Origin of the sequence: Microbacterium sp. 11MF, assembly GCF_000383475.1 — a bacterium.
Classification (GTDB): domain Bacteria; phylum Actinomycetota; class Actinomycetes; order Actinomycetales; family Microbacteriaceae; genus Microbacterium; species Microbacterium aquilitoris.
The window spans coordinates 200,467-314,126 of the sequence record NZ_KB911459.1; the positions used below are offsets into that span (position 1 = coordinate 200,467).

The 113,660-nt window shown below is 70.7% G+C and carries 110 protein-coding genes, 1 tRNA gene and 1 riboswitch (1 of these 112 running past the window's edge); of the genes, 68 read left to right on the top strand and 43 right to left on the bottom strand.

The genetic code is table 11. The features are described from left to right. The 3 genes from H286_RS14975 to H286_RS0100925 form a co-directional block, all read left to right on the top strand. The coding region (locus tag H286_RS14975) for an SH3 domain-containing protein (RefSeq protein WP_028497346.1) at positions 1-390 on the top strand (390 nt) is incomplete at its 5' end. Between the two features lie 93 nt (positions 391-483). Next, a complete protein-coding gene (locus tag H286_RS0100920; protein ID WP_026303043.1) occupies positions 484-1,374 on the top strand; it encodes an ABC transporter permease in 891 nt (296 codons plus the stop codon). Beyond that, entirely contained in the window at positions 1,374-2,123 is a 750-nt protein-coding gene (locus H286_RS0100925) for an ABC transporter ATP-binding protein (RefSeq protein ID WP_018188746.1), read from the top strand. The genes H286_RS0100920 and H286_RS0100925 overlap by 1 nt, the downstream gene beginning before the upstream one ends. A gap of 21 nt (positions 2,124-2,144) precedes the next feature. Here H286_RS0100925 and H286_RS0100930 read toward each other — a convergent pair whose 3' ends face one another. The 3 genes from H286_RS0100930 to rfbA are packed head-to-tail and all read right to left on the bottom strand — an operon-like array spanning position 2,145 to position 5,415. Further along, a complete protein-coding gene (locus H286_RS0100930) occupies positions 2,145-3,548 on the bottom strand; it encodes a sugar nucleotide-binding protein (RefSeq protein ID WP_020096743.1) in 1,404 nt (467 codons plus the stop codon). Then, a complete protein-coding gene (rfbB, locus tag H286_RS0100935) occupies positions 3,545-4,543 on the bottom strand; it encodes a dTDP-glucose 4,6-dehydratase (RefSeq protein ID WP_018188744.1) in 999 nt (332 codons plus the stop codon). The genes H286_RS0100930 and rfbB overlap by 4 nt, the downstream gene beginning before the upstream one ends. Before the next feature lie 2 nt (positions 4,544-4,545). Then, the gene (gene rfbA / locus H286_RS0100940) at positions 4,546-5,415 is read right to left on the bottom strand and encodes a glucose-1-phosphate thymidylyltransferase RfbA (protein ID WP_018188743.1); all 870 of its coding nucleotides are present in this window, start codon (positions 5,413-5,415) and stop codon (positions 4,546-4,548) included. A gap of 81 nt (positions 5,416-5,496) precedes the next feature. Between rfbA and H286_RS0100945 the strand changes: the two genes are divergently transcribed. The 4 genes from H286_RS0100945 to H286_RS0100960 are packed head-to-tail and all read left to right on the top strand — an operon-like array spanning position 5,497 to position 11,125. Next, positions 5,497-7,434: a glycosyltransferase family 2 protein gene (locus H286_RS0100945; protein ID WP_020096744.1), complete on the top strand. Its 1,938-nt coding sequence runs from the start codon at positions 5,497-5,499 to the stop codon at positions 7,432-7,434. Positions 7,435-7,485: 51 nt separating this feature from the next. Further along, positions 7,486-8,607: an NAD-dependent epimerase/dehydratase family protein gene (locus H286_RS0100950; protein WP_231370864.1), complete on the top strand. Its 1,122-nt coding sequence runs from the start codon at positions 7,486-7,488 to the stop codon at positions 8,605-8,607. Continuing rightward, entirely contained in the window at positions 8,604-10,415 is a 1,812-nt protein-coding gene (locus H286_RS0100955; protein ID WP_020096746.1) for a CDP-glycerol glycerophosphotransferase family protein, read from the top strand. The genes H286_RS0100950 and H286_RS0100955 overlap by 4 nt, the downstream gene beginning before the upstream one ends. Beyond that, complete coding sequence (locus tag H286_RS0100960) at positions 10,412-11,125, top strand: IspD/TarI family cytidylyltransferase (RefSeq protein WP_018188739.1); 714 nt, start codon at positions 10,412-10,414, stop codon at positions 11,123-11,125. Before H286_RS0100955 ends, H286_RS0100960 begins: the two co-directional genes overlap by 4 nt. Before the next feature lie 30 nt (positions 11,126-11,155). Here H286_RS0100960 and H286_RS0100965 read toward each other — a convergent pair whose 3' ends face one another. The 4 genes from H286_RS0100965 to H286_RS0100980 all read right to left on the bottom strand — a co-directional run bounded on the left by H286_RS0100965 (position 11,156) and on the right by H286_RS0100980 (position 17,764). Continuing rightward, positions 11,156-12,550, bottom strand: coding sequence for a bifunctional cytidylyltransferase/SDR family oxidoreductase (locus H286_RS0100965; protein ID WP_018188738.1), 1,395 nt, complete (start codon positions 12,548-12,550; stop codon positions 11,156-11,158). Positions 12,551-12,624: 74 nt separating this feature from the next. Next, positions 12,625-15,009: a CDP-glycerol glycerophosphotransferase family protein gene (locus H286_RS0100970; RefSeq protein WP_020096747.1), complete on the bottom strand. Its 2,385-nt coding sequence runs from the start codon at positions 15,007-15,009 to the stop codon at positions 12,625-12,627. A gap of 38 nt (positions 15,010-15,047) precedes the next feature. Continuing rightward, positions 15,048-16,367 carry a hypothetical protein gene (locus tag H286_RS0100975; RefSeq protein WP_020096748.1) on the bottom strand — a complete coding sequence of 440 codons (1,320 nt, stop codon included), beginning with the start codon at positions 16,365-16,367 and terminating at the stop codon, positions 15,048-15,050. Beyond that, positions 16,364-17,764: an O-antigen ligase family protein gene (locus H286_RS0100980; RefSeq protein ID WP_020096749.1), complete on the bottom strand. Its 1,401-nt coding sequence runs from the start codon at positions 17,762-17,764 to the stop codon at positions 16,364-16,366. The genes H286_RS0100975 and H286_RS0100980 overlap by 4 nt, the downstream gene beginning before the upstream one ends. Before the next feature lie 59 nt (positions 17,765-17,823). On the opposite strand from H286_RS0100980, the gene manA reads away from it, so the two are divergent. The 4 genes from manA to H286_RS0101000 all read left to right on the top strand — a co-directional run bounded on the left by manA (position 17,824) and on the right by H286_RS0101000 (position 23,738). After that, positions 17,824-18,966 carry a mannose-6-phosphate isomerase, class I gene (manA, locus tag H286_RS0100985; protein ID WP_020096750.1) on the top strand — a complete coding sequence of 381 codons (1,143 nt, stop codon included), beginning with the start codon at positions 17,824-17,826 and terminating at the stop codon, positions 18,964-18,966. Between the two features lie 141 nt (positions 18,967-19,107). After that, positions 19,108-19,428 carry a WhiB family transcriptional regulator gene (locus H286_RS14365; protein WP_018188733.1) on the top strand — a complete coding sequence of 107 codons (321 nt, stop codon included), beginning with the start codon at positions 19,108-19,110 and terminating at the stop codon, positions 19,426-19,428. 66 nt (positions 19,429-19,494) lie between these two features. Next, on the top strand, positions 19,495-22,353 hold the full coding sequence (locus H286_RS0100995) for a glycosyltransferase (protein WP_020096751.1): 2,859 nt from the start codon (positions 19,495-19,497) through the stop codon (positions 22,351-22,353). Beyond that, positions 22,350-23,738 (top strand): DUF5719 family protein, encoded by a 1,389-nt coding sequence (locus tag H286_RS0101000; protein ID WP_020096752.1) that lies wholly within the window; start codon positions 22,350-22,352, stop codon positions 23,736-23,738. The genes H286_RS0100995 and H286_RS0101000 overlap by 4 nt, the downstream gene beginning before the upstream one ends. Positions 23,739-23,788: 50 nt before the next feature. On the opposite strand, the gene H286_RS14370 is transcribed toward H286_RS0101000, so the two are convergent. Together H286_RS14370 and H286_RS0101010 are read right to left on the bottom strand one after the other, a co-directional pair. Continuing rightward, on the bottom strand, positions 23,789-24,211 hold the full coding sequence (locus tag H286_RS14370) for a metallopeptidase family protein (protein WP_020096753.1): 423 nt from the start codon (positions 24,209-24,211) through the stop codon (positions 23,789-23,791). A gap of 29 nt (positions 24,212-24,240) precedes the next feature. Then, positions 24,241-24,867 carry a TetR/AcrR family transcriptional regulator gene (locus H286_RS0101010; RefSeq protein ID WP_020096754.1) on the bottom strand — a complete coding sequence of 209 codons (627 nt, stop codon included), beginning with the start codon at positions 24,865-24,867 and terminating at the stop codon, positions 24,241-24,243. A 52-nt stretch (positions 24,868-24,919) separates the two neighbouring features. Between H286_RS0101010 and H286_RS0101015 the strand changes: the two genes are divergently transcribed. The 12 genes from H286_RS0101015 (at position 24,920) to hpf (ending at position 37,166) form a co-directional block, all read left to right on the top strand. Then, entirely contained in the window at positions 24,920-25,534 is a 615-nt protein-coding gene (locus tag H286_RS0101015) for a biotin transporter BioY (protein WP_020096755.1), read from the top strand. Beyond that, entirely contained in the window at positions 25,531-26,220 is a 690-nt protein-coding gene (locus H286_RS0101020) for an energy-coupling factor ABC transporter ATP-binding protein (RefSeq protein ID WP_020096756.1), read from the top strand. Before H286_RS0101015 ends, H286_RS0101020 begins: the two co-directional genes overlap by 4 nt. Next, on the top strand, positions 26,214-26,807 hold the full coding sequence (locus H286_RS0101025) for a CbiQ family ECF transporter T component (RefSeq protein WP_020096757.1): 594 nt from the start codon (positions 26,214-26,216) through the stop codon (positions 26,805-26,807). The genes H286_RS0101020 and H286_RS0101025 overlap by 7 nt, the downstream gene beginning before the upstream one ends. 51 nt (positions 26,808-26,858) lie before the next feature. Beyond that, positions 26,859-27,065 carry a DUF3499 family protein gene (locus H286_RS0101030; RefSeq protein WP_026303039.1) on the top strand — a complete coding sequence of 69 codons (207 nt, stop codon included), beginning with the start codon at positions 26,859-26,861 and terminating at the stop codon, positions 27,063-27,065. 22 nt (positions 27,066-27,087) lie between these two features. Then, positions 27,088-28,545, top strand: coding sequence for an adenosylhomocysteinase (ahcY, locus tag H286_RS0101035; protein WP_020096759.1), 1,458 nt, complete (start codon positions 27,088-27,090; stop codon positions 28,543-28,545). 61 nt (positions 28,546-28,606) lie between these two features. Then, a complete protein-coding gene (locus H286_RS0101040) occupies positions 28,607-29,041 on the top strand; it encodes a Fur family transcriptional regulator (RefSeq protein WP_020096760.1) in 435 nt (144 codons plus the stop codon). Between the two features lie 42 nt (positions 29,042-29,083). Further along, on the top strand, positions 29,084-31,423 hold the full coding sequence (gene katG, locus H286_RS0101045) for a catalase/peroxidase HPI (protein WP_020096761.1): 2,340 nt from the start codon (positions 29,084-29,086) through the stop codon (positions 31,421-31,423). 147 nt (positions 31,424-31,570) lie between these two features. Continuing rightward, positions 31,571-32,251, top strand: coding sequence for an MtrAB system response regulator MtrA (gene mtrA, locus H286_RS0101050; RefSeq protein ID WP_018188721.1), 681 nt, complete (start codon positions 31,571-31,573; stop codon positions 32,249-32,251). 19 nt (positions 32,252-32,270) lie between these two features. Next, positions 32,271-33,950 carry an MtrAB system histidine kinase MtrB gene (gene mtrB, locus H286_RS0101055; protein WP_020665407.1) on the top strand — a complete coding sequence of 560 codons (1,680 nt, stop codon included), beginning with the start codon at positions 32,271-32,273 and terminating at the stop codon, positions 33,948-33,950. After that, entirely contained in the window at positions 33,947-35,620 is a 1,674-nt protein-coding gene (locus tag H286_RS0101060) for an LpqB family beta-propeller domain-containing protein (protein ID WP_020096763.1), read from the top strand. The genes mtrB and H286_RS0101060 overlap by 4 nt, the downstream gene beginning before the upstream one ends. Before the next feature lie 95 nt (positions 35,621-35,715). Next, positions 35,716-36,390: a ComF family protein gene (locus H286_RS0101065; protein ID WP_020096764.1), complete on the top strand. Its 675-nt coding sequence runs from the start codon at positions 35,716-35,718 to the stop codon at positions 36,388-36,390. A 116-nt stretch (positions 36,391-36,506) separates the two neighbouring features. Beyond that, positions 36,507-37,166 (top strand): ribosome hibernation-promoting factor, HPF/YfiA family, encoded by a 660-nt coding sequence (hpf, locus tag H286_RS0101070; protein ID WP_026303037.1) that lies wholly within the window; start codon positions 36,507-36,509, stop codon positions 37,164-37,166. A 74-nt stretch (positions 37,167-37,240) separates the two neighbouring features. Here hpf and H286_RS0101075 read toward each other — a convergent pair whose 3' ends face one another. Both H286_RS0101075 and H286_RS0101080 read right to left on the bottom strand, forming a co-directional pair. Beyond that, positions 37,241-38,071, bottom strand: a complete 831-nt coding sequence (locus H286_RS0101075) for a serine hydrolase domain-containing protein (protein ID WP_020096765.1) — start codon at positions 38,069-38,071, stop codon at positions 37,241-37,243. Continuing rightward, positions 38,071-39,399 carry a hypothetical protein gene (locus tag H286_RS0101080; RefSeq protein ID WP_020096766.1) on the bottom strand — a complete coding sequence of 443 codons (1,329 nt, stop codon included), beginning with the start codon at positions 39,397-39,399 and terminating at the stop codon, positions 38,071-38,073. The genes H286_RS0101075 and H286_RS0101080 overlap by 1 nt, the downstream gene beginning before the upstream one ends. A 175-nt stretch (positions 39,400-39,574) precedes the next feature. Here H286_RS0101080 and secA point away from each other — a divergent pair, with 175 nt between their 5' ends. Then, positions 39,575-42,358 carry a preprotein translocase subunit SecA gene (gene secA, locus H286_RS0101085; protein ID WP_018188714.1) on the top strand — a complete coding sequence of 928 codons (2,784 nt, stop codon included), beginning with the start codon at positions 39,575-39,577 and terminating at the stop codon, positions 42,356-42,358. Positions 42,359-42,430: 72 nt separating this feature from the next. Continuing rightward, on the top strand, positions 42,431-43,654 hold the full coding sequence (locus tag H286_RS0101090) for a pyridoxal phosphate-dependent aminotransferase (protein WP_020096767.1): 1,224 nt from the start codon (positions 42,431-42,433) through the stop codon (positions 43,652-43,654). A gap of 6 nt (positions 43,655-43,660) precedes the next feature. Here H286_RS0101090 and H286_RS0101095 read toward each other — a convergent pair whose 3' ends face one another. After that, positions 43,661-44,098 carry an Rv3235 family protein gene (locus H286_RS0101095; protein ID WP_018188712.1) on the bottom strand — a complete coding sequence of 146 codons (438 nt, stop codon included), beginning with the start codon at positions 44,096-44,098 and terminating at the stop codon, positions 43,661-43,663. Positions 44,099-44,239: 141 nt separating this feature from the next. Between H286_RS0101095 and H286_RS0101100 the strand changes: the two genes are divergently transcribed. Further along, positions 44,240-44,833: a hypothetical protein gene (locus H286_RS0101100; protein ID WP_020096768.1), complete on the top strand. Its 594-nt coding sequence runs from the start codon at positions 44,240-44,242 to the stop codon at positions 44,831-44,833. Between the two features lie 11 nt (positions 44,834-44,844). Here H286_RS0101100 and H286_RS0101105 read toward each other — a convergent pair whose 3' ends face one another. Continuing rightward, the gene (locus H286_RS0101105) at positions 44,845-45,093 is read right to left on the bottom strand and encodes a helix-turn-helix domain-containing protein (RefSeq protein ID WP_020096769.1); all 249 of its coding nucleotides are present in this window, start codon (positions 45,091-45,093) and stop codon (positions 44,845-44,847) included. 121 nt (positions 45,094-45,214) lie between these two features. Here H286_RS0101105 and H286_RS0101110 point away from each other — a divergent pair, with 121 nt between their 5' ends. Genes H286_RS0101110 through H286_RS0101120 form a run of 3 tightly spaced genes read left to right on the top strand, consistent with a single transcriptional unit; the run spans position 45,215 to position 48,617 of the window. Further along, positions 45,215-45,844: an SAF domain-containing protein gene (locus H286_RS0101110; protein ID WP_018188709.1), complete on the top strand. Its 630-nt coding sequence runs from the start codon at positions 45,215-45,217 to the stop codon at positions 45,842-45,844. After that, positions 45,841-47,079: an AAA family ATPase gene (locus H286_RS0101115; protein ID WP_020096770.1), complete on the top strand. Its 1,239-nt coding sequence runs from the start codon at positions 45,841-45,843 to the stop codon at positions 47,077-47,079. The genes H286_RS0101110 and H286_RS0101115 overlap by 4 nt, the downstream gene beginning before the upstream one ends. Positions 47,080-47,123: 44 nt before the next feature. Then, positions 47,124-48,617 (top strand): sensor histidine kinase, encoded by a 1,494-nt coding sequence (locus tag H286_RS0101120; RefSeq protein WP_020096771.1) that lies wholly within the window; start codon positions 47,124-47,126, stop codon positions 48,615-48,617. Between the two features lie 18 nt (positions 48,618-48,635). Here H286_RS0101120 and H286_RS0101125 read toward each other — a convergent pair whose 3' ends face one another. Next, complete coding sequence (locus H286_RS0101125; protein ID WP_018188706.1) at positions 48,636-48,884, bottom strand: WhiB family transcriptional regulator; 249 nt, start codon at positions 48,882-48,884, stop codon at positions 48,636-48,638. Between the two features lie 208 nt (positions 48,885-49,092). On the opposite strand from H286_RS0101125, the gene H286_RS0101130 reads away from it, so the two are divergent. Then, complete coding sequence (locus tag H286_RS0101130; protein WP_020096772.1) at positions 49,093-49,494, top strand: hypothetical protein; 402 nt, start codon at positions 49,093-49,095, stop codon at positions 49,492-49,494. On the opposite strand, the gene bcp is transcribed toward H286_RS0101130, so the two are convergent. From bcp to aroA, 3 genes are read right to left on the bottom strand one after another with little or no spacing between them, the layout of a single operon-like run. Next, positions 49,495-49,959, bottom strand: a complete 465-nt coding sequence (gene bcp / locus H286_RS0101135; RefSeq protein WP_020096773.1) for a thioredoxin-dependent thiol peroxidase — start codon at positions 49,957-49,959, stop codon at positions 49,495-49,497. 22 nt (positions 49,960-49,981) lie between these two features. Further along, on the bottom strand, positions 49,982-51,022 hold the full coding sequence (gene rsgA, locus H286_RS0101140; protein ID WP_020665408.1) for a ribosome small subunit-dependent GTPase A: 1,041 nt from the start codon (positions 51,020-51,022) through the stop codon (positions 49,982-49,984). Beyond that, a complete protein-coding gene (gene aroA, locus H286_RS0101145; protein WP_020096774.1) occupies positions 51,019-52,341 on the bottom strand; it encodes a 3-phosphoshikimate 1-carboxyvinyltransferase in 1,323 nt (440 codons plus the stop codon). The genes rsgA and aroA overlap by 4 nt, the downstream gene beginning before the upstream one ends. Positions 52,342-52,624: 283 nt before the next feature. On the opposite strand from aroA, the gene H286_RS0101150 reads away from it, so the two are divergent. Then, positions 52,625-53,278 carry a sigma-70 family RNA polymerase sigma factor gene (locus tag H286_RS0101150; protein WP_028497349.1) on the top strand — a complete coding sequence of 218 codons (654 nt, stop codon included), beginning with the start codon at positions 52,625-52,627 and terminating at the stop codon, positions 53,276-53,278. Further along, on the top strand, positions 53,275-53,520 hold the full coding sequence (locus tag H286_RS0101155; RefSeq protein ID WP_018188697.1) for a zf-HC2 domain-containing protein: 246 nt from the start codon (positions 53,275-53,277) through the stop codon (positions 53,518-53,520). The genes H286_RS0101150 and H286_RS0101155 overlap by 4 nt, the downstream gene beginning before the upstream one ends. Before the next feature lie 60 nt (positions 53,521-53,580). Here H286_RS0101155 and H286_RS0101160 read toward each other — a convergent pair whose 3' ends face one another. Next, on the bottom strand, positions 53,581-57,285 hold the full coding sequence (locus tag H286_RS0101160) for a multifunctional oxoglutarate decarboxylase/oxoglutarate dehydrogenase thiamine pyrophosphate-binding subunit/dihydrolipoyllysine-residue succinyltransferase subunit (RefSeq protein WP_026303033.1): 3,705 nt from the start codon (positions 57,283-57,285) through the stop codon (positions 53,581-53,583). Between the two features lie 149 nt (positions 57,286-57,434). Between H286_RS0101160 and H286_RS0101165 the strand changes: the two genes are divergently transcribed. From H286_RS0101165 to H286_RS0101175, 3 genes are all read left to right on the top strand, one after another. Further along, positions 57,435-58,889 (top strand): GuaB1 family IMP dehydrogenase-related protein, encoded by a 1,455-nt coding sequence (locus tag H286_RS0101165; protein ID WP_020096776.1) that lies wholly within the window; start codon positions 57,435-57,437, stop codon positions 58,887-58,889. Between the two features lie 116 nt (positions 58,890-59,005). Continuing rightward, positions 59,006-60,334, top strand: a complete 1,329-nt coding sequence (locus H286_RS0101170) for a hemolysin family protein (protein WP_020096777.1) — start codon at positions 59,006-59,008, stop codon at positions 60,332-60,334. Continuing rightward, positions 60,331-61,383, top strand: coding sequence for a hemolysin family protein (locus tag H286_RS0101175; RefSeq protein WP_020096778.1), 1,053 nt, complete (start codon positions 60,331-60,333; stop codon positions 61,381-61,383). Before H286_RS0101170 ends, H286_RS0101175 begins: the two co-directional genes overlap by 4 nt. Before the next feature lie 6 nt (positions 61,384-61,389). Here the strand turns inward: H286_RS0101175 and H286_RS0101180 are convergent, their stop codons facing one another. Continuing rightward, positions 61,390-62,463 (bottom strand): NADH:flavin oxidoreductase/NADH oxidase, encoded by a 1,074-nt coding sequence (locus H286_RS0101180; RefSeq protein ID WP_020096779.1) that lies wholly within the window; start codon positions 62,461-62,463, stop codon positions 61,390-61,392. Between the two features lie 21 nt (positions 62,464-62,484). Here H286_RS0101180 and H286_RS0101185 point away from each other — a divergent pair, with 21 nt between their 5' ends. The 6 genes from H286_RS0101185 (at position 62,485) to H286_RS0101210 (ending at position 68,107) form a co-directional block, all read left to right on the top strand. Beyond that, positions 62,485-63,318, top strand: a complete 834-nt coding sequence (locus H286_RS0101185; RefSeq protein WP_020096780.1) for an ADP-dependent NAD(P)H-hydrate dehydratase — start codon at positions 62,485-62,487, stop codon at positions 63,316-63,318. A gap of 29 nt (positions 63,319-63,347) precedes the next feature. After that, positions 63,348-64,544, top strand: a complete 1,197-nt coding sequence (locus H286_RS0101190) for a glycosyltransferase 87 family protein (protein WP_020096781.1) — start codon at positions 63,348-63,350, stop codon at positions 64,542-64,544. Between the two features lie 13 nt (positions 64,545-64,557). Next, complete coding sequence (locus H286_RS0101195; protein WP_018188689.1) at positions 64,558-64,899, top strand: thiamine-binding protein; 342 nt, start codon at positions 64,558-64,560, stop codon at positions 64,897-64,899. Beyond that, complete coding sequence (locus H286_RS0101200) at positions 64,896-66,113, top strand: MFS transporter (RefSeq protein WP_020096782.1); 1,218 nt, start codon at positions 64,896-64,898, stop codon at positions 66,111-66,113. The genes H286_RS0101195 and H286_RS0101200 overlap by 4 nt, the downstream gene beginning before the upstream one ends. Before the next feature lie 63 nt (positions 66,114-66,176). Further along, on the top strand, positions 66,177-66,659 hold the full coding sequence (locus tag H286_RS0101205) for an SRPBCC family protein (protein ID WP_020096783.1): 483 nt from the start codon (positions 66,177-66,179) through the stop codon (positions 66,657-66,659). After that, on the top strand, positions 66,656-68,107 hold the full coding sequence (locus H286_RS0101210; protein ID WP_020096784.1) for a phytoene desaturase family protein: 1,452 nt from the start codon (positions 66,656-66,658) through the stop codon (positions 68,105-68,107). The genes H286_RS0101205 and H286_RS0101210 overlap by 4 nt, the downstream gene beginning before the upstream one ends. A 6-nt stretch (positions 68,108-68,113) precedes the next feature. Here H286_RS0101210 and metX read toward each other — a convergent pair whose 3' ends face one another. The 3 genes from metX to H286_RS0101225 form a co-directional block, all read right to left on the bottom strand. Then, complete coding sequence (metX, locus tag H286_RS0101215; RefSeq protein ID WP_020096785.1) at positions 68,114-69,316, bottom strand: homoserine O-acetyltransferase MetX; 1,203 nt, start codon at positions 69,314-69,316, stop codon at positions 68,114-68,116. A gap of 261 nt (positions 69,317-69,577) precedes the next feature. Beyond that, the gene (locus tag H286_RS0101220; RefSeq protein ID WP_231370865.1) at positions 69,578-70,051 is read right to left on the bottom strand and encodes a hypothetical protein; all 474 of its coding nucleotides are present in this window, start codon (positions 70,049-70,051) and stop codon (positions 69,578-69,580) included. Positions 70,052-70,138: 87 nt separating this feature from the next. Beyond that, positions 70,139-71,461, bottom strand: coding sequence for a bifunctional o-acetylhomoserine/o-acetylserine sulfhydrylase (locus tag H286_RS0101225; RefSeq protein ID WP_020096787.1), 1,323 nt, complete (start codon positions 71,459-71,461; stop codon positions 70,139-70,141). Between the two features lie 161 nt (positions 71,462-71,622). On the opposite strand from H286_RS0101225, the gene H286_RS0101230 reads away from it, so the two are divergent. Then, positions 71,623-72,408, top strand: coding sequence for an SDR family oxidoreductase (locus tag H286_RS0101230; RefSeq protein WP_181900434.1), 786 nt, complete (start codon positions 71,623-71,625; stop codon positions 72,406-72,408). 6 nt (positions 72,409-72,414) lie between these two features. Here H286_RS0101230 and H286_RS0101235 read toward each other — a convergent pair whose 3' ends face one another. After that, on the bottom strand, positions 72,415-73,860 hold the full coding sequence (locus H286_RS0101235) for an MFS transporter (RefSeq protein ID WP_018188679.1): 1,446 nt from the start codon (positions 73,858-73,860) through the stop codon (positions 72,415-72,417). A 133-nt stretch (positions 73,861-73,993) separates the two neighbouring features. Between H286_RS0101235 and H286_RS0101240 the strand changes: the two genes are divergently transcribed. Genes H286_RS0101240 through H286_RS0101250 form a run of 3 tightly spaced genes read left to right on the top strand, consistent with a single transcriptional unit; the run spans position 73,994 to position 75,823 of the window. Next, positions 73,994-74,500 carry a phosphoribosyltransferase gene (locus H286_RS0101240; RefSeq protein WP_196800626.1) on the top strand — a complete coding sequence of 169 codons (507 nt, stop codon included), beginning with the start codon at positions 73,994-73,996 and terminating at the stop codon, positions 74,498-74,500. Next, on the top strand, positions 74,497-75,183 hold the full coding sequence (locus H286_RS0101245) for a uracil-DNA glycosylase (protein ID WP_020096790.1): 687 nt from the start codon (positions 74,497-74,499) through the stop codon (positions 75,181-75,183). Before H286_RS0101240 ends, H286_RS0101245 begins: the two co-directional genes overlap by 4 nt. A 16-nt stretch (positions 75,184-75,199) precedes the next feature. Then, complete coding sequence (locus tag H286_RS0101250; RefSeq protein WP_020096791.1) at positions 75,200-75,823, top strand: GNAT family N-acetyltransferase; 624 nt, start codon at positions 75,200-75,202, stop codon at positions 75,821-75,823. On the opposite strand, the gene H286_RS0101255 is transcribed toward H286_RS0101250, so the two are convergent. The 8 genes from H286_RS0101255 to H286_RS0101290 all read right to left on the bottom strand — a co-directional run bounded on the left by H286_RS0101255 (position 75,801) and on the right by H286_RS0101290 (position 83,188). Beyond that, complete coding sequence (locus H286_RS0101255; protein WP_020096792.1) at positions 75,801-76,127, bottom strand: protealysin inhibitor emfourin; 327 nt, start codon at positions 76,125-76,127, stop codon at positions 75,801-75,803. The two genes, H286_RS0101250 and H286_RS0101255, sit on opposite strands and share 23 nt — an antisense overlap. Then, positions 76,111-77,169, bottom strand: a complete 1,059-nt coding sequence (locus H286_RS0101260; protein ID WP_020096793.1) for a M4 family metallopeptidase — start codon at positions 77,167-77,169, stop codon at positions 76,111-76,113. The genes H286_RS0101255 and H286_RS0101260 overlap by 17 nt, the downstream gene beginning before the upstream one ends. 43 nt (positions 77,170-77,212) lie before the next feature. Next, positions 77,213-77,965, bottom strand: a complete 753-nt coding sequence (locus tag H286_RS0101265) for an ABC transporter ATP-binding protein (protein ID WP_020096794.1) — start codon at positions 77,963-77,965, stop codon at positions 77,213-77,215. Positions 77,966-78,006: 41 nt separating this feature from the next. Beyond that, positions 78,007-78,798 carry an ABC transporter ATP-binding protein gene (locus H286_RS0101270; protein WP_020096795.1) on the bottom strand — a complete coding sequence of 264 codons (792 nt, stop codon included), beginning with the start codon at positions 78,796-78,798 and terminating at the stop codon, positions 78,007-78,009. Next, a complete protein-coding gene (locus tag H286_RS0101275; RefSeq protein WP_020096796.1) occupies positions 78,795-79,676 on the bottom strand; it encodes an ABC transporter permease in 882 nt (293 codons plus the stop codon). Before H286_RS0101275 ends, H286_RS0101270 begins: the two co-directional genes overlap by 4 nt. Then, on the bottom strand, positions 79,676-80,626 hold the full coding sequence (locus tag H286_RS0101280) for an ABC transporter permease (RefSeq protein WP_020096797.1): 951 nt from the start codon (positions 80,624-80,626) through the stop codon (positions 79,676-79,678). The genes H286_RS0101275 and H286_RS0101280 overlap by 1 nt, the downstream gene beginning before the upstream one ends. Continuing rightward, positions 80,623-82,131 carry an ABC transporter substrate-binding protein gene (locus H286_RS0101285; protein WP_020096798.1) on the bottom strand — a complete coding sequence of 503 codons (1,509 nt, stop codon included), beginning with the start codon at positions 82,129-82,131 and terminating at the stop codon, positions 80,623-80,625. Before H286_RS0101285 ends, H286_RS0101280 begins: the two co-directional genes overlap by 4 nt. 103 nt (positions 82,132-82,234) lie before the next feature. After that, positions 82,235-83,188 (bottom strand): alpha/beta fold hydrolase, encoded by a 954-nt coding sequence (locus tag H286_RS0101290; protein WP_020096799.1) that lies wholly within the window; start codon positions 83,186-83,188, stop codon positions 82,235-82,237. 43 nt (positions 83,189-83,231) lie between these two features. Between H286_RS0101290 and H286_RS0101295 the strand changes: the two genes are divergently transcribed. Together H286_RS0101295 and H286_RS0101300 are read left to right on the top strand one after the other, a co-directional pair. Then, the gene (locus H286_RS0101295) at positions 83,232-83,714 is read left to right on the top strand and encodes a carboxymuconolactone decarboxylase family protein (protein WP_018188667.1); all 483 of its coding nucleotides are present in this window, start codon (positions 83,232-83,234) and stop codon (positions 83,712-83,714) included. Beyond that, entirely contained in the window at positions 83,711-84,424 is a 714-nt protein-coding gene (locus H286_RS0101300) for a tyrosine-protein phosphatase (protein WP_020096800.1), read from the top strand. Before H286_RS0101295 ends, H286_RS0101300 begins: the two co-directional genes overlap by 4 nt. A gap of 9 nt (positions 84,425-84,433) precedes the next feature. On the opposite strand, the gene H286_RS0101305 is transcribed toward H286_RS0101300, so the two are convergent. The 4 genes from H286_RS0101305 to H286_RS0101320 form a co-directional block, all read right to left on the bottom strand. Then, on the bottom strand, positions 84,434-84,877 hold the full coding sequence (locus H286_RS0101305) for a hypothetical protein (protein ID WP_018188665.1): 444 nt from the start codon (positions 84,875-84,877) through the stop codon (positions 84,434-84,436). Beyond that, a complete protein-coding gene (locus H286_RS0101310) occupies positions 84,874-85,686 on the bottom strand; it encodes an arginase family protein (protein WP_020096801.1) in 813 nt (270 codons plus the stop codon). Before H286_RS0101310 ends, H286_RS0101305 begins: the two co-directional genes overlap by 4 nt. 68 nt (positions 85,687-85,754) lie before the next feature. Then, positions 85,755-86,489: a PspA/IM30 family protein gene (locus H286_RS0101315; protein WP_018188663.1), complete on the bottom strand. Its 735-nt coding sequence runs from the start codon at positions 86,487-86,489 to the stop codon at positions 85,755-85,757. A gap of 62 nt (positions 86,490-86,551) precedes the next feature. Further along, entirely contained in the window at positions 86,552-88,534 is a 1,983-nt protein-coding gene (locus tag H286_RS0101320) for a TPM domain-containing protein (protein WP_020096802.1), read from the bottom strand. A 165-nt stretch (positions 88,535-88,699) separates the two neighbouring features. Here H286_RS0101320 and H286_RS0101325 point away from each other — a divergent pair, with 165 nt between their 5' ends. From H286_RS0101325 to H286_RS0101335, 3 genes are read left to right on the top strand one after another with little or no spacing between them, the layout of a single operon-like run. Continuing rightward, on the top strand, positions 88,700-89,533 hold the full coding sequence (locus H286_RS0101325) for a DUF3097 family protein (RefSeq protein ID WP_018188661.1): 834 nt from the start codon (positions 88,700-88,702) through the stop codon (positions 89,531-89,533). A 59-nt stretch (positions 89,534-89,592) separates the two neighbouring features. Beyond that, positions 89,593-90,339, top strand: a complete 747-nt coding sequence (gene trmB, locus H286_RS0101330) for a tRNA (guanosine(46)-N7)-methyltransferase TrmB (protein WP_020096803.1) — start codon at positions 89,593-89,595, stop codon at positions 90,337-90,339. Then, on the top strand, positions 90,339-91,190 hold the full coding sequence (locus H286_RS0101335; RefSeq protein WP_020096804.1) for a CPBP family intramembrane glutamic endopeptidase: 852 nt from the start codon (positions 90,339-90,341) through the stop codon (positions 91,188-91,190). Before trmB ends, H286_RS0101335 begins: the two co-directional genes overlap by 1 nt. Before the next feature lie 12 nt (positions 91,191-91,202). Here the strand turns inward: H286_RS0101335 and H286_RS0101340 are convergent, their stop codons facing one another. Next, on the bottom strand, positions 91,203-91,703 hold the full coding sequence (locus H286_RS0101340) for a hypothetical protein (RefSeq protein ID WP_020096805.1): 501 nt from the start codon (positions 91,701-91,703) through the stop codon (positions 91,203-91,205). A 121-nt stretch (positions 91,704-91,824) separates the two neighbouring features. On the opposite strand from H286_RS0101340, the gene H286_RS0101345 reads away from it, so the two are divergent. Further along, positions 91,825-92,307 carry a pyridoxamine 5'-phosphate oxidase family protein gene (locus H286_RS0101345; protein ID WP_018188657.1) on the top strand — a complete coding sequence of 161 codons (483 nt, stop codon included), beginning with the start codon at positions 91,825-91,827 and terminating at the stop codon, positions 92,305-92,307. An 88-nt stretch (positions 92,308-92,395) separates the two neighbouring features. Continuing rightward, complete coding sequence (locus H286_RS14980) at positions 92,396-92,551, top strand: hypothetical protein (RefSeq protein WP_018188656.1); 156 nt, start codon at positions 92,396-92,398, stop codon at positions 92,549-92,551. Between the two features lie 11 nt (positions 92,552-92,562). Here the strand turns inward: H286_RS14980 and H286_RS0101355 are convergent, their stop codons facing one another. Further along, positions 92,563-93,126: a GNAT family N-acetyltransferase gene (locus H286_RS0101355; protein WP_020096806.1), complete on the bottom strand. Its 564-nt coding sequence runs from the start codon at positions 93,124-93,126 to the stop codon at positions 92,563-92,565. A gap of 21 nt (positions 93,127-93,147) precedes the next feature. Then, positions 93,148-93,330: a hypothetical protein gene (locus tag H286_RS0101360; protein WP_020096807.1), complete on the bottom strand. Its 183-nt coding sequence runs from the start codon at positions 93,328-93,330 to the stop codon at positions 93,148-93,150. A gap of 100 nt (positions 93,331-93,430) precedes the next feature. On the opposite strand from H286_RS0101360, the gene H286_RS0101365 reads away from it, so the two are divergent. From H286_RS0101365 to H286_RS14985, 3 genes are all read left to right on the top strand, one after another. Further along, complete coding sequence (locus H286_RS0101365; protein ID WP_020096808.1) at positions 93,431-94,165, top strand: tyrosine-protein phosphatase; 735 nt, start codon at positions 93,431-93,433, stop codon at positions 94,163-94,165. Positions 94,166-94,171: 6 nt separating this feature from the next. Further along, positions 94,172-94,235, top strand: a riboswitch (guanidine-III (ykkC-III) riboswitch). Positions 94,236-94,247: 12 nt separating this feature from the next. Further along, a complete protein-coding gene (locus tag H286_RS0101370) occupies positions 94,248-94,565 on the top strand; it encodes a DMT family transporter (RefSeq protein ID WP_026303029.1) in 318 nt (105 codons plus the stop codon). A gap of 87 nt (positions 94,566-94,652) precedes the next feature. Continuing rightward, the gene (locus H286_RS14985) at positions 94,653-94,793 is read left to right on the top strand and encodes a hypothetical protein (protein ID WP_018188651.1); all 141 of its coding nucleotides are present in this window, start codon (positions 94,653-94,655) and stop codon (positions 94,791-94,793) included. A gap of 59 nt (positions 94,794-94,852) precedes the next feature. Here H286_RS14985 and H286_RS0101380 read toward each other — a convergent pair. Beyond that, a tRNA-Arg gene (locus H286_RS0101380) sits at positions 94,853-94,925 on the bottom strand. 71 nt (positions 94,926-94,996) lie between these two features. Between H286_RS0101380 and H286_RS0101385 the strand changes: the two genes are divergently transcribed. Further along, positions 94,997-95,722 (top strand): NUDIX hydrolase, encoded by a 726-nt coding sequence (locus H286_RS0101385; RefSeq protein ID WP_020096809.1) that lies wholly within the window; start codon positions 94,997-94,999, stop codon positions 95,720-95,722. On the opposite strand, the gene H286_RS0101390 is transcribed toward H286_RS0101385, so the two are convergent. Beyond that, a complete protein-coding gene (locus H286_RS0101390; protein ID WP_020096810.1) occupies positions 95,710-96,693 on the bottom strand; it encodes a DUF2510 domain-containing protein in 984 nt (327 codons plus the stop codon). The two genes, H286_RS0101385 and H286_RS0101390, sit on opposite strands and share 13 nt — an antisense overlap. Before the next feature lie 132 nt (positions 96,694-96,825). Here H286_RS0101390 and H286_RS0101395 point away from each other — a divergent pair, with 132 nt between their 5' ends. Then, positions 96,826-97,470, top strand: a complete 645-nt coding sequence (locus H286_RS0101395; protein WP_020096811.1) for an SDR family oxidoreductase — start codon at positions 96,826-96,828, stop codon at positions 97,468-97,470. Positions 97,471-97,482: 12 nt separating this feature from the next. Here H286_RS0101395 and H286_RS0101400 read toward each other — a convergent pair whose 3' ends face one another. After that, a complete protein-coding gene (locus tag H286_RS0101400; protein WP_020096812.1) occupies positions 97,483-98,274 on the bottom strand; it encodes an SGNH/GDSL hydrolase family protein in 792 nt (263 codons plus the stop codon). Between the two features lie 84 nt (positions 98,275-98,358). Between H286_RS0101400 and H286_RS0101405 the strand changes: the two genes are divergently transcribed. The 10 genes from H286_RS0101405 (at position 98,359) to prfA (ending at position 111,125) form a co-directional block, all read left to right on the top strand. After that, positions 98,359-99,183, top strand: a complete 825-nt coding sequence (locus H286_RS0101405) for a transglutaminase-like domain-containing protein (protein WP_020096813.1) — start codon at positions 98,359-98,361, stop codon at positions 99,181-99,183. Positions 99,184-99,262: 79 nt separating this feature from the next. Further along, positions 99,263-100,435, top strand: a complete 1,173-nt coding sequence (locus tag H286_RS0101410; protein ID WP_231370866.1) for a sensor histidine kinase — start codon at positions 99,263-99,265, stop codon at positions 100,433-100,435. Between the two features lie 30 nt (positions 100,436-100,465). Next, complete coding sequence (locus H286_RS0101415) at positions 100,466-102,133, top strand: arginine--tRNA ligase (RefSeq protein ID WP_020096815.1); 1,668 nt, start codon at positions 100,466-100,468, stop codon at positions 102,131-102,133. A 1-nt stretch (position 102,134) separates the two neighbouring features. Further along, positions 102,135-102,926: an LmeA family phospholipid-binding protein gene (locus tag H286_RS0101420; protein WP_020665409.1), complete on the top strand. Its 792-nt coding sequence runs from the start codon at positions 102,135-102,137 to the stop codon at positions 102,924-102,926. Positions 102,927-103,033: 107 nt separating this feature from the next. Continuing rightward, positions 103,034-104,458, top strand: coding sequence for a diaminopimelate decarboxylase (gene lysA, locus H286_RS0101425; RefSeq protein ID WP_020096817.1), 1,425 nt, complete (start codon positions 103,034-103,036; stop codon positions 104,456-104,458). Beyond that, complete coding sequence (locus H286_RS0101430; protein ID WP_018188641.1) at positions 104,455-105,792, top strand: homoserine dehydrogenase; 1,338 nt, start codon at positions 104,455-104,457, stop codon at positions 105,790-105,792. Before lysA ends, H286_RS0101430 begins: the two co-directional genes overlap by 4 nt. Position 105,793: 1 nt before the next feature. Beyond that, entirely contained in the window at positions 105,794-106,876 is a 1,083-nt protein-coding gene (gene thrC, locus H286_RS0101435) for a threonine synthase (RefSeq protein WP_020096818.1), read from the top strand. Then, positions 106,873-107,805, top strand: coding sequence for a homoserine kinase (gene thrB / locus H286_RS0101440; RefSeq protein ID WP_020096819.1), 933 nt, complete (start codon positions 106,873-106,875; stop codon positions 107,803-107,805). Before thrC ends, thrB begins: the two co-directional genes overlap by 4 nt. A gap of 163 nt (positions 107,806-107,968) precedes the next feature. Continuing rightward, positions 107,969-110,035, top strand: coding sequence for a transcription termination factor Rho (gene rho / locus H286_RS0101445; RefSeq protein ID WP_020096820.1), 2,067 nt, complete (start codon positions 107,969-107,971; stop codon positions 110,033-110,035). 10 nt (positions 110,036-110,045) lie between these two features. After that, a complete protein-coding gene (prfA, locus tag H286_RS0101450; protein ID WP_020096821.1) occupies positions 110,046-111,125 on the top strand; it encodes a peptide chain release factor 1 in 1,080 nt (359 codons plus the stop codon). A gap of 6 nt (positions 111,126-111,131) precedes the next feature. On the opposite strand, the gene epsC is transcribed toward prfA, so the two are convergent. Then, positions 111,132-111,737 carry a serine O-acetyltransferase EpsC gene (epsC, locus tag H286_RS0101455; RefSeq protein ID WP_020096822.1) on the bottom strand — a complete coding sequence of 202 codons (606 nt, stop codon included), beginning with the start codon at positions 111,735-111,737 and terminating at the stop codon, positions 111,132-111,134. Positions 111,738-111,766: 29 nt separating this feature from the next. Next, the gene (gene cysK / locus H286_RS0101460) at positions 111,767-112,702 is read right to left on the bottom strand and encodes a cysteine synthase A (protein WP_018188635.1); all 936 of its coding nucleotides are present in this window, start codon (positions 112,700-112,702) and stop codon (positions 111,767-111,769) included. Between the two features lie 130 nt (positions 112,703-112,832). Between cysK and prmC the strand changes: the two genes are divergently transcribed. Continuing rightward, positions 112,833-113,660 carry the 5' portion of a peptide chain release factor N(5)-glutamine methyltransferase gene (prmC, locus tag H286_RS0101465; protein WP_020096823.1) on the top strand. 63 nt of this gene lie beyond the right edge of the window, so only the first 828 of its 891 coding nucleotides appear in the window; the start codon lies at positions 112,833-112,835; the stop codon falls past the right edge of the window.

The window sequence follows — 113,660 nt, forward strand, 5'->3', positions numbered from 1 at the left end:
GGGGCGGTCTCCGGTCAGAGCAAGCAGAGCATCGCGGCCACGCCGCTTCGTGCGACGGCATCCGCCTCGGGCAAGGTCCTGACGACGCTGAAGGCCGGCACGAAGGTCACCGTTTCCGACACCTTCGGTGCGTGGCGAGCCGTCACCGCCGGCACGACGAAGGGCTGGATGCGGGACTCCGAGCTGAAGGCGGTATCGTCGACGCCGGCCACGGTCGTCAAGACGACGACGGCCGCCCTCAACTTCCGGGCGACCCCGTCGGCGTCCGGCGCCAAGATCAGCGTCATCCCGAAGGGGACGAAACTGACCGTGACCGGCACCTCGGGTGTCTGGCGCAAGGTCACCTACCAGGGCAGGACGGGCTGGGTGAGCGGCGACTTCCTGCGCTGATGATCCGAGGGTGCTCAGGAACCGTCGGATAGGATGATCGACGGCCTGAACGGCATCCGCCGCTCCGCGGTACCCGCCTTCGCAAGGAACCCCGTGACACAGATCGATTACAGCGCCTTCGACACGCCCGGACGTGGTCGCGGACTCCTCGACGTCTTCGAGTACCGCTACCTGCTTCGGCTGCTGATCGGGAAGAGCACGGCGCTCCGCTACCGCAATTCCGTCCTCGGATGGTTCTGGTCGTATGTCCGACCGACGGTGCAGTTCCTCGTCTACTACATCGTCATCGGCGAGATCCTCCAGGTCCACAAGAATGTCCCTGCCTTCCCGCTGTACCTGTTCAGCGGGCTCGTGCTCGTGAACCTGTTCAACGAGACCCTCGGGGCCGCGACGCAGTCGATCGTGAGCAATCGCGCCCTGGTGCGCAAGATCTACCTCCCGCGCGAGCTCTTCCCGCTGGCGGCGATCATCGGCGCCTTCACGCACTTCCTCCCGCAGCTGGCCGTGCTCATCATCGTGAGCCTCCTGTTCGGATGGCTGCCGAGCTTCGCCGCCGTCGGGCTGGTCCTGCTCGGCATGCTGCTCGTCCTCCTCTTCGTGACCGGTCTCGGCCTCTTCTTCGCGGCGGTGAACGTCCGCTTCCGCGATGCGAGCAACACGGTCGACATCATCCGGACGATCGCGACGTGGTCCGTGCCCGTCCTCTACACGTGGGCGATGGTCTACCACCGGACCGAGAACTTCCGCTGGCTCTTCCACGTCTGGCTGTCCAACCCGCTCGCCGTCGCGGTGGAGATGTTCCACCACGCGTTCTGGGGGGCGCTCCCCGTCGTGAACGCCGCATCGCCGGTGCCCGACAACCTCGGGTGGCCGCCGCAGTTCGAGTGGCATGTCGTGGCCTCCGTCGGTGTCATCCTCGTGACGCTGTTCGCCGGTCAGTTCGTCTTCCGTCGCGCCGAGCGCACTTTCGCCCAGGACCTGTGATGTCGACTCGTAACGCCACCGAAGCTCAGCCCCGCATCATCGTCGAGCACGTCTCGAAGTGGTTCAACAAGCGCTCCGCGCGGTCGCTGAAGGACGCTTTCATCGGCGTCGTCAAGCGGCAGTCGACGCGCTCGCGCCAGTTCCAGGCACTGAACGACATCTCCTTCCAGATCGGGGAGGGCGAGTCCGTCGCAATCATGGGCCTCAACGGCTCGGGCAAGTCCACGACTCTGAAGCTCGTCTCCGGAGTCCTCGAGCCCGACGAAGGCCGCGTGTTCACGCGCGGACGTGTCGCCGGTCTCATCGAGGTCGGCGCCGGCTTCCACCCCGACCTCACGGGCCGCGAGAACGTCTTCCTGAACGCCGCCATCCTCGGGATGACCGAGAAGGAGACGAAGGAGCGCTACGACGAGATCGTCGAGTTCAGCGGCATCGGCGACTTCATCGAGCAGGAGGTCAAGCACTACTCCTCCGGCATGTTCATGCGCCTGGCCTTCAGCGTCGCGATCCACGTGGAGCTCGACGTCCTCCTCGTCGATGAGGTGCTGTCCGTCGGTGACGCGCCCTTCCGGGCGAAGTGCGAGGCGAAGCTGCGCGAACTGGCCGACCAGGGCGTCACGATGATGATCGTCAGTCACAGCAAGAACATCGTGAAGAACCTGTGCTCGCGCGGCGTCGTCATCCGCAAGGGCAACGTCGTGTTCGACGGTCCCATCGACGACGCCTTCGCCGAACTCGAACGGGGCTGATCCGCCGCGCGACCGTCCGGCTCAGCCGAGGAGGTCGCGCAGCGAGTCGCGCCATTCGCGCGGCGCGAAACCGGTGGCCTCGATCTTCGCGAGATCGAGCACCGACCAGCGCGGCCGCGGCGCCACGGGCCCCGTCGCCGAGGCGAAGTACTCGTCGGTGCTGACACCGGTGACCATGTCGCGATCGTGTCCCGTGAGCTCGAACACCTCGCCCGCGATCTCGGCCCACGAGGCGGGACCTCCCGCCCCCGTCAGGTTGTAGGTGCCGAACGGGGCGCCGGTCTCGACCAGGTGGCGGATGCCGCGGGCGATCTCGTCGGTGAAGGTCAGACGTCCGATCTGGTCGTCGACGACCGAGGGGGCGACGCCTCGCTCGGCGAGGGTCGCCATCGTGCGCACGAAGTTCTTGCCCTCGCCAATGACCCAGGACGTCCGGACGACGTAGTGGCGGGGGACGGTCGCGACGATGGCATCGGCTGCGGCCTTGGTCTGCCCGTACACGCCCAGGGGAGCGACCGGCGCGTCCTCGGCATAGGGGGCATCCGCTGCGCCGTCGAAGACGTAGTCGCTCGAGACGTGCACGAGCGTGATGCCGTTGTCGGTCGCGATCCGCGCGAGCTGCGAAACGGCGGAGACATTGCCCGCCCAGGCGCCGGCGCGATCGGTCTCGGCGGCGTCGACGGCCGTATAGGCGGCGGCGTTGACGATCGTGCCGTAGTCGCGCCACCGGCGTGCGTGGGAGAGGTCGCCCGTCAGGTCGAGCTCGGCTCGACCGGCGAAGTCGACGCTCGGGTCGCCGTCGTACGCGGCGCGCAGCGCGAGTCCGAGCTGGCCGTTGGCGCCGACGACGAGTGTCTTCTTCGGCGGGATCGGGACGACGTCGGACAGCCGCGGGTGGGCCAGGTCCTTCGCGGAGATCTCCACCTCGGCCAGGGGGATCGGCCAGTCGATCGCCGCGGTTTCGTCGGCGAGGTTGAGGAACGAGTAGGACGCCTCCGGAGACCAGTGGTCGTTCACGAGGTACGTGTAGGCGGTGTCGGGCTCGAGGGTCTGGTACGAGTTGCCGACGCCGCGGGGGACGAAGATCGCCCGCGAGGGGTCGAGCTCGGCCGTGAACACGGTGCCGAAGGTGGGTCCCTCGCGCAGGTCGACCCATGCTCCGAAGATGCGGCCGGTCGCGACGGAGACCCACTTGTCCCACGGTTCGGCATGGATGCCGCGGGTCGTCCCCACGGCGTCGTTGAACGAGATGTTGTTCTGCACGGGACCGAAGTCGGCGAGGCCGGCGGCGGTCATCTTCTCGCGCTGCCAGTTCTCCTTGAACCACCCGCGGCTGTCGCCGTGCACGGGAAGATCCCACAGGACGAGCCCGGGGATGCCGGTCTCGACGGGCGCGAGCGCTTTACCGAAATCCGTCACGCTCACTGACCCTTGCTGGCGTAGAAGGCCTCGACGCCGTCCTTGGCGGGCGCCCACCACGCCTCGTTCGCCCGGTACCAGTCGATCGTGGCGGCAAGACCCGCCTCGAAGTCGCGGTAGGTGGGCGACCAGCCGAGCTCGGTGCGGAGCTTGGTGGAGTCGATCGCGTAGCGGAGGTCGTGGCCGGCGCGGTCGGTGACGTGGTCGTACGCGTCGGGGGAGTGCCCCATGAGCTGGAGGATGAGCTCCACGACGGTCTTGTTGTCCTTCTCGCCGTCAGCGCCGATGAGGTAGGTCTCGCCGATCTCACCCTTGTCGAGGATGGTCAGCACGGCGGAGGAGTGATCGTCGGCATGGATCCAGTCGCGGACATTCTCGCCCTTGCCGTAGAGCTTGGGACGGATGCCGCGCAGCACATTCGTGATCTGTCGCGGGATGAACTTCTCGACGTGCTGGTACGGCCCGTAGTTGTTCGAGCAGTTGCTGATCGTCGCCCGGACCCCGAACGAGCGGACCCAGGCGCGCACGAGAAGGTCGCTGCCGGCCTTGGTGGACGAGTACGGCGACGACGGGTTGTACGGGGTGTGCTCCGTGAACCGCGCCGGGTCGTCGAGCTCGAGGTCGCCGTAGACCTCGTCGGTGGAGATGTGGTGCAGCCGGGTGTCGTGGCGACGAGCGGCCTCGAGCAGCGTGTACGTGCCGATGATGTTGGTGTCCAGGAACGGACGGGGATCGTGCAGCGAATTGTCGTTGTGGGACTCCGCGGCGTAGTGGACGACGGCATCCGCCTTCTCGAACAGTCCGTCCACGAGCTCGGCGTCGGCGATGTCACCGACGACCAGGTCGACCCGATCCTCGGGGAGCCCGGCCAGCGACGCCTCATTGCCGGCGTAGGTGAGCTTGTCGAGCACCGTCACGGTGTGATCGGTGTGCGCGACGACGTGGTGGACGAAGTTGGACCCGATGAAACCGGCGCCCCCGGTCACGAGAAGGTGTGCCATGGTCAGAAGCCCCTGTTCAGGATGTCGAGGAGATACGTGCCGTATCCGGATTTGACGAGTTTCTCGGCACGGGCGCGGAGCTCGTCGTCGGTGAGGAATCCCTGCCGCCACGCGACCTCTTCGGGCACCCCGATCTTCAGCCCCGTGCGGCGCTCCATCGTGCGGACGTACTCACCGGCATCCAGCATCTGATCGAACGTCCCCGTGTCGAGCCAGGCCGTGCCTCGCGGGAGCACCTGGACCTGCAGCTTGCCCGCGGCCAGGTAGGCGCTGTTGATGTCGGTGATCTCGTACTCGCCGCGCGGCGAGGGCTTCAGGTCCCTCGCGATCTGCACCACGTCGTTGTCGTAGAAGTAGAGCCCGGGCACCGCGTAGTTCGACTTCGGCTCCGCCGGCTTCTCCTCCAGTGAGATCGCGCGGCCGTCCTCGTCGAACTCGACCACGCCGTACGCCTGGGGCTCGCCCACGTAGTACGCGAACACCGCACCTCCGTCGACGTCGTCGAACCGGGCCAACTGCGATCCGAGGCCCGGACCGTAGAGCAGGTTGTCGCCCAGGACGAGCGCGACCTTGTCGTCGCCGATGTGGTCCGCGCCGATCGTGAACGCCTGGGCCAGCCCGTCCGGCGACGGTTGCTGAGCGAACGAGAGCCGTACTCCGAACTGCGACCCGTCCCCCAGGAGGCGCTCGAAATGCTCCGCGTCGTGCGGCGTCGTGATGATGAGGATGTCGCGGATGCCGGCCAGCATCAACGTCGACAGCGGGTAGTAGATCATCGGCTTGTCGTACACCGGGATCAGCTGCTTCGACACGCCCAATGTGATCGGGTGCAGTCGCGTCCCCGAGCCCCCCGCGAGAATGATGCCCTTCATGGCACCCATCGTCCCATAGGGACACGGAGAACCCGGACGGCGAATCCTGGTCGGCGGCGGACCCGCCCTTAAAATGAACGGGTGATCAAGGTCTCCGTCGTCGTGCCCACGTACAAGACGTCCGTCGAGGGCCTCGCCCGACTCGTCGGCTCGCTCGAGCGGCAGACGATGCCGGCGTCGGAGTTCGAGGTGATCTTCGTCGACGACGGCTCCCCGGACGACACCCTGCAGCGCTTGCGGAAGCTGGCGGAGACGCACAGCAACGTCCGGGTCGAGGGGATCGAGAACTCCGGGTGGCCTTCCAAGCCCCGCAACGTCGGGATCGAGCTGGCCCAGGGCGAGTACATCGCGTTCATGGACCACGACGACGAGCTGTACCCGGACGCGCTCCGCGCGGCATACGAGTTCGGAGTCGCGAACAACGCCGACGCCGTCAACGGCAAGGAGGCGCGGACGACGTCGGCGTCGTGGGGGATGGGCACGTACGACGAGGACCGGCCGCAGTCCATCGGTCGGACGGACGTGCACCCGCTGATCCCGATGAACCCCCACAAGATGTACCGTCGCGCATTCCTCAACGAACACGGCATCCGATTCATCGAGGGTGCCCGTGTGCTGTGGGAGGACATCTTCTTCAACGTCCTGGTCTCCCGCCACGCCCGCGTGATCTCGACGCTGACCTCCGTCCCCTACTACCACTGGGTGACGACCAAGGGGAGCGGATCCTCCACCTTCGTCAAGCACGGCGAGGACTTCTGGCGATGGCTGCCGCGGGTCTGCCAATCGATCATCGACGAGCTCCCCGGCGAGGAGAACCGCCTGCAGCGCGAGCAGCTCGAGCTGCATCAGTACGGCAACCGTCTCGTGGGCGTCTTCGATTCCAAGTACGTCACGCGCACGCCCAAGCAGCGGCGGTTCATGTTCGAGCAGGCGCAGAAGCTGCAGCGGGACTTCGACTTCGCGCGTCTCGAGGGACGTATGAACTCCTCCAAGCGGGTGCGCGCGGAGCTCCTCCGCGCCGATCGCCAGGACCTTCTCGAGGAGATCTGCGTCTCCGACGCCGCCGTTCCCGGGTGGGCGCGTGCGACCACGGTGGAGTGGCGGGGCGGCATCCTGCACGTCTCGAGCGACGTGACCTGGGCGGACTCCAAGGGGACCGTCCCCGCTCTGGTGAGGGACGGCGACCGGATCCGCAAGGGACTCCCGACCGAGGTCCGCGACCTCGTGAGCGCCGAGGCGACCGACATGACGGCCGACGTCGACGGGATCACCGTCTCGGGGCTCGTGCGCTCGCGTCGTTCGCGCATCGCCTGGGCGCTGCCGCTCGAGAGCGACGTGCGCGTCGAGGACCTTCCCGACGGCACCGTCCGCGTCTCGGCGACGGCGTCGTTCACCGTCGACCCCGCCGCGGCCGCCTCGGGCGCCCCGCTCGAGGAGGCCACGCACTGGGACCTCCACGTGCACGCTCGCTTCGGCAACAGCTCCACCGATCGTCCTCTGAAGTCGACGATCCCGGCCTCCGTCACGCTGACCGACGGCCGGCTGCACCTCGTCTACCCGAACGACAGCACGAACGCGACGATCATCCCCGGCGGCCAGCGTGAAGCGGTGCGTCGGTTGACGCCCGAGAGCGCCGCTCTCGTCGACGGCGACCTCGTGCTCGAGCTCGCGGGTCACCATGACGGCGCCGGCGAGGTGGAGACCGTCGTCGGCGTGTGGGCCGCGGGGGCGTCCAAGCTCTCCGATCGCCCGGCTCGCCTGCGCATCGCCGACGGCGCGGCGCAGCTCATCGTGCCCGGCGTCGGCGCCGGCACGATCGACGTCCGCGTCGGTGACCGCGCTCCGGGAGGGCCGGGCGCGTGGACCGTGCGTGCCGACAAGGACCGCCGCATCCTCGAGCGCAGCAGCCGACCGTCGACGGACTCGACCCCGGCGTCCGAGCCGACGCCCGCCCCGACTCCGACCCCGACCCTGCGCCGCACCGTGGGCCGCGTCCTCCGCCGGTTCGGACTCCGGTGAGGGCGTCCGTCGCTCAGGGCGTCGCAGGCCCGGTGACGTAGAATCGGCAAAATGCCTGAACAGACAGCCCGTGGCGGCGAACCGACACCCCACGCGCCGGTTCCTCACGTGACCGGGAGTGCGACCATCGACGGCGACGTCGCCGAGATCATCGGGCAGCCCCTCCCGTGGGACGATCTCGCGGGTAAGACGGTGCTCGTGACCGGCGCGGCCGGGATGATCCCCGCCTACGCGGTCTACACGCTCCTCGGTCTCAACGATGTGCGGGATGCCGGGATCACGGTCCTGGCCCTCGTCCGCGACGTCGACAAGGCCCGCCGTCAGTTCGCGGCCGCCGCCGATCGCGAAGACCTCCTCTTCGTCCGCGGTGACGTCCGCCACGCGATCGAGATCGACCGCCCCGTGGACCTCGTCATCCACGGCGCGTCGCCGGCTCGGCCGTCGCTCCACGCCGCGAGCCCCGTCGACACCATCCGCGCCAACGTCACCGGCGCATTCGGACTCCTCGACCTCTGCGTCGCGTCGCCGGGAGCGCGCTTCGTGCTGATGTCGTCCGCGGAGGTCTACGGCCAGCGGGTGTCCGACGGTTCGCTCGTCGCCGAGGACGAGTACGGCTCAGTCGACATCCTCAACCCGCGCGCCTCGTACACCGAAGGCAAGCGGGCCGCCGAGACGATCGCGGTGAGCTACCACGCGCAGCACGGCGTCCCCATCACGATCGCGCGCTTCGGCCACATCTACGGGCCCGGGATGGCCCTCGACGACGGACGCGTCCAGGCCGACTTCACCGCCGACGTGCTCGCGGGTCGGGACATCACGCTCAACAGCGACGGCAGTGCGCGGCGCACGTACACGTACCTTGCCGACGCCGTCTCGGGGATGTTCGCTGCGATCCTCCAGGGCGAGGACACCGCCTACAACATCTCCGACCACGACGGCTTCATCAGCATCCGGGAACTGGCCGAGGCGTTCACCCGGGCACGGCCCGAGAAGGACCTCACGGTGCGCTTCGCCGAGGGCGTCGACCACAGTCGCTACAACTCGGTGAAGGGTCAAGGGCTCGACGACACCCGCCTCCGCAGCCTCGGCTGGGCGCCCCACGTGGGACTCGGCCGCGGCCTGGACCGCACCATCGCATGGCACGAGGAGCGCGGAGAGGGGAACCGGTCGTGACCGACGCAGCTGTGCCCGCGGCATCCGTGGAACCCGTCGAGGCGGAGCAGGTCGTGCGTCCGCGGCCGCCGTTCGACGTGACGGTCGACTCGCTGAGCTGGGAGCGCGCCAAGCTCACCATCCGCCTCAGCGTCGAGCAGGTCGGCCCGTGGACCCCCCTCGAGCCCGAGTGGGGCGAGATCCCGCCGCCGCCCGTCGACTTCCGCTTCATCGACGGCAAGCGCCGCATCCCCGTGCCGTTCACGGAGGTGGCCCCCGGCTCGTTCGAGCTGCACGTCGACGTCCCGACGTTCCGCAACCGGCAGGCGATCCCCAACGGCACCTGGCGGATCGTGATGTTCGCCCACGGTGAGCGCGTCGCGCCCGCCCGCTTCGACGGACGATCCCTGCGCGAACTCGACGAAGGCTCACGGGTCTTCCTCTACGACGGCAACCGCGCCGTCACGACCGTGTCGTTCGGCATAGCGGAGAACTCGGTCGACCTCGAGCGCCTCGATTTCCTCATGCGGAGCTACCACCTGTTCCGCTCCCGTCCGAAGCCGAAGAAATTCCGGCCGATCAAGCGGCTCAAGGCCCTGCTGCTCGGTGCGCCCTCGAAGCAGCGCTACGCCGGACTGATCTACCAGATCATCACGCGCACCGTCGGGGTCAAGCCCGGCCGCATCCTCTTCGCCTCCGACCAGCGCGTCCGCATCGAGGGCAACCTCCGGCGTGTGCAGGAGCGCATCGTCGAGCGCGGGCTGCAGGACCGCTTCGACATGAAGTACTCGTTCCGGCTTCCCCGTTCGGGTGGGTGGGGGACGACCCTTCGGATCATCTACCTGCTGGCGACCAGCGAGATCGTCCTGCTCGACGACTACTTCGGCATCCTCAAGAGCCTGCGGATGGATCCGCGGACCAAGGTCATCCAGCTCTGGCACGCCGGCAGCGGGTTCAAATCCGTCGGCTACAGCCGTTTCGGCAATCTGGGATCGCCGAAACTGTGGCACCCGCACCGCCAGTACACCTTCGCCATCACGGGGTCGGAACACCTCCGACACGTGTACGCCGAGGCGTTCGGCATCGAAGAGGCCGCCGTCATCCCGACCGGCCTGCCGCGCGTGGACTGGTTCCTCGATCCGCAGCGCCGTGACCAGTTCCTCGAGGACTTCGCCGCCGAGTACCCGCAGATCGCCGGCAAGAAGGTCGTGCTGTTCGCGCCGACGTTCCGCGGCCGCTCGATCTACACCGCGTTCTACGACTACAGCCAGATCGACTTCGAGGCGCTCTACGACGCCTGCGGCGACGACACGGTCGTCCTCTTCCGCATGCACCACTTCGTCAAGAACCCGATCGAGATCCCCGAGCAGTACCGCGACAGGTTCTTCGACTTCACCCATTATCCCGATGGGCTGAACCTGCTGCACGCGACGGACGTGCTCATCACCGACTACTCGTCGATCATCTACGAGTTCTCGCTCCTCGACCGTCCCATGCTGTTCTTCGCTCCCGACCGGGTGAACTACGCCGCGACGCGAGGATTCCACCGGGACTACGGCGAGACCGCCCCCGGTCGCGTCGCGGACACCTTCGACGACGTGATCGACGCGCTCCGCACGGGGGAGTTCGAGCAGGAGAAGGTCGCCGAGTTCCGACGCCTCAACTTCGACCGGGTCGACACCGGTGCGGCCGATCGCGTCATCGACTGGCTGATCATCGGCAACCCCGACACCGAGAAGATCACCGAGAGCCCGGTGCCGACAGCGCAGTCCTCGTCCAACACCGCAGAGTCCAGTGAGAAGGACGTCCCAGAAGAGGAGATCGCGTGAACATCGCCATCATTTTCGCCGGCGGGATCGGTTCCCGCATGTCGTCGGCGACGTTGCCGAAGCAGTTCCTCGAGATCCACGGGACTCCGTTGATCGTGCACACGCTGCAGCACTTCCAGGACCACCCTGAGATCGACCGCATCGCGGTGTCGATCCTGCCCGAGTGGCGGGACCGGTTCGCGCGGCTGGTCGCACGGTACGAGCTCACGAAGGTGAACTGGATCGTCGACGGCGGCGCCACCGGCCAGGAGTCGCGCCACCGGGCGCTGCGGGCCGTGGCGAACGAGGCGCCCGCCGACACCGTCGTGCTGCTCCACGACGGCGTGCGTCCGCTCATCAACGCGGACGTCATCTCGGCGAACATCGAGACCGTCCGCGCCCACGGCCCCGCGATCACCAGCACGAAGTTCAACGAGACGATCATCACCTCCGCAGACGGCGCGGTCGACGAGGTCATCCCGCGCGACCACCTCTACGTCGCCCAGGCGCCGCAGAGCGGCCGGCTCGACACCGTCCTCGGCGTCTACGACCAGGCCGTCGCCGACGGGGAGAACGACTCCATCGACACCTGCAGCCTTCTCCGACGCTACGGGCACACCCTGTTCCGCGTGGACGGGCCCCGCTCGAACATCAAGATCACGACGGCGGAGGACTACTACATCTGCCGCGCGTTCTTCGACGTCATCGAGCGCAATCAGATCGGCGGCTGAGCCCGCTGAGGCGGGCTGTGACGCGGCGGGTCAGCCCGCCGCGTTGCGCATCGCGGCGACGTTGACGGTCACGATCTGACCCGTCAGATCGGATGCCGCCACGTTCAGGGTGACCCGCGCCACATCGGCGGGGTCGAGCAGGCTGTCGAGGGGCTCCTCGCCGAAAGCCTGCGTCCGCATCGGCGTGCGCGTGCGCTGCGGGTTGATGCAGTTGATCCGCACCCGAGACAGCTCCCATTCCTCGGCCAGGGCCTGCGTGAGGTTCACGACGCCGGCCTTGGTCGCCGAGTAGGCGCTGTAGCCGGCCCGCCCGCGCGTGTACGAGCTCGACGTGAACAGGACGACCTGTCCGCCCGTCTCGGCGAGGTAGGGGTGGGCTTCGCGGGCCACGATGGCCGGCGCGATGAGGTTCACCTGGATCGTGTCCTTGAGGTCGCGCTTGCGGCTCTCGACGAGCGGCGCGATGCGTAGGACCCCGGCCGTGACGATGACGACGTCGATCCGGCCGCTGCGCTGATAGGCCTCTCCGAGCGCCGCACGGACGGCCTTGCCGGAGCGGATGTCGGTCCCCGTCGAGGACCGACTGAACTCGTGGACGGTGGCCCCGGCATCCGTCGCCTGCTGGACGATGCTCTCGCCGATGCCGTAACTGCCGCCGAAGACCACGACCGTCTTGCCCGAGAGGTCGGGGACGGTCGTCATGCTCTCGAGGGACAGGCTCGCCGACTGCAGCTGGAAGAGCTTGTCGGCGATGTGCACGTCGATCGGCTCGGTGACCTTCATGTTCTCGGCGGTCCCGTCGACGACGTAGATGGGGACCTCGGGAAGGTAGGCGAAGACGACACCGCAGTCGTCCGTCGCCCGGAAGGACGGGTCGGTCGCCGCGATCTCGTACGCCTTGCGGATCGTGCCGAGCCGGAAGGCCTGCGGCGTCTGGCCGCGTCGCAGCAAGGAGCGGTCCGGGATGCCGGTGATGAGACGGTCGGCATCCACCTGGATGATCGTGTCGGCCGAGGGGATCGCGGTGTCGACGGCTTCGTACGTGTCGAGCGCGCGCACGCAGTCCTCGATGATCCGGTCGTCGATGAAAGGACGGACGGCGTCGTGGAAGAGGACCTTTGTGTCGTCGCCCTCGAGCGCGGCGATCGCCAGCTGGGTCGTGTCGTTGCGGGTCTCGCCGCCGGGGAGGATGCGGGTCAGCTTCGCGAAGCGCTCGCTGTCGAGCAGATGATCGAGCTCGCCGATGGCTGCCGCGTTCATCATGATGACGATCTCGTCGATGTGCGGACTGCCCTCGAGGGCTTCGAGGGTGTGCTCGACGATCGCCTTGCCCGCGATCTTGATGAGCTGCTTCGGGATGCCGAGGCCCACCCGGACTCCGATGCCACCGGCCAGGACGACGGCGACAGTGCGGGGTGTGGTCACGGCGAGAGCTCCTCGTGAGTCGGTGCGGACGTGTGCTGACACGCCCGCACCATCCTATGCGAGGGCCCCTGCTCCTATGAGAGGGCGCCGGCTCGGCCGGGTCCGTCGATCCGGTCGAGCACCAGGCGGGCGATCCGGTCGGCGCACGGACGGGCGGTGGTCCCCTCGGACTCGGCGACCCAGCGACGCGCGAAGGCTGCGGCATCCGTCGCCTTCGCGGCACCCGCTTCGACGGCTGTCGCGAGCTCGTCGACCGTCGTGCAGACGGGGCCGGGCAGGTCGCGCCGGTAGTCGAGGTAGAAGTCGCGGGTCGCGAGGTACTCGTCGAGGTCGGGGGCGAGGAAGTACGTGGGGACCCCCCGCACCGCCGCCTCGAACAGCGTCGAGGAGTAGTCCGTGATGAAGACGTCGGCGACGGTCAGCATCTCCTGGGTCGAGAAGCCTTCGGCGGTGTCGACGTCGCTGCCGCGCAGGGTCATGAGGGGGTGCAGCTTCACGACGACGTGCACACCGACCGCCTCGAGGGCGGCGACGACGTCGTCGGGCGCGGCCATCGCGGTGTCCTCGATCCGGAAGGTCGGTGCGAAGACCGCGATCTTCGCGCCGCGCAGGTGCGGATGCCGGCGGTAGATGCGCTCGCGGGTCTGCCGGGTCAGCTCGTCGTCGCGCAGCCGGTCGACCCGGGGGAGCGGGGCCACGACGATGCGGCTGTCGTCCGTTCCGAAGGCCTCGGCGTAGGGCGCACGGCACGCGTCGCCGCTGGCGAGCACGAGGTCGTAGCCCGCGTGCATCCGCATCGCGTCGGCCAGCCGCTCGTCGCGCCCCTCGCCCGTGCCGAGGATGCTCAGCCCGAACTTCTTGAACGCGCCGAGGGCGTGCCAGATCTGGATGACGACGAGGTCGTCCTTGTGGCGCAGCATGCTCGCCACCATCGAATAGGTGTCGACGATCAGGACCCGAGCGGTCGCTACGTGGAACAGCTGAACGAGCAGGTGTGCGGCGTAGCCGAGCTTCCTCACGAGTCCGGGTGGCACCATCCTGACGAGCGAGACGACCCTGACGGTGGGGTCCATCTCGGCGATCGCGGTGCGCAGATCGATGAAGTCGTCGGTCTCCTCGGGGTGCTCGCGGCTGATCATGACGACCTTGCGGCGCGTGGGCAGCAGCTTCAGCGGTGCGTAGCAGGCGCGCAGGGCGGTGCGCAGCACGTGCGCGGCGAGCAGGTGACGACCGACGGGACCGTCGATGCGCGTGGGCTGCACGGGCGGATCGTCGAGCAGCTTCGGGCGCTCGTCGACCTGACGCGGGGTGAGGATCATCTCGCGCACGATGCGCTCGGTGGAGTGGCCGTCGCAGGCGGACATGAAGCGCTCGCGGAACGCCTCGAGGTCGTCGCCGGCACGGGCGTCGCGGATCGCGGCCGCCAGATCGGCGCCGTCGGTCACGAGCGGGCCGGCGAGGTAGTCCTCGAACGGGTGGTAGAACGATCGTTCGGCGGCGTACACCTCGACGTCGGGGCAGAAGAACACCATGGGCCGACCGAGCAACGAGAACTCGAAGATGGCCGAGGAGTAGTCGGTGATGAGGACGTCGGCCGCCATCATCAGCTCGTTGAGCTCGCGCTCCGCGGAGACGTCGATGATCCGCTCGTGCGAGGGGATGTCCGCGCCCTTGCGAGCGACGAAGGGGTGCAGCTTGACGAGGACGACCCACTCCTCGCCGAGGTCGTCCGGAAGCTCCGACCACGGGACCGCGTCGATGTCGTAGTGGGCGCTCAGCTGCCCGTTGCCGCGGAAGGTGGGGGCGAAGACCGCGACGCGCTGGTCGGGACGGATGCCGAGCCGCGCCCGCACGTCCCGACGGCTGCGCTCGATCAGCTCGGTGTCGAAGAACACGTCCGTGCGGGGGACTCCGAGTGCGTGCACGCGGGCGACATCCATCGCGAACGCCTCGGCGTAGTCGGGGCGGATCGCCTCGGAGCTGACGGTCGCATCCGTGTAGTTGCGGTGCGCGACGGATCCGGGGAGGGGTCCGCCCGGGAGGCCGGCCCGGCTCCATCCGACCTTCTTGTACGCGCCGGCGGCGTGCCAGACCTGCAGCAGGCGGGTCTCAGGCCTCAGATGAAGGGGGTAGATCATCGGGTAGTAGTCGTCAAGCACGATCGTCTGCGCCCGGGCGAGCTCCCACGGCAGGCGCAGCGAGTCCCGCAGCGGACGGCGGTCGGCGAGGCCGGCTTTGAAGATCCCCACGATGCGGGCGTCGGGTCGCTGTCGGCGGATCTCGTCGCGCAGGAACGCGATGTTGCCGGAGAAGTCCGTGCGGGAATCCGACAGGAAGAGGGTGCGGCCCTCCCGCACGCGGACGAGCCGGGACGCGACCGCGTAGAGAGCGATCCACAGCCCGAACCGCCACCTCTGCAGGAAGGCGTTCCCTCGCAGACGCCTGCGAAGCAATCGCACGGATGAACCTCCTGGATCGTGGCGGGTATCGGTCGATTCTAAGCGGGTGCGCCTGGCCCGAACGCGTCCGGGGAGATGGAGGCGTCCGGGGCGAGCGGGCGTTCGCGTCGCCACCCCCGCACGAGCGATGCCCGCGTCGCGCAGAGCACCAGGAGGAACCACCCCGAGCCGCCGAGCAGCGAGCTGGTCACGATCGAGTCCGTCAGGAGGACGATGATGACGAGGGCGGGCCATACGTAGACGGTCGACCTGCGTTCGCTCGCCGACGTCCAGGCTCGGGCGAGGGCGAGACCGACGAACACGACCAGGAGGACGACGCCGACCGTGCCCGCCTGGATCAGCACATCCATCCACGCGTTGAGCGCGGAGGCGTGCGAGCGGCCGGTGACGATGCGGATGTAGGTGTAGGGGGAGAGGTGGTCGGGCCAGGTGTCGGCCCAGCCCCATCCCTGCACCGGCCGCAGTGCCGACATGTCGAGGATGACGTTCCACAGTCGTGACCGCGTGAAGAAGTCGGGTTCGGCGTTCAGCCAATACACGAGCGGGCGGCGGAAGAGGTAGACGAGGATGAGCCCGACCACGACGACGGCGGACAGGACCCACTGAAGGACCGGCCTGACGCTGGGGCGGACGCGCCGGAGGATCGCGAGGGCGCCGGTGGCCGTCCCCGAGATGAGCACCATGCCGAGCACGATGGGCGACGCGGTGAACACGGCGAGGGTCGCGGCGAGGGCGACGGAGCCGATCGCCACGCCGGCGCTCACCGACCGGGTCCGCCATTCCACGAGGAAGGTGAGCAGGGCGATGATCGTCACGAGCCCCAGTGCCGTGCGGGTGCCGAAGATCCCCTGGATCGGGCCGCCGTAGGCGATGTTGCCCGCGATGCCGAGGAACCTGATGGGGAGGTTGAGGAGGATGCCGCTGAGGATCTCGAGTCCGAGCGAGACGGCGAGCAGCATCCGCAGCACGTCTCCGGTGGCGCGCACGGTCTGCAGGGTGTCGCGGAACTGCGCGACGACGACGGCGAGAAAGGTGGGCGCCGCGAGCTGGAGCCATCCGGAGAGGGTCGCCTCCGGCGAGCCCGACCACCCGACGGTGATCAGCAGCCAGGCCAGCAGGACCAGCAGCGTCGTGGGGATGAGATGGATGACCCGGAGCTCCGCCCGACGGGCGAGCATTATCCCCGCGCCGATCACGCACAGCCCGGTCAGGATCGCGCCGTAGCCCGCGTCGCCCATCAGCTGACGCAGGGCGTGCGTCGAGAAGAGCGCGCCGATGGTCACGAGGGAGTAGACGGCGGCGACCTCGGTGGATTGCAGGGCGGTCGACAGTCGCGGGAGTGCGCGCGGGGTGCTCATCGCTCGGACGGCCTGTCGCCCTGTTCGCCGATGAGGCGTTCCTCCGACGGGCCGCGTCCCACCAGCGGTGCCTGCTTGATCTTGAAGGCGAACAGAATGAGGAGGAACCACCCCCAGTTCAGGAGCGGTGTCGATTCCGCGAGGCCCTGCACGAGGAGGATGGCGCCGGTGAGGGTCGGCAGCAGGGTGACCGCCGTGTACGGCCGGTCCGCGACGAGGTCCCATCGCGGGCGGTCGACGGCGAAGAACCAGGAACGCCAGATGAACGCGACGTACGCCGCCGCGATGAGGACGATCCCGACGACGCCCAGCTGCAGGAAGACGTCCACCCACATGTTGTGGGCCTGCATGACCGTCTGCCCGTGGTCGATGATCCAGCCGTCGAAGGCGGGGTCGGTCGGGATCCACGGCGTCGAGAAGCCCCATCCGATCACGGGGTGTTCGACGGCGCGTTCCAGGACCTTCTGCCAGATCGATTCGCGCCCGGTCAGGTCGCTCGAGCGGCCGAGTGCCGTGAACACCCGGTCGCGCAGTGCCCACGCCGCCACGAGGCCGCCGACGGCGACGACGCCGTAGAGGACGTAGTAGCGAGTCCTCTCACCGGCGCGCGTGGTCGTCCGCATGACGAGGACCGTGATGAGGACGACGACGACCGCGACGGCCGACAGGGTGGCGGTCGCCGATCCGGCGCGGACGAAGAGGAACGCGGCCAGGAGGGTCCAGAGCGCCAGGACGGGGCGACGTGGGGCCTGGGACGCGATGCGGATGGCGAAGACCACGATCCCGAGGAGCGCCACGTACGCGAGCGCGTTGGAGTTACCGAAGATCCCCTGGATGCGGCCGCCGTCGAACAGGTTGTCGCGCGACCACAGCACGATGGGGTCGGCGACCCGGCCCGCGGGGCGGACGAACTGCGGCAGGATCGGGCCGTCCCAGACGAGACTCACCCACAGTTCGAAGAGAATCGACAGCGAGAGGATCCACTTGAGGGCGGATGCCAGGGCCCGGACGATCTCGCGCCAGGTGAGGACCGCCCCCACGAAGAGGGCGCCCACCGTCGTGACGATCAGGAGCGCGACGGTCAGCAGGGTCGCGTTGATCCAGTGGGTCCAGATCGTCGAGGCGACGGCCCACAGGAGATAGGTGAGCGCGTACCAGGGGAGTCGGGGCCACTGCACCCGCGGCCGCGTCGTCAGCCAGAGGGTCACCGAGACGAGGAAGCTCGCGACGCCGATGGCGGCGGCGACCCCGACTCCGAAGGCGAGCGGCAGGGCAGTCCCCGACAGGGTGACGACCAGCAGGACGATGCACCAGCCGCGCAGCAGGATGTGGCTCGTCCGCTCACGCGGCGGGGCTGCCGGGGGCGCCGAGACCGGGTGCGAGGAGTGGACGGCCATGGTGACAGAAGGGTATCGCGCGGCCCCGTGCGTTCCGCCCCACGCCCTAGGCTGTTCGCGTGCTGGAGACGCTCTCGAACGAACCCCGTGACTACGCGTGGGGTTCCCCCACCGCCATCCCGTCCCTCCAGGGGCGGACCCCCAGCGGAGCGCCCGAGGCCGAGGTCTGGTTCGGCGACCACCCGGGAAGTCCCGCCGTCCTCGGTGACGGCCGCTCGCTGATGCAGGCGAGGACGGATGCCGGGGCACCGCCGCTCCCGTTCCTCCTGAAGATCCTCGCGGCGTCGTCGTCGCTGTCGATCCAGGCGCACCCGGACCTCGAGCAGGCGCGGGCCGGCTTCGCCGCGGAGGAGGCGTCCGGCGTCCCCCGCGACGCCGCCGAACGCATCTACCGCGATGACAACCACAAGCCCGAGATCATCGTCGCGCTGAGTGACCGGTTCCGAGCCCTCGTAGGGCTGCGGCCCGTCGAGGACACGCAGCGCCTGCTCGGTGGCCTCGGCGAGGCATCCGGTGTCCGACGTCTTCGCGCGGCACTGGACGCCGCCGCCCCTGCCGATGCACTGCGAGCCGTGATCGAGGAGGTGCTGAGCGGGCGCGCCGACGACATCGTCTCGGACGTCTCCGCGGCGCTCGCCGACGCCGTCGTGCCGGACTTCGCCGAAGAGGTCGATGTCCTCCGGGCCGTCGTGCGCGATTTCCCCGGAGATGCCGGCATCGTGGTCGCCCTGCTCATGAACCTCGTCGTGCTCCGCACCGGTGAGGCCGTGTTCGCCCCTGCCGGGGTGCTCCACGCGTATCAGGACGGTCTCGGCGTCGAACTCATGGCGGCCAGCGACAACGTCCTGCGCGGCGGGCTGACCCCGAAGCACATCGACGTCCCGGAGCTCATGCGCATCGTCGACACCGAGCCCGGCGCGGCGCCGCTGCTCGACCCGGTGCCCGCCGATGCGGGGGAGCTGTTCGACGCCGGAGTCGCGGACTTCCGCCTCGCCCGGTACGCACCGACCGGCACGCCGCTGCACGTCGGGCTCGACGGACCCGCCATCGTGCTGGCGACCGAAGGCCGCGTGATCGTGTCCGCCGGGGGGCGGCGCATCGATCTCACGCCGGGGACCGCCGCCTACGCTCAGGACGAGTCGGAGCTCGTGCTGGACGGCTCCGGGGTCGCCTACCTGGCCCGGCCGGGTGTGCAGGGCTGAGGTCGCGACACGCCGGGGAGCCTCAAGAAGATTCAATATCGGGTTGAGGGTTTACGATCTGCGACTTGACCCGAGCGAATCACACGGGTGTAATTAGGCATCGGCCGCACCGCGGCGAGTGTCTACAGGTGGGAGAGCAAGATGACGGGTTACCGTTCCGGCGTTCCCGAGAATTGGTTCGTCGATCCGGTGAACCTCGGTGTCCCCGGCGTCCGTCGCCGCGTCGACACCGACGAGGACACCGCGCTGGCATGGCAGGCCGACGCCCTGTGCGCGCAGACGGATCCGGAGGCCTTCTTCCCGGAGAAGGGCGGATCGACGCGTGACGCGAAGCGCATCTGCACCTCGTGCGACGTCCGAGGCGAATGCCTCGAATACGCCCTCCAGAACGACGAGCGCTTCGGCATCTGGGGCGGTCTGAGCGAGCGCGAGCGACGCAAGCTCAAGCGGCGCGCTTCCTGACGCGATCCGCGCCACCCCGCCCGTCCTCCCCGCGTCGCCCGAGTCGCGACCTAGGCTGACCTGGCCATGCCCGCCCGAGTACACGCGATCCTCGTCGTCCGCCCCCACGGACGAGGCCCCACGGATCTCCACCTGAGCCGCACCCTGCGCGCGCTCGCCGCCCAGACGCGGCGTGCCGACGCGCTCACCGTCGTCCTCTGCGGACCCGACGAGACCCTCAAGAAGCTCGCGTCCGAGTCCGGAGCCGAAGCGGTCATCGTCGCAGGCCGGGGGACCGGCTTCGCCGAGGCCCTCCGCCTCGCGAGCCGGCGTATCACCGGCGACGCCGTCTGGTTGCTCGCGCAGGACACCGCGCCCGCCCCGGACGCGCTCGCACGGCTCACGGGAGCGCTCGAGACCGCCCCCTCGGTGGCGCTCGCCGCGCCCAAGCTGGTCTCCTGGGACGACCCCAGCCGGATCGTCTCGCTCGGGGTCACGCTCACCCACACGGGGCGCACGGTCGGTCTCGCCGACGGCGAGCTCGACCAGGGGCAGCACGACGCCTCCGAGGACGTCCTCGGATCGGACATCCGCGGCGTCCTCGTCCGCGCGCAGGTCTGGAACGCCCTCGCGGGCATCGACCAGGGTCTGGCCGGCGCCGACGAGGGTCTCGACCTCGGCATCCGCGCCCGCCTCGCCGGCGGTCGCGTCGCTCTGACGCCCTCCGCGCTCGTCGCCGTCGCCGGTGACGGCGTCGCGGGAACCCCGGCGGGACGCTCGGCCGGCGCGCGCGGCCGCCGTCTCTACGCCGCGCGGAAGGCCGAGCTCCACCGTCGCCTGGCCTATGCCCCGGCTCCCGTGGTCCTGCTGCACTGGCTGACCCTCCTGCCCCTCGCCCTGTGGCGCACCCTCGGCCATCTGGTCGCGAAGACTCCGGGACGCATCGGACCCGAGTGGGCGGCGTCGTTCTCGGTGCTCGTGTCGTTCGCGGCCGTCGTGCGCGCGCGCCGCACCATCCGGCGGAACCGGACCGCCTCGTGGCTGTCCCTGGCGCAGCTGCGGATCGGCCGACGGGACCTGCGTGAGCGGCTCGAGGACGAAGCGGATGCCGCAGCGGCTCCGCGCGAAGACCTCCGCTTCTTCAGCGGCGGCGGCGCCTGGGTCGTCCTCGGTGCCCTCGCCACCTCCGCGCTGTCGTTCAGCGCGCTCCTGGCGTGGCCCGTGCTCGGCGGGGGAGGTCTCGCGCCGCTGCGCAGCGGCGTCGTGGCACTGTGGACGGATGCCGCGTACGGCCCGCGTGCGCTGGGCTGGGACACCGTCGGGCCGGCCGACCCCTTCGCGTCGGTCGTCGCCCTCGTCGGTTCGCTGTCGCCCCTCGCGCCCTCGCGCGCGATCGTCATCCTCTGGCTCCTCGCGCTGCCGCTCGCCGCGCTCGGCGGATGGTTCGCAGCGACCCGCGTCACCGAGAGGTCCGTGCTGCGCTGCGCCGCGGCCTTCGCATGGGCGGTGGCACCTCCCTTCCTCGCGGCACTGATCGAGGGGCGACCGACCGCGGTCATCCTGCACCTCGCGCTGCCGTGGCTCATCTACACGGCCGCGGCCGCGCGACGGTCGTGGAGCAGCGCCGGGCTCGCCTCGATCATCCTCGTCGTCGTGCTCGCCTGTGCGCCCTCGCTGGCACCCGCTCTGGTCGTGCTGTGGCTCGTGGCCATCGTCCTGGCCGTATCGATGCGACGCGGGCGGGGAGCCGGACGCATCGTCTGGCTGATGATCCCGCCCGTCGCGGTCTTCCTGCCCCTCGGGTGGTACCACCTCACGACGGGCGACCCCCTCGCGATCTTCGCCGACCCGGGCCGGCCGCTCGCTCTGAGCGGGAACCCCGACGGGCTGTTGCCGAAGGTCCTCTTCGCGTTCGGCTACCCGTCGACCGACGGCGTCGGCTGGACGCAGTTCCTCGGTGAGGACGGGCGGGCCTGGTGGGTCGCCGCCTTCACGGCTCCGGTCGTGCTGCTCGCCCTGCTGGCGCCGGTCGTCGGGCGGCTGCTCCCGGCATCCGTGGCGCTCGTCGCCGCCGTCCTCGGCGTCGCCACGGCGGCCTTGGGATCGGGCGTGGCCCTCACCGCCGGCATGTCCGGGCCCGTCTCGATCTGGCCGGGAAGCGCGCTCTCGCTCGCGTGGGCGGGCCTCATCCTCGCCGCCGTCACCGGCCTCGACGGGTTCCGCCGGGTCGACGCCCTCGTCCCCGTCGCGGCATCCGTCGTGATCGCCTTCCTCGCCGTCGGCGCCGTTCCGGCCCTCACGGCCGTCGTCCGCGGTGATTCCGCCCTGCAGGACGGGCCGTCCAGCACACTCCCCGCGTACGTCCAGACCGCCGGCAGCGAGGGTGAGCGCGACGGTGAGCAGACGGCGACCCTCGTCCTGACCGTGCAGGCGGATGCCGCCTACTCGGCCTCCGTGGTCTGGGGCGCCAGCGAGACCCTCGGCGGGCAGACGACGCTGCAGTCCACGCGCCCCGAGCTGACCGCCGGTGACCGCGAGCTGGCCCACGTGACGGCCGACCTCGTCTCCACGGTGACCGGCGACGTCGTCGCCCAGCTCGGTCGGCACGGCATCGCGTACGTCCTCCTCGAACAGGCCCCCCGCGAGAGCGACCGCGCCCGTGCGGCGCGGCTCGGGGCGCAGAACCTCCTCAATCAGCGAGCCGATCTCGTGAGCGTCGGGCAGACGGCCCGCGGCGTCCTGTGGGGCGTCAAGGGGACCATCGCCGAGCGCACCGTCGACGACGCCTCGGGGCCCACTTCGGTCCGCGTCGCCCTGCTGCAGCTCGGCGTCATCGCCGTCGCGCTGCTGCTCGCGGTCCCGACGCGCGCCAGCCTCCGGGCCGGCAGGCGTCACCCCCGCATCATCGGGGAGCGGGACGGGCTCGCAGAAAGGTCGGCCTCGTGACCACCGCCCGCCGGATCCGCCGCGGCGTCGGCGCCGCCCTGAGCCTCGCCGTCGTGGCGGGGACCTTCCTCATCGCGACCGCTACCCTGCCGACCGTCGAGCGGTCGACGCTCTCGCTGACGACGCGGCCCGAAGCCGCGACCTCCCTCCTCTCGTGCGCGGGCCCGGTGCTCGCCGTCGGACGGGATACCGAGGACGTCGGCGCGCTGCAGGTCGCCGCCCCGCAGAACGTGGTGTCGGGAACCGTCGCCGGTGCGCCCGCACCCGTCGCGGGCGAGATCGCCTCCGCGGTCCCGGATGCCCCGCCGATCGCGTCGTTCTCGGCGGAGCCGGTCGATCGCATGCGCACCGACCTGGCCGCGGCGGGGTCGTCGCGTGTCGACGCCGACGATCTCGCCGGGTTCGCGGCATCCGCCTGCACCCCGCCCGCCATGGAGACTTGGCTCGCCGGAGGCAGCGGCCTCACGGGCGCGGCGGATCTCGTCATCCTCGCCAACCCCGGCGACGTCGCGGCCCGGGTGGATCTGACGGTCTTCGCCTCGGGCGGCCGGGTGACCCCCGAGGCCGGTGCGGACATCCTGATCCCCGCCGGCCAGCAGCGCGTCGTGCCCCTCGCCTCGCTCGCGCTCGGCGAAGCGAGCCCCGTCGTGCTCGTCTCGGCGACGCAGGCACCCGTGCAGGCCGTCCTGCAGTCGAGCCTCACCCGGACGCTCGTCCCGGTCGGCGTCGACCAGGGCGGCGCGACCGGGCTCCCGAGGGCTCAGCAGACGATCCCCGCGTTCTCGAGCGTCGCGGAAGGTGACGAGCCCACCGACACGGTGGTGCGGCTGCTCGCCCCTTCGGACGACACGACCGCGACCGTGACGGTGTCGCCCGTCGGGCGACGCACCACCGCTGCCTCCTTCCCCGATCTCACCCTCGCGGCCGGCGTGCCCGTCGACGTGGATCTGGACACGCTTCCCCAGGGTCGCTATCGCGTTGAGGTCGACGCGGGTGCACCGGTGGTCGCCTCGGTCCACACCTCGACGGGATCGGATGCCGGGTCCGACTTCGCCTGGTACGGCACGGCGGACGACATCCGCGTGCCCTCCCTCCTCGCGGTCGCCGACGGGCCGAGTCCGCAGCTCACGCTCGTGAACCCCGGTGCCTCCGAGGTGGCCGCGGTCCTGACCGAGGATGCGGGCGCCGGCGAGCCGCGCGAGGTGCGCGTCCCCGCGGGCGGTTCGGTCTCGGTCGACCTGCGCGCCGGCGAGCTCTACCGGCTCGACCCCGCGGGGGGCACACTGCGCGCGGGCGTGACCTTCACGGCATCCGATGCGATTGCCGGCTACGCCGTGGCCCCTGCCGACGCCGCCGCGGCACCCGTGGTCGTCCGTCCGCGCTGATCGCGCACGGAAGTGCGTCGCGCGAGCAGAAGCTCAGAAGCGCTCGCGCCTCAGAATCGGAACCGGTCGGGCCCGAGGTCCCACGGGTCGCGGTCGAGGTATTCGGCGGCGGCGCGGAACACGCAGCTCTCGATCATCATCCGGCGGTGGAGTTCGTCGTTGCGGTGCAGTCTCGCGAGCCGTTCGATGGGGAGTCGGAACAGGACGATGCGCTTCTGCTCCGTCTGCACCGCCCACCGGGGGATGCCGTCGTCGTCCGCGGCGTCCGGCATCCAGCCGATGTCGAAACGGACCTCACGCAGCTCCGGCCATGCGCTCCGGAGGAACTCGACGGCCGTCGTGACCGTCAGATCGAACTTCTCGGCGCGCGTCTCGATCGCGGGAAGCGGGGGCCGGACGACCGAGCTCCGGTCGAGGCGGCCGTGTCGACCGTGCCGGTCGGGGCGGACACTCGTGCGCGCGCGTCGCCTCACGGGTCCACCTTGCTGAGCATGACGCCATCCTAGGCGTCGAGCGGGCGCCCGGCGCTCTCCTGCCATGCCGCGATCCCCGCCGCGATCAGTGCGAGCGCGGCGGCGAAGCCCCCGTCGTCGGTGGAGTCGACGGATGCCGCGGTCAGGGACACCTCGGACGCCGCGGTGCCCCAGGCATCCGCCGACCGACGCTGCTGCTCGTGGAAGGTGACGCCGACGACGTAGTGGGTCACGGCGTCGGCGACGACGCGGGCGGCGGGGGAGTCCTCGACGGTGCGCAGCGCGTCGTGGACGGGTGAGTCGACGAGGCCGAGGGCGAGGGAGCTCGACACCACTTCGGCACCGTCGCGGTGGGCGAGGAGCCGGTCGTGCAGGCGGTGCCCCAGGGTGACGGCCGCCCGGCCGAGGTCGGTCGGGTCACCCGGGCGCAGCGCGACGGGGGCGAGGATGCGCGCGCTCACAGCCGCGAGGAGCTCCTGCTTGCTTGCGACGTGCCAGTACAGGGCGCTCGGCTGGACACCCAGGTCCTCCGCGAGGCGCCGCATCGACAGGTCGGGGAGGCCCACGCGATCGAGGACGGACAGAGCGGCGTCGACGACGTCGTCCTTGGTGCGCCGGAGACCCCGGGAGGGCGGGTTTGGATCGCGCGCAGTCATGGCGTTACCCTACCTGAACGGTGTTCACGTGAACGCTGTTCAGGAGGATGAGATGACCCGCTCGCGCCCGACACCCCGGCTCGACACGACCGACCTCTCCCGGGCGGCCGTCTTCGCTGGGGTGATCGCCGTCCTCGGCCTTCCCGGCTCCTTCTCCGTCTTCGGCGGCGTGCCGATCACCGCCCAGACGCTCGGGGTGATGCTGGCCGGCGCCGTGCTCGGCCCTCTCGTGGGTGCCGTCTCGGTCGGTGCCCTCCTCGCGCTCGTCGCGATCGGACTCCCGCTGCTGGCGGGCGGTCGCGGGGGAGCGGCGGTGTTCGTGGGGCCGACGGCGGGTTACCTCGTCGGATGGCTGGTGGGCGCCGTCGTGATCGGACTGATCGTGCACCTCGGCGGACGCCGGCCCGTGTGGTGGCGGACCTTCATCGGCGTGGTCATCGGCGGCGTCCTCGTCGTCTACGCCTGCGGCATCCCGGTCCAGAGTCTCATCATGCGCATCGGAATGGATCAGGCGCTGATCGCGAACCTGGCCTTCGTCCCCGGCGACCTGGTCAAGGCCTTGATCGCGACACTCGTCCTGGGCGCCTTGGTCCGGGGGTACCCGCGCGCCTTCCGTCGCACGTGGGCGCCGCGCGGCGCTGCGCGTGAAGCGGCACCGGTACGGTGACGAGCGACCTCCGGCTCGCCGACGTCTCGGTACGCCTGGGCGACGTCGACGTCCTCCGGGGGGTCGACCTCGCCCTCGACGCCCGGAGCATCGCCGTCGTGGGCGACAACGGCTCCGGCAAGTCGACGCTCGCGCGGCTGATCGGCGGACTCATCCGGCCCACGCAGGGTCGCGTCGAGGTGCTCGGCCTCGATGCCGAGAAGGATGCCGCCGCCCTCCGCCGCCGCGTCGCGATCGTCTTCAGCAATCCCGACGCCCAGATCATCATGCCGACCGTCGCCGAGGACGTCGCGTTCTCGCTCCGTGCGGGTCGACTGCCCCGCGCCGAGCGGGATGCCCGCGTCGCCGCCGCGCTCGAGAGGTTCGCCCTCGCCCCCCTCGCCGACCGGCCGGCGTACGAGCTGTCCGGCGGGCAGAAGCAGCTGCTCGCCCTGTGCGGCGCCTTCGTCCGCGAGCCGGACCTCGTGGTCGCCGACGAGCCGACCGCGTTCCTCGACGGACGGAACGCCCACCTGATCTCGGCGCACCTGTTCGCCGACTCCGGCCACCGGCTCGTGGTCGTGACGCACGACCTCGACCTCGCGGCGCGGTGCGACGTCGCGGTCCGGATGCACGAGGGGAAGGTCGCCCGGGTGGGGCCCGCGCCCGAGGTCGTGGCCGCCCACGCCGCGAGCTGGCGATGCTGACGCTGTACCGGCCCGGGAACGGGCCGTGGCACCGGATGCCCGCGGGTCCGAAGGCGGCGGTCCTGCTCGCCCTCGTCCTCGTCGTCTCCCTCCTCCCCACGGCGTGGCCGACCGCCGCGATCGCCGCGGCGGTGTGCGCGGTCTGCCATCTCGTGCCGGGAGTCGGACTCCGCGAGCTCGCCCGCCAGGTCTGGTCGCTCCGGTGGCTCGTCGTGGTGGCCTTCGGCATCCCGTGCATCTTCCTCGGCGTCGAGGCGGCGACGGTCGGTACCGTCCGCATCGTGGCCGCGGTCGCCCTCGCTGGGCTCCTCGCGTCGACCACCCCGGTGACCGCCCTCCTCGACGTGGCGGAACGGGCGCTCGGCCCGCTGCGCGTGATCGGGGTGGATGCCGCCCGCGCGGCGCTCCTGCTCGTCGTCGCACTCGGCACGGTTCCCACCCTCGCGCGCCTCGCGGGCGAGGTCCGCGCGGCGCAGCGGGCGCGGGGAGCCCGCGGCATCCGTGTCTTCGCTGTGCCGTTCCTCGTCCTCGCGCTCCGCCATGCGGACGATCTCGGCGACGCCCTCACCGCCCGCGGGGTGCGCTGAGCCCGGCGCGGCTCCGTGTCGCGGCCCGCCTCCACGGCTAGCGTGGACGCGATGCGAGAGAGACTGTGTTCCAAGGTGGGCTGTGCCCGCGAGGCCGTGACGACGCTGACCTACGACTACGGCGACCAGATGGCCGTCCTCGGTCCGCTCGGCGGCGGGAACGACCCGCACGCCCACGATCTCTGCGCCATCCACACCGGTCGGATGTCGGTCCCGAAGGGCTGGGTCGTCGTCCGTCACGAGACCCTCCGCGTCTGACCCTGCGTGGCAGGATGGGCGCGTGCCCACTCCCGTGAAGACCATCGAACACGTCGTCGCCGATCTTTCGCTCGCGGAAGCCGGTCGTCACCAGATCCGCCTCGCCGAGAACGAGATGCCGGGTCTGATGGCCCTCCGCGAGGAGTACGGCGACTCCCGGCCCCTCGCCGGAGCGCGGATCGCCGGTTCGCTGCACATGACGGTGCAGACGGCGGTCCTCATCGAGACGCTCGTCGCCCTCGGCGCGCAGGTGCGGTGGGCGAGCTGCAACATCTTCTCCACCCAGGATGAGGCGGCGGCAGCGGTCGTCGTCGGTCCGGGCGGCACCGTCGCCGAGCCCGCCGGCGTGCCGGTGTTCGCGTTCAAGGGCGAGACCCTCGAACAGTACTGGGAGCTCGCCGATCGCATCTTCGACTGGTCGGACGAGGGCTTCGACGGGCCGAACCTGATCCTCGACGACGGCGGCGACGCCACCCTCCTCGTTCACAAGGGTGTCGAGTTCGAAGCCGCCGGTGCTGTTCCGGATGCCACGACGGGCGATTCGGGCGAGTACCGCATCGTCCTCGACACGCTCCGGAAGAGCCTCGCCCGCGATCCGCAGCGCTTCACCCGCCTGGCCGGGGGGCTGCTCGGTGTGACCGAGGAGACGACGACCGGTGTCCACCGCCTCTACGAGCTCCACGCCGCCGGGAAGCTGCTCTTCCCCGGCATCAACGTGAACGACTCGGTCACGAAGTCGAAGTTCGACAACAAGTACGGCATCCGCCACTCGCTGCCCGACGGCATCAACCGGGCCACGGACGTCCTCATCGGCGGCAAGGTCGCATTCGTCGTCGGCTACGGCGACGTCGGCAAGGGTGCCGCCGAGGCGCTCCGCGGCCAAGGCGCCCGCGTCATCGTGAGCGAGGTGGATCCGATCTGCGCGCTGCAGGCGGCGATGGACGGCTACCAGGTCGCACGCCTTGAGGACGTCGCCGACCAGGTCGACATCGTCATCACCGGCACCGGCAACACCCGTGTCGTCACGGTGGACCACCTCCTCTCGCTCAAGCACCTCGCGATCGTCGGCAACGTGGGCCACTTCGACGACGAGATCGACATGGCCGCCCTCGAGGCTCTGCCCGGCGTCGAGAAGATCGAGATCAAGCCGCAGGTGCACGAGTTCCGGCTGCCGACCGGGCGCAGCATCCTCGTCCTGTCCGAGGGGCGCCTGCTGAACCTCGGCAACGCGACGGGGCACCCGTCCTTCGTCATGAGTGCGTCGTTCACGAACCAGGTCCTCGCTCAGATCGAGCTCTTCACGAAGACCGACGCGTACCCGACGGGTGTGTACGTCCTGCCCAAGGCGCTCGACGAGAAGGTCGCCCGCCTGCACCTGTCGGCTCTCGGCGTGCGGCTGACGCAGCTCACCGACGAGCAGGCCGCCTACATCGGCGTACCCGTCGAAGGCCCCTACAAGCTCGACCACTACCGATACTGACGCCGACACGCCCGAGCGCATTTTCTTTTGAATGGATCAAAAGAGCGCGTAGGCTGATCGCATGACCGACCTCGCCGCAGACCCTGCCGTCGCGCTCCGCGATGCCGGGCTCCGGGTGACGGAATCGCGGCTCGCGGTGTTCGCCGCCCTCGCCGCCCATCCGCACGCGAGCGCCGACGCGGTGTTCGCCGACGTGGCGGGCGAACTCCCCAAGGCGAGCCGTCAGTCGGTCTACAACGCGCTGAACGACTTCGCGGATGCCGCGCTCGTCCGCCGCATCGAGCCCGCCGGTCAACCCATGCTGTTCGAGCTGCGCGTCGACGACAACCACCACCACCTCGTGTGCACGTCCTGCGGCCGCGTCCAGGACGTCGACTGCGCCGTCGGCGTCGCGCCATGCCTGCATCCGTCGGACGATCACGGCTTCCGGATCGCCTCCGCCGAGGTCACCTACTGGGGTCTCTGCGGCGCGTGCGCCGCCGAGGCCGCCGCCTGAACCCATCCGCCCTCTTTCACCACCCCGAACGGAAGGATCACCATGAGCGACCGTGACCCCCAGGCCGAGCCCCTCGGCGCCGAGGCCACCGACGTCGACCACGCCGTCACCCCCATCGACACCCCGGTCGATGAGCGCGGCGACGGCGAGACGCGGCCGCGGGAGAACACCGCCGACGCCTGCCCCGTCATCCACGCGGCACCCGGCGCCGACCGTGCGAACCACGGCGGCCAGCCGCATCCCACCGTCGGCACCGCCAACCAGGTGTGGTGGCCGAATCAGCTGAACCTCCGCATCCTCAAGAAGAACCCGGCCGTCGGCAACCCGGTCGGCGAGGACTTCGACTACAAGGCCGCCTTCGAGAGCCTCGACCTCTTCGCCGTGAAGGCCGACATCGCCGCCGTCCTCACCACGTCGCAGGACTGGTGGCCCGCCGACTTCGGCAACTACGGCCCGCTCATGATCCGCATGGCCTGGCACTCCGCCGGCACCTACCGCGCGACCGACGGTCGCGGCGGCGGCGGCACCGGCCAGCAGCGTTTCGCACCCCTCAACAGCTGGCCCGACAACGTCAACCTCGACAAGGCTCGACGCCTGCTGTGGCCCGTCAAGAAGACCTACGGCCAGGCGCTCTCGTGGGGCGACCTCATGATCCTCGCCGGCAACGTCGCGCTCGAGACCATGGGCTTCGAGACCTTCGGCTTCGGCGGCGGACGCCCCGACGTCTGGGAGCCGGACGACGACGTGTACTGGGGCCCTGAGACCACGTGGCTCGCCGACGAGCGCTACAGCGGCGACCGCAACCTCGAGAAGCCCCTCGCGGCGGTCCAGATGGGTCTCATCTACGTGAACCCCGAGGGTCCCAACGGCGAGCCCGACCCGCTGAAGTCCGCTCGCGACATCCGCGAGACCTTCGGCCGCATGGGCATGGACGACGAGGAGACCGTCGCCCTCATCGCCGGTGGCCACACCTTCGGCAAGACCCACGGCGCCGCCCCCGACACGAACGTCGAGGACAACCCCGAGGCCGCCGGCCTCGAGCAGCAGGGTCTCGGCTGGAAGAACAACCACGGCACGGGCAAGGGCGACGACACCATCACGTCGGGACTCGAGGTCACGTGGACCTACCACCCGACCCGCTGGGACAACGAGTTCTTCCACATCCTGTACGCCTACGACTGGGAGCTCATGACGAGCCCCGGCGGCGGTCACCAGTGGCGCCCGAAGAACGGCGCCGGTGCCGACATGGTGCCGCTGGCGCACTCCGACGGTCGTCGCGAGCCGCGCATGCTGACGAGCGATCTGGCCCTGCGGATGGACCCGGCCTACGACGCGGTCTCGCGCCGTTTCAAGGACGACCCCGTCGCCTTCGGTGACGCGTTCGCCCGCGCCTGGTTCAAGCTGACGCACCGCGACATGGGCCCCGTCGCGCGGTACCTCGGGCCCGAGGTCCCGCAGGAGGAGCTCATCTGGCAGGACCCGGTGCCCGCCGTGGACCACGCGCTGATCGACGACGCGGATGCCGCTGCGCTCAAGGAGCGCATCCTCGCCACCGGTCTCACGGTCGCCCAGCTCGTCTCGACGACATGGGCTGCAGCATCCACCTTCCGTGGCAGCGACAAGCGCGGCGGCGTCAACGGCGCCCGCATCCGCCTCGCGCCGCAGAAGGACTGGGAGGTCAACAACCCCGAGCAGCTGCAGCACGTCCTCGCCGCGCTCGAGGGTGTGAAGGCCGACTTCGACGCCGAGCAGACCGGCGGCATCAAGGTCTCGCTCGCCGACCTCATCGTGCTCGCGGGCAACGCGGGCGTCGAGAAGGCCGCGAAGGATGCCGGAGTCGACGTCACCGTGCCGTTCCGTCCGGGCCGCACCGACGCGTCGCAGGAGCAGACCGACGAGCTGTCGTTCGGCTACCTCGAGCCGGTCGCCGACGGATTCCGCAACTACTACGGACCGAACGCGTTCCTCCCGGCGGAGCACCACCTCATCGACAAGGCGAACCTGCTGACCCTCAGCGCTCCCGAGATGACGGTGCTCGTGGGCGGCCTGCGCGCACTGGGCGCGAACTGGGACGGTTCGTCCCACGGCGTGTTCACCGGCCGACCGGGCGTGCTCACGAACGACGTGTTCGTGAACCTGCTCGACCTCGGCTCGACCTGGACGCCGCTCGACCCCGGCTCGCACGCCTTCCGCGGCACCACGGCGGACGGTTCGCAGATCGGCGTCGGCACCCGCGCCGACCTCGTGTTCAGCTCGAACTCGGAGCTCCGCGCGATCGCCGAGGTCTACGCCTCGGACGACGCCGCTGAGAAGTTCGTCCGCGACTTCGTCGCCGCCTGGACGAAGGTCACCGAGCTCGACCGGTTCGACCTGCACGCCTGACCGGCGCTGCCGTCACGACGCACGGCCCCTCCTTCACGGGAGGGGCCGTGCGTCGTCCGGGCGGGACCGGCCGCACGTCGGTTACTGTGGACTCACCCGTGGGCGGAGCACCGGCATCCGCCACCCTTGAAGGACGACATCGGCTCTATGACATCGCGCATCCTGGTGGTCGACGACGACACCGCCCTGGCAGAGATGATCGGCATCGTGCTGCGCACCGAAGGCTTCGACGTCGCCTTCTGCGCGGACGGTGCGGCTGCCGTTGACGCGTGGCGCGACGAACGCCCCGATCTGATCCTGCTCGACCTCATGCTGCCGGGGATGGACGGCATCGAGGTGTGCACGCGGGTGCGCGCCGAATCCGGCGTGCCCATCATCATGCTGACCGCTCGCACCGACACCGCCGACGTGGTGCGGGGACTCGAATCGGGCGCCGACGACTACATCGTCAAGCCGTTCAACCCGAAGGAACTCGTCGCCCGCATCCGCACCCGGCTGCGACCGACCGCCGAGGCCCAGTCCGAGAATCTGCGGATCGGCGACCTCACGGTCGACGTCGCCGCTCACGAGGTGCGCCGCGCGGACGGGGTCATCGCCCTCACCCCGCTCGAGTTCGAGCTGCTCGTCGCCCTCGCCTCGAAGCCGCAGCAGGTCTTCACCCGCGAGATGCTGCTCGAGCAGGTCTGGGGCTACCACTACAAGGCCGACACGCGCCTCGTGAACGTCCACGTCCAGCGCTTGCGGGCGAAGGTCGAGCGCGACCCCGACAACCCGCAGATCGTGACGACGGTGCGCGGCGTGGGGTATCGCGCCGGCGCGGCCGTGTGACCGGGCGGAGCATCCGATCGTGTCGGTGACGGCGCGCACCGGCACCCACACGGTCGTCCCGCCCTGGCGGGACTGGAAGTCGTGGCAACGCCGCATCCGCTTCCTGTGGCGCCGATCCCTGCGCTTCCGCACCCTGTCGGTCACCCTGACGCTCACGGCCTTGACGATCCTCGTCGCGCTCGTGTGGATGTCGCTCGCCATCCTCACCGATCTGTACGAGTCCCGCGCCGAGCAGGTGCAGGATGCCGCGCAGCGCGCCACGCAGGCCGCGCAGAGCACGTTCGACGCGGCCGTCGTCGACAGTGACGAGGTGGCGCTCCAGGTGCTCATGGATGAGGTGCGCCGCGAGATCCTGTCTCGCCAGGCGGGGACGTCGATGCTCGCGGTCTTCCGCATCGACGACGAACCTTCGGCGATCGCGCCGCAGAACTTCGAGTCCGGCGGGCTCGAGGAGTCGATGATCTCGCCCGAGCTGCGCGAGAGCGTGCGGCTGTCGGCCGACCGGCAGTGGTGGCAGTCGATCGGCATCCCCGAATCCGACGGCGGCGAGACGCCCGGTATCATCGTCGGGCAGCAGCTCATCGTTCCCGAAGCAGGCGCGTACGAGGTCTACTTCGCGTACGACCTCGGCTCGGAGGCGCAGACCCTGCAGTTCGTCCAGGTCACCCTCTGGGTGGTCGGGCTCGCGCTCCTCGTCCTGATCGGCGGCATCTCGCTCTTCGTCCTCCGGTCGGTGACGGTCCCCATCGCGCAGGCGGCGGAGACGAGCGCGAAGCTCGCGGCGGGCGATCTCGCCGTGCGACTCCCCGTCCGGGGCGAGGACGAGTTCGCGACGCTCGGCCGCTCCTTCAACGCGATGGCCGACAGCATCGAGGGCCAGATCAAGGAACTCGCCGAGCTCTCCCTCGTCCAGCAGCGGTTCGTGTCCGACGTCTCGCACGAGCTGCGGACGCCGTTGACGACCATCCGTCTCGCGGCCGACATGATCAACGACCAGCGCGACGACTTCGACGCGTCGACGGCGCGGGCAGCGGAACTCCTCCACGCCCAGGTTCAGCGGTTCGAGGTCCTTCTCGCGGACCTCCTCGAGATCAGCCGCTACGACGCGGGGTCGGTGCAGCTCGAGGTCGAGCCGACGAGCCTCGCCCACCTGGCCGAGGACACGATCGAGTCGATGGCCCAGCTCGCCGAGCAGCACGGCAGCGACGTCCGACTCGTCGCCCCCGGCGGCTACTCGCCGGTCGAGATGGACCCGCGCCGCATCCGCCGGATCGTCCGCAACCTTCTGGGCAACGCCATCGAGCACGGTGAGGGCAGGCCGATCGTGGTGACCGTCGACAGCGACCAGCGCGCCGTGGCGCTGGGGGTGCGCGACTTCGGACTCGGCATGAGCGAGGCCGACACCGAGCGCGTCTTCGACCGCTTCTGGCGTGCGGATCCCTCGCGACGCCGCACGATCGGCGGAACCGGACTCGGCCTGTCGATCGCTCTCGGCGATGCTCGCCTGCACGGCGGCACCCTCGAGGTGTGGTCGGAGCTCGGCGGCGGGAGCCACTTCGTCCTCACCCTGCCGCGCCGCGTGGGGGAGCACCTCTCCGGCGGCTCACCGATCGAGCTCGACCCGCGCGACGACGCAGCGCTCGGGAACCTCGGACTGACCCAGCCGATCACCCTGCCCCCGCGGGAGGAGACCCCATGACCCTTCGTCGCGGACTCGCCACTGCGGTCGCGGTGATCCTCGCCTTCGCCCTGTCGGCCTGCGCCGGTCTGCCCGTCGGCGGCCCCGTCCACGTGGGCAAGGCGATCGACGAGGTCGAGGGCCCGCCGGACTTCTCCTACGTCCCCGACGGGCCCGGGCGCGACGCGACGCCCCAGCAGATCGTCGAGGGGTTCATCGCGGCAGGCTCGGGACCTCGGGGCAATTGGGAGGTCGCCCAAGAGTTCCTCACGAGTTCGTTCAAGCAGAAGTGGCAGCCGCAGGCGGGCGTCACCGTGTACACCCCCGGGGAGAGCTCGATCTCCTCGCCGGCCGACGACGAGATCGTCTTCACGGTGCAGCCCGTCGCCAACGTCGACGCCACCGGCTCGTACCAGCCCGCCGAGGCGGGTCGCATCCCGTTCACCTTCTCGCTCGAGAAGGAGCGGGGGCAGTGGCGCATCTCGCAGGCGCCCGACGGCATCGTCCTCGACGCGAACCGCTTCGGGTCGGTGTTCCAGAGCTACGACCTGTCCTACTTCGATCCGTCCTGGCGGGTGCTGATCCCCGACGTGCGCTGGTTCCCCTCGACCAACCCGGCCACGCGCATCACCGCGGCGCTCGTCTCCGGCACGCAGAGTCCCTGGCTCGGCGAGTCCGTGCGTTCGGCGTTCACGGGCGAGGTGACCCTCACCCAGCCGTCCGTGCCCGTCGAGTCCGGCATCGCGCAGATCTCCTTCGATCCGTCCATCCGCGACCTCTCCCGCGAGACTCTGGCCCGCATGAAGGCTCAGCTCGACGCGAGCCTGGCGGGGGCCGGCATCCTCGACGTGCAGATGCTCGTCGGCGACGAACCCCTCGACGTGACGGCACGCACGACCCGGTCGACCGCGGTCGACACCCGACCCCTCGTCCTGAAGAACGGCACGTTCGGGTTCCTCTCCGGCAGTGACATCGACCAGGTGGTCGGTTTCGGCGAGGCGTTCTCCGAGGTCGAGGCCGAGGCGGTCGAGACGGATGCCGCGCGCACGACGGCGGCGGTGCGGACCCGTTCGGGGGCGATCCTCCGCGTGGACTCCGACGGCACCCGGACCGAACTCGACACGCGCCCGGGGATGACCGCGCCGTCCATCGACCCCTACGGATACATCTGGACCGTCCCGGGTGATCAGCCGACCGAGGTCGTCGCGTACGGCCGTGACGGCAGTGCGCAGAAGATCCCCGCCGGCTGGGTCGGCGCCGCCGGGGTGACGGCGATGCGGGTCTCGCGCGACGGCGCCCGCGTGGCGGCACTGGTCCGCGCCGGAGGGCGGTGGTCCGTCTGGGTCGCCGGGATCATCCGCGACAAGGACGGCGCCCCCACGTCCATCGGCGACCCTCTCGTCGTCGCGAACATCGGCGGTCGGGGGATCGACCTCACCTGGATCGACGGTTCCACGGTGGCTCTCGTGTTCGCGGACGGTCAACAGCGCGTCGTGCGCGAGCAGACGGTCGGCGGGCTGGGCACCGAGGTGCGTGCGCCCGACGGCGTCGTGGCGATCGCCGGCGGCAACCAGAGCGGCAGCGTCCGGCTGCTCACGAAGGACGGCAGCCTGTACGTGCAGCGTGGATCGTGGCAGGTGCTCGCCGCCGACGTGAGCGTGCTGGCGGTGCAGCAGGGTCAGCCCGGCTGACACCTCCTCCTCCCCAGGCGCCCGCGGCGCCACCCGTCTCCGCGGGTGACGATGGAAGAGCCCCCGTGCTCCGGCACCGGAAGCACGATGGCGGGATGCCGCATCCCGCCGTCACCGGTTCGCCGTCTCGCCTGCGTCTCGCCCTCGACGAGGCGCTCTGCGTGGTCTTCCCGGTTTCGTGCGCAGGGTGCGACCTGCCCGATCAGACCCTCTGCGAGGGATGCCAGGAGGAGGTGAACCCCGTTCCGCGGTCGCGACGGCTCCCGAGCGGACTCGAGGTGCGGAGCGCCCTCGTGTTCGAGGGGGTCGCTGCCCGCGTCATCCGGGCGTTCAAGGAGGACGGCAGGACCGGGCTCACCCGGCCGCTCGGTGCGGCGTTGCGGAGCGCGTGGCCGGCGGGTGTCGACGCGGTGCCGGTGGCGGTCCCCGCGAGCCGGGTGTCGCTTCGCCGACGCGGGTACGCGCCGGTGGACCTCCTGTGCCGCCGGGCCGGTTGGCGGCCGTTCCCGCTGCTGTCGGTTGCACGGGCGACGGCGGATCAACGCGTGCTCAGCCGCGCCGAGCGCGCGGCCAACCTGGCGGGCGCGATGAGCGTGCGGGCGGGTGCGGCGCGTCGACTGGAGCGCCGGTCCGTCGTGCTGATCGACGACGTGGTGACGACGGGGGCGACCCTGGACGAGGCGGCTCGGGCACTCAGGGTGCGGGGGATCACGGTGGCGGGGGCGGTGACGGTCGCCGCGACGCCCCTCCGCCGCGCCATAGGCGGCTGAGTGGCGATTCATCGTGATCAGGTCGTGACACGCGGCGGGTGTGGCACTACGGTGGGGGGACACAAGGCGAACCGAGGTCCGCCCTTGACCGGGTGGACCGGAACAAGGAGGTCACGATGGAGATCAGTATCGTCGGCGTGGGAGTGAGCGTCAGCGACCGATTCCGCTCCGTTGTCGAGGAGAAGTCCGCCCGCATCGAGCACCTTTCCCCCCGGGCCCAGCGGCTCGACATCAAGGTGACGCATCGCAGTTATCACAACGGTGGTCGTGAGGACGAGACCGTCGAGGTCACCCTCACCGGCAAGGGTCCCGTCGTCCGCGCCGAGGCGGTGGACGGCGACAAGTTCGCCGCTCTCGATCTCGCCATGACCAAGCTCGGCGAGCAGATCCGCCGGGCGAAGGAGAAGCGCGTCGACCTCCGCAACCACCCCCGCGGCGCCAAGCTCGAGAAGGGCACCGGGACGCTCCAGGGCATCGACGTGCAGCCCGCCTCGGTCGACGTCATCCGCGCCGTGGCGACCGGTGAAGTGCCGATCATTACGGGCGCCGAGGACGAAGAGGAGTACACCCCCGTCGTCATCCGCACCAAGCGGTTCGACCCCGAGTGGATGACGGTGGAAGACGCCGTCGACCGGATGGAACTCGTCGGTCACGACTTCTTCCTCTTCATCGATGCCCGCACCGACCAGCCGAGCGTCGTCTACCGCCGCAAGGGCTGGGACTACGGCGTCATCTCCCTGACCACCACGGCCGCACCGGCGGAGCTCGCCTCCTGACCTGACACGACCTGACGGGAGAGGGTGGATGCCGCGCGGCATCCACCCTCTCTTCGTTTCCGTGGCGGGGAGTCTCAGTCGGCCGCGAGCGCAGCCAACACGCCGTCGCTGAACGGCGGCCACGCGTCGGCGGCCCACGGGCCGAACGGGCGATCGGTGAGCGCCACGAGCGCCGCGCCGGCTCGGGGGTCGACCCACAGGAACGTCCCGGCCTGACCGAAATGCCCGAACGTCTCGGGGGAGTTCTGCGATCCCGTCCAGTGCGGGCTCTTGGTCCCGCGGATCTCGAGTCCCAGGCCCCAGTCGTTCTCCGCCTGCTGTCCGAAGCCCGGCAGCACGCCGCGTCGGCCGGGGAACGACACCCCCGTCGCGCGGTCGAGCGTCGCGGGATCGAGGAGGCGTGGCCGCTGCAGCTCCGCCGCGAAGAGGGCGAGGTCAGCGCTCGTCGAGGAACCGCCCGCCGCGGCGGAATCGCCGATCGTCGTGTGCGACATCCCGAGCGGTGCGAACACCGCCTCGTGCGCGTAGGCGTCGAAGGCGATGCCGGTCTCGGATTCGAGAAGGTCGGCGAGCACCTCGAAGCCCGTGTTCGAGTAGAGGCGTCGTTCGCCGGGGGCGGCGCGGAGTTCCGACGACGAGAAGTCGTACCCGGCCGTGTGGGCCAGAAGGTGCTCGACGGTCGCTCCAGGGGGCCCCGCGGGCTGGTCGAGCGCCAGGGCGCCCTCCTCGACGGCGACGAGCGCCGCGTAGGCGCTCAGCAGTTTCGTGACGGAGGCGAGTCGGTAGACGCGATCCTGATCGCCGGCGGATGCCGCGACGGCACCGTCCGCGGTGACGACCGCGACCGAGGCGTGGGGGACGTCCCAGTCCTGCGAGGCGGCGACCGCCTCGTCGAGCGCCGTCATCAGTCGAACATGCCGTCGAGCAGGCCGCCGATCACGAGCCCGCCGAGCAGGCCGCCGGCGAGGCTGCCCCCGCCCATGCCACCGCCCATGCCGCGGCCGCCGTACCCGCCGCCGGAGCCCCAGTCGTCCGGTCGCGAGGAGTCGATGTCGCGCTGGGCGAGCTGCAGGGCCTCGCCGGCGAGGTGAGCGGCGCGGCGGGCGAGCGACATCGCCTCGTCGCGGTCGTCCTCGTCGATCGGCCCCGCGTAGCGCACGAGATCGCCTCGGACGCGTTCGGCTTCGGCGAGGCGCGTGCGCGCGTCCGCGCCGATCCAGCCGCGGTGGCCCGAGATGACGCTGCGCGCGACGCCGATCTGCCGGTCGGCGTCGTCGATGGCGTGGTGCACGTGGGCTTCGGAGGGCACGGGACGCGCCGCGCGCTCGCGCGCCTTGTCGACGGCGGCGTCGAGCGCCGCATTGGCCGTGCGCAGCCGGGTGAGTTCGGCGAACGGGTCGGGCTTGCTGCCGGCGGGCGTCAGCGACCGGAGCGCCGCCTCGAGGTTGGCGGCGGCCGCAGCCACGGCGGGTGTCGACAGCAGCGGCTGCGCCACGATCAGGTCGTCCCGGGAGTCGTCGACGATCGCGGCGAGCGTCGACTCCGCACGCAGCGCCTCGATCTCGAAGGTGTCGACGGCCTCGACGAGGGTGCCGGCACGGCGTGACGCCTCGATCGCGGTCTCGAGTGCGAGGTTGGCCTGTTCGCGCTGGCCGGCGTCGCGGCGACGCTCCGACACCTCCGAGCTGTGCTCAGCGAAGTCGAGGAGCTGGGCTGCTTCCGCGGCGTTGCCGAGGACCGTCCGCATCGCGGCATCCGAGTAGCGCGTCGACAGGCGCTCGAGGCTCGCCGTGAGGGCCGGGAGCCGCTCGCGCAGTCGAGCCACGTCGCTGCGGATCCCGGCGATGATCTCGGGTGCGCGACGGGCGCGGGCGATGGCTTCGGCGAGAGATTCGGTGCGGTCGTCCAGCAGGTCCTCGGCCCACTCGCACAGCTGCACGATGCGGGCGTTGCGGGTGCGGAGCTCCTCGGGGGTGTCGGGGATCTCGTCGTGGTTGAGCTGATGCAGCTGGAACGCCTCGCCCATGTGCTGACGCACGGCGGCCAGCGCGTCTCGGAGGTCCTTGGTGGCGTCGCGACCCAGCTCGATCTCGGCGTACGCGAGTTCGTCGTCCGTCACGCGGATGCGCTCGTCGGCGGCGACGAGGGCAGCGCCGGCCTTCCGACTGAGTTCGGCATCCTGTGCCTCGATCTCCGCGTCTTCGCGCTTGCGTCTTCCCCAGAATCCCGCCATGCGCCCGATCTTACGGGCCGGGGGCGCTGCGGCGGCGTTCGGCGGGGGATGCCGCGACCTCCAGCAACCTCGTAGGTCACGGGCGGATAACATGGCGGTGTATGTCTGCGCGTCCCGCGCACCGGCATCCCGACATCGCTCGTCGGAATGCCGAATCGACAGATGGAGATCCTCCGTGGCGAACCCCCTCGAGAAACTGCTTCGTGCCGGTGAAGGCCGCGTTCTGCGCAGGCTGCAGCAGGTCGTGAAGGCCGTGTCGGCCCTCGAAGAGGACTACGCGCACCTCACCGATGAGGAGCTCCGCGGCGAGACCGCCGAGCTGCGCGCCCGTTACGAAGCGGGGGAGAGCCTCGACAAGCTCATGCCCGAAGCCTTCGCCGCCGTCCGCGAGGCCGCGAGTCGCACCCTCGGCCAGCGTCCCTACGACGTTCAGGTCATGGGCGGCGCGGCCCTCCACCTCGGCAATATCGCCGAGATGAAGACGGGTGAGGGCAAGACGCTGACCGCGGCGCTGCCCGCCTACCTCAACGCCATCGCCGGCAAGGGCGTGCACGTCATCACGGTGAACGACTTCCTCGCCTCGTACCAGTCCGAGCTGATGGGGCGCGTGTACCGAGCCCTCGGCATGACCACCGGCACGGTCGTGTCGGGTCAGGACCCCGAGGTGCGCCGGCAGCAGTACGAGGCCGACATCACGTACGGCACGAACAACGAGTTCGGCTTCGACTACCTGCGCGACAACATGGCGTGGCGGAGCGAAGACCTCGTCCAGCGCGGCCACTTCTACTGCATCGTCGACGAGGTCGACTCGATCCTCATCGACGAGGCGCGTACGCCGCTCATCATCTCGGGCCCTTCGTCGGGTGAGGCGAACCGCTGGTTCACCGAGTTCGCGAAGATCGCGCGCACCCTCGAGGCGGGCGTCGACTTCGAAGTCGATGAGAAGAAGCGCACCATCGGCGTGCTCGAGCCCGGCATCGAGAAGGTCGAGGACTACCTCGGCATCGACAACCTGTACGAGTCGGCGAACACGCCCCTCATCTCCTTCCTCAACAACTCGATCAAGGCGCTCGCCCTGTTCAAGCGCGACACCGACTACGTCGTGATGAACGGCGAGGTCATGATCGTCGACGAGCACACCGGGCGCATCCTGGTCGGTCGTCGCTACAACGAGGGCATCCACCAGGCCATCGAGGCGAAGGAGGGCGTCGCGGTCAAGGCCGAGAACCAGACCCTCGCGACCGTCACCCTGCAGAACTACTTCCGTCTGTACGAGAAGCTCTCGGGCATGACCGGTACCGCCGAGACCGAGGCCGCCGAGTTCATGTCGACCTACAAGCTCGGCGTCGTCCCGATCCCCACCAACAAGCCGATGATCCGCAAGGACCAGTCCGACCTCGTCTACAAGAACGAGCAGGCGAAGTTCGCGCAGGTCGTCGAGGACATCGCCGAGCGGCACGCGTCGGGCCAGCCGGTGCTCGTGGGAACCGTCAGCGTCGAAAAGAGCGAGTACCTGTCGCGCCTCCTCGCGAAGAAGGGGATCAAGCACGAGGTCCTCAACGCGAAGAACCACGCACGCGAAGCCGAGATCGTCGCCCGTGCCGGCCGGTACGGCGCCGTCACGGTCGCGACCAACATGGCCGGTCGTGGGACCGACATCATGCTCGGCGGCAACGCCGAGTTCCTCGCCGTGTCGGAGATGAAGGCGAAGGGCCTCGACCCCGTCGAGACGCCGGACGAGTACCAGTCCGCCTGGGAGGACGTCTACGGCGCCGTCAAGGAGAAGGTCCAGGAGGAGGCCGACCGCGTCGTCGAGGCTGGTGGGCTCTACGTGCTCGGCACCGAGCGCCACGAGTCCCGTCGCATCGACAATCAGCTGCGCGGTCGCTCGGGACGTCAGGGCGACCCGGGCGAGAGCCGCTTCTACCTGTCGCTGACCGACGACCTCATGCGCCTGTTCCAGTCCGGCGCGGCAGAGGCCATCCTCGCCCGCACGAACTTCCCCGACGACGTGGCCATCGAGTCGACGATGGTCTCGCGGGCGATCAAGAGCGCGCAGTCCCAGGTCGAGGCCCGCAATGCCGAGATCCGCAAGAACGTCCTCAAGTACGACGACGTCCTCAACCGTCAGCGCGAGGCGATCTACGCCGACCGTCGCCAGATGCTCGAAGGCGACGACCTCTCGTCCCGCGTCGAGCACTTCATCGAGGACGCCATCGCGGCGATCATCGACGAGCACACCGGCTCGGGGCACAACGAGAGCTGGGACTTCGACGCCATGTGGGCGGAACTCAAGACGCTCTACCCCGTGGGGGTGACGATCGACGAGGTCGTCGCCGAAAGCGGCAGCAAGGGCAAGGTGACGCCCGAGCTCCTCAAGCGCGAACTCCTCTCGGACGCGAAGATCGCCTACCGCTCGCGCGAGGAGACGCTCGGCGAGCCGGCCATGCGCGAGCTCGAGCGTCGCGTCGTGCTACAGGTGCTCGACCGCCGCTGGCGCGACCACCTCTACGAGATGGACTACCTGAAGGACGGCATCGGCCTGCGTGCCATGGCCCAGCGCGACCCCCTCATCGAGTACCAGCGCGAGGGGTACCAGATGTTCCAGTCGATGATGGCGCAGATCAAGGAGGAGTCCGTCGGCTTCCTCTTCAACCTCGAGGTCGAGGTGCGCCAGACCGAGGGCGGCGACATCGAGGCCAAGGGTCTCGCCTCGCCCGACATCGACGCGCAGAAGCTCCAGTACACGGCGCCCAACGACGCCGGCGAGGTCGAGGTGCGCAACGAGCGCGGTCAGGTGCAGCAGGCCGCGACCAGCAAGGCCCGTCAGCGCGAGGCCGAGCAGGAAGCTCCGGCCGACGCGCCGCGGGGGGCTTTCGGGCAGCAGATGGATGCCGGTTCCGCACCGACAGACGCGGGCAACCGCGCGCAGCGACGGGCGTCCGGCAAGAAGAAGTGACGGCGAGCCGACGGGCGTCGGGCGGTCCACGGACTCGTCATTGGCCCCGTCGGCCTTCGCTATCCTGAACCGATGACCCCGCGCACCCTCGACCAGTCATCCAAGCTCAAGGACGTCCTGTACGAGATCCGCGGGGCCGCCCTGGTCGAGGCCGACCGGCTGGAGGACGAGGGTCACACGATCCTCAAGCTGAACACCGGGAATCCGGCCGTCTTCGGCTTCGAGGCACCGTTCCAGATCGTGCGCGACATGATCGAGGCGGTGCCGCGGGCGCACGGCTACTCGGATTCCCGCGGCATCATGTCGGCGCGCCGCGCCATCGTCTCGCGGTACGAGGAGGAGCCGGGCTTCCCCAAGTTCGATCCAGACGACGTCTACCTCGGCAACGGGGTCTCCGAACTCATCACGATGACGATGCAGGCCCTCCTCGACGAGGGCGACGAGGTCCTCATCCCCGCTCCGGACTACCCGCTCTGGACGGCGATGACGAGCCTGGCCGGCGGCACTCCCGTGCACTACCTCGCCGACAGCGACAATGGCTGGCAGCCCGACCTCGACGACATCCGGGCGAAGGTCACCCCGCGCACCAAGGCGATCGTCGTCATCAACCCGAACAACCCGACCGGCGCCGTCTACACGCGAGAGATCCTGCAGGGGATCGTCGAGATCGCCCGTGAACACGAGCTCCTGCTGCTCTCGGACGAGATCTACGATCGCATCCTGTTCGATGATGCGACCCACATCCCGCTCGCCACCCTCGCCCCCGACCTGCTGTGCCTCACCTACAACGGCCTGTCGAAGACCTACCGCGTCGCGGGCTACCGCTCGGGGTGGATGGTCATCACCGGGCCCAAGAAGCACGCCTCCGGCTTCCTCGAGGGCATCCAGCTCCTCGCCTCCACCCGCCTCTGCCCCAACGTCCCCGCGCAGTTCGCCGTGCAGGCGGCGCTGTCGGGCGTGCAGTCGATCGACGCCCTCATCGCCCCCACCGGTCGGCTCCATGAGCAGCGGGATGCCGCCTGGGAGGGCCTTACCGCGATCCCCGGCATCACCTGCGTCAAGCCACACGGCGCCCTGTACGCCTTCCCCCGTCTCGACCCCGAAGTCCACGAGATCCACGACGACGCCAAGTTCGTCTACGACTTCCTCGTCGCCGAGCACGTCCTGCTGGTGCAGGGAACCGGCTTCAACTGGCCGACGCCCGACCACTTCCGCATCGTCACGTTGCCCGAAGCACGGGTGCTCACCGAAGCGATCGAGCGACTCGGCAACTTCCTCGCCTCATACCGCCAGTAACGCGTCTCACAGGAGCGCGAGCGACGTCGCGCGCCAGCGCCCGTCCCAGCCCTCGAGTCGCATCGCCACTGCGCGGGTGCGGACCGGCCCGCTCACCACGACCACCGCCTCGATGACGCCGTCTGCGGGGACGCAGGTGCGTTCGGTGAGGATGCGGTGGGCGGGGCGGACGGCGGCGATCCCGCGTGCGCTTCGTGCCCGGGCCGACAGATTCGCTCGCGTCACGAGCGCCCGATAGGCGTCCTCACCCAGCCACCGGGCGAGTTGGTCGACGTCGCGGACGCCGGCGAGGACTTCCAGGACCCCGATCGTGAGGTTCTTCACGAGCGGGAGGGGATCGGGGAGGTCGTCCGACGACGTGCGTTGCGGCGCGAAGTACTCGGCTACCTCGAGGGAGCTTCCCGACCGCGGGATGCGGTGGTCTTCAGAGACGGCGAGGGCCATGTCGATTCCTCTCGGGCGACAGGTGTCTGCGGAGCGGTGAACGGCATGAGTACAGCACACCCTCGTCGGCGGGTGGATGAGAATACTCCAACCTGTGGACAAAGTGCGCCCGGGTGTGCGAGGTGGTCTACCGTCGGCCGGGTGCGCTGGGATCGCTTCTTCGAAGACCTCGAGGACCAATTGGACTCCGAATGGGAGGCCGAGCGTGCTGCCCTCGACACCGAGGCCGAGAGACTGCGTCTGGCCCGCCTCTCGCTCTTCGAGCGGTTGACCGCTCTGACCGGTTCGACGGACGGCGACATCGTCGTCGACCTCCTCGGCGGGTCCGCCGTCACCGGTAGACCAATGGCCACCGGACCGGACTGGGTCGCCCTCGACGACGGCGCTCCCCGGGGCGCCCTCCTCGTCCCGCTGGCGGCCGTCATCGCGTTCGGCCCCTCGCACGCCGACCTCCTCCGCAGCGCGCGTGGGGGAACGCCCGGTCGTCTGCGGGAGCGGATGACGCTGGGCTTCATCCTGCGCGACCTCGCCCGGCGTCGCGTCCCGGTCACGATCCACTCCGTGGACGGTCGCGAGTACGGCGGCACGGTGGACCGGGCGGCATCCGACCACCTCGACCTCGCGCTCCACGATCGCGGCGCACCGCGGCGTGCCGATCTCGTGAGCGGCCACCGGATCGTGCCGTTCGCGGCGATCGCGGGCATCCGACTCGAATCGCCCGTGGCGCTCGCCTGACGGGTGCGGATCTACTCGCCGCCGCGGCGTCCGCGCCCCCACAGTTCGGGGAAGCTCGCCGCGTTCGATTCCCGCCACAGCGCGTGCAGACGGGCATCCTCCGCCTGGTCGTCGAGGTAGTCCTCGACGCTCGCAGCCTCGATGCGCCAGGAGGCGGGCGAGCCGAGCCGGGCGCCCCGCAGGCGGCCGTCGAGCACGAGGGCGATGACCTCGTCGACCTCCAGCTGCAGCATCTCCGCCACCTGGGAGGGCGTCAGCATACGCGCGGGCATTCCTTCGGGCATGAGGCCATTATGGGCCCGATGGCGGAACCCATCCGGAGCCTGTCCGGCTTGTGGATAATCCCGGCAGCGGCGGTGTCGGCTCGGTCACCATGACGTCATGACCACTCCCGACACCGTCCGGCCCGCGCCGCGCGCATTCTGGGCCGACGCGCGATTCCTGCTCGGGATCGCGCTGATCATCGCCTCCGTCGCAGGCGTCTGGCTCGTCGTCGCGTCGGCCCGGCAGACCGGCCCCGTCTTCGCCGCTGCCCGGACGATCGTCCCGGGACAGACCGTGACGGCCGACGACCTCCGGGTGGTCGACGTCGCATTGGGATCCGCCGGCGAGACCTATGTGTCACCGGCATCCCTGCCGCCGGGTGTCATCGCCACGCGGACGATCCTCGAGGGGGAGCTCGTCCCGCAGGCGGCCGTGGACGACGCGGACGCCGCCACGACGACCACCATCGTCATCCGGACCTCGGGCGATGTCTCCGCCTCGGTGGTGGCGGGATCGGTCGTCGAGGTGTGGGCGGCCCCGGCCGAGGACGGCGGCACCTTCGGGGAGCCTCGCATCCTCGTCCCTTCGGCGACCGTCGTCAGTGTCACGCGCGACGATGCCGTCGTGTCGGGCACGGACGTGTCTCTCGAGATCGTCATCCCGCGCGCCGACGTCGCCGAGAGCCTCGCGGCGCTCGCCGACGGCGCGAACATGTCGGTCGTGCCGGTCGCGGGGGAGGCGCAGTGAGAGTCGTCGTCGCCGTCGACGGACGCCGCGGCGAGGACCTCGCCTGTCGACTGCGGGAGGAGGATGCCGATGTGCGGGCGGTCGTCCCCGCCTCGGCGCCCGCGAATGCGGCGTTCGACGCCATGTCCGCGCCGGAGGCGGCGGAGCTCCTCGCGGAGCTGGCGCGCGCCGACATCCTCATCGTCGACGGCCGGCCGTCAGCGCTGACCACCGAGCTCGTCGCTGCGTGCGATCGGATGTCCGTCCGGATCGTGCCGCTGTCGGCCCGGACGTCGGACCGCCGCCTCGCCGCCTCCCTGGGGCTCGTGCCGCACGAGCCCGATGCGCCGGCGGCCGAGCTCCTTGCCGCGCCGTCGTCATCGGTACCGGTCGAGCCCGTCCGCGGCCGCGTCGTCACGGTGTGGGGTGCGCACGGAGCACCGGGGCGGACCACGATCGCCGTCGAGCTGGCGTGCGCGCTGTCGGGCCCGACGCGCAAGGTGGCTCTGATCGACGCGGACTCGCACGCCCCCTCGGTGGCGTTGGCCACAGGGCTGGCCGACGAGGGCCCGGGTTTCGCGGCGGCGTGCCGTCAAGCCGAACGCGGAGGACTGACGGTGGCGGAACTCAGCCGCATCTCTTCCACTCTTGGGGACGTGGACGTCCTCACGGGACTCAACCGGCCCGGCCGATGGCCGGAGCTCTCACACCCCCGCGTCCTTTCCGCGCTCGAGGCGTGTCGAGGGTGGGCGGACGAGACCGTGGTGGACATCGCCGCGCCGCTGGAGCGGGACGAGGAGATCGTGAGCGACCTGTTCGACGCTCCTCGCCGGAACGCCGCGACGCACGCCGCGCTGGAGGCCGCCGATGTCGTCGTCGCCGTCGTCGCCGCCGACCCCGTCGGGGTGTCGCGGTTCGTCCGCGCCTGGCCGGACCTGCGTGCGGCGTCGGGCACCACCCCCGTCCGCGTCGTGGTGAACAAGATCCGCGCCGCGGCTCTCGGCGTCGACGCACGCGGGCAGGTGCGGCGCACGCTCGAGCGCTACACCGGCGTGACGGAGGTGTCCTTCGTGCCCTGGGATGCCCGGGGAACGGATGCCGCCATGCTCGCCGCGCGGCCCATCGCCCACGTCGCACCGCGCTCGGCGGTGCCGGCAGCCGTGCGTCGACTCGTCGCCGAGTCCCTCGCACCCCGGACCGCCGACGAACCCGCGACGACGCGTCACTCGCTGCGTCGTCTGGCGCGGACCGCCTGACCCGGCCACCGGGGAGAGGTCGGGCGGAGGATTAGGGTGGAGGCGTGTCCACCCTCAGCGACCTCGTCTACGCCCAAGGCCGTTCCACCGCGGAGGACGTCGAATGGCTCCACCGCCTCGCAGGGGATGGTCAGTTGCTCGCCGACCTGGCGTTCGCGGACATCGTCGTGTGGGTGCCGACACCCGATGACTCGTTCATCGCGGTGGCGCACACGCGGCCGAGCGGCGCCGCCACCCTCTTCTACCGGGACATCGTCGGCGACGCCGTGCGCCCGCAGTGGCGGACGCAGGTCAAGGACGCGTTCACGCAGGTCCGGATGGTCGATTCGGCATCCCCGGACTGGTTCGAGGAGACCCCCACGCGGGTGCGGGCCGTGCCGATCGTGCGCGAGCGCGCGGGGGAGGGTCGCGAGACGCGGGTGATCGGCGTGGTGACACGTCACACCAACCTCGGCGAGGCGCGCACCCCCTCGCGCCAGCAGATCACGTTCAACGACTGCGCCGACGACCTGTTCGGCATGATCGCGTCGGCGGACTTCCCCGACCTCACCGCGCCGACCTCGCCGCGCCGAGGCGCTCCCCGCGCATCGGACGGCCTCATCCGCCTCGATGTCGACGGCATCACGACCTTCGCGAGCCCGAACGCGCTGTCCGCGTTCAACCGTCTGGGCTTCGACGACGAGCTCGAGGGCGAGTCGCTCATGCAGGTGGCGACGACGATCATGCCGGCATCCCGTCAGTTCGACGAGTCGCTCCCGATCGTGATGGCCGGTCGGGCGCCCTGGCGTGCCGACGTCGAGGCGCGGGGCGTGACGGTGTCCCTCCGCACCATCCCGCTGCGCGAGAACGGCAACCGCATCGGCGCCATCGTCCTCTGCCGCGACGTCAGCGAGATCCGGCACCAGGAGCAGGAGCTCATCACGAAGGACGCGACGATCCGCGAGATCCACCACCGGGTGAAGAACAACCTGCAGACGGTCGCCTCGCTCCTGCGCATCCAGGCGCGTCGCACGCACTCCGACGAGGGGCGCGACGCCCTCACGCAGGCCATGCGGCGCGTGAGCGCGATCGCGGTGGTCCACGACACCCTGTCGGAAGGACTGATGCAGAGCGTCGATTTCGACGATGTCTTCGAGCGCGTCCTGAAGCTCGTCGCCGAGGTGGCGGCCGCCCCCAACACGAGGGCGCGCACCGTCAAGACCGGCACGTTCGGGACTCTTCCCAGCGAGTACGCGACGCCGCTCGCGCTCGCACTGACCGAGCTCGTCACGAACGCGGTGGAGCACGGCCTCGCCGACAAGGAGGGCGAAGTCGAGATCATCGCCGAGCGCGATGAGGACCAGCTCCTGGTGCGCGTGCGCGACACCGGGGTCGGCCTTCCCGAGGGTCAGGTCGGCCGCGGTCTCGGTACGCAGATCGTGCGCACGCTCATCCAGGGAGAGCTCAGCGGAACGATCGACTGGCACACCCTGATGGGCAGTGGCACCGAAGTGACGATCGAGATCCCGATGCGATACATCGAGCGCGCGCGGGCCTGACGCCCGCGCGCGGCGACGTCAGGACGCGCGGCGGGCGCGGGCGGCGCGGCGCTTGAGGGCGCGACGCTCGTCTTCGGAGAGGCCGCCCCAGACGCCCGAGTCCTGGCCGGTCTCGAGGGCGTACTGCAGGCAGAGTTCGGTGACGGTGCACCGGGCGCAGACGGACTTCGCCTTCTCGATCTGGTCGACGGCGGGCCCGGTGTTCCCCACGGGGAAAAACAGTTCGGGGTCGACGGTCAGGCAGGCAGCTTTGTCGCGCCAATCCATAGCGGTGCTCCTAATAGGGGATCGGAAGTCGGGATGCGACGCCGGGCGACGTCGACTAACCTGGGTGGTGTGCGAGCAGATGCTCGCCCCACGCCGCTGTGGGAGCACACTTGCCCGTCAATATTCCCATGCTCGGGCATGTGAATCAAGGGTTAACGGAGTATTTCGGCGCCTCGCCGTGCCCCGGCGGCCAGGAGGAGCAGTCATCGTGCGGACCACTCGCATCGAGAGGATCGCGGCCGGCTGGCTCGCGCTCGAGGCACTCGGCATCCTGATCCTCGTGGTCTGGGAGCTCGTGGCTCTCCTTCGAGGCGACAGCGGGAGCGTGGGCAGTTCGATCGCCCTCCTGGTGCTCACCGCCGTCGGCGCGGCCGCCCTCGGGGCGTTCGCCGTCGCTGTCTGGCGCGATAGGTCGTGGGGGCGATCCGGCGGCGTCGTGGCTCAACTCCTCGTGTTGTCGATCGCCCTCGGCACCCTCACGGGTGAGGGAGCCGACACGCGTCTCGCCGCGACGATCGCCGTCCCCGCCATCGTCGGACTCGTCGTCCTCATCGCCGCCGCACGAGCGGCGGGCCGGAGGGCCCGCGACACCCCCGTCGACGAGGTCTGATCACACGCTGAGCAGACTGCGGACGCGGGCGACGTGCCCGGTCGCCTTGACGTGGTACAGCGCGTGCGCGACGGAGCCGTCCTCGTCGATGACGAAGGTCGAGCGGATGACGCCCTCGACGACCTTGCCGTAGTTCATCTTCTCGCCCCAGGCCCCGTACGCCTCGTGCACGGCATGGTCGGGGTCGCTCAACAGGTCGTAGGGGAGCGCGTCGCGCTCGCGGAAGGCCTGGAGTTTGGCGGGCTCGTCGCGGGAGATCCCGACCACCGTGTAGCCCGCGGCCTGCAGCGGCGCGACGCTGTCGCGGAAATCGCAGGCCTCGGTCGTGCAGCCCGGCGTCATCGCGGCGGGGTAGAAGAAGGCGATGAGACGCGTCCCGCGGAAGTCGGCGAGGGCGACGGTGCGGCCGTCCTGGTCGACGAGGGAGAAGTCGGGGGCGGGGGATCCGGTGGTCAGTCGCGGCATCCGTCCATTTTAGGCGCGGCGATCAGGTCGCGAACGTCGCCAGCAGCCGTTGCAGGGAATCCAGCCGCGCCGGTCCGCGCTCGCCCAGGCGTCCCTCCGCCACCGCCTCGGCGATCGCGCAATCGGGAGCGTCGGGCAGGTGCGTGCACCCGCGCGGGCACTCCTCGGCGATGGCGGCCAAATCGGTGTAGGCGCGGAGGATGTTGGCGGGGTCGACGTGTCCGAGGCCGAACGAGCGGACCCCCGGGGTGTCGATGACCCATCCGCGGCCGTTCTCACCCGCGTATCGCAGCGAGACCGCCGAGCTCGAGGTGTGACGCCCGCGTCCGGTGACCTCGTTCACGTGTCCGATCGCGCGGAGCGCATCCGGGACCAGGGCGTTCACGAGCGTGGACTTGCCGACGCCGGAGTGGCCGACGAAGACCGTCGAGTGGCCCGACAGCCGTTCGCCGATGAGATCCACGGGCATCGCGTCGCGACCGCTCGTGAAGACCTCGAGATCGTCGAGACCTTCGAAATGGCCGAGGAACGCGGTCGGATCGGCGAGGTCGGTCTTGGTGACGACGAGCATGGGATGCATCCCGGCATCCAACGCGGCTATCAGATAGCGGTCCACCAGCCGCGGCCGCGGCTCGGGGTCGGCGGCGGCGACCACGATGAGCAGCTGGTCGGCATTGGCGACGATGATCCGCTCGATGTGGTCGGTGTCGTCCGCGCTGCGGCGCAGGAGCGAGGATCGCTCTTCGATGCCGACGATGCGCGCGAGCGTGCCGTCGTCTCCGGACGTGTCGCCCACCACGCGGGCGCGGTCGCCGTTGACGATCGGCTGCTTGCGGAGCTCCCGCGCCCGGGAGGCGAGGATCTGGTGCTCGTCGGGGCCGTCCTCGTCGACGAGCACCGTGTAGCGGCCACGGTCGACGCCGAGGACGCGGGCGATCCGGGCATCGGCGTGAGCGGGTCGGCGTTTGGTGCGAGGCCGGTTGGCCTTCGGATTGGGGCGCATCCGGATGTCGGCCTCGTCGAAATCGAGGTCGTCATCGTCGTCGTCGTTGAGCCAGCTCACGCGAGCATGTCCGCCCACAGCTGGGGGAATTCGGGCATGGTCTTCGCCGTCGTCCCGATGTCGTCGACCACGACTCCCGGCACCCGGAGTCCGATGACGGCTCCGGCTGTCGCGATGCGGTGATCGTGGTGTGCGCGCCAGACGCCGCCGTGGAGCGGGCGGGGGACGATGTGGATGCCGTCCTCCCGCTCCTCCGCCTCGCCACCGAGCTCGCGGAGGTTCGCGACGAGAGCGGCGATGCGATCGGTCTCGTGACCGCGGATGTGCCCGATGCCGTGGAAGGTCGTCGGAGCATCGGCGAACGCCGCGAGGGCGAACAGGGTCGGGGTGAGCTCGCTCGCGGCCGAGAGGTCGAGGTCGACGCCCGCGATGCGGTCGCCGGAGGTGACGGTCAGCGCGCCCGCACGGCGCGAGACGTGGGCGCCCATGACGGGCAGGATGTCGGCCAGCAGGGCACCGGGCTGCGTCGAGTGGGCGGGCCATCCGGGCACGGTCACCGACCCTCCCGTCAGGATCGCCGCAGCGAGGAACGGCGCGGCGTTCGAGAGGTCGGGTTCGATCGCGACATCCTTGCCGCGGACGGGCCCGGCGGGGACGACCCACTCGTTCGGAGTCGGGTGCTCGACGTGGACACCCCGGCGGGCGAGGGCTTCGACGGTCATCTCGATGTGCGGCAGGCTCGGGAGGCGTTCGCCGTCGTGGATCAGGCGGAGTCCCACGTCGAACCGGGCCGCGGCCAGGAGCAGGCCCGAGACGAACTGGCTGGACTGGCTCGCGTCGATCGTCACCTCGCCGCCGCGGATGTGGCCATGGCCACGGACCTCGAACGGGAGCGACCAGCTTCCGGCATCATCGATGTCGGCGCCGACCTCGCGGAGGGCGTGGATCATCGCGCCCATCGGGCGGTGCATCGCGGTGGGGTGCGCCGTCACGTGCACGTCCCCGACCGCGAGACCGGCGATGGGGGAGACGAAACGCATGACCGTCCCGGCCTGACCGCAGTCGATCGTCGTTCCCCCCGTGAAGCGGGCGGGCGGGGTGACGTCGAGGTCGGGACCGAAGGGCGAGTCCCCGGGGACGGGCTCGATCGAGACGCCGAGGGCGCGCAGCGCCTCGATCATGCGCGCGGAGTCGTCGGAGTGGAGCGCGCCCGTCACAAGGCTCGGGCCGTCGGCGATCGCCGCGAGGACCAGCTCGCGGTTCGTCAGAGACTTGGACCCCGGGACGGAGACGCGCGCATGGACCGGCTCGGTCGGCGTGGGAGCCGGCCACGACCCGGACGCGGCGGTGGTGGCGGGGGAGGAAGGGGCGTCGCTCATCGCGTCCAGCCTACTGAACGGGGCGTCGCCGCCGACGAGAGCGGTGTCACGACGGTGTCTCGAATCTGCGACACCGACGCGACACGACGGCGACATCGACCCCCTCGCGTGATTCCCATGCACCAGACTTCTCGCACCGGCATCCTGACATCGTCGTGAGCGACGTCATCATCCCCGTCGGCGTCGGCTGAGCCGTAGCTCCACGGAAAGCTGGGAATAGCCCCAGCCCCGTGCTCGTTGGAGCTTCATGTCGGTGACGTGCACGCCAGGGGAGAGGAGCGCGATGATCGCAACAGTGGATGCGCCCGAACTCGCCGAATGGGCGGACGTAGACTTGCGGGCGATGAACGATCAGGCGGTCGAAGACCCGCGTACCCAGTTCGAGGAGCAGGCGCTCCCCTTCATGGATCAGCTCTACGCAGCGGCGATGCGGATGACCCGCAACCCCGCCGATGCGTCGGACCTGGTGCAGGAGACCTTCGTCAAGGCCTTCGCCGCCTGGGCGTCCTTCACGCAAGGCACGAACCTCAAGGCGTGGCTGTACCGGATCCTCACGAACACGTACATCAACACGTACCGCAAGAAGCAGCGCGAGCCCTACCAGGGCACCATCGACGACCTCGAGGACTGGCAGCTCGGCGGCGCGGAATCGACGACGGCGTCGTCGGCGCGGTCGGCCGAAGCCGAAGCGATCGACCACATGCCGGCATCCGTCGTCAAGGATGCGCTGCAGTCCCTTCCCGAAGACTTCCGACTGGCCGTGTACCTCGCGGACGTCGAAGGGTTCGCGTATCAGGAGATCGCGGACATCATGAAAACCCCCATCGGCACGGTCATGAGCCGTCTGCACCGAGGCAGACGCCAGCTCCGCGACCTGCTGTCCGACTATGCGAAGGAGCGTGGCATCGAAGTGCCCGCCACAAGGAGTGCGAAATGACCGACTGCGGTTGCGATAAAGCCCAGAAGGATCTCGAGGAGTACCTGCGCAACGAGGTCTGCAACACCCGTCACGCCGACATCACCGAGCACCTCGAGAACTGCGCCGCCTGCCGGGACGAAGCCCTCGTGGCGACGACCCTGACAGCCGTCGTCGCGCGTGCCTGCAAGGAGGCCGCGCCCGAGGATCTGCGTGACCAGGTGCTGGCGCGTCTGCGTGCGGAGCAGGCCACCCACCACTGACGTCTCAACCGTCGATACGAAGAAGGCCCCGCCGAGGCGGGGCCTTCTTCGTACTCGGGATCAGAAGCCGAGCGCCTGCTCCATGATCTCGGCGTGCTGGCGCGCGTGGACCTTCGGCGATCCGGTGGCGGTGGATGCCGCCGAAGACCGCGAGATCCGCTTGATCGTGCGCCCGTGCAGGTGCTTCACGACCTCGAGGGCGATGAACGGCCAGGCGCCCTGGTTCTCCGGCTCCTCCTGTACCCAATACAGCTCCGCGTTCGGGTAGCTGTCGAGGACCGCGTTGAGCTGCTCGATTGGAGCCGGGTAGTACTGCTCCAGCCGGACCAGTGCGACCTTCTCGTTCGGGTTCTTCTCGAGCTCCGCAGCGAGGTCCCAGTGGATCTTGCCGGCGTGCAGCAGCACGCGGGTGACGGACTCGCGGTCGAGGGAGCGGTGGTCGTCGATCACCGGCTCGAACTTGCCCTCGAGGAAGTCGTCGACCGAGCTCGTCGCGTTCCGCAGGCGCAGCATGGCCTTCGGCGTGAAGACCACGAGGGGCCGGCGCGGACGGGCGTAGGCCTGGCGACGCAGCAGGTGGAAGTACGACGCGGGCGTCGAGGGGCGGGCGACCGTCATGTTGTCCTGCGCACACATCTGCAGGTAGCGCTCGATGCGGGCCGACGAGTGGTCGGGTCCCTGGCCTTCGTAGCCGTGGGGGAGCAGGAGCACGACACTCGACTGCTGGCCCCACTTCTGCTCAGCGGAGGAGATGAACTCGTCGATCACCGACTGCGCCCCGTTGGCGAAGTCGCCGAACTGGGCCTCCCACAGGGTGAGGGTGTCGGCTCGTTCGACGGAGTAGCCGTACTCGAAGGCCATCGCCGCGTACTCGCTGAGCAGCGAGTCGTACACGTAGAAACGGCCCTGGTTGTCGCTCAGGTTGGCGAGTGGCAGCCATTCCTGGCCGTTCGCCCGGTCGTGCATGACGGCGTGACGCGTCACGAACGTGCCGCGACGGACGTCCTGGCCGGCCAGGCGCACGTTCGACCCCTCGACGAGGAGCGAGCCGAAGGCGAGCAGTTCGCCGAAGCCCCAGTCGATCTTGCCGTTGCGGCTCATGTCCTGGCGCTTGTCGAGCAGCTGCTGGAGCTTCGTGTGCACCGTGAAGCCCTCGGGCTTGTTCACGAAGGCGTCGCCGATGCGCTCGATGACGTCGCGGCTGACGGCGGTGGAGTCCGGCTCGCCGACGGCGGGCTCCGCCGGGGCGTCGGCGCTGACGACGGGCGAGGTGCCGGTCTGCGCCGCGTGGATCTCGGCGAAGGCGATCTCGAGGCGGTTCTGGAAGTCCTGCTTCGCCTTGTCGTACTCCTCCTCGGTGATGTCGCCGCGTCCGACGAGGGCCTCGGTGTAGAGCTTGCGGACCGAGCGCTTCGCCTCGATGAGGTTCGTCATGAGGGGCTGCGTCATCGAGGGGTCGTCGCCCTCGTTGTGGCCGCGGCGCCGGTAGCAGACGAGGTCGATGACGACGTCGCGGTTGAACTCCTGGCGGTAGCGGAAGGCGAGCTCGGCGACGTGCACGACGGCCTCGGGGTCGTCGCCGTTCACGTGAAAGATCGGTGCCTGGATCGTCTTGGCGACGTCGGTGGCGTAGATCGACGTGCGGGCGTCGAGCGGGAGGGTCGTGAAGCCGACCTGGTTGTTGACCACGACGTGGACCGTGCCGCCGGTGCGGTAGCCGCGCAGGCGCGACATCTGCAGCGTCTCCATGACGACACCCTGGCCCGCGAAGGCCGCGTCGCCGTGGACGAGGATCGGGAGCCACGAGAACGATCCGATGGGGAGGCGGTCCTGCTTGGCGCGGACGATGCCCTCGAGGACGCCGTCGACGGTCTCGAGGTGCGAGGGGTTCGCGGCGAGGTAGACGGGGAGTTCTTCGCCGCCGTCGGCGACGAAGGTGCCCTGGGTGCCCAGGTGGTACTTGACGTCGCCCGAGCCGCTCTTGGAGCCGACGGCCACCGATCCCTCGAACTCGCGGAAGATCTGGCTGTAGGTCTTGCCGGCGACGTTGGTGAGGACGTTGAGGCGACCGCGGTGCGCCATCGCGATGGCGGCTCCGTCGAGGCCCTCGGATGCCGCGCCCTGGAGGATCTGGTCCAGCAGCGGCACGAGCGACTCGCCGCCTTCGAGGCTGAAGCGCTTCTGGCCGACGAACTTGGTCTGCAGGAAGGTCTCGAAGGCCTCGGCCTCGTTCAGCTTGCCGAGGACGCGCAGCTGCTCGTCGTGGCCGGGCTTCTGGTACTTGACCTCGAGGTTGTCCTGGAACCACTTGCGCTGCGTCGGGTCCTGGATGTGCATGTACTCGACACCGACGGTGCGGCAGTACGAGTCGCGCAGGATCCCGAGGATGTCCCGGAGCTTCATCGTGCGCTTGCCGCCGAACCCGTTCGTGACGAACTCGCGGTCGAGGTCCCAGAAGGTCAGCCCGTGGTTCTCGATCTCGAGGTCGGGGTGCGTGCGCTGCACGTACTCGAGGGGGTCGATGTCGGCCATCATGTGGCCGCGGACGCGGTAGGAGTTGATGAGCTCCTGGACACGTGCCGTCTTGTCGACGCGCTCGGCGATGTCGACCTTGATGTCGCTCGACCAGCGGATGGGGGAGTACGGGATGCGGAGGGCCGCGAAGATGTCGTCGTAGAACCCCTCCTGGCCGATCAGCAGCTGGTGCACGATCTTCAGGAACTCACCCGAGCCGGCACCTTGGATGACGCGGTGGTCGTAGGTGCTCGTGAGGGTGATGGTCTTGCCGATGCCGAGCTCGCCCAGCGTCTTCTCGCTCGCGCCCTGGAACTCGGCCGGGTAGTCGAGGGCGCCGGCGCCGATGATGCAGCCCTGACCCTTCATCAGACGCGGCACGGAGTGCACCGTGCCGATCCCGCCGGGGTTGGTGAGGGACACCGTCGTGCCCTGGAAGTCGGCGGCGGTCAGCTTGTTCTTGCGGGCGCGCTGGACCAGGTCCTCGTAGGCGGTCAGGTATTCGCCGAAGGTCAGAGTCTCGGCCTGCTTGATGCTCGGCACCATGAGGGCACGCGTGCCGTCCGGCTTCGGAAGGTCGATCGCGATGCCCAGGTTGATGTGAGCGGGGGCGACGACCGACGGCTTGCCGTCGACCTCGGCGTAGTAGACGTTCTGCGTCGGGAAGGCCTTCAGCGCCTGGATCAGCGCCCACCCGATGATGTGGGTGAAGCTCACCTTGCCGCCGCGCGTGCGCGACATGTGGTTGTTGATGACGATGCGGTTGTCGATCATCAGCTTCGCGGGGATCGTGCGAACGCTCGTCGCCGTCGGGACGGTGAGCGACTCGTCCATGTTCGCGGCGAGGGTCTTGGGCAGGCCGCGGAGCGGGGTGACCGTGTCCTCGAGGGTCGCCTTCTCCGCGGACGGGGCGGCCTTGGGCGCCTCGGCGGGGATCGGCTGCGGTGCCGCCGGGCGTGCGGTGGTGCGTGCCACGGGCTGCGCGCCGGTGGCGGCGGGGCGGGCCTCGGCGGCGGAAGCGGATGCCGCAGGCGTCGGGGCGGCGGGGGCGGATGCCGTCGGTGCCGCAGCCTCGGCGGGAGCGCCCGTCGACGGGGCGTCGGGGGTGTAGGCCTCGAGGATCGGCCACCACTCCTTGTCCACCGAGTTCTTGTCGCGGCTGTACTGCTCGTACAGCTCTGCGACGAGCCATTCGTTGGCTCCGAACTCCCCGTCGCTCGTAGTTCCCACGCCGGTCGCCTGACTGGACACGGTTCCGCCTGCTTTCGTCGTCGACGTTCGAAATTGTGCGGGCCTCGCGCGGCCTCGCGCACAGACGTCAAGGGTATCCCAGGTTGTCCCCCCTCCGACCCGCGCCGACGGCCCGGACACGGGGGTTCCGCGTCGCCTAGCGTGGGTGTATGCACTTCTCCGGCGAGCGACCCGCAGGCGACCTGACCTACTCCGACGTGTTCCTCGTCCCCCGACGATCGGATGTCACGAGTCGACTCGACGTGGACCTCTCGCCGGGCGACGGCACGAGCGCCACGATCCCGATCGTCGCGTCGAACATGAACTCCGTCACCGGCCCGCGGCTGGCGGCGACGCTCGCCCGGCGAGGCGGTCTCGCCGTCCTGCCGCAGGACATGGCGTTGCAGGACGTGGATGCCGGCATCCGCTGGGTGAAGGAGCAGCCGGTGAGCTGGGACACGCCGCTCGTCCTGTCGCCCGACGCGCTCGTCTCGGACGCGGCTGCCCTTCTCCCGCCGTCCTCGGGGCACGGCGTCGTCGTGACGTCCGCCACGGGGCGGATCCACGTCGACGACATCCTCGGCATCGTTCCGGCCGAGCGGCTCGGCACGGCTCTGCCCGATGCGCGCCTCGGTGACCTGGTGCGCGGGCGCGCGGCATCCATCGACGCCGACGACGTCGACACCGCCCGGGCCGCCTTCGACCTGCTCATCGCGGCGGATGCCGACCTCGTCACCGTGCTGCAGCACGGCCATCTCGTGGGAACCCTGTCGCGGCGGACCGCCTTGCGCTCGTCGCTCTACCGTCCCGCCGTGGACGCCGACGGGCGCCTCATCGTGGCAGCCGCCGTCGGGATCAACGGCGACGTCGCGGCGAAGGCCCGCGCGCTCGCCGCCGCCGGCGTCGACGCGCTCGTGGTCGACACCGCGCACGGGCACCAGGAGAGCATGATCCGTGCCCTCCGCGCGGTCGCTGCGGAGGACCTCGGCCTCCCGATCGTCGCGGGGAACGTCGTGACCGCCGAGGGTGTCCGCGACCTCGTCGAGGCCGGCGCCACCATTCTGAAGGTCGGGGTCGGTCCCGGCGCGATGTGCACCACCCGCATGATGACGGCCGTGGGGCGTCCGCAGTTCTCGGCGGTGCTCGAGACGGCCGAGGCCGCCGCCGCGGTCGGCGCGCACGTGTGGGCGGACGGCGGCGTCCGCTACCCCCGCGACGTCGCCCTCGCCCTGGCGGCGGGCGCGGCATCCGTCATGATCGGGTCGTGGTTCGCCGGCACGATCGAGGCGCCCGGTGACCTCCGGGTCGACGCCGAGGGTCGCGTGTTCAAGGAGTCGTGGGGCATGGCCTCGACGAAGGCCGTCCAGGGCCGGTTCGGCCGCCTCGACCCGTTCGAGCGCGCGCGCAAGGAGCTGTTCGCGGAGGGCATCTCGTCGTCGCGGATCTACCTCGACCCGCTCCGGCCGAGCGTCGAGGACCTGCTCGACATGATCACCTCGGGGGTCCGGTCGTCCTTCACCTACGCGGGCGCGGCGACCGTGCCCGATTTCCACGAGCGGGCGACGGTCGGCTTCCAGTCGGCGGCCGGGTACGAAGAAGGCAAGGCTCTGCCGGTCAGCTGGTGAAAGAGCGCACGCGCGCGAGGCGCGCGGTGCCGTAGAATCGTCCCCACAATGGACGACCCTCCCAGTAGACCTTCGCCCCACCGACCCTGCTCCCCGATGATCGGGGGTGACGTGTGATGGACTACGTCATGTTGGGCGTGGGGCTGCTCCTGACCGTGGGAACCGGCCTGTTCGTGGCCAGTGAGTTCGCACTCGTCAACCTCGATCGCGCCGACCTCGAAGCGCGCCGCGCCGCCGGTGAGAGCCGACTCTCTCTCACGATCAACGCGCTCCGGATCACGTCGACGCACCTCTCGAGCGCGCAGCTCGGCATCACGCTGACCACGCTCCTCACCGGTTACACGATGGAACCGGCGCTGTCGAACCTGCTGGATCCGGTGTTCCGCGTCTGGGGTCTTCCCGAAGCGGCATCCCGCCCCATCTCGACCGTGATCGCCATGGCGACCGCCACGATCTTCTCGATGATCATCGGCGAGCTCGTGCCCAAGAACTTCGCGCTCGCGGTTCCCCGCCAGACGGCGAAGCTCGTCATGGGGTTCCAGACCGTCTTCACGACCGTCTTCAAGCCCGCGATCCAGCTGCTCAACGGCAGCGCGAACGCGGTGCTGCGGGCCATGGGCGTCGAGCCCAAGGAGGAGCTCTCCGGCGCGCGCACGGCAGAGGAGCTCTCGAGTCTCGTCCGGCGCTCGGCGAGCGCGGGCGTCCTCGAGAAGGACACCGCGTCGCTGCTCGATCGCACGCTGACCTTCTCGCGCCTGACGACGGCCGACGTCATGACCCCGCGGCCGAGCGTCCACGCCGTCGCCGCGGACGACAGCGTCGAAGAGGTCGTCCAGCTCGCCCGGCGCACCGGCCACAGCCGGTTCCCCGTCTACGGCGAGTCGATGGACGACATCACGGGCATCGTCCATCTGAAGCAGGCCGTCTCGGTGCCGCGCGAGCGACGCGCCGACGTGCCGGCCGCCGCGATCGCGGAGGAGCCGCTGCGCGTCCCCGAAGCGGTGCACCTCGACGGGCTGATGTCGGAGCTGCGCTCCCGCGGTTACCAGATGGCGATCGTCGTCGACGAGTACGGCGGCACCGCCGGCGTCGTCACCCTCGAGGACCTCGTCGAGGAGATCGTCGGCGAGGTGCTCGACGAGCACGACCGCAACCGCGCGGGCGTCGTCCGCGGCAAGGGGTCCATCGTCTTCCCCGGTGACCTCCGACCCGACGAGGTGCTCGACCGCACCGGCATCCGCGTCCCCGAGGGGGACGTCTACGACACGGTCGGCGGCTTCATCATGGCCACACTGGAACGCATCCCCTCCGTGGGCGACCAGATCACCCTCGACGACGGGACCATCACCGTGCAGCGGATGGACGGTCGCCGTGTCGACCGCGTGAAGTTCGTGCCCGCTCCCGTGCCGGTCGGCGCTGAGACGGAGAGGGGTGAGCGGCGATGAACGACTGGGCCGGAATCGCGTGGCTCGTCGTCCTCCTCGTGGCGAACGCCTTCTTCGTCGGCGCGGAGTTCGCCGTCATCTCGGCGCGACGATCGCAGATCGAACCGCTGGCCGAGAAGGGGTCGCGGTCGGCCAAGACCGCGCTCTGGGCGATGGAGCACGCCACGCTCATGCTGGCGACGTGTCAGCTCGGCATCACCATCTGCTCGCTGCTCATCCTGAACGTCTCGGAGCCGGCGATCCACCACCTGCTGGCGGTGCCGTTGGAAGCCATCGGCCTGCCGTACGCGGTCGTCGACGTCACGGGCTTCGTCATCGCGCTGCTGCTGGTGTCGTACCTGCACGTCGTGTTCGGCGAGATGGTCCCCAAGAACCTCGCGTTCTCGCTGCCGGATCGCGCCGTGCTCCTGCTCGCGCCCCCGCTCGTGTTCGTCTCGCGGGTGTTCCACCCGATCATCGTGGCGCTCAACTGGATCGCGAACCATATCGTGCGGCTGTTCCGCGTCGAGCCGAAGGACGAGGCCGCCTCGACCTTCACGCTCGACGAGGTCGCGACGATCGTCAACCAGTCCCGCATCGAGGGCGTGCTCGACGATGCGTCAGGCGCGGTTGCGATGGCGGTCGAGTTCACCGACAAGAAGGCGAAGGATGTCGCGGTTCCGCTCTCGGAGCTCGTCACCCTGCCCGAGAACACCACGCCCGACGAGATCGAGCGGGCCGTCGCCCGGCACGGGTTCTCGCGGTACGTGATCGTCGACGACGAGGGGATGCCGCTCGGTTACGTCCACCTGAAGGACGTGCTGCGCGCGGCCGAGGGGGACGACTCCGAGAACACCGTCGCGCAGCCGATCAAACCCAAGCGGATCCACCACATGATCCCGATCGGCGAGACCACCGACCTCGAGGACGCGCTCGCGCTCATGCGTCGCTCGAGTCGGCACCTCGCTCAGGTCCGCGACACGGCGGGGGAGACGACCGCGGTGCTGTTCCTCGAGGACATCATCGAGGAGCTCGTCGGCGAAGTGCACGACGCGACGCGCCGCCTCTGACCAGGCTCAGCGCCGGCGGGCGCGGAGGTACTGCGGCGGCCACAGCGTCGCAGCCTCCGCGTCGCCGAGGTCGTCCGCGGCCTGCAGGGCGAAGTTCGGGTTCCGCAGCCAGCCGCGGCCGATCATGACCGCATCGGCGAGGCCGTCCTGGAGGACGGCCTCGGCCTGCGGGCCATCGAGGATCTCGCCGACCGCCGTCACGAGGAGCCCGGTCCGTTCGCGGACGGTCGCCGCGAACGGGACCTGGTACCCCGGTCCCGTCGTGATCTTCTGGTGCGCGACCAGTCCGCCCGTCGAGATGTCGATGACGCTCGCGCCGCGCTCGCCGACCCAGCCGGCGACCGTCGCGGTCTCGTCGACGCCCCAGCCGCCGTCGGCCCAATCGGTCGCCGAGAAGCGCACCGCGAGGGTGCGGCGGGGCGCGGCATCCCGGACCGCGTCGACGACGCGGAGGAGGAGGCGGGCGCGGTTCTCCAGCGACCCGCCGTACTCGTCGGTGCGCTCGTTCGACAGCGGCGAGAGGAACTGGTGCAGCAGGTAGCCGTGCGCCGCGTGCACCTCGAGCAGGTCGAAACCGGCCTCGTCCGCGCGGCGGGCGGCGTCGCCGAACGCGACCACGAGGGCGTCGATGCCGCTCGCGTCGAGGGCGACCGGCTCGGCGTAGCCGTCGAACGCGACGGCGGAGGGGGCGACGGTCGTCCAGCCGCCGTCGGCGGGGGCGACGCTGCCGCGAGCGTCGTCGAACGGACGGTGCGTCGAGGCCTTCCGCCCCGCGTGCGCGAGCTGCACGCCCGCGAGGGCACCGCGGGAGTGGATCGCCGCGACGATGGGGGCCCAGGCATCTCGCTGCGCGTCGTTCCACAGCCCGGTGTCGGACGGGGTGATCCGTCCCTCGGGCACGACGGCCGTCGCCTCGGCGATGACCACCCCGGCACCGCCATTCGCGAACTGCGCGAGGTGCACGTGGTGCCAGTCGTTCGGCACACCGTCGACGGCGGAGTACTGGCACATGGGCGAGACCCAGAGGCGGTTGCGGGCGGTCGTACCGGACAGCTCGAGCGGGCGGAAGAGGAGGGTCATGAGCGGACTCCGTCGCATAGGGTGGGCGCCATGACGGCGCAGGGGTGGAACGGTGCGGACACGGCAGCGGTCCTCACCGAGCCAACGGCCGACGACGACAAGTATTCCCGCGGTGTGGTCGGGATGCGGACCGGATCTGCCGCGTTCCCGGGAGCTGCGGTGCTCGGCGTCGAGGCCGCCTGGCGCACCGGCGTCGGCATGGTGCGCTACCTCGGACCCGAGCGAGCAGCCGATCACGTCCTCGGCCGTCGGCCCGAGACCGTGACGGCGGACGGCCGCGTGCAGGCGTGGGTCATCGGGTCCGGGACGGATGCCGCCCACCGCTCCGCGCGCGAACGTGCGGCGCTCCGGGGCATCCTCTCCGGCGAGGCACCGGTCGTCGTGGATGCGGGAGCCCTGGACCTGGCCGCCGGAGCACCGGCGCCCGTCGTGGCGACGCCGCACGGACGCGAGCACGCCCGGCTGCGGCAGATGCTGGGACTCGACCCGGAGATCGACGACCCTGCGGAGACGTCGGCCGCGCTCGGCGGTGTCGTCGTCCGGAAGGGGGCGACCACCGTCGTCGCCGCACCCGGAATCGAGCCGATCGAGATCACCGCGCCGACCTCGTGGCTGGCGACCGCCGGGACGGGCGACGTCCTCGCGGGAACCGTCGGCGCCGTGCTCGCGGGTGTCATCGGGCACGGGACGTCGCCGGCCGACCTCGGCGCACTGCAGCGCGCCGCGGCATCCGCCGTCTGGTTGCACGGGCACGCGGCCGCGCTCGCCGTCGCAGCGAACGGCGGCGGACCGATCGTCGCGCTCGACGTCGCCGAGCACCTGCCGCACGCCGTCGCGGCGGCTCTCGCGGGGTGACGCCGGCGCGTCGCCCTAGGCTGGAGGGCGTGACGAACCGCGTGCTGCTCTGGGCCGCGTTCGCCCTCGTCCACCTCTTCGTCGGCGCTCTCGGCTTCCTGCTGCCGAACGAGCCCATGGGCGATGTCTACCGGGTCTACGAACCCTGGTCGCGCGCCGTCTTCTCGGGCGGCGGGATCGTCGGTGTCACGCAGGACTGGGTCTATCCGCACCTCGCGCTCCTGCCCATGCTCCTCGCACACCTGCCCGGAGCGCTCGTCGGGAGCTACACCGTCGGGTGGGCGATCCTCGTGACAGCCGTCGACGGGGTCGCCTTCGCCGTGCTGATCGGCGCCGGACGCTCGCGCGGTCGTCTCACGGCCGCGGTCTTCTGGCTCGCCGCGATCGTCGCCCTCGGGCCCGTCGGGATGTACCGGATCGACGGCGTGTCGGTTCCGCTCGCGATCCTCGGATGCCTGTGGCTGCTGCGCCGGCCGGGTATCGCCGGAGCGCTGCTCGCCGCAGCGACCTGGATCAAGATCTGGCCGGCGGCACTCATCGGGGCGGCCGTCGTCGCCGTGCGTCGACGGAGCGTCATCATCGGGGCCGGCGCCCTCGTCAGTGCGCTCATCCTGGGGATCGTCGTCGCCGCGGGCGGTGCCGACCACGCGCTCGGCTTCGTCAGCGGGCAGACCGGGCGAGGGCTCCAGGTCGAGGCGCCGGTGAGCGCCGTGTACCTGTGGGGCGCGCTGCTCGGAGCCGACAGGTGGACGGTCTACTACGACCAGGGGATCCTCACCTTCCAGGTCACCGGGCCGCTGCTGAGCGTCGTGTCGGCGCTCATGACCCCGGCTCTCGTGCTGGCCGCCGCCGCGGTCGTCGCCATCGGCGTCGTCAAGATCCGGAGGAAGGTGCCGTTCGTGCGGCTCTTCCCCACCCTGGGGCTCGCGCTCACGACCGTCCTCATCGTCGTCAACAAGGTCGGCTCGCCGCAGTTCCAGACGTGGCTGTTCGCGATCGTCGTCTTCGGGCTCGTGGTGGACCGTCGCCGGTGGGTGGCACCCGGCATCCTCGTCCTCGTGTCCGCCGCGCTGACGCAGCTCGTCTATCCCGTGCTCTACAACGGCATCGTCTCGCCCGAGATCGTCGCCGTGAGTGTGCTGACCCTCCGGAACCTCGCACTGGCCGTGCTGATGGTGTGGATGGTCGTGCGCCTGTGCCGTCTCCCCGCCCGCTCCATCCCCTGATCCGGAGGTCCCCATGATCGTCGCCTTCTCCGTCGCCCCGTCCGGGAACGGCAACCCGGACGGTTCCGTCCACGACGCGGTCGCGGCCGCCGTCGCCGTCGTCCGCGCCTCGGGCCTGCCGCACCGGACCACGAGCATGTTCACCGAGATCGAAGGGGAGTGGGACGAGGTGATGGCCGTCGTCAAGGGCGCCGTCGACGCCGTGCAGCCGTTCGGCTCCCGCGTCTCGCTCGTCCTGAAGGCGGACATCCGCCCCGGCTACACGGGGGAGATCGACGGCAAGATCGAGCGTCTCGAGTCCGCGCTCGAATCGATTCGTCCTCAGGAGGGGAGCGGGACTACGATCCCGGAGTGACGTCCGCTCCCACCCGCCCCCGCCGCGCGCTGCTGGCGCTCGCCATCGGCAGCTTCGCCATCGGGATGACGGAGTTCGTCGTCATGGGGCTCCTCCCCGAGATCGCACGCGAACTGCTGCCCACGGCGTGGGCCGCATCGCAGGAGGATGCCATCGCCCAGGCGGGCTGGCTCATCACGCTCTACGCGCTCGGCGTCGTGATCGGAGCCCCGACGATCGCGGCCTCCGTCGCGAAATACCCGCGACACCGGGTCATGATCCTCCTCGCCGGTGCGCTGACGCTCTGCAACGCGCTGACGCTGATCCTGCCGACGTTCGAGCTTGTCGCGGCGTCCCGTCTGCTGGCCGGTCTTCCGCACGGCGCCTACTTCGGGATCGGCGCCCTCGTCGCCGCCGACGTCATGGGGCCGGGCAACCGTGCCAAGGGCATCGCCTTCGTCCTCACGGGACTGACGGTCGCCAACGTCGTCGGTGTACCGCTCGGCACGTTCCTCGGCCAGAACCTCGGCTGGCGCTGGGCGTTCGTCATGGTCGTCGTCATCTTCGCCGCAGCGACGGTCGCGATCGCCCTCACCGTGCCGCACCGAGCCGGTGAGCCGTCGCGGACGCTGCGCGCGGAGCTGAAGGTGTTCCGCATCCCGCAGGTCTGGTTCGCGCTCGGGATCGGCGCGATCGGCTTCGGCGGCTTCTTCGCCGTCTACACGTACGTCTCGCCGCTCGTGACCGAGGCGGCGGGGGCTCCCGTCTGGCTCGTCCCGATCGTGCTCGTCGTGCTGGGACTCGGGATGACCGCCGGGAACCTCGTCGGCGGTCATCTCGCCGACGCCAACCTCGTCCGATCGATGCTCGGGCTCCTCGGCCTCCTCGTGGTCACGCAGCTCCTGCTGGCACTGACGTCGGGCTGGATCGTGACCGTGATCGTCTTCGTCTTCGCGGTGGCGTTCGCCTCGTCGGCGGTGAGTCCCACCGTGCAGACACGGCTCATGGACGTCGCCGGCGACAACCAGTCGATCGCCGCCGCGCTCAACCACTCGGCGTTCAACACGGGCAACGCGGTCGGCGCCGCCCTCGGCGGTGCGGTCATCGCCGCAGGGCTCGGCTACACCGCCCCCGTCTGGGTCGGCCTGCTGCTCGCCCTGGGCGGACTCGTGATCGGGATCGTCAGTGTCACGGTCGAGCGCCGCACCGCGGCGCGAACGCCGGCCGTTCGCTGACACGCTCCGGGGGAGGGCGCAACCCCGTCCGTCGCGCGCACCGCGAGTCGATAGCGTCGAGACATGTCCCGCAACTCGCGTGTGTTCGCCTGCACCCCTGACGACGTCTTCGCCGTCCTCGCCGACGGGTGGCTCTTCCCCTCGTGGGTCGTCGGCGCGTCGCGGATGCGCGAGGTCGCCGAGACCTGGCCTCGGGTGGGTTCGCACCTGCACCACTCGTTCGGTGTGTGGCCGGTCCTCATCGACGACGAGACCGAGGTGTTGGCCTACGACCCGCCGCGTCACCTCCTCCTGCGTGCCAAGGGCTGGCCGGTGGGTGAGGCGCAGGTCGACATCCAGGTGAGGCCGCACCCGGACGGTGCTGTCGTGCGAATCCAGGAGGAGGCCGTCGCCGGACCCGGAAGCCTCATCCCGACGGCGCTCCTCGACGTCGCTCTGCAGCTGCGGAACGCCGAGACCCTGCACCGCCTCGCCTACCTCGCCGAGGGGCGTGCCGCGCGACCGACCGATGAGACCACCGCCGAGGACGAGGGCGTCGGCGAGTGAGCGACCTCGACGCGATCATCGTCGGGGCGGGCCCGAATGGGCTCGCCGCCGCAGTCACGCTGGCCCGTGCCGGCCTCGCCGTGCGTGTGTACGAGAAGGGCGGCACCATCGGCGGCGGCGCGCGGACGATGGAGATGACGCTCCCCGGGTACCGGCACGACGTCTGCTCGGCGGTGCACCCGCTCGCGTTCGAGAGTCGGTTCTTCCGCGAGTTCGGGCTGCGGCGGCGGGTGGACTTCGCCGTCCCGGATGCCTCGTTCGCGCAGCCCCTCGACGGCGGACGCGCGGCGATCGCCTACCGCGACCTCGACCGCACAGCCGCCACGCTGGGCCGCGACGGCGACGCGTACGCCCGCCTGATGCGTCCGCTCGTGGACCATGCGTCCGGTGTCGCGGACTTCACGGGGCACGCGCTCATCCGCGTGCCCGCCGACCCCGTCGCGGCCGTGTGGTTCGGCCTGCGGACCCTGGAGCAGGGGAGCGGAGCGTGGAACGCCCGGTTCCGGGAGGATGCCGCACCCGCCCTGCTCACGGGCGTCGCCGCGCACACGATCCTCGCCCTGCCGAGTCTCGCCGCCGCCGGCGCGGGTCTCGCGCTCTCGACCTACGGTCACGCGCGAGGCTGGCCGATCCCGATCGGCGGCAGCCAGAGCATCGTCGACGCGATGGCCGACGACCTGCGCGCGCACGGCGGTGAAATCGTCACCGACCACGAGGTCGGGTCGCTCCGGGAGCTCCCCGCCGCCCGGGCGGTGCTCCTCGACGTCGTCCCGCGCGACTTCCTGCGGATCGCGGGCGACGACGTGCCCAGCGGGTACCGGGGCGCTCTGGAGCGGTTCCGCTACGGCGGGGCGGTCGCGAAGGTCGACTTCGCCCTGTCGGGACCGGTCCCGTGGGCGAATGAGGAGGTCCGCTCGGCGGGCACCGTGCACGTCGGCGGCACGCGCGCCGAGATGGCGGCATCCGAGAACCTCATCTCGCGCGGCGGACTGCCGGACGCGCCCTACGTCCTGGTGGCGCAGCCGTCGGGGTTCGACCCGTCCCGTGCGCCGGCGGGCGGTCACGTGCTCTGGACGTACACGCACGTGCCGTCCGGCAGCACCGCCGACCGCGCCGAGGTCGTCATCCGGCAGATCGAGCGGTTCGCCCCGGGCTTCCGCGACCTGATCGTCGGGGTGAACTCCCGGAACGCCGTCGAGGTCGAGGCCGAGAATCCGAACTACCCCGGCGGCGACATCGCGGCGGGAGCGCCCGCGCTGTGGCAGCTGCTGAAGCGGCCGGTCGTGTCGCCGGATCCATGGCGCACCCCTCTCGACGGGGTCTACCTGTGCTCGGCGTCGACGAGTCCCGGTCCCGGCGTGCACGGCCTCGCCGGCTGGCACGCGGCGCGGTCGGCGCTCCGCCACACGTTCGGCACGCGGATCTCGCCCGACCTGTCGCCGAGGTAGCGGGCGTCAGCTCTCGAGCAGGCGTCGCAGGTGGCGGCCGACGGGTTCGGTCTCGATGAGGAACCCGTCGTGACCGAAATCGCTCGCGAGGACGACCGTGTCGTCGTCGATGGTGGTCCGGATGCCGCGGCTGATCCGGTGCTGCCCTTCGACCGGGAACAGCCGGTCGCTGTCGACCCCGAGGACGAGGGTGCGCGCCGTCACGCGGGCGAGGGCGTCCTCGACGCCACCGCGGTCACGGCCGACGTCGTGCGAGTTCATCGCCTCGACGAGGGTGAGGTAGGAGTTGGCGTCGAACCGCCGCGTGAAGCGGTTGCCGTGGAAGTCGAGGTAGCTCTCGACGGCGTACCGTCCACCCTCGCCGAAGGGGCTCTTGTCGGACTGCCATGACCGCTGGAACCGCTGGTTGAGTTCGGTGGGCGTGCGGTAGTTCAACAGCGCCATGCGCCGCGCGAGCGACAGGCCACGGTGGGGTCCGTCGCCGTCGGGGGCGTCGTAGTAGGAGCCGCCGGCGAAGCGCGGGTCCATCTGGATCGCCGCGAGCTGCACGGAGTTCAGCGCGACCTGATCAGCGGTCGTCGTCGGCGGCGAGCACAGCACGCCCAGGCGCTCGACCCGCTCCGGGTGCGTCACGGCCCACTCGAGGGCGTGCATGCCGCCCATCGAGCCGCCAATCACTCCCGCCCAGACGTCGACGCCGAGAGCGTCCGCGAGCATGACCTGCGCGGCGACCTGGTCGCGGATCGTGAGGAACGGGAACCGGGACGCCCACTCGTAGCCGTCCGGGGCGATGCTCGCGGGGCCGGTCGAGCCCTGGCATCCGCCCAGCATGTTCGGGGCGACGACGAACCAGCGGTCGGTGTCGATCGGGGCGCCGGGGCCCACGATGTCGCCCCACCAGCCGTCCGTCGCGTGACCGGGGACGGCGTCGCCGCGGACGTGGCTGTCGCCGGTCAGGGCGTGCAGGATCAGCACCGCGTTGTCACGGGCGGGCGAGAGCTCGCCCCATGTCTCGTAGGCGAGGCGGATGCCGGGCAGGCTCGCTCCGCTCTCGGTGGCGAACGCGCCGAACTGCGCGAACCTCCGCTCGCCCACCGGGTCGCCGTCGCGCCAAGCGCCGGTCGCCGGCGGGCGTCCGAGCAGCAGTCGGGCGTCGGCCTCGGTCACCGGAGCCGAGGGCACCGTGTCCTCCGAGGTCTGCCAGTCCATACGTCCATTGTCCCGGGCGAGGGTGAGGGCCAGCGCAGTGTTACGGAGGTGTTGGGCCCCGGGCGTGGGACGCGGTGCGTGCGCGCTCGGCACCGTCGAAAGTTTCCACCGAAAGGTGGGCGCGGGGTCTTTCGAACCCTCGCTAGCGTCGGGGGAACCGCCATTCGGCGACCGGATCGCTCCCCTCGAAAGAGACCTCGATGACACGTTCCTGGCGCAACTCCACCGCAAGCGGCGGGCGCTCCTTCGTCGCGCGGACCGCTAGGCGACGCGCGCGCGGCGTACCGAAGAGACGATCGAGGCCAGCACGACGTCCGGCTGACGCAGCAACGAGCGGGACGCGGCATCCTCGACGAGACGCTCCATGAGTAGCTGGGTCCGCGAAACGATGGGGTGCCAGTAGCCGCCGGGATGGTGTCGGTCCAGCTCCAGGCGCACGGACGCGTCTCTTGTCGTGAGCACCGCCGTGCCGGGTTTCAGGTCGAGCTCCGGATCGGTCTGCGTGATCATGACCAGGAGCGAACTCCACGCGCCCGCGAACGCTCCGGGGAAGGGAAAGCGGGTGGTCTGCAGGTCCAGGGTGGCGCCGCGGAGCTCGGCCCAGCCGATGTCCCGCGTCACGGTGACGCCGTCTCGGTGGCTGACGGTGTGTGCGCCGAGCACCAGGTGACGCCGACCGGGGTCGCCGATCGCGAGCCCGTCGGGCACAGCGTGAAGAGGTCCGTAGCGTTTCATGGTCGTGTCTCGAGCGTATCGGCCCGGACGCACGACACCCCGCCGGGCCGGGGCCGGGCGGGGTGTCGGTCTCCTGAGGAGGGGAGGTCAGGCGCGGGCGGCCTCGGAGTGGCGTCGCGCGACGGCGAGGGCCTGCTCGAGGTCGGCCTTCAGGTCCTCGATGTTCTCGAGACCCACCGACAGGCGGACGAGACCCGGGGTGACACCCGACGTGAGCTGCTGCTCCGGGGTCAGCTGCGAGTGGGTGGTGGATGCCGGGTGGATCACGAGCGAGCGCACGTCGCCGATGTTCGCGAGGTGGCTGAAGAGGCTGAGCGCGTTGACGAACTCGCGGCCGGCGTCGACGCCGCCCTTCAACTCGAACGACAGGACCGCACCCACGCCCTTCGGGGCGTAGCGGTTGGCCGCGGCGTACCAGGGCGAGGTGGGGAGGCCCGAGTAGTTCACCGAGGCGACGTCGGAGTGGTTCTCGAGCCACTCCGCGATCTCTTGCGCGTTCTGCACGTGACGCTCGATGCGCAGCGACAGCGTCTCGACACCCTGGATGAGGTTCCACGCGCTCTGCGGCGAGATGGCGGAGCCGAGATCGCGCAGCAGCTGGACACGGGCCTTGATGATGTACGCGAGGCCGTCACCGACGGCATCCGTGTACACCGCCCCGTGGTACGACTCGTCCGGCGTCGTCAGGCCGGGGAATCGGTCCGAGTGCTGGGACCAGGGGAACGAGCCGCCGTCGATGATGACGCCGCCGATCGTCGTGCCGTGACCGCCGAGGAACTTCGTGACCGAGTGCACGACGATGTCGGCACCGTGCTCGAAGGGGCGGATGAGGTACGGCGTCGCGATCGTGTTGTCGACGATGAGCGGCACGCCGGCGGCGTGGGCGACGTCGGCGACGGTGCGGACGTCGAGCACGTTGATCTGCGGGTTGCCGATCGTCTCGGCGAAGAACAGCTTCGTGTTCGGGCGGACGGCGCGGCGCCACTCCTCGGCGTCGTCCTGGTTCTCGACGAACGTCGTCTCGATGCCGAGCTTGGCGAGCGTGTACTTGAAGAGGTTGTACGTGCCGCCGTAGATCGAGCTCGACGAGACGATGTGGTCGCCGGCCTGCGCGATGTTGAGGACCGCGAAGGTCGAGGCGGCCTGGCCGCTCGCGAGGACGAGGGCGCCGGTGCCGCCCTCGAGGCCCGCGAGGCGCTGCTCGAGGACGTCCTGCGTCGGGTTCTGGATGCGCGTGTAGATGTTGCCGAACTCGGCCAGGGCGAACAGGTTCGCGGCGTGGTCGGCGTTGTCGAAGACGTAAGACGTCGTCTGGTAGATCGGCGTGGCGCGGGCCTTGGTCACCGGGTCCGGAGCGGCGCCGGTGTGGATCTGCTTGGTCTCGAAGCGCCAGTTCTCGGGTGCGGACATGACATGGCTCCCTGCGTGTGTGGTCGGGTGGTGGTCTGCGACGGATGCCGCGGGCCCGACACCGACGTTACGAGTCGCGCCCGACGGGGACAACGGAACGGGACACGCGGCGTAACGTGACGCGGTCCGCGGGCGCCCGCGGAGTCACTAGCGTTGAGCGCATGGCGAATCGACGTGCAGTGGTGACCGGTGCGAGCTCGGGGATCGGTGAGGCGGCCGTCCGCGCGCTGAGGGCGGCGGGGTGGGACGTCGTGGGCGTCGCGCGTCGAGCCGCCCGGCTGGAGGCCCTCGATGCCGAGATCGGATCGCAGTCCTACGCGGCCGACCTGACGAGCGAAGCGGATGTCGCGGCGCTCGCCGCGCACCTGGAGGACACCGGCCCGGTCCACGCGCTCGTCCACATCGCCGGCGGCGCGCGAGGCACGCAGCGCGTCGAGAACGGTGACCCCGACGACTGGCGCTGGATGTTCGAGGTCAACGTGCTCTCGGCTCAGCTCGTGACCGCCGCCCTCCTCCCGCTTCTGCGCCGCGCGGCGGAGGTCGACGGTCACGCCGACACCGTCTACGTCACCTCGACCGCCGCGCAGACCGCCTACCCGGGAGGCGCCGGGTACAACGCGGCGAAGGCGGGCGAGGCGATGCTCGTGCACGCCCTGCGGCTCGAACTGAACGGTGAGCCGATCCGCGTCGTCGAAGTCGCTCCCGGCATGGTGCAGACCGAGGAGTTCTCGCTCAATCGGCTCGGCGGCGACCGGTCCGCGGCCGAGAAGGTCTACGACGGCGTCGACCAGCCGCTGACCGCCGGCGACGTGGCGGATGTCATCGCCTACGCGCTGAACGCGCCGGGCCATGTGAACCTCGACCTCGTCACGATGCGACCGGTCGCGCAGTCCGCGCAGCACCTGCTGGCTCGCGGTCCGCTCCGGCCCCGCACGATCGAGGGCTGAGCGCGCTCACGCCTCCGGCGGGGCGTCGGCGAAGGCGACCTTCGGGACGAGGAGCAGCAGGAGCGCGGCGAGGAATCCGCCCGCGGCGCAGATGGCCCACACCGTGAGGTAGCCGCCCAGCGAGCTCGCCGTCTGCCCCGCGACCGCGCCCGCGCCGGCCGCGAGGACGACGCCGAAGACGGCGGAGGAGAACGCGCCGCCGATCGTCTTCGTGGTGTTCGTCATGCCCGACGCTTCGCCCGTCTTGCCGAACGGCGCCGCCGCCGCGGCGGCAGCGGGCATCGCGCCCACGAGGGCACCGCATCCGATGCCCGCGATCGACAGGTTCAGGAGCACCTGCCAGACCTCGAGATGGAACGGCAGGAACAGCGCGTAGCCGACTCCGACGAGGACGGCTGCGGCGATGAGCGCGAGACGCGGACTGACCCGCCGCGACGTCACCGCGAACAGGACCGCGCCCACGATCAGGGACACGAGGTAGAGGCCGATCACGTACGAGCGCTCGGTGGCGTCGAGCCCGAGGCCGTAGCCGAGCGACGAATCGGTGCCGGCGTAGGTCGACAGCGGCCCCTGCGCGCCGAGCAGGCTGATGCCGATGAGGAACGCCGTCGCCTGCACGGGCCACATGTCGGGACGCGCGAGCACGCGCATGTCGACGACGGGATGCCGGTGGCGCAGCTCGTGGCGGACGAACCAGACGAGCACGCCGACGCCGAGCACGAACAGCGCCGCGACCCCCGCCCACGTGCCCGCGCCGAGGCCGAGCTCGCCGATGAGCCGCATCCAGGCGAGGGCACCCGTCACCAGCAGCAGCCCCCAGGCGAGGAGGATCACTCCCACGGTGTCGAGGCGGCGCTCGCCGCTGGGGGTCGATTCGGGCACCCACAGCCAGATGACGATCACGACGAGCGAGACGGCGATGGCGGGGACCATGAGGGTGAGCCCGAGGTCGCCCGTAGCCGCGTAGATGCGTCCCGCGGCGAGGGCGCCGATGATCGCCCCCGCTTCGAGCCCGACGACGAGCAGCCCCGCAGCACGCCGGGTGAGCGAGACGCCACGGTTCTGCTCCCGCCCGCGCTCGAAGATGAGGGCGACCTCGAGCGGCAGCCACACGACGTAGAACCCCTGCAGCGACCAGAACAGCAGGAAGGTCCAGAACGAGTCGGCGAAGACGAGGCCCCACGAGGCGAGGGCGGTGAGGACCGCGGCGACGAGCAGGATCCGTTTGTGCCCGAACATGTCGCCGAGCTTGGCGAGGATCGGGACGACGAGGGCGCTCAGCAGCAGCTGCCCGGCCTCGAACCAGTTCACGTCGGCGTCGCGGATGCCGAGCTGGACGACGATGTCGCTGAACAGGGGGACGTAGAACCCCTGCAGGATGCCGCTCACGAGCTCGACGACGATGAACCACCCGATGAGTCCTGCCGTGATGCCCAGCGTGGACGAACCCAACCGCGACGAGCGCGTGGCGGACGAGCGCAGCAACGGCGCGGAGGAGGGCGGGATCCCGGTCACGAGCGCGAGCCTAGCGCTGGAGCGGCCCGCCGTCCCGCAGGTCGTAGTCTGGGAATCCATGGACGAGGGGATGCCGGTGGCCGCCGAACGCGAGACGCTGACCTGGGATGATTTCGGCGGGGCGACCCGCGACCTGGCGCGCGGCATCGTCGCGGACAGGTTCGCTCCCGACATCGTCGTCGCGATCGCCCGCGGGGGTCTCCTGCCGGCCGGGGCCATCGCGTACGGACTCGGCGTCAAGAGCTGCGGAGCGCTGAACGTCGAGTTCTACACCGGGATCGGGACGGTCCTCGACGCGCCCGAGATCCTCCCGCCCGACCTCGACCTCAGCGCGCTGCCGGGCAAGCGCGTGCTCCTCGTGGACGACGTCGCCGACAGCGGCCGCACCCTCGCCCTCGCCGTTCAGCTCCTGAGCGACGCCGGCGCGGATGTCCGCTCGGTCTGCATCTACACGAAGCCCGGCTCCATCGCGATGCCCGACTACTCGTGGCGCGAGACCGACCGCTGGATCGATTTCCCGTGGTCGTTCCGCGGGACGGTCGTCCAGGAGGACGCGGGCCTCCCCGCCGGGGCATGAGCGGCCGCTCTCTCGACGCCCTCGCGGCCGACGGGCACATCCACCCCGAGTGGGCGGATGCCCTCGCTCCCGTCGCCGCGGACATCGCCGCGCTCGGCGACCGGCTCCGCGCGGACGAGCGCGGGTACCTGCCCGCGGGCGACCACGTCCTGCGTGCGTTCAGCCGGCCACTCTCGGCCGTCCGCGTGCTGATCGTCGGCCAGGATCCGTACCCGACGCCGGGACACCCGATCGGGCTCTCGTTCGCCGTCGATCGCCACGTACGACCGCTGCCGCGGAGCCTCGGGAACATCTACGCCGAGTTGTCGGCCGATCTCGGCATCCCTCCGGCGGCGCACGGCGACCTCTCGGCGTGGACCGACCAGGGCGTCATGCTGCTCAACCGCGTCCTGACCGTCGCACCCGGTGAAGCCGGCTCGCACCGCGGCTGGGGCTGGGAGCGCGTCACTGCGCACGCCATCTCGACGCTCGTCGCCCGGTCCGAGCCGCTCGTCGCGGTGCTCTGGGGGAAGGATGCCGCGACCCTCCTCCCGATGCTCGGCGAGACCCCGCGCGTCGAGTCGGCGCATCCGTCCCCGCTGTCGGCGCGGCGCGGCTTCTTCGGCTCGCGCCCGTTCTCGCGGGTGAACGCCCTGCTCGAGGCGCAGGGGGCTGCTCCCGTCGACTGGCGACTGCCCGACTGAGCCGTATGCTGGCGGCATGCTGGAGGACGAGTACGAGCGCGATCGCCGCCGCCTTCCCCGTCATCTCCGCCGTCGCCCCGAGCCCGAGCGCGAGTTCTCGTTCGAGTTGCGGCCCGCTGTCCGCACCGACATGGCCGACGTGCGCGAGATCTACAACCACTACGTGGCGAACTCGGTCGTGACCTTCGACGAGAAGCGGTGGACGCACAAGCAGTGGGTCGAGAAGTTCGACTACCTCGCGAAGCTCGGACTGCCCTTCCTCGTCGCGGTGTCGCCGAGTGGGCAGATCCTGGGGTACGGCCTCGTCTCACCGTGGACCGGCAAGAGCGGGTTCCGCTACACCGTCGAGAACTCGATCTACCTCGGACAGGCCGCGACGGGCAAAGGCCTCGGTCGGTCGCTGCTCGAGGGGCTCATCGCCGCGTGCGAGGAGAAGGGCATCCGCGAGATGGTCGCCGTCGTCAGCGACAAGGGCGCCGAGGCCTCCCTGGCCCTGCACGAACGGCTCGGGTTCGTCGAGGTCGGACGCATGGGCAAGGTCGGGTTCAAGTTCGGGCGCTCGCTCGGCACGATCTACCTGCAGAAGCACCTGACCCCGAAGAAGAAGGACTCGCTCCTCACGCGTCTGCGTTCCCGCTGAGGTCGGCCGGCCGGACGGCCGCGCCGTCCGCCTGCACCCGGTCGATGAGCGCGCGCCACGGACCGCTGGCATCGCCCACGACCGCTCGGCGATCGTGGGCGCCGTGGATGGCCGCGACCTCCCACGAGAACCGGTCGGGGCCGGGAGCGGATGCCGCAGGCTCCTCCCACGGGCACGCGTCGAGGAGCGGCATCCACGCGTCGACGTCCGTCCCCGCGAGCTCGACGCGCCACGCGCGACGGAGCCCGGCGAATCCACCGGTGCGGACGACGGTGATCGTCAGCGGATCAACGGGATGCGGCATCCTCCACGACTCCGACGCTCGCCCACGCGGTGCGGACGGCGACGGCCTCCTCAGAGTCCTCACCGTACTCCGACACCGCTGTCTCGGCGGTGGCGGCCGCGAACTGCGCGAAGGTCGCCGCCGTCGAGAGGGTGCCCGAAACGAGGGTGAGGTACCAGATGCGCCCGGCGCGTTCCCAGGCGTAGCCGCCGAGAGCCGTCGCGACGAGGTGGAACGCCTTGTTCGGGATGCCGGAGTTGATGTGCACGCCGCCGTTGTCGCCCGAGGTCTCGACGAAATCGCGCATGTGCGAGGGCTGCGGATCCTTGCCGAGGACGTCGTCGTCGTACGCCGTCCCGGGGGCGGCGAGGGAGCGGAGCGCCGATCCCGTGACCGCGTCGGTGAAGATCCCGGCGCCGATGAGCCAGGTCGCGGCATCCGCCGTCTGACCCTGGTGGTGCTGGTCGGCGAGCGCACCGAAGACGTCGGCGATCGACTCGTTGAGGGCGCCCGACTGTCCCGAATAGTCGAGACCGCCGGCCGACTCGATCACGCCGTGGCCCAACTCGTGCGCGATGACGCTGAGCGATCGCGTGAAGCCGGCGAACACCTCGCCGTCGCCGTCGCCGAACACCATGCGCTCGCCGTCCCAGAACGCGTTGTCGTAGGCGCGACCGTAATGGACCGTAGCGGCGAGGGAGCCGCTCCGCCCGTCGAGGCCGACCCGCTCGAAGGCGTCCCACAGGAAGGTGAAGGTCGCGCCCAGCCCGTCGTACGCTTCGTCGACCGCCGCGTCGCCGGTCGGAGCGGCGCCCTCGGCGCGCGCGGGTGTGCCGGGCAACTCCTCGCGGTTCTCCGCGTCGGAAATCAGACGATCGGAGTCGGGTGCGGCGGAGACGACGAGCGCGTCGCCGTCGACCGACAGGTCGAGGTGGGCGCGCATCGGCGCGTAGGCGCGCGGGACGGCGAGGGTGGCACGGGCCGCGGCGACGGCGTGCGGGAATCGTTCGGCCGGAGCGGCCGCGAGGCGGGCGAGCAGGTACGGCGGGACGATGGCGTGCATGCCGCCACGCTAGTCCCCTCCGCCGACACGGTGACCGGCGGTCTCACCGATCGCGTGGGTCGATGATCGGGATCGAGGCGAGGAGGCGCCGCGTGTAGGCCACCTGCGGCTCGAGCAGCACCTTCTCTGTCGGGCCCTCCTCGACGACGCGCCCCTCCGTCATGACGACCACGTCGTCGCACAGGTTCTGCACGACGCCGATGTCGTGCGAGACCATCACGAGGGTGAGGCCGTCACGCCGGCGGAGTTCGCGGATGAGGTCGAGGATGTGCGCCCGGACGGTCACGTCGAGGGCCGACAAGGGTTCGTCCCCGACGAGGACGTCGGGGCGATGGACGAGCGCCCGCGCCAGGGCGATCCGCTGCCGCTGTCCGCCGGAGAACTCGTGCGGGAACCGTTCGGCGGCGTCGGAGGGCAAGCCGACGTCGTCCAGGACCTCGCGGACGCGGGCCCGGTGATCGCCCGGGATGTCGAGGGCCGAGAGCGGCTCGGCCACGATCCGCCCGACGCTCATCCGAGGATCGAGGGACCCGTAGGGGTCTTGGAAGACGATGCCGGTGCGCCGCCGCAACCAGTGGAGCGAGCGCGCCGACGCCGATCCGTCCACGGGGCGTCCATCGAACACGACGGAGCCCGCGTTCGGTACGTCGAGACCGAGGAGCAGGCGCACGAGCGTCGACTTGCCCGAGCCCGACTCGCCGATGATCCCGAGGGCGCTTCCCGCCCGGACGTCGACGTCGACGTCGTCGAGCGCGGTGGTCCACCGGGCCGGCTCGAACGGCCGGGACCGCGGCATCCGGTATCGGCGCGTCAGACCACGTGCCCGCATCAGGTCGCTCACGCGCGGCCTCCCGGTCGCCAGAGGGTGGCGGTCGCGTCGCGGAGCAGTGCTTGGGTGACGGGGGAGGCGGGGGAGCGCAGCAGCATCCGAAGCGGCCCCGACTCGGCGACGCGACCCGATTCGAGCACGACGGCGTCGGTCGCGATCTGCGACAGCACCGCGAGGTCGTGCGTGATGAACACGAGCGCCATGCCGTCCTCGTCGGCGAGGTGGTGGAGGAGCTCGAGGATCTCCGCCTGGATCGTGACGTCGAGCGCGGTAGTCGGCTCGTCCGCGATCAGCAGCCGGGGACGGCACGCGAGGGCCATCGCGATCGCGACCCGCTGACGCTGCCCGCCCGAAAGCTGGTGCGGATAGCGACGGACGATGGCCTCGGGGTCGGGCAGCTTCACCCGACGCGCCTCCTCGACCGCCCGTGCCCACGCCTCGGCACGGGAGACGCCGCGCTGGTGGATGCGGATGGACTCGGCGATCTGCCGCCCGACCGTGCGGATGGGGTTCAGCGCCGTCTGCGGCTCCTGGAAGACCATGCCGATCTCGTCACCGCGCAGGCGCGCGAGGTCGCGATCCGGCATCCCGATCAGTTCCCGGCCCTCCCAGTGGATGCTGCCGCCGACCCGCGCGTCGTCGGGCAGGAGTCCGAGGACGGCGAGGGCTGTCAGCGACTTGCCCGATCCGGACTCGCCGATCAGCCCGACGCGCGCGCCGTCGGCGACCTCGAGGTCGACTCCGTCGACGACGCGGCGGCCGGCGATGTCGATCGTCAGACCGGTGATCGATAGCGTCATGCCGTCACCGCCGCGGGAGGCTCGGTGCCGCGCGGCGCGGATCCGCGGGACAGGGTCGGATCCGTGGCGTCGCGCAGGGCGTCGCCGAGGAGGTTGAAGCCGAGGACGGTGAGCGTGATCGCGAGCCCCGGCCACAGCACCGACAGCGGGTGGACGCTGATGAAGCGCTGCAGATCGGCGAGGAGCAGCCCCCACGACGGCTGGGTCACGGGGGCGCCGAAACCGAGGTACGACAGGCCCGCTTCGGCCAGCACGGCGACGGCCATGCCCCACGACAGTTGCACGATGAAGACGGGCGCGACGTTCGGGAGGAGGTGACGCCAGAGGTTCTGGGGCGGCGAGAGTCCCGCGGCGCGTCCCGCGAGGACGAAGTCGCTCCGGAGGATGCGGCGCAGCTCGGGGCGCGTGACGCGGGCGATGTTGACGCCGAACCCGATCCCGACCGACACGATGACGACCAGGAGCGAGCCGCCCCAGACGGCCGAGATCATCATCGCGATGAGGAGCACCGGGAAGGCGATGAGGATGTCGACGATCACCGTGACCCCCTCACGGACCGGCCGCGGAGTGAGCGCGCCGAGCGCGGCGAGCACGAGGCCGATGGCGGTCGCGATGACCGCGGCACCCACAGCGACGAGCACCGTCGTGCGCGAGCCTGCCATCAAGAGACTCAGGATGTCGCGTCCCGACCCGTCGGTCCCGAGCAGGTGCGCGGCCCCGGGTGCCGCCCAGCGGTTCGCGATGTCGACGCGTTGCGGGTCGAGCGGCGTCCAGAACAGGGAGACGAGCGCCGTCGCAGCGATGACGACGACCACGATCACCCCGAAGCGGCCGGTCCCCGACGCCCAGACGCGCCTCGCCCACTGCAGTCGCCGCATCACTCGGCCTCTCGCTGGCGCGGATCGAGGATGCGGTGCACGAGATCGACGACGAACCCGATGATCAGGACGAGACCCGTCAGGACGAGGAGTTCCCCCTGCACCTTGACGAGATCGCGGTTGCCGGTGTCCTCGACCAGCATGCGCCCGATCCCGGGCAGGCTGAACAGCTGCTCGATGACGACCGCCCCGACCATGATCCCGGCCACCTGGACGCCCAGCACCGTGATGACCGACAGGCCGACACTCGGGAGCCCGTGGCGCAGGAGCGCCTGCGTGCGCGTGAGCCCTTTCGCTGCGGCGGTCCGCACGAAGTCCTGACCCATGGCCTGCAGGGTCGCCGAGCGGACGAACCGCAGCAGCACGGCTCCCTCGACGACGCCGATCGTGACGGCGGGGAGGACGAGCGCCCGGAACGCCGCCGCCGGGTCGGACCAGCCGGCCCGGGGGAACCCCTGGGCCGGCAGCCATCCCAGGGTCACGGCGAAGACGACGACGAGCATCATGCCCGCCCAGACGACGGGTACGGCGGCGAGGGCCTGCGCGCCGACCGAGACGGCGACGCCGTCCGGCCGATGCCGACGCACCGCCGCGAGCACGCCGAAGGGGAGTGCGACCAGCAGGGCGACGACGAACGCGAGGATGCCGAGGGGCACCGTCACCTCCGCTTTCTGCAGCAGCTCCGAGACGACGGGGGTGCCGGTGAGCTGCGACGACCCGAGGTCGCCGCGGAGGACGCCGCCGATCCAGGCGCCGTACTGGACGGGGAGCGGGCGGTCGAGCCCCAGCCGTTCGCGGATGCCGGCGAGCTGCTCGGGGGTGGAGTTCACCCCGGCGATCAGCTGCGCGATGTCGCCCGGCAGGATCCGGAGGGTGGTGAAGATGAGCGCGCTGGCGACGAACAGGCCCAGCACCAGCAGGGCCAGTCGCGTCAGCGCGTAGCGGATCACCCCTCGCTCTTGGCCAGCTCGGCGACGTTGAGGCGCTCGTTCACGTTGACCGTCGGCATCCCGCTGACGTTCGACGCGACCGCGAGGACGGACTGACCGTTGTAGAGCCAGTCCGCCGCGTCGTCCTCGGACACGATGCGCGCGGCCTGCTTCAGCAGGTCGGCGGCTGCGGCGTCGTCCGTCGCGGCGACGGCCTCGGTGTAGAGCTTCTGGACCTCGGGGTTGTCGTAGGTGAAGTAGTAGTCCGGGTTCGCCCAGTTCTCGAAATCGTGCGCTTCGGTGTGGAGGACGAAGCTCAGCTCGTAGTCCTTGTTCACGTAGACGTCGTTGATCCAGGTGGGGAACTCGACGGGGTTCACCTTCAGGGTGATACCCACATCGCGCAGGTTCGAGACGAGGATCTGCGGAATCGTCGTGCCGTACGCGGAGGGGATCGTCAGGGTCAGGGAGAGGTTCTCCGCCCCCGCCTCGGCGAGCATCTTCCGCGCCGCCTCGGGATCGAACGGAGCGACCTCGGACAGGTCCTCGTATCCCGGGTCGAGCGAGGGGATCGGGCCGTACATCGTCTTGCCGGCGCCGAGCGCCTCGACGATCGATTTCTTGTCGATCGCCTGTCGGATGGCCTTGCGCACGCGCACATCCGCCAGCGGACCCGAGGTCTGGTTGAAGGCGAGCGTGCCCTTGTCTGTCGAGTCGCCGAGTTCGAGGGTGAAGTCGCCGTTCGCCTCGACCTGATCCTTCAGGTTCGCGTCGAACCCGGTCAGGACGTCGAACTCACCCGCGAGGGCGCCACTGAGTGCCGCCTGATTGTCGCTCACGTAAGAGAAGACGACTTCGGCGGCCGACGACGGCGTGCCCCAATAGTCGGCGAACCGCTCGAACACGATGCTGTCGCCCTCGCGCCAGTCGGCGAGGCGGAAGGGACCGGTGCCGTTGGCCGCGGTCTTGCGGTCGATCGTGTCGCCCTCTTTGAGGACGAGGCCCGCGCGGCCGGTCAGGCTCCACAGCAGCGTCGAGTCGGGCGCCTTCAGGGTCAGCGTGATCTTCTGGCCCTCGGCCGCGATGGTCGCGACATTGGCGAGACGTGCCGAGTCGCGGTAGGTCGGGGTGTCCCGCTCCTGCGTGAGCGACCAGACGACGTCTTGCGGCGTGAGGGGCTGCCCGTCGTGGAACGTGACGCCCTCGCGCAGGGTGAACGTGTAGGTGAGCTTGTCGGCGGAGACCTCGTAGTCGCTGGCGAGCGCCGGCACGATCTTCTGGTCGGGCGTGCGGGCGATGAGACCCTGATACACGTTGTCGATCAGGATCTGGTCGAGGGCCGATCCGGCGGTCTCGCGGATGTCGAGGTTGCCGGGCTCGAGCACGAGACGCACGTTGACGGTCGCGTCGGGGTCGGGGGTTCCCGCCGATCCGGACGGAGCGGGCTGCGAGCCGGTGCAGCCCGAGAGGAGCAGGGCTCCGGCGGCGAGGAGCGCCGTGGCGGCCAAAGCGGTGCGGCGAAGCATGTGAGTGGGGGTCCTTTCGGCGTCGATGGGCGTCGTCGCTGACGCCGGCCCATCGCGGTGCTCGGTGCGCGTTACAGCCTAGAGTCCCGCGCGCGCAGTTCGGTCACCGGTCGTCATGCGCCGTGCGGATGCTCGCGGCGAGTTCGGCGGGCCGTTCCTCCTGGACGTTGTGGGCCGAATCGAGCTCGATCCGGCGGGTTCGCGGCATCCGTCGGAGGAACTCGTCGCGATCGGCGTCGGTGAGGAAGCCGCGTGTGCCGGTGACGAGGGTGACCGGTGCGGTGACGGCCGCGAGGTCGTCCCACCCTGCGGCGGAGAGGATGCCGGCGTTCGCCCGCTGTGCCTCGTCCACCGCGGCGGCCCCCGCAGGGTCGGCGGCGAGCCGGTTCGCGAGGTGGGCGAAGTGGTGCTTCCACTCCACGCGGCCGTCGGGGCGGACCCGCGAGTTCAGTGAGACGCCGCGTGCGGCGGCGTCGCGCGAGCCGCCGAGTCCGAAGCTCAGCGCGCGTTCGACGAGTTCGTCCCGGCTCGCCCAATCGACGGGGCCGGCGAAGAACGCGCGGATGGATGACGCCGCGCCGTCCGGGTCGATCCCGGGGGAGATGTCGACGAGGACGAGGGAGCGGACGAGGTCCGGATGCCGCGCCGCGAGCGCCGCCGCCGTGAGGCCGCCGAGCGAGTGTCCGACGAGCACCTGCGGCACGCCACCGGTCCATTCGCGGATCGCGGGTTCGATGTCAGCGGCCAGGGTCCGGCCCGTGTAGCGGGCGTCATCGCGCCACGAGGAGTCGCCGTGGCCGGGAAGGTCGAGGACGAGCGCGTCCAGGCCCAGATGCAGGACGGTCGTGTCCCACGTGTGCGCGTTCAGCCCCGCACCGTGGAGGAACGTCACCGGGGGAGCGGAGCCCGAGTCGCCGAAGCGCAGCGCGCTGATCACGCGCCCGTCGCCGAGCCGGTGCGTCAGCCGGCGCACCGGTGGCACCGGGATGCCGAGGGCATCGGCCTGCGCGGGGAGGTAGGAGAACTCGTCGAAGGCGGCGTCGCTCACGCAGACCATTCTCTCCGACGCCGACCACGACGGGCGCGGATAGGGTGACGGCATGAGCGATCAGCACCGCGTGCACCTGGCCCGTGCGGCCCGCCCGGCCTACGACGCCCTCGAGGCGTTCGCGACGACGGTGGGTGACCTCGCCGCCGAGGCGGGCATCGACGCCCGACTGCGCGAGATGGCCCTCATCCACGCCTCGCAGCTCAACGGCTGCGCGTACTGCGTCCGGGTCCACTCCGATCGGGCGGCGAAGGCCGGCGTGAGCTTCGACCACCTCGCTCAGATCCCGGTGTGGCGGGAATCGAGCGTGTTCACGGAGCGTGAGCGGGCGGCGCTCGAACTGACCGAGTCCTTTGTCTTCATCCACGAGGAGGGCGTCTCGGACGAGGTCTACGACCGTGTCGGCGGCATCCTGTCCGAAGAGGAGTACGTCGCGCTCAGCTGGCTCCTCGTGTCGATCAACGCGTTCAACCGCATCGCGATCGCCGGACGCTACCCCGTGCCCGAACGGCGCGGCGCGCCGCCGACGACGTGAACCTCCACGACGTCCCCGGCGCCTTCAACTTCCGGGACGTCGGCGGGCTCCCCGCCGGGGCGGGGCGGACCCGATCCGGAGTCCTGTTCCGCTCGGGGAATCTCGGTCACCTCACGGCGGCGGGGAGGGAGCGGGTCACGGCCCTCGGTATCCGTCGCGTCGTCGACCTGCGGGACGACGACGAACGTCGCAGCGAACCGTCGCGCCTCGACGGTCTCGGCATCGACACCGTGCATCTGCCCATGTACGCCGGGTCGGTCGCGTCGTTCTTCGACGACGACCTCTCGCTCGCCGATGTGTACCGAGCACTCATCGACGGCTCGGCGGCGCGCCTGGTCGAGGCGGCGCGCGCCGTTCTCGACGTGCAGCCCGTGCTCGTCCACTGCACGGTCGGCAAGGACCGCACCGGGCTGTCGGTCGCGCTCGTCCTCGCCGCCGCGGGCGTGGACGAGGACGCCGTGATCGCCGACTACGCGCGCACCGAGCAGCTCCTGCCGCTCGGGAGGAACGAGAGCGTCCTGCGCTTCCTCCGCCACAGGTACCCGGACGCCCGGCACCTGGACGACCTCGTCACCCGGTCGCCCGCGGCCGAGCTCCGCGCCGTGTTCGACGATCTGCGACTGCGCTACGGCGGGCCGGTCGATTACCTGCAGGCGCACGGGCTCACCGAGGCGGAGATCGGCGGACTGCGTCGTGCGCTGGTGGAGTGACGCTCCCGGTCAGCGCGGGATGTACCGGCCGTCGGCCAGCCCCGCGTCGATCTCGAACCTGTTCCGCAGTGGGTTGCGCCCCGCCAGCGCGTAGAGGAGCGGCATCAGCATGCCGTAGCGGCGCCACTGCTCGCGGTGGACGCCCTCATGCGCGAGCAGCCGATCGTCGATCGGGCCGTCGCCGGTGAGGAAGCACCCCCCGACGCAGACACCGCCGCGGCCGAACGTGACCCCCGGCATCCCCCGGAACACCCACAGTCCCGCGCGCCGCTCGACGCGGCCCGTCGACCAGAGCGTCCCCCACACGAACCCGAACGCCGTCCCGGCGAGGTAGCCGAGCCGGCTGATCGGGGAGTCGAGGAGGATGCCGGGGATCCACCGATCGAATCGGCGGCCGCGCTCGACGGCGCGCGCGGCGTGCGCCTCCCATCCCGCCGGGGGTACGGGGCTCACGCGACCGCTCCCACGAGACGGAGGATCGTGCCGAGGTCCTCGACTGCGGCGTCGCGGGTCGCCGGCGCGAAACCGGAGATCGATGCGCCGACCAGCGGCATCCGCTCGCGCAGCCGTGCGAGGGAGGCGGTCACGTGGGCCGGGTCGGCACCGAACGGGACGGGCTCGAGGAGGCCCACGATGGCGGCCGGGTCGAGGACGTCGAGGTCGATGTGCACGTACACGGCGTCCGCTCCGGTGGCCGTGACGGCGTCGGCGAGGGCCTCCGTGTCGGCGAGGGCGTCTGCGGTCATCCGCGTGATGGGCGAGTCGGCCAGGGCGTCCGCCTCGGCGTCGTCGAGGGCGCGGGCACCCACGAGAACCGTGCGCGCGGGGGCGGCAGGCGGTGTCGGGGCGAAGGGACCCGGCTCGATCGCGGCGCGGAGGGCCATGCCGGCGAGGGCTCCCGAGGGCGACGAGTCGGGCGTGTGGAGGTCGCCGTGGGCATCGAGCCAGACCACCGTGAGGGACGGATGCCGCGCGGCCGCCGCGGCGATCGCCGGGACAGCGACGGCGCAGTCGCCGCCGATGATCACGGCGGGCTCGTCCGTGCTCTGCAGGAATTCGCCGATCGCGTCGCGGACGCGGCTGAGGGTGCTGAAGCGACGGATGCCGGTTCCCACCGCCTCACCCGCTTCGGCGGGGACCTCGACGCGGGTCACGGCCGAGCGCGGCAGATCCTCGGCGATCGCCTCGGCCCCGTCGATCAAGCGCATCGCGCGGGACGACGGCGAACCCTGCCACTGCGGGACGACGAGGAATCGGGTCATGCGTACCTCCGGGGGGAGCACGGCGGCGCCGGACCCGTGGGCCCGGCGCCGCGTCTCGCGTGCGGTGCTTACTGCTCGATCGCGCCGGCGTTGCCGCCAGTCTTCAGCGCGGCCAGGCGCGCCTCGACCTCGGTGAGCTCGCCGAGGTCCTCGAGCTGGTTGAACTGCGCGTCGATCGTCGAGGCGGCGATCTCGGCCTTGCCGGCGGCGAGGGCCTCCTGGCGGCGGACCTTGTCCTCGAAGCGGCCGAGCTCGCTGGTCGGGTCGAGCACGTCGATCGACTTGACGGCGTCGTGCACCTTGTTCTGGGCCTCGGCCGTCTTGGCGCGGGCGAGCAGCTCGGAGCGCTTCGAGCGAAGCTGGTCGAGCTTCTGCTTCATGCCGTTGAGGCCGTCCTTGAGCTTGTCGACGACCTCGGTCTGCGACGCGATGGACGGGGCGATCGCCCGGGCCTCGTTCTCCTCGCTGATCTGGCGCTGCAGGGCGATCTTGGCGAGGTTGTCGAACTTGTCGGCATCCGTCGTGTTCCCGGCGGAGCGCAGCTCGTCGGCCTTGCGGCTGGCGGCGATGGCCTTGTTGCCCCACTCGGCGGCGGCCTTCACGTCTTCGTCGTGGTCGCGCTCGAGCAGGCGCAGGTTGCCGATGGTCTCGGCGATGGCGGTCTCGGCGTCGGCGATGTTGTTCGTGTAGTCCCGCACGAGCTGGTCGAGCATCTTCTGCGGGTCCTCGGCGGAGTCGAGGAGGGCGTTGATGTTCGCCTTCATGAGGGTGGAGATGCGGCCGAAGATGGACTGCTTTGCCATCGGGTTTCCTTTCGATACGAGAGGTCGTGCTGTCGAGGTCTGTGAGGTGCGGCGCCGGAAGATCAGAATCGGCCTCCGCCTCGTCGCGAGCGGGATCCGCCGCTGCTGCGTCCGATCGAGCCGCCGCCGAACCCGCCACCGCCGAATCCGCCACTGCGCCGCGACGACGAACCGCCGAAGCCGCCGCCGAATCCACCGGAGGAGCGTCCCGATCCGCCGCCGCCCAGAAGGGAGCCGAGGATGATGCCGCCCAGCATGCCGCCGAAGTCGCCCCCGCCGCCAGTGTTTCCGCCGCCGGCGAACGATCCGACGTCGCCCTGTGCGCGCTGCATCGCCTCGCCGGCCAGCGCGGCGGCACGGTGCGCGAGATCGAGGGCGCGCTCGGGATCGCTCTGCTGCAGCTGCGTCGCCTGGACGAGGGCCGCACCGGCTTCGGCGAGACGGGTCCGCGCGGTGGCGCCGACGGCGCCTCGGCGGGCGCTGATGAAGTCCTCGGCGGCGGAGACCTGGGCCTTCGCCTGCAGGAGGGTCTGCGACAGGACGCTGCGGGCACGGTCGGCGCGCTGCTGCGCGTCGCGCACCTCGCCGAGCGCGCCGTCGATCGCGGCGTTCGCCTGTTCGAGGAGGGCGACGGCGGACAGCGGGTCGCGCGCGCTGCCGGTCAGCCTCTCGCGGGCGGCGTCGAGGTTCTGGCGCGTCGACGCGATGACCGGTGCGAGGCGCGAGTCCGGGTCGGGGGTCGCGGCTGCCGCGGCGAGGTCGGCGTCGAGTTCGGTGACGAGGGCGGCCCCGCCCCGTTCGGCGTCGGCGAGGTCGGCGGCCAGCTTCTCGATCGCCTCCTGCAGGCGCGACGCCTGATCGACGGCCTGCTCCGCGGCACGGATACCGACGGCCGCCCCCGCGCCGTCGCCTGCCGCGACCTCGCTCTGGGCCTCGGTCAGACGGGCATCGGCGAAACTCAGTCGATCGCGGGCCTGCGCGGCGTTGTCCGCCACGGCGGCGAGGGCGTCCGCTCGGTAGTTCTCGCGCAGCTGCGCGAGACGGGCGTCGACACCCTCGAGTCGCGTGCCCGCATCGGCCCGCAGCTGCTGAACGCGCGCGAGGGCCTCGGGTGCGTTCTTCGCGAGATCGCGCAGCGCGTCGAACGCGTCGGCCTTCTCGGCGAGGGCCGCCGAGGCGCTCCGGCAGAGGTCGAGGATCTCGCCGTACCAGGCGCGGCGCTGCTCGGGGGAGTCGGGGACGTCGTCGTCCATCTGCTGCTGCAGCGCGAAGGCGCGGTCCAGAGAGCTGCGCGCCGCCGCGATCGCCTGCTCGAACTCGGCGGTCGCGGCATCTCCGAACTCCGCTTTCGCGAAGGCGAGTTCCTGTGCACTCGTGGTCATTGCGTCGTCCGTCTGGACGAGGGCAGCACCGGCCTGCCGTTCGAGTTCCTCGAGCGGGATCGGTCGCGAGCCGGACGATCCACCCGCGGCGGCGCGGCGTCTGCGCACGAGCGCCCACACGAGAAGCGCACCGAGGATCGCGGCGACGATCACCACGACCCAGATGACGCCTCCGCCCCCGCCGGAGCGGGTATCGGCGAGTCCGTCCGCTGCGGCGATGCCCGCACCGGCCCAGTCCTCCTGCTGCAGAGCGGGGAGCACGCGGTCCTGCTCGATCGCCGTGATCCGGTCGTCGGAGACGGGGCCGGACGAATCTGAGGAGAGGTAGTAGGCGCGACCCTCGGTGGCGACCGCGAGGAGGTACTGGTCCGGACCGAGGTTGTTGAGCTCGGCGGTGTCGGAGGCCCATTTCTCGGCGCTGGTCGGGCTGGTGAACCTGTCGACATAGACGACCCAGAGGTCGAGGCCCGTGTCAGCCGTGAGTCGTTCCAGGTGAGCGTCGAGGTTCGCCTCCTGCGCGTCGGTCAGGACGTCGGCCTGATCCCGCACGCGACCGTCGCCGAGGGTGACGGGCTCGGTCGCCGACGCCGGCACCGCGAATCCCAGGGAGCCGACCAGGACCGCGAGCGAGACCGCGACGACGGACGTCAGTCGGGATCGCATCGGTGGGTCCTCCGGGAGTCGCTCGGTGAGTCACTCGGCGGTCGTAACCGCTTGTCGCGAGTCTATGCCGCGGCTCGTATGTCTCGATACCGGGTTGCCGTCGGAGCGCCTGTGCGTTCCCTTTGCGTTGCTCATCTAGGCTTCCCGAGGTTTCGGGAGGTATCTGTGGACGATCGGTACGGCGGCGACGTGCTCGCTGCGGGATGGCGCGACAAGGGACGGCCGACGGTGACGACGGTGCCCGCCGAGAGGGGCCTCGTCGTCGAGGTCGCCCTCGACGACTTCGTCGGCGCGGTGACGGGCGTGACCGCGGGACACGTCGAGCTCGAGGACCGGCACGGCCGCGTGCGGCTGTTCCCGATCGGCGGCGGCTTCCTCGTCGACGGCAAGCCGGTCCAGCTCGTCCCCCCGCGCGCCGCCGCTCCCGCCGGCCGCACGCGCACAGCATCCGGCTCGTTCGCCGACCCGCAGGCCCGCGCCCGCGTCGCACGGGCGTCGCGGATCCTCGTCGAGGGGCGTCACGACGCGGAACTCGTCGAGAAGGTCTGGGGCGCCGACCTCCGCATCGAGGGCGTCGTCGTCGAGTACCTGCAGGGCGTCGACCTGCTCGAGGACCTGCTCCGCGCCGAGCCGCCGAGTGCCGAGCGTCGCTACGGGGTCCTCGTCGACCATCTCGTCCCCGGCTCGAAGGAGACGCGGATCGCCGAGCAGATCCTCCGTGGGCCGCACGGCCCGCACCTGAAGATCGTCGGCCATCCCTACATCGACGTGTGGCAGTGCGTCACGCCGCGCGCCCTCGGCATCGCCGCCTGGCCCGAGGTCCCGCGGGGGATCGAGTGGAAGAAGGGCGTCAGCCGCGCCCTCGGCTGGCCGGCCGAGGACCAGACCGACATCGCCGAGAACTGGCAGCGCATCCTCGCCTCGGTCACGACTTTCCGCGACCTCGACCCCGCCCTTCTCGGCCGCGTCGAGGAACTCATCGATTTCGTGACCTCATGAGCGGGCGACGTCGAGGCAGGCCCGCGGGGACCCCGGACACCGCGGGATACCCTGGTCGCATGCCCGATCCCGACGCGCCCGAGTCCGCGCCGCGCTTCCGCGACAAGCCGGTCTCGTTCGTGCGTCGGAGCGGCCGGATGAGCGATGCGCAGGAGCGCGCCTGGGACGACCTCTCGAGCACATATCTGCTCGAGGTGGAACGGGATGCCGCGGCCACCAGCATTCGTCCCGGTTCGACGATCGACCCGGTCGCCGAGTTCGGTCGGGACGCGCCGCTCGTCGTCGAGATCGGCTCGGGTCAGGGGCACGCGATCGTGCACGCCGCCGGGCAGTCGCCGGAGCGCGACTTCATCGCGGTCGAGGTGTTCCGGGCGGGACTGGCCCGCACGATGCTCGATGCGGATCGCGAGGGGGTGCGGAACCTCCGACTCGTCGAGGCGAACGCGCCCGAGGTCCTCGAGCACCTGCTGCCCGAGGCATCCGTCGACGAGGTCTGGATCTTCTTCCCCGACCCGTGGCACAAGAACAAGCACAACAAGCGCCGCCTCATCGCGGACGGCTTCCCCGCGCTCGCGGCCCGCGCCCTGCGCGACGGCGGGATCTTGCGGCTGGCGACCGACTGGGAGGACTACGCGCTGCAGATGCGCGACGTGCTCGCGGATGCCGCCGACTTCGAGGCGTCCTTCGAGGGGGAGTGGGCCGACCGTTTCGATGGCCGCATCATGACCGCGTTCGAGCGGAAGGGCATCGCGAAGGGCCGGGACATCCGCGACCTGACCTACCGCCGCCGCTCGCGGTCGGCGTGATGGTGCGCGCGGCGACGGGGGCGCGACCGCTCGTCGACGTGCGCGTCGCGCCGGCGCTCCTCGTGTGCCTCGCGGCGCCCGCCTTCTTCGTGCTGCTGACGCCCTGGCTCGGCTGGCTGCTCCTGGCCGCGGGCCTCGCCGTCGCGGTGATCATCGAACGACGGGATGCCGCGGCATCCGGCCCGTCGATCACCCGCGACCTCTCGCTCATCGCCCTCGGCCTGCTGATCGTCAGTGTCATCCCGCTGAAGGCGGAACTCGACAACGCGGCCATGATCCGGTTCACGCTCGCCCTCGGCGGGGCGGTGCTGGTGCCGTATCTCGTGTCGCGATTCGTCTACCGCGACCACGCCATCCGGTTCCCGTGGCGGGGCGGCGGTCGCTGGACGGGGTGGCAGTGGGCGTGGCTCGTCGCCGTCCTCGTGCTCGGGTGGCTGCTGCTGCCGTTCTACTTCATCACCTCGGGCGTCTACGAGAACTGGCCCGTCGTCGACACCCCCGACCTCATCGCCCGCCTGTTCGTCGGCGTCGGGGCCGTCGGCATCTGGGACGAGCTGTTCTTCATCTGCACCTGCTTCGCACTGCTGCGGCGACACTTCGCGGATGCGACCGCGAACGTCTTCCAGGCGATCGTCTTCGTCTCGTTCCTGTGGGAGCTCGGCTACCGCGCGTGGGGGCCGGCGCTGACGATCCCGTTCGCCCTCCTGCAGGCGATCATCTTCCTACGGACGAAGTCCCTCGCGTACGTCGTGACGGTCCACCTGCTGTTCGACGCGGTCGTCTTCGCCGTCCTGGTCCACGCCCACAACCCGGGGCTGCTCGACGCGATCTTCCTGGTTCCCGCGCCCTGATCGCGTCGGCGCTCAGACCCTGATCGCGGGCGCGACGGTGCGCGACGAGGTCGCGAGCGCGACGCCCCACACGGCGAGTACGACCGCGGCGGTTCCACTCGTCACCATGAGCACGGAACCCCCGGGAGCGTGATCGCCACCGCTGATCCCGAACGCGTCGGCCAAGGCCATCCCCGGACCGAAGGACGCCACGAAGTACGCAGGCGCGCCGGCGGCGATGAGGGCGAGGTAGCCCGCGGCGACACCGGCGGTCGAGGCGCGGCGCGCGACGACGGAGAGGACCAGGACGGCGACGGCGAGGGCCACCCCGATGGCGGCGAAGACCCAGGGTGCGGGCGTGAAGACCGACTCACCTCGCGTCGCGGCCTGCGAGCCGATCTCGGCGAGGGATGACCCGGGGACGGCGGCCAGCGGGTTCCAGACGCAGATCTGCAGCACGAGGACAACGGCGTACGCCGCGACGGCGGCCGTGCCGAGGCCAGCGACGAGGGTACGGTGCGGTGACGGCGACATACGGCAAACCTGGCACATCCCCCGCGACGCCGCATCCGTCCTCCCAGACGACACGGCTGTCAAGCCCCGCGGGCGCGGCCCGCGCCGGTGCGAGCCTGACGTGGAGACGAAGGAGGGCCCCATGGCCACCGAGAAGGATCCGCACGCGACGCTCATCGACCTGCTGCCGAAGTTCCGCTTCGCGATGGTCACGACGATGAACGAGGAGGGGGCGCACGTCGCTCGCCCGTTGACGGTGCAGGACCGGGAGTTCGACGGAGACCTGTGGTTCATCGTCGGTCGCGACTCGTCGGTCGTGGCGCACGTCGCGGCGCGCCCCTCGGTCGGCGTCGCGCTGAGCACGAACGACGCCTGGGTGTCGCTCGCCGGCGACGCCGAGGTCGTGGACGACCTCGAGCGTCTGCGCGAGTACTGGTCGCCCGCCGTCGAGGCGTGGTTCCCCGACGGTCCGGAGGACCCGAACGTGACGCTCCTGAAGATCGACGCCGCGTCGGGGGAGTACTGGAGCAGCCCGGGCGGCGCGGTCGCCTCGATCATCAGCCTCGTCAAGTCGAAGGTGACGGGGGAGCCCTACGAGGGTCGCAACGACACCGTCGATCTCTGATCGGATGCGGCTGTCAAGGCCCTCTGCCCGCGGCGGCGGCCTGCGTACCGTCGTCCTCACGTGACCGACAGCGACCGGAAGGACCGCGATGAGCGACACGAACGGCTCGGACGAGCACAACACCCACGGTGTCCCCGACGACCAGTCCGAGGCGGACACCGCATCGGGCGGCTCGCCCGATGAGAACCCGCCGGTGACGACGGACGAGGACGGGACTCCCATCGAGAACCCCTCGGGCGGCTGAGCCTCCCGACGTCAGGACCGCCGTCGTGCGGGGACCTCGGTCCTCAGCGCGACGGCGGTTCCTCGTTCCGGCGGGCGCGGGTCGGTGGCCAACCGGGCGTGGGTTTCGACGTCGTATCGCTCATCGCCGTAGCGGAGCTTCTCGCGCTCGACACCCTCAGCGAGGTATCCCGCGGCATGCGCGACGCGGCAGGATGCCGGGTTGTTCACCCGGTGACCGAGTTCCAACCGGTGGAGCCCGGCGTCCAACGCCCACTCGCTGACGCGGACGAGAGCGCGGGCCGCGACCCCCTGCCCGCGGGCGGCGGGGGCGAGCCAGTACGACATCCACGCCGTCTGGTGGCGGAACTCGATGCCGGTGGCCGCGACGTTCCCGACCGCATGGCCGTCGACCTCGATCGCCCAGTTCTTCGCGGCGTCATCGAAGCGCAGGAAGCGCTCGATGAAGCTCCGCGCCGCAGAGGCATCGGTCAGGTCGGTGCCGCCGAACTGCGACGCGAGATCATGGCCGGCGCGAGCGGCACGGCTGAGGTCGTCGGCATCGTCGAGGGTCCAGGGGCGCAGGAGGATGGGCATCTCCGGCATCCTGCCAGCTGATCAGAAGTGCGAGAGCAGTGACGGGCCGAAGGCGACCGCGAGCGCGACGGGAACGATGAGGAGGCTCGTCGCCGCGATCCCGATCGCGAGGATGGTGCCGAGCACCGACAGCACGGCGGCGCGGGTCGCGGTTGCTCCGTGCGAGCGGGAGTGCGGGGTGGTCGAGAGCGTCGCGGTAGCCATGTCTCGACGCTACGAACCGGCGCGTTCGTCGGCATCAGCCCTGGGGTTCGAGGGCGTCATCCTTCGGGATGATGTTGCGTCATCATGGCAGGATCGGGCCATGCCGACACGACTCGACATCGATGGGCTCGCCAACGTGAGAGAGCTGGGCGGCCTCGAACGCCGAGACGGCTCGCGCACCCCGACGGGGGTCTTCATCCGGGCGGAGACGCTCGACCGCGTGAGCAACGCGGGGTGGGATCGCCTGCGCGCTCACGGGGTGCGGACGGTCATCGACCTGCGCCGGCCCGAAGAGACGAGCGGCGAGGTTCCCGCCGACATCGTCCGTCACCAGGTCGATCTCGACGGTGACGAGCGCGACTTCTGGGCGTCCCGCGAGAGCGACGGTCAGTGGGGGACCCCGCTCTACTACGCGGACCACCTCGCCGAGCTGCCGCATCGGCTCGCCGGTGTCCTGACCGCGATCGCGCAGGCGCCTGACGGAGCGGTGCTGTTCCACTGCGGCGCCGGGTGGGATCGCACCGGCCTGGTCGCGGCGGTCCTCCTCAAGGCGGTCGGTGCGACCGAGGATGCCGCGGCAGGCGACTACCTCGCGTCGTTCGACAACGCCCCGACGATGGTCGACCTCCACGCCCGCTCGTTCGAGGTCGACGAGCGCCGCGCCGTGCTGGCCCGCTTCGGTCACACCCCGGAATCGGCGTTCCGCGCCATGTGGCGTGGACTCGACCTCGACCCCTGGCTGCGCACTCACCTCGACGTTCGCGCCGTCGAGGTGGTGACGACCTGGCGCGGCACCGTCGCACCGGCACCGGACCTGTCCAGCGTCGATCGGTAGACTCGCAGCGGGCCACGACATGGCCCCCGGACGAGGGTTCAGTACCCGGTGAGCGACAAGACTGGCCAGGGGGTCAGTGATCGTGTCATGGATCGTTCTCATCATCGCCGGGGTCCTCGAAGCCGTGTGGGCGACGGCACTCGGCCGTTCCGAAGGCTTCACCAAGCTGTGGCCCACCGTCGTCTTCGCCGTGGCTCTCGTCGCCAGCATGGGCGGCCTCGCCTTCGCGCTCCGCGACATCCCGACCGGCACCGGCTATGCCGTCTGGGTCGGCATCGGCGCGACCCTCACCGTGGTCTGGGCGATGGTGACCGGGGCGGAATCGGTCTCCCTCGTGAAGGTGTTGCTGGTCCTCGGTCTCGTCGCCTGCATCGTCGGACTGAAGCTCGTCTCGGACTGACGCCCCGAGCTGTCAACCCCGAGCGGTCGCGCGACGCGGGACGTTAGCGTCGGCTCCACGCAGACGACACCGACCACGGAGGACGACATGTCAGGCGACGAGCGCAGCACCGACGACAACGCCTACGAGGGGCCCGATGTGGAGCTCCCCACCCACGACGGCGCGGTGCCCGGCGGCATCCCGCCGTTCGGTCATCCTGTCGATCCCGACGCCGACGAGACCGACTGACCCGTACGCGGGAACGACGAAGGGGACCCGGCTGATGCCGAGTCCCCTTCGCTTCACTGTGCCCCCGGAGGGATTCGAACCCCCGACTTCTGGTACCGGAAACCAACGCTCTATCCCCTGAGCTACGGAGGCGTACCGATCGAGACTATCACCGGTGCGGCGGCCCTCGCGCCCACCGTCGACCCGTCGCATAGCCTGGCTGCATGACGTCTTCCGCGCCCGTCCCCGCCGCGCGGGCGCAGCTGATCGACCTCGTCGCATCGGTCGCGAGCGGCGCCCCGCAGCCCGGGTTCGAGGTCCTCCGTGGGATGCCGGCGGTGCCGGGAGCGCGGCCCGCCGCCGTCCTGATCCTCTTCGGCGTCCTCGACGACGTCCCCGCCGATCGGGAACATCCCGACGGTGCGATCTCCCGCGACCTGGACGTCCTGCTCCTCTCCCGCGCCGAGACCCTGCGCGCGCATCCCGGTCAGGTCGCGTTCCCGGGCGGACGCGTCGATCCCGGCGACGCCGACGTCATCGCGGCATCCCTCCGCGAAGCGCGGGAGGAGACCGGCCTGGACGTCGACGGCGTGGAGATCCTCGGCGCGCTCGACCCGATCCCGCTCGAGTTCTCCCGGCACCTCGTCACTCCGGTGCTCGCCTGGTGGCGTCGCCCGTCCGCCGTCGGCGTCGTCGACGAAGCCGAGTCGGTGGACGTGTTCCGCGCACCCGTCGCCGACCTGCTCGACCCCGCGCACCGCGGCGTGACCGTCATCAGGACCGATCGCGGCGAGTTCCGAGGCCCCGCCTTCCTCATCCCCACGGCGCGCGGCGAGAGGCTCGTGTGGGGGTTCACCGCGATGATCCTCGACGGCCTGTTCTCGCGCCTCGGGTGGACGGAGCCCTGGGACCGCGACCGGGTGATCCTCCTGCCGGATCAGAACGCGTAGTAGTTCGCGTAGTCCGTCAGCAGCAGATCGGTCGCGTCCTCGGGGACGAGGTAGGCGACCAGGCCGGTCACCTTCTCGCCTTCGTCGATCATCCCGGCATCCCGGAGGAGCGTCGTGTCGTCGTCACCCACCACGAAGGCGTTCGGATACACCGCGCCGTCGGGTGTGGCCAGGGCCAGGTCATAGGTCGGGAAGGTGGCCGAAACGCCGTACGGGTCGAGTCCGGTCACCGTCATCTCGACGAGGACGTACCGCTGCCCGTCGATCGCGGCGCCGTTGTACGAGTTCCACGACAGGACCTCGTTCGTCGCGTCGTCGTTGACGATCCGGATGTCGGCCGAGTACTCCTCGCCGATCGAGGACTCCGACACGTAGGGGAGCGGGAGGGGATCGTCGATCGAACCGGGACCGCTCTCGGGCGCGTAGGGCCGGATGCCGGGGGCCGAGGGAGACGCCTCGGGGAGGGGATCCGCGGTGCCGTAGTCGTCCTCGGAGGAGGAGGTCGCCGGGAACCAGATGAGCGCCGCGATCGAGAAGGTCACGAGCGCCGACCAGACGAGGGCGAGTCCCGACAGGACGGTCCCCGTCACCGACAGCCCCTTCGGCTGACGCCGCACGAGGGCCATGATCCCGAAGACCGATCCCGTGATCGCGACCAGGAGCCCGAAGAAGGGGATCCAGGCGAAGATCATCGCCGCGATGCCGATCGAGAGCGCGGCGATGGACAGCCCCTGCTGCTTCGGCGGCGCATACGGCGCCGTCGAATAGCCGGGGTACCCCGAGTACACCGGAGGCGTGCCGGGCGCCGAGCTTGCATAGGGCGGGACAGCGGGCGGAGGCACGGGCGCACCGGGAGCGGGGGAGGCGGGCAGGTAGGCGGGCGCCGCGTGCCAGGCCGATCCATCCCAGTAGCGCAGTTCGTTGCCGGCATGCGGTGCCGGGTACCAGCCGGCTGGCGTCGTCTCGCTCACGTCTTGATCCCCCTCGTCGATGCGAACGGAACGCGGACGGTGCCGCCTTCCACGTCGAGGGTACAAGCGCAAGGGGACGAGCATCTGCGGCCGCCCACCGTAGCGTCGGGGGTTGACGAAAGGAGCCTCCCCATGGCAACCATCACGATCATCGGCGGACACGGAAAAGTCGGCCTGCTGCTCGCCCCTCTCCTCGTCGACGCGGGGCACCAGGTGACCTCCGTCATCCGCAACCCCGACCACCGAGACGACGTCGAGCGGACGGGCGCGACCGCCCTCGTCGCCGATGTCGCGGCATCCGACACCGACGCCATCACCGAACTCCTCGCCGACAGCGACGCGGTCGTGTGGTCGGCGGGCGCGGGTGGCGGCTCGCCGGAGCGGACCTATGCGGTCGACCGGGACGCCGCGATCCGTTCCATCGACGCGGCGGTCGCCGCCGAGGCGCGCCGGTACGTCATGGTGTCGTACTTCGGCGCCGGACCCGACCACGGCGTCGACCCCTCCGACGACTTCTTCGCGTATGCGGAATCGAAGGCCGCGGCCGATGAGCACCTTCGCGGTGCGGACCTCGACTGGACGATCCTCGCCCCGTCCGCTCTGACGCTCGACGACCCCACCGGTCGGATCGACGCAGATGCCGACAAGGGCACGTCGGTGTCGCGGGCGGACGTCGCCGCAGTGATCGCCGCAGCCCTGGCGGATCCGACCACGATCGGCCGGACGATCTCGTTCAACAGCGGCGACCAGCCGATCGCCGAGGCGATCCGGGCCTGAGTCGCACCGCGGTCAGGGGCCGACGGGTTCCGGTGCGTCGTCGCGGGTCGCGCCGGCATCCGTCGTCGCACTGCGCTCGGTGAGGGCCGCGAACAGCTTCTCGGCGAGGTACTCGTGGCCCCGGTCGGAGGGGTGTTTGCGGCCCGCGCCGGTGTCGATCATCTCGAGGTAGTTCGCCGGGGTCAGCCACTGCTCCTGCAGGGGCGAGATGTACCACCAGTGGCGGGCGTCCGCGGCGGCCTCGAGGTCGGCGTCGATGCGGGCGGTCCCCTCGTCGATGGGGAACTCGTGGGGTGTCGGGCCGAAGATGACGATCTGCGCGCGGGGGTAGAGACGCTCGAACGTGTTCCACGTGGCATCCACGGCCTCGCGGTACCCGCGCTCGCCCTGATGACGGTCGTTGATGGACCCCTGGATGACGATGAGGTCGTAGTCCGCGGCGGCATCGAGCGCCTCGGCGCGGCGGCGGAAGTCCGGTCCGTCGTAGCCGGGCCTCATGTATCCCGATCCGCGGACGCCGTCGACCGTGACGTTCCAGCCGCTCAGCCAGCCCAGGCGGTACGCGTAGCCCTCCGTCGGAAGGGTCGCCGCCGATCCGTACGTCCAGGAATCCCCGAACACGAGCACGTCGGCGTTGGCCGGGATGGACAGGGGCTCGACCTCGGAGACGGCGCCGACAGAGGTCGCTGCCTCCACGCTCGGCGTCGTCCGCCAGGGTTGCCATGCGGCGAGAGCGACGATCGCCGCCACTCCGCCGGCGACGATGCTCAGCCCCCAGTTACGCGCGCGACGATCAGACCCCATGCGACGAGGGTAAGCGATCATCGGCGGTGTCTGTGCCACTGTTCACCTGGCCGACACATGTCGTCCGCGTGCGAGGATTGCCCGGTGCAGCGTGTCGTCCGAGCCCAACTCGATCTCGACGTCGAAGGGGAGCTCGACCTCATCCTCTCGATTGCCGTGGCCGACGGCGTGCCGGTCGTCCACGAGGATCTCCGTCTCGAGCGGGACGGTCGCGTGCTCGTCCCGACGGTGATGACGGATGCCGCGGGCACACGCCTCCACCGCCTCCGGGTCGACGCGGGCCCGGTTCGAGTGTCCTACGACGCCCGCGTCGTGGGGAGCGCGGCGCCGCAGCCCGCCAGCGCTCTCGACACCGCGGTCTACCTCCGCCCCAGCCGGTACGCGCCGTCGGACTCGGTGTTCGCGCAGGCGCGCCGCCAGTTCGGGGGGCTTCGGGGAACGGACCTCCTCGCCGCCGTCGAGGCGTTCGTCGCCGAGACCGTCACCTACTCGCCGGGGCTGTCGCTCGGCACGGACTCGGCCGTCACGACGCTTGCGAGCGGGACGGGCGTCTGCCGCGACTACGCGCACCTGGTGATCGCGCTCCTGCGGGCGATGGACGTGCCCGCCCGGTACGTCGCCTGCTACGCGCCGGGCCTCGTGCCGATGGACTTCCACGCGGTCGCGGAGGCGTGGATCGACGGGCGCTGGCTGGTCGTCGACGCCACGCGACTGTCCAACCGTCGGGGCCTGGTCCGGATCTCGACGGGAAGGGATGCCGCCGACTGCGCGTTCCTCAGCTACTACGGCGCCAATCTGGGCCTCCGACGGATGTTCGTCGACGCACGCGTCGAAGCGGACGACGCGGACCCCGAGGCGGCATCCGATCCACTCCGGGACGATCGCGCGAGCCTCGTCGCGCTGGCCTGAGCGTCATGGGACATCGCCGCACGGTGGCTCGAGCCGTTCTGATGATTAGGGTGGGGCACAACACATGGGGGAGCTGAACGTGACAACCGCCGACGACGCGATCAGACGCGCCATCATCGAGGAGTACGGCGTGCTCGGGGGAGCCCCCGAGCCCGACCTGCAGGGCCTCGTCCAGTTGGCCGCCACGGTGTGCGGGGTCCCCACCGCCGTGATCAACATCATCGACGATCGCTTCCAGCATCAGATCGCTGCCGTCGGGATCGAGCCGGCTGTCTGCAGCCGTGAGGATTCGATGTGCGCCGTCGTGTTCCGCAAGCCGGGGCACACCGTCGTCAGCGACGCGGCTCTCGACGAGCGCTTCGCCGCCAACCCGTTCGTGACCGGTGAGGTCGCCAACGTGCGTTTCTACGCCTCGAGCCCCCTCATCACCCCGATGGGCGTCCCGATCGGCACCATCTGCATCTTCGATGACGTACCCCGCGAGATGCCGGAGGACGAGAGCGCCGCCCTCGCCCTCATCGCCCATCAGATCGTCGACGTCCTCGAGCTGCGCCGCCTGACCCGGGAACTCGGCGAGTCGAACGAGCAGCTCGAGAACTTCGCGGCACAGGTCGCGCACGACCTCCGGAACCCTCTCACGGCCCTGACCGGGTACATCGAGCTCGCCTCCGAGGTGCCCGAGGTCGCCGAGACCCCCGCGGCGTCTCGCGCACTCGCTCGCGCCGAGTCCGTCGCCGACCGCATGTCCGGCATGATCGCCCGTCTCCTCGACTACGCGAGCGTCGGCGGTGCGCCGATCCGCCGCACCTCGGTCGAGGTCGGTCCGCTGATCGCCTCGACGATGGACGACCTGAGGACCGCCGGCCTCGACAACGGCGCCGACGTGACGGTCGACGCATCCGTCCCCGTGCCCGCCGATCCGACCCTTCTCGGCGTCCTGCTGCAGAACCTCGTCGGCAACGCCGTGAAGTTCGCGGGCGCCGGCGGACGCGCGCCGGCGATCACGGTGTCGGTCGGAACAGTGGCCGCGGGTGTACGGATCACGGTCGACGACAACGGCCCGGGCGTCCCGGTCGCCGAGCGGGACCTCGTGTTCGAGCCGCTCGAGCGAGGATCGAACGTCGACGTCCCCGGCTTCGGCATCGGCCTCGCCACGTGCAATCGGATCGTCCAGTCCCACGGCGGCCGCATGGGCATCGACGAGTCGCCCTCCGGCGGTGCCCGCGTCTGGGTGGTCCTGCCGTCGGCGTGAGGACCCCCTGAAACGTAGACTTGACGGGCTATGACTCCAGAAGCCCTCTCCGCAGCCCTTCTCGCCGTCGTCTCCCCGCTCGTGGAGGCGCGACGACCCGGCTCCGGTGAGGCTCTGACGCTCGCCGACTTCCCCGTCGAGCGCCCGAAGAACCGCGACCACGGCGATTGGGCATCCAACGCCGCGCTGAAGCTGTCGAAGCAGGTCGGTGCGAACCCGCGCGAGTTCGCGGCCGAGGTCGCCGACGCGCTCGCTGCCGTCGACGGCATCGCCTCGGTCGAGGTCGCCGGCCCCGGGTTCATCAACATCCGACTGGATGCCGCCGCTGCCGGCGCGCTCGCGAAGACGATCGTCGAGGCGGGCACGGCCTTCGGGCACGGGCGCTCGCAAGAGGGCAACACGATCAACCTCGAGTTCGTCAGCGCGAACCCGACCGGTCCCATGCACATCGGGCACACGCGCTGGGCCGCTCTCGGCGACGCGATCGCCCGTCTGCTGCTCGCGAGCGGCGCGACCCTCGTCCGCGAGTTCTACATCAACGACGCCGGCGCGCAGATGGACCGGTTCGGTCGCTCGGTGCTCGCCCGCATGCAGGGCGAGCCGGCTCCCGAGGACGGCTACGCCGGGGCCTACATCGACGACCTCGCGGCGCGTGTCGCCGAGGCCGAGCCCGGCATCGCCGACCTGCCCGAGGACGCACGCGTGGCCGCGGCCCGCGACAAGGCCTACGAACTGCAGCTCGCGGAGCTCCAGGCATCCCTCGAGAAGTTCAACGTCCACTTCGACGTCTTCTTCAGCGAGCGGACGCTGCACGCGAAGAGCGCAGACGGTGGCCCGAGCCTCGTCGACGAGGCCGTCGACCGCCTGCGTGCGCAGGGTCACGTCTTCGACGCCGACGGCGCCGTGTGGGTGCGCACCACCGACTTCGGCGACGACAAGGACCGCGTCATCCGCCGCTCGAACGGGGAGTACACGTACTTCGCCGCCGACGCCGCCTACTACCTGAACAAGGGCGACCGCGGTTTCGCGCACAAGATCTACCTGCTCGGCGCCGACCACCACGGTTACGTGCACCGCCTGAAGGCGCTCGCCGGCGCGGCCGGCGACGACCCCGAGAAGGACATCGAGGTCCTCATCGGGCAGCTCGTCTCCATCAACGGGGCGCGCCTCTCCAAGCGCGCCGGCAACATCATCGAGCTCGACGACCTGCGCGAATGGCTCGGGACCGACGCGTTGCGCTACTCGCTCGCGCGCTACCCGGCCGATTCGCCGCTCACGCTCGACCCCGAGATCCTGCAGAAGCGGACGAACGACAACCCGGTCTTCTACGTGCAGTATGCCCACGCGCGCACGCACAACGTCGCCCGCAACGCCGCCGATTCCGGCGTCGCGCGCGACGCGTTCGCTCCCGAGCTGCTCACGCACGAGACCGAGTCCGCGCTCCTGGGCGCGCTGCAGGAGTTTCCGCGCCTCGTCGCCTTCGCGGCGGAGCTGCGCGAACCGCACCGCATCGCCCGGTACCTCGAGGAGCTCGCGAGCCTCTACCACCGCTGGTACGACTCGTGCCGCGTCACCCCGCTCGGCGACGAGGAGGTCACGGACGTGCACCGCACGCGCCTGTGGCTGAACGACGCGACGGGTCAGGTCCTGCGCAACGGACTCGACCTGCTCGGCGTCAGCGCGCCCGAACGGATGTGACGTGGTGACCGTGACCGAGGTCCGGCCTGCTCGCCGTCGTCCCCGTAGAGGGGTCACGTGGGCGGTCGTCATCGTCCTCGCGGTCGTCGGACTCCTCGTCGCGGCGGAGGTCGCGGCACGCATCGTCACGCCGCAGATCATCCGCGATCAGATCGTCCAGAACGTCGGCCTCCCGGCCGACCAGAAGATCGACGTCGACATCCCCGCGCCGCTCCTGCTGCCTCTCGTCGTGGTCGGACAGCTGCCCGAGATCAGGCTGAGCGCTGACGATGTCGAGCTCAACGGCATCACGGCGGACGTCGACGTGACGGCGCAAGACGTGCCGATGTACACCGGTGCCGATTGGTCGTCCGCGAACGCGACGGTCGTGTTGGATCAGGCTCAGACCCGCGCCCTGCTGTCGAAGGTGGACGGCTTCCCGGCGGAGTCGGTGACGCTCGATCCGCCCGACGTCGCCCTCGACACCGCGTTCCCGATCCTCGGCACGTCGGTCCCTGTGGGGGTGACCCTGTCGCCCGCCGCCCGCGACGGCCAGATCGTCCTGTCGCCCACGACGTTCCGTCTCGGCGGCGCAGATGTGTCGGCCGACGCGCTCCGCCAGCAGCTCGGTCCGCTCGTCGGCTCGATGCTGGAGGAGCTGCCGGTCTGCGTGTCTCAGTACCTGCCGAAGGCGATGACCCTCACGGGTGTCTCCGTCGCGGAGCGCGGGATCGTCGCGGACTTCGAGATCGACAGTGCCATCCTCCGCGACAAGGCCGCGCAGGAACCCGGTTCCTGCGACGGCGACCGCTAGCGTCACGGAGCCGGGGTGCTCCGCCCCGGTGCCCTAGACTGTGGGCACCGTCGGGGCGTGGCCACACCGCCCGACGTACCCGTTCCCACCCCGATTGGTGCCCCTGCGTGTCCACCACCTCCGACCGTCCCGCCGTGCCCGAGTGGCTGACTCAGCCGCATGACGCGAACGCGCTCGTCGAGGCCGTGTGGCCCGAGGGAGCCGTCCGTGACGACGCCGGGGCGATCGTCTTCGGGGGAGTGTCCGCGGCGGAGCTCGCCGAGCGGTTCGGCACCCCGCTGTACGTCGTCGACGAGGACCTCGTCCGCGCTCGCGCCCGCGAGGTGCTGACGGCGTTCCGGGACGCCGCGGCCCGCCACGGCGGCACGGCCCGGGTCTACTACGCGGGCAAGGCTCTGCTCACGACCGACGTCGTGCGCTGGGTCACCGCCGAGGGTCTCGGTGTCGACGTCGCCAGCGGCGGCGAGCTCGCCGTCGCGCTCGCGGCGGGAGCGGACCCTGCCCGCCTGGGCCTCCACGGCAACAACAAGCTGCCGTCCGAGATCAGCCGCGCGGTTCGGGTCGGCGTCGGCTCCATCGTCATCGACTCGCTCGTCGAGATCGAGCGGATCGCCGCCGAAGCCGAGTCCCAGGGGCGCGTTCAGACCGTCCTCATCCGCGTCAACAGCGGCGTGCACGCCGAGACCCATGACTTCCTGGCGACGGCCCACGAGGATCAGAAGTTCGGCTTCGCGCTGACGGATGCCGAGGCCGCCGTGGCACGCATCCGAGAACTTCCGTGGCTGCGCTTCGCGGGACTGCACTGCCACATCGGCTCGCAGATCTTCGGGACTGCCGGCTTCGCCGAGTCCGCCGCTCGTGTCGTGGAGCTGCACGCCCGGCTCCGCGAGGGAGGCGACGTTCCCCTCCTGAACCTCGGCGGCGGCTTCGGCATCGCCTATACGTCGAAGGACGACCCGACCCCGATCGCGAAGCTCGCCGACGGCATCGTCGCGGCGGTCGGGCGCGAGTGCGAGAGCCGCGGCATCCCGATGCCCGAGCTCGCCTTCGAGCCGGGCCGCACCATCGTCGGACGCGCCGGGGTGACCCTCTACCGGGTCGGCACGGTGAAGCCGGTGCGCGTCTCGGACGACCTCGAACGGCTCTACGTGAGCGTCGACGGCGGCATGAGCGACAACGCCCGCACAGCCCTGTACGGCGCGGACTACAGCGCGCGCATCGCGAGCCGCCGGAGCGACTCCGCCCCCGCTCTCACGCGCGTCGTGGGGCGCCACTGCGAGGCGGGCGACATCGTGGTGTCGGACGAGTACCTGCCCGGTGACGTCGAGCCCGGCGACCTCGTCGCCGTCGCGGCGACAGGCGCCTATTGCTTCTCGCTCGCGAGCAACTACAACTACCTGACCCGACCTCCCGTCGTGGCCGTGAGTGCCGGCACAGCTCGGCTGATCGTCCGCGGCGAGGACGAGAACGACCTGCTGGCGCGCGACCTCGGCGTCGCACCGGCATCCCGCACCTCCGAGGAGTCCGCATGATCGAACCCCGCCGCCTGCGCGTCGCGCTCCTGGGAGCCGGCGCCGTCGGATCCCAGGTCGCCCGGCTGCTGCTGACCCACGCCGACGAACTCGCCGACCGAGCCGGAGCACCGCTCGACCTCGTCGGGATCGCCGTCCGCGACGTCGACGCCCCGCGCGAAGCGGACCTTCCCCGCGACCTGTTCACGACCGACGCCGACACCCTCATCGCGGGCGCCGACATCGTGATCGAGGTCACCGGGGGGCTCGAGCCCGCCCGCACCCGCATCCTCCACGCCCTCTCCTCCGGCGCCGACGTCGTCACGGCGAACAAGGCGCTCCTGGCGACCCACGGCAGCGAGATCTTCGACGCCGCCGACCAGGTCGGGGCCACCGTCGCCTACGAGGCGGCCGTCGCCGGCGCGATCCCGATCATCCGGCCGCTCCGCGACTCGCTCGCCGGCGACCGGGTGCGACGGATCATGGGCATCGTCAACGGCACGACGAACTACATCCTCGACCGCATGGACCGCGAAGGTCTCGGCTTCGACGAGGTGCTCGCCGAAGCGCAGCGGCTCGGCTACGCCGAGGCCGACCCGACGGCGGATGTCGAGGCGTACGACGCCGCGCAGAAGGCGGCGATCCTCGCGAGCCTCGCCTTCCACACGACCGTGCCGCTCGACGCCGTGCACCGCGAAGGCATCACGGCCGTGGATGCCGGCGTCATCGAGGCCGCCCGCAAGGCCGGCTACGTCGTCAAGCTCCTGGCCGTGTGCGAACGTCTCGTCGACCAGCCCGACGCCGCGCCGCACGGCGAGGCGATCTCGGTCCGCGTCTACCCCGCTCTGGTTCCCCGCGAGCACCCCCTCGCCTCGGTGCACGGCGCGAACAACGCCGTGTTCGTCGAGGCCGAGGCCGCCGGCGACCTGATGTTCTACGGCGCGGGTGCCGGGGGAGTGCAGACCGCGTCCGCCGTCCTCGGCGACGTCGTCTCGGCTGCGCGGCGCCACGTCGCGGGCGGACCCGGAGTCGGCGAGTCGACGCGCGGCGGCCTGCCGATCGTGCCGATCGGCCGTATCCGGACGAGCTGCCAGATCACGCTCGAAGTCGATGACCGGCCGGGTGTGCTCGCCACCGTCGCCGGCATCCTCAGCGACGGGAACGTGTCCATCGCGACCGTCGAACAGACCACCTCGGGCGGCGCCGTCGCCCAGGACAGCGGGGATGCCGTCGCGCACCTCGTCATCGGAACCCACACGGCCCGGGAGCAGGACCTGGCCGACACCGTCGAGCGCCTCGCTGCCACCAGCGCGGTGCGTCGGGTGGTCTCGGTCCTGCGGGTAGAAGGAGACTGACATGGCACACGTCTGGCGCGGAGTCCTCCGCGAGTACGCCGATCGACTGGGCGTCACCGACGCCTCGACCGTCGTGACGCTCGGCGAGGGCGGCACCCCGCTCATCCCGGCGGCGTCGCTGTCGCGCATCACCGGAGCCGATGTCTACATCAAGTTCGAGGGCATGAACCCGACGGGCTCGTTCAAGGACCGCGGCATGACCGTCGCCCTCTCCCGTGCCGTCGAGCACGGAGCCGAGGCCGTCATCTGCGCGTCGACCGGCAACACCTCGGCATCCGCGGCCGCGTACGCCGCGCACGCCGGCATCACGGCCGCCGTCCTCGTCCCCGAGGGCAAGATCGCCATGGGCAAGCTCAGCCAGGCCGTCGCCCATGGCGGCCAGCTCATCCAGATCCGCGGCAACTTCGACGACTGCCTCGAGATCGCGCGCGAGCTCGCCGGCGGGTACAAGGTGCACCTCGTCAACTCGGTCAACCCCGACCGCATCGAGGGACAGAAGACGGCCGCCTACGAGGTCGTCAGCCAGCTCGACGACGCCCCCGACTTCCACTTCATCCCCGTCGGCAACGCCGGCAACTACACCGCCTACTCGCGCGGCTACCGCGAAGAGGCCGAGCGCGGCGTCGCGACGCGCGTGCCCCGCATGTTCGGCTTCCAGGCCGAGGGTTCCGCGCCGCTCGTGCGCGGCGAGGTCGTCAAGAACCCCGAGACGATCGCCTCGGCCATCCGCATCGGCAACCCCGCGTCCTGGGACCTCGCCCTCGAAGCCCGCGCAGCCACCGACGGCTGGTTCGGCGCGATCGACGACGAGCGCATCCTCGCGGCGCAGAAGCTCCTCGCGGGCACCGTCGGCGTCTTCGTCGAGCCGGCGTCGGCGATCAGCGTCGCCGGTCTGCTCGACCGTGCCGAGGCGGGTGTCATCCCGAACGGCGCCAAGGTCGTCCTCACCGTCACCGGCCACGGCCTGAAGGACCCGCAGTGGGCGCTCCGCAACCCCGACGGCTCGCAGGTCGAGCCCATCGTCGTGGACGCGGCGACCAGCGAGGTGGCCTCCGCGCTCGACCTCACCCGCGTGGCGGGATGACGCTCGCGGGGCGCTCCGTCGCCGTTCGCGTCCCCGCGACGAGCGCCAACCTCGGGCCCGGCTTCGACACGCTCGGTCTCGCCCTGAGCGTCCATGACGAACTCGTCGTGACCGCGCTCGACGGTCCGGGTCTCGAGATCGAGGTTTCGGGGGAGGGGGCCGCCGACGTCCCGACGGATGCCTCGCACCTCGTGGTCCGCTCGATGGCGTACGCGTTCGAGGCGGCCGGCCGGCCGATGCCCGGCATCCGTCTGCGCGCGCGCAACGTGATCCCGCACGGCCGCGGGATGGGATCCTCCGGTGCCGCCGTCGTGGCGGGACTGCTCGCGGCGCAGGGACTGCTCGAGGGCGACGTCACCCTCGGCCCCGAGACCCTCTTGCGCCTGGCGACCGAGCTCGAGGGGCACCCCGACAACGTGGCGCCCGCTCTGTTCGGCGGGCTGACCATCGCGTGGATGGACTTCACGGGGCCGCAGCACAAGAAGCTGGCCGTCCACCGCGGCGTCTCACCGCTCGTCTTCGTCCCCGAGTTCACGATGTCGACCTCGGTCGCGCGCGGTCTCGCGCCGCTCCACGTCACGCGCGAGGACGCCGTCTTCAACGTGTCGCGGTCGGCCCTGCTCATCGCGGCGCTGACGCAGAGCCCCGAACTGCTCATGGCGGCGACGGAGGACAAGCTGCACCAGTCCTACCGGGCGCAGGCGATGCCCGCCACCGACGCTCTCGTGCAGGGTCTGCGTGCCGCCGGGTTCGCCGCCGTCGTGTCGGGGGCGGGACCCAGCGTCCTCGTCCTCGCCGACGGGCCGGGACGCCGACTCGAGGCGGTCGATTTCGCCGCGACGTCGACGGACACGCCATGGAAACCTCTCCTGCTGGCCGTCGATGTGCGGGGTGGTACAGTGAGGGACCATACGGAGGATGCCACGTAATCACGTGAATCTGCCCTCCACTCGCAATCTGCGAACCACCGCACACCCCTCCTGACGGGCCTGCGCAACTCTGTGCCTGCGCGAACACCCCGCTGAGGATTCGGATCCGTCGTGGACGGAACCACCTGCGGTTATGACTTTCCACATCTGAAAGGGAGAACTCGTGGAGTCCATCTCCGAGATCCAGACCGGCGACGACGTCGCCACCGGCGGCGCTGCCGCCGACGAGACCACCACGGCCGCCGCGCAGGACGCGACGACGGATGCCGCTGCGGACACCGCCGACTCGACTGCCGTCGAAGCCGCGCCCGCCGCAGACGAGGCGACCGAGCCGTCCACCGACGAGGCCGCCGCGCCCGCCGAGGAGCCCGTGCAGGCGAAGCGTCCCGCACGGAGGACCTCCGCGAAGAAGGCCGCTGCTGCAGCCGAGCCCGTCGCAGACGAGGCCGTCGCAGACGGGACCGTCGCCCAGGACGCTGCACCCGCAGTCGAGGCATCCGCTGACGAGAAGCCGGCCGACGACAAGCCGGCGAAGGCGCCGCGCAAGCGTGCGCCGCGTCGTGCCAAGAGCGGTGACGCTCCTGCCGCCGAGGCAGCGCCTGCCGCCGACGCCGCTGCTGCCGCCGACGCCGCTCCGGCAGCCGCTGACGCCACGCCGGCGGACGCTCCGGTGACCGAGGCCAGCGCCGCCCCGGCCGCAGCCGAGGCACCCGCCGAGCAGGCATCCGACGACGCGAACGCGTCCGCATCGAGCGACGCGAACACCGCGGCATCCGGAGACGACTCCGAGGGCTCCAGCGAGGGGACCGGCCGCAGCCGGTCGCGCAGCCGCAGCCGCAGCCGCAACCGCAACAAGGGCGAGAACGGCCAGAACGGCAACCAGGGCGGCAACGGCCAGGGCGGCAACGCTCAGAACGGCAACGCTCAGAACGCGCCCGCCGACAAGCCCGCCGCCGAGTCGGTCTCCGACGACGAGCAGGGCCAGGGCCGCGGCCGCCAGCGCAACAAGCGCCGCGGGCAGTCCACGGGCGACGAGTTCGACACCGAGATCGGCGAGGACGACGTCCTCATCCCGATCGCCGGCATCCTCGACGTCCTCGACAACTACGCCTTCGTCCGCACCACGGGTTACCTGCCCGGGCAGAGCGACGTCTACGTCTCGCTCGGCCAGGTCAAGAAGTACAACCTGCGCAAGGGCGACGCGGTCGTCGGCGCGATCAAGCAGCCCCGCGAGGGCGAGCAGTCGAGCCGCCAGAAGTACAACGCGCTCGTCAAGGTCGACGCCGTCAACGGCCTGTCGGTCGAGGACGCCGCCACGCGTGTCGAGTTCGGCAAGCTGACCCCGCTCTACCCGCAGGAGCGCCTGCGCCTCGAGACCGCGCCCGAGAAGCTGACGCAGCGCATCATCGACCTCGTCGCTCCCATCGGCAAGGGCCAGCGCGGCCTCATCGTCGCGCCTCCCAAGGCCGGTAAGACGATCGTCCTGCAGCAGATCGCCAACGCGATCGCGACGAACAACCCCGAGGTCCACCTCATGGTCGTCCTCGTCGACGAGCGTCCCGAAGAGGTCACCGACATGCAGCGGACGGTCAAGGGCGAGGTCATCGCCTCGACCTTCGACCGCCCCGCCGAGGACCACACGACGGTCGCCGAGCTCGCCATCGAGCGTGCGAAGCGTCTCGTCGAGCTCGGTCGCGACGTCGTCGTCCTCCTCGACTCGATCACGCGCCTCGGCCGCGCCTACAACATCTCGGCGCCCACCTCGGGCCGCGTGCTCACCGGTGGTGTCGACGCCTCGGCGCTCTACCCGCCCAAGCGCTTCTTCGGCGCGGCGCGCAACATCGAGAACGGCGGATCGCTCACGATCCTCGCCACGGCTCTCGTCGAGACCGGCTCCAAGATGGACGACGTCATCTTCGAGGAGTTCAAGGGCACCGGCAACAGCGAGCTGCGCCTGTCGCGTCAGCTCGCCGACAAGCGGATCTTCCCCGCCGTCGACGTCAACGCGTCGAGCACCCGTCGCGAGGAGATGCTCCTCTCGGCCGACGAGGTCAAGATCACGTGGAAGCTGCGTCGCGCCCTCGCCGGCCTCGACCAGCAGCAGGCCCTCGAGGTCGTCCTCGGCAAGCTGAAGGAGACGACGTCGAACGTCGAGTTCCTCGTGCAGATGCAGAAGTCGATGCCGGCCCCCGCCGCCGGCGGCCACGCGCACGAGAACAGCATCCGCTGAGCCTCGAGCCGTGTTCGAATCCGTCCAGACGCTGATCGACGAGCACCGCGCGGTCCAGGAGGAACTCTCCGACCCCGCGGTGCACGCCGACGCGTCGCGCGCGAAGCGCGTCAACCGGCGGTACGCGGAGCTCTCCCGCATCGTCGCCGCGTACGACGCGTGGCACGGTGCGGAGGAGGACCTCGCCGCCGCGCGGGAGCTGGCCAAGGAGGACGACGCGTTCGCCGAGGAAGTCCCGGCGCTCGAGCAGCGCCTGGCCGAGACGCAGGAGAAGCTCCGGCGCCTGCTGATCCCGCGCGACCCCGACGACGCCCGCGACGTGATCCTCGAGATCAAGGCGGGCGAGGGCGGCGCCGAGTCGGCGCTGTTCGCGGCGGACCTCCTTCGCATGTACCTGCAGTACGCGGCATCCCGCGGCTGGAAGACCGAGCTCCTCGAACGCAACGAATCGGACCTCGGCGGGTACAAAGACGTCCAGATCGCGATCAAGGGCTCGTCCAGCGACCCGGCGCAGGGCGTCTGGGCGCACCTGAAGTACGAGGGCGGCGTGCACCGCGTGCAACGCGTGCCCGCGACCGAGTCGCAGGGGCGCATCCACACCTCGACGACCGGCGTTCTCGTGTTCCCCGAGGTCGACGAGCCCGAAGAGGTCCAGATCGATCCGAACGACCTCAAGATCGACGTCTTCCGCTCGTCCGGACCGGGCGGGCAGTCGGTCAACACGACGGACTCCGCCGTCCGCATCACGCACGTGCCGACCGGCATCGTCGTCTCGATGCAGAACGAGAAGAGCCAGCTGCAGAACCGCGAAGCCGGTATGCGCGTCCTCCGCGCACGCCTGCTCGCCAAGCAGCAGGAGGAGCGGGATGCCGCGGCCTCCGACGCGCGCAGGTCGCAGATCCGCGGCATGGATCGCTCCGAGCGGATCCGCACCTACAACTTCCCCGAGAACCGCATCGCGGATCACCGCACCGGGTACAAGGCCTACAACCTCGACCAGGTGATGGACGGCGCGCTCGGCCCCCTCATCGATTCCGCGATCGCCGCGGACGAAGAGGCGCAGCTGGCCGCGGTCGGCTCGGAGGCCTGAGCCGGGTCAGATGTGGTACTCGGGCGCCATGAGGATCGCCCGGGTGTCCTCGTTCGCCGTGCGCCGACGCGCGCGTGCCGGTACGCCCACCAGGACGGAGTCCGCGGGGGCATCCTTCGTCACGACGGCGTTCGCCCCGATCACCGAGTGCGCCCCGATCACGATCGGCCCGAGGATCTTCGCGCCCGCGCCGACGGCGACGCCGTCCTCGAGGGTGGGATGCCGCTTGCCGCCGTCCCGGGTCCGGCCGCCCAGCGTCACCCCGTGGTAGAGCATGACGTCGTCCCCGACTTCGGCGGTCTCGCCGATGACGACTCCCATGCCGTGATCGATGAAGAACCGTCGCCCGATGGTTGCCCCCGGGTGGATCTCGATCCCGGTCAGCCAGCGGGACACCTGCGAGAGTGCGCGCGCCGGGAACCGCCTGCCGCGCCGCCACAGCGCGTGCGCGACCCGGTGACTCCACACGGCGTGGAGTCCCGGGTAGAGCAGCGCGATCTCGGCGCCGCCGCGGGCCGCGGGGTCGCGCAGCTTCGCGGAGGCCACGTCCTCACGGACGGACCGCGCCGCGGCGGCGACGCTGCGGACGAACGAGGGGGCGGTGCGGGGCACGGCAGACCTTCCGGGTGTCGGCGTGCGGGTCAGTCGCGGAACTCCTCGAAGAGCGCGGTCGACAGGTACCGCTCGCCGAACGAGGGGATGATGACGACGATGTTCTTGCCCTCGGCCTCCGGGCGGGCCGCGACCTGAAGCGCGGCCCAGATGGCGGCACCGGACGAGATGCCGACGAGGATGCCTTCGGTCGTCGCGACCTTCTTCGCGGTCTCGATCGCGTCGTCGAAGGTGACGTCCTGGACCTCGTCGATTACGCCCTGGTCGAGGATCGGGGGGATGAAGTTCGGGCCGATGCCCTGGATCTTGTGGGGACCGGGCTTGCCCTCGGTCAGCAGCGGCGAGTCCTTGGGCTCGACGGCGACGACCTTCGCGGACGGCACCCGCTCCTTGAGCACCTGACCGACACCGGTGATGGTGCCGCCCGTGCCGATGCCGGCGACGAAGTAGTCGACGGCGCCGTCGGTGTCGCGGAGGATCTCCTCGGCGGTGGTCTTCCGGTGGATCTCGACGTTGGCCTGGTTGGCGAACTGCTTGGCGAGCACGGCGCCCGGGGTCTCGGCGGCGATGCGCTCGGCTTCGCCGACCGCGCCCTTCATGCCGAGGGAGGGGTCGGTGAGAACGAGCTCGGCGCCGTAGGCGCGCAGCAGCATCCGGCGCTCGACCGACATCGACGAGGGCATCGTCAGGATGACCTTGTACCCACGGGCTGCGCCGACCATCGCCAGGGCGATGCCGGTGTTACCGCTCGTGCCCTCGACGATCGTGCCGCCGGGCTTCAGCTCGCCCGAGGCTTCGGCGGCGTCGACGATGGCGATGCCGAGGCGGTCCTTGACCGAGGATGCCGGGTTGTAGAACTCGAGCTTGGCCAGGATGGTCCCGGGCAGGCCCTCCGATACGCGGTTCAGTCGGACCAGGGGAGTGTTGCCGAATGCGCTGGTGATGTCGGAGTGGATGCCGGTCATGGGATGCCTTCCGTGCGGATGGAGATCGGGGTCGCGGTTCAGGTGCCCGCGATGCGTCCCCCAGCCTAAGGCGCGCCTGCGGCCGGTGGCCCTGTGTGACGATGCGGCGCGCGGTATCCTGGGCTTTCCCATGTCGACTTCACGGATCTCCGACGCGCCCGCCGGCAGCGACCTCGCACCCCTCGTCCGCACCGCGGCGGCGCGCCTCGCCGCCGCCGGCGTCCCGTCGGCCGATGTGGACGCCGAGCTCCTCGCCGCTCATGTCCTCGGGCTCGGCCGTGGCGAGCTGGCTGCCGCGATGATGCGGGGCGATCGGATGCCGGAGCTCGAGGCGACGCGTTTCGCCGAGTTCGTCGAACGCCGCGCGGCGCGCGAACCCCTTCAGCACCTCACCGGCCGGGCGCCGTTCCGGCACATGGAGCTGCGGGTCGGTCCCGGCGTGTTCGTCCCGCGTCCCGAGACCGAGATGGTCGCCCAGCTCGCGATCGACGCGCTCCGCGAGGCTCCCGGCCCGGAGCCCGTCGCGGTCGACCTGGGGACGGGAAGCGGAGCCCTCGCCCTGGCCTTGGCCACCGAGGTGCCGCACGCGCGCGTGCACGCCGCCGAGAACTCGGTCGAGGCGTTCATCTGGGCCAAGGAGAACTTCGCGGAGCAGGCACCGCACGCCCGGCTCGCCTTCATCGACCTCGCCGACGCCTTCCCCGAGCTCGACGGCACCGTCTCGGTCGTCGTCTCGAATCCTCCGTACGTTCCCGACGACGCCGTCCCGCGCGACCCCGAGGTCCGCTTCTGGGATCCGCCCGCGGCCCTCTACGGCGGCGCCGACGGTCTGGACGTCGTCCGCGTCCTCTCGGGCGTCGCGTTGCGCCTGCTGCACCCCGGCGGCACCCTCGTGATCGAGCACGGCGAGTGGCAGGGGCCCGGCATCCGCGAGATCCTGACCGCCGACGGGTGGCGC

Coding starts and splice junctions, on each gene's coding strand:
- H286_RS0100925 (WP_018188746.1), top strand. CDS start 1,374: ATGTCGACTCGTAACGCCACCGAAGCTCAGCCCCGCATCATCGTCGAG.
- rfbB (WP_018188744.1), bottom strand. CDS start 4,543: ATGGCACACCTTCTCGTGACCGGGGGCGCCGGTTTCATCGGGTCCAAC.
- rfbA (WP_018188743.1), bottom strand. CDS start 5,415: ATGAAGGGCATCATTCTCGCGGGGGGCTCGGGGACGCGACTGCACCCG.
- H286_RS0100950 (WP_231370864.1), top strand. CDS start 7,486: ATGCCTGAACAGACAGCCCGTGGCGGCGAACCGACACCCCACGCGCCG.
- H286_RS0100975 (WP_020096748.1), bottom strand. CDS start 16,367: ATGAGCACCCCGCGCGCACTCCCGCGACTGTCGACCGCCCTGCAATCC.
- H286_RS0100980 (WP_020096749.1), bottom strand. CDS start 17,764: ATGGCCGTCCACTCCTCGCACCCGGTCTCGGCGCCCCCGGCAGCCCCG.
- H286_RS14365 (WP_018188733.1), top strand. CDS start 19,108: ATGACGGGTTACCGTTCCGGCGTTCCCGAGAATTGGTTCGTCGATCCG.
- H286_RS0100995 (WP_020096751.1), top strand. CDS start 19,495: ATGCCCGCCCGAGTACACGCGATCCTCGTCGTCCGCCCCCACGGACGA.
- H286_RS0101010 (WP_020096754.1), bottom strand. CDS start 24,867: ATGACTGCGCGCGATCCAAACCCGCCCTCCCGGGGTCTCCGGCGCACC.
- H286_RS0101015 (WP_020096755.1), top strand. CDS start 24,920: ATGACCCGCTCGCGCCCGACACCCCGGCTCGACACGACCGACCTCTCC.
- H286_RS0101025 (WP_020096757.1), top strand. CDS start 26,214: ATGCTGACGCTGTACCGGCCCGGGAACGGGCCGTGGCACCGGATGCCC.
- H286_RS0101030 (WP_026303039.1), top strand. CDS start 26,859: ATGCGAGAGAGACTGTGTTCCAAGGTGGGCTGTGCCCGCGAGGCCGTG.
- H286_RS0101040 (WP_020096760.1), top strand. CDS start 28,607: ATGACCGACCTCGCCGCAGACCCTGCCGTCGCGCTCCGCGATGCCGGG.
- katG (WP_020096761.1), top strand. CDS start 29,084: ATGAGCGACCGTGACCCCCAGGCCGAGCCCCTCGGCGCCGAGGCCACC.
- mtrA (WP_018188721.1), top strand. CDS start 31,571: ATGACATCGCGCATCCTGGTGGTCGACGACGACACCGCCCTGGCAGAG.
- H286_RS0101060 (WP_020096763.1), top strand. CDS start 33,947: ATGACCCTTCGTCGCGGACTCGCCACTGCGGTCGCGGTGATCCTCGCC.
- H286_RS0101065 (WP_020096764.1), top strand. CDS start 35,716: ATGCCGCATCCCGCCGTCACCGGTTCGCCGTCTCGCCTGCGTCTCGCC.
- hpf (WP_026303037.1), top strand. CDS start 36,507: ATGGAGATCAGTATCGTCGGCGTGGGAGTGAGCGTCAGCGACCGATTC.
- H286_RS0101075 (WP_020096765.1), bottom strand. CDS start 38,071: ATGACGGCGCTCGACGAGGCGGTCGCCGCCTCGCAGGACTGGGACGTC.
- H286_RS0101080 (WP_020096766.1), bottom strand. CDS start 39,399: ATGGCGGGATTCTGGGGAAGACGCAAGCGCGAAGACGCGGAGATCGAG.
- H286_RS0101090 (WP_020096767.1), top strand. CDS start 42,431: ATGACCCCGCGCACCCTCGACCAGTCATCCAAGCTCAAGGACGTCCTG.
- H286_RS0101095 (WP_018188712.1), bottom strand. CDS start 44,098: ATGGCCCTCGCCGTCTCTGAAGACCACCGCATCCCGCGGTCGGGAAGC.
- H286_RS0101105 (WP_020096769.1), bottom strand. CDS start 45,093: ATGCTGACGCCCTCCCAGGTGGCGGAGATGCTGCAGCTGGAGGTCGAC.
- H286_RS0101110 (WP_018188709.1), top strand. CDS start 45,215: ATGACCACTCCCGACACCGTCCGGCCCGCGCCGCGCGCATTCTGGGCC.
- H286_RS0101125 (WP_018188706.1), bottom strand. CDS start 48,884: ATGGATTGGCGCGACAAAGCTGCCTGCCTGACCGTCGACCCCGAACTG.
- bcp (WP_020096773.1), bottom strand. CDS start 49,959: ATGCCGCGACTGACCACCGGATCCCCCGCCCCCGACTTCTCCCTCGTC.
- aroA (WP_020096774.1), bottom strand. CDS start 52,341: ATGAGCGACGCCCCTTCCTCCCCCGCCACCACCGCCGCGTCCGGGTCG.
- H286_RS0101150 (WP_028497349.1), top strand. CDS start 52,625: ATGATCGCAACAGTGGATGCGCCCGAACTCGCCGAATGGGCGGACGTA.
- H286_RS0101155 (WP_018188697.1), top strand. CDS start 53,275: ATGACCGACTGCGGTTGCGATAAAGCCCAGAAGGATCTCGAGGAGTAC.
- H286_RS0101165 (WP_020096776.1), top strand. CDS start 57,435: ATGCACTTCTCCGGCGAGCGACCCGCAGGCGACCTGACCTACTCCGAC.
- H286_RS0101170 (WP_020096777.1), top strand. CDS start 59,006: ATGGACTACGTCATGTTGGGCGTGGGGCTGCTCCTGACCGTGGGAACC.
- H286_RS0101175 (WP_020096778.1), top strand. CDS start 60,331: ATGAACGACTGGGCCGGAATCGCGTGGCTCGTCGTCCTCCTCGTGGCG.
- H286_RS0101180 (WP_020096779.1), bottom strand. CDS start 62,463: ATGACCCTCCTCTTCCGCCCGCTCGAGCTGTCCGGTACGACCGCCCGC.
- H286_RS0101195 (WP_018188689.1), top strand. CDS start 64,558: ATGATCGTCGCCTTCTCCGTCGCCCCGTCCGGGAACGGCAACCCGGAC.
- H286_RS0101205 (WP_020096783.1), top strand. CDS start 66,177: ATGTCCCGCAACTCGCGTGTGTTCGCCTGCACCCCTGACGACGTCTTC.
- metX (WP_020096785.1), bottom strand. CDS start 69,316: ATGGACTGGCAGACCTCGGAGGACACGGTGCCCTCGGCTCCGGTGACC.
- H286_RS0101220 (WP_231370865.1), bottom strand. CDS start 70,051: ATGAAACGCTACGGACCTCTTCACGCTGTGCCCGACGGGCTCGCGATC.
- H286_RS0101225 (WP_020096787.1), bottom strand. CDS start 71,461: ATGTCCGCACCCGAGAACTGGCGCTTCGAGACCAAGCAGATCCACACC.
- H286_RS0101230 (WP_181900434.1), top strand. CDS start 71,623: ATGGCGAATCGACGTGCAGTGGTGACCGGTGCGAGCTCGGGGATCGGT.
- H286_RS0101240 (WP_196800626.1), top strand. CDS start 73,994: ATGCCGGTGGCCGCCGAACGCGAGACGCTGACCTGGGATGATTTCGGC.
- H286_RS0101245 (WP_020096790.1), top strand. CDS start 74,497: ATGAGCGGCCGCTCTCTCGACGCCCTCGCGGCCGACGGGCACATCCAC.
- H286_RS0101250 (WP_020096791.1), top strand. CDS start 75,200: ATGCTGGAGGACGAGTACGAGCGCGATCGCCGCCGCCTTCCCCGTCAT.
- H286_RS0101255 (WP_020096792.1), bottom strand. CDS start 76,127: ATGCCGCATCCCGTTGATCCGCTGACGATCACCGTCGTCCGCACCGGT.
- H286_RS0101260 (WP_020096793.1), bottom strand. CDS start 77,169: ATGCACGCCATCGTCCCGCCGTACCTGCTCGCCCGCCTCGCGGCCGCT.
- H286_RS0101265 (WP_020096794.1), bottom strand. CDS start 77,965: ATGCCGCGGTCCCGGCCGTTCGAGCCGGCCCGGTGGACCACCGCGCTC.
- H286_RS0101270 (WP_020096795.1), bottom strand. CDS start 78,798: ATGACGCTATCGATCACCGGTCTGACGATCGACATCGCCGGCCGCCGC.
- H286_RS0101275 (WP_020096796.1), bottom strand. CDS start 79,676: ATGCGGCGACTGCAGTGGGCGAGGCGCGTCTGGGCGTCGGGGACCGGC.
- H286_RS0101285 (WP_020096798.1), bottom strand. CDS start 82,131: ATGCTTCGCCGCACCGCTTTGGCCGCCACGGCGCTCCTCGCCGCCGGA.
- H286_RS0101290 (WP_020096799.1), bottom strand. CDS start 83,188: ATGGTCTGCGTGAGCGACGCCGCCTTCGACGAGTTCTCCTACCTCCCC.
- H286_RS0101295 (WP_018188667.1), top strand. CDS start 83,232: ATGAGCGATCAGCACCGCGTGCACCTGGCCCGTGCGGCCCGCCCGGCC.
- H286_RS0101310 (WP_020096801.1), bottom strand. CDS start 85,686: ATGACCCGATTCCTCGTCGTCCCGCAGTGGCAGGGTTCGCCGTCGTCC.
- H286_RS0101315 (WP_018188663.1), bottom strand. CDS start 86,489: ATGGCAAAGCAGTCCATCTTCGGCCGCATCTCCACCCTCATGAAGGCG.
- H286_RS0101320 (WP_020096802.1), bottom strand. CDS start 88,534: ATGCGATCCCGACTGACGTCCGTCGTCGCGGTCTCGCTCGCGGTCCTG.
- trmB (WP_020096803.1), top strand. CDS start 89,593: ATGCCCGATCCCGACGCGCCCGAGTCCGCGCCGCGCTTCCGCGACAAG.
- H286_RS0101335 (WP_020096804.1), top strand. CDS start 90,339: ATGGTGCGCGCGGCGACGGGGGCGCGACCGCTCGTCGACGTGCGCGTC.
- H286_RS0101340 (WP_020096805.1), bottom strand. CDS start 91,703: ATGTCGCCGTCACCGCACCGTACCCTCGTCGCTGGCCTCGGCACGGCC.
- H286_RS0101345 (WP_018188657.1), top strand. CDS start 91,825: ATGGCCACCGAGAAGGATCCGCACGCGACGCTCATCGACCTGCTGCCG.
- H286_RS14980 (WP_018188656.1), top strand. CDS start 92,396: ATGAGCGACACGAACGGCTCGGACGAGCACAACACCCACGGTGTCCCC.
- H286_RS0101355 (WP_020096806.1), bottom strand. CDS start 93,126: ATGCCCATCCTCCTGCGCCCCTGGACCCTCGACGATGCCGACGACCTC.
- H286_RS0101360 (WP_020096807.1), bottom strand. CDS start 93,330: ATGGCTACCGCGACGCTCTCGACCACCCCGCACTCCCGCTCGCACGGA.
- H286_RS0101365 (WP_020096808.1), top strand. CDS start 93,431: ATGCCGACACGACTCGACATCGATGGGCTCGCCAACGTGAGAGAGCTG.
- H286_RS14985 (WP_018188651.1), top strand. CDS start 94,653: ATGTCAGGCGACGAGCGCAGCACCGACGACAACGCCTACGAGGGGCCC.
- H286_RS0101385 (WP_020096809.1), top strand. CDS start 94,997: ATGACGTCTTCCGCGCCCGTCCCCGCCGCGCGGGCGCAGCTGATCGAC.
- H286_RS0101395 (WP_020096811.1), top strand. CDS start 96,826: ATGGCAACCATCACGATCATCGGCGGACACGGAAAAGTCGGCCTGCTG.
- H286_RS0101400 (WP_020096812.1), bottom strand. CDS start 98,274: ATGGGGTCTGATCGTCGCGCGCGTAACTGGGGGCTGAGCATCGTCGCC.
- H286_RS0101415 (WP_020096815.1), top strand. CDS start 100,466: ATGACTCCAGAAGCCCTCTCCGCAGCCCTTCTCGCCGTCGTCTCCCCG.
- H286_RS0101430 (WP_018188641.1), top strand. CDS start 104,455: ATGATCGAACCCCGCCGCCTGCGCGTCGCGCTCCTGGGAGCCGGCGCC.
- thrC (WP_020096818.1), top strand. CDS start 105,794: ATGGCACACGTCTGGCGCGGAGTCCTCCGCGAGTACGCCGATCGACTG.
- thrB (WP_020096819.1), top strand. CDS start 106,873: ATGACGCTCGCGGGGCGCTCCGTCGCCGTTCGCGTCCCCGCGACGAGC.
- cysK (WP_018188635.1), bottom strand. CDS start 112,702: ATGACCGGCATCCACTCCGACATCACCAGCGCATTCGGCAACACTCCC.